We start from the raw sequence: 111,798 nt of genomic DNA, 5'->3' as shown, positions 1-111,798 counted from the left end.
GCCAATGTTATGGCTGGCAGGCTGGTGCGACAAACGATAGATTTAGCGCACTTCTGATCAGCAAGGCTTATCAGCATGCTCAAGCATTGGCCCCCACTCAACGCCCTGCGTGGCTTCGAAGCCGCCGCCCGCCTGGGTAGTTTCCACAAGGCCGCCGAGGCCCTGAACCTTACCCAGTCGGCAATCAGCCAGCAGATCCGCAGCCTGGAAAGCTACCTTGAGCAGCCGCTGTTCCATCGCAGCGGGCGCAGTGTCAGCCTCACCGACGCTGGGCACGATCTGCTCAGTACCACCCAGGCCATGCTGCAGCAGTTGGCGGTGGGTATTCGTCGGCTCGACCAGTACCGCAAGCCCAACCAGCTGGTGGTCAACACCACCCCGGCGTTCGCCCGTCACTGGCTGCTGCCGCGCCTGGGCGAATTTCACCAGCGCTGCCCGGAAGTGGACCTGTGGCTGTTCACCAGCTTCGAGGCGCCGGACATGGCCAGCGAGACCATCGACCTGGCGATCCGCGACGACATCGGCGCCCAGGCCGAATGCAGCTTCAGCGTGCTGCATCAGGACCTGCTGTACCCGGCCTGCCATCCGAACCTGCCCGAGCAAGGGCGCACCACCTTGCACGGCGAGCGGGAGATGGACTGGAGCCACTGGCAGCTGGAAGGCGGCGAGGATGTGGGGCAGCAGGGCAAAGGGCTGAATTTCTCCGACCCGGGTTTGCTGCTGGAGGCGGCGGGCGAGGGGCTGGGCATTGCCCTGGTCAGCCAGTTGCTGGCGCGGCGGCTGGTTGATGACGGGCGCTTGCGGCCCTTGTCGGCACTACGCGTGCGTGGGCCAGTATGGAGTTGCCTGGTGCATTGGGAAAGCCAGGAGGATCCGCTGGCGCGGCAGTTTCTGGGGTGGTTGCGCGAAGCCCTGCAGCCAGCGCCGCTCCTACAAAATGTTCGATGATTTTGAATCACCCCGTAATATGTGTCGGATATCCCACGAGGGTAGTCTCACCCTCTAGATCAAACGGCAGCACCCCGAATCCGGGCGCTGCCCCAGCCTAAACCTGACGAGGTACAGACATTGGCCATCATTCATCCCAAGGTTCGCGGTTTCATCTGCACCACGACTCACCCCAAGGGCTGCGAGCTCAACGTCCGTGACCAGATCGAAGCCACCCGCAAGCTGGGCGTGCGCGAGGATGGTCCGAAGAAAGTCCTGGTGATCGGCGCCTCCAGCGGCTACGGCCTGGCAGCGCGCATCACCGCGGCGTTCGGCTTCAAGGCCGACACCCTGGGCGTGTTCTTCGAAAAACCGGGCACCGAGACCAAGGCCGGCACCGCCGGCTGGTACAACGCCGCCGCCTTCGACAAGTTCGCCAAGGCCGAAGGCCTGTACAGCAAGTCGATCAACGGTGACGCTTTCTCCGACGAAGCCCGTGCCAAGGTCATCGAGCTGATCAAGAACGAAATGGGCGGCCAGGTCGACCTGGTCATCTACTCGCTGGCCTCGCCGGTGCGCAAGCTGCCGCAGACCGGTGAAGTGATCCGCTCGGCCCTGAAGCCGATCGGCCAGCCGTACAAGTCGACCGCCATCGACACCAACAAGGACACCATCATCGAGGCCAGCATCGAGCCGGCCACCGAGCAGGAAATCCAGGACACCGTCACCGTCATGGGCGGCCAGGACTGGGAGCTGTGGATCGACGCCCTTAACGCCGCCGGCGTGCTGGCGCCACAGGCCCGTACCGTGGCCTTCAGCTACATCGGCTCCGACATCACCTGGCCGATCTACTGGGACGGCGCCCTGGGCAAGGCCAAGCAGGACCTGGACGAAACCGCCCAGCGCCTGAGCAAGAAAGTCGGTGGCAGTGCCAACGTCGCGGTGCTCAAGTCGGTGGTTACCCAGGCCAGCTCGGCGATCCCGGTGATGCCGCTGTACCTGTCGATGGTGTTCAAGATCATGCAGGAGAAGGGTATCCACGAAGGTACCCAGCACCAGCTGGATCGCATGTTCCGTGAGCGCATGTACCGTGCGGACGGTGCGCCGGCGGCACTGGACGACGAAGGCCGCCTGCGTCTGGACGACTGGGAGCTGCGCGATGACGTGCAGGACGCCTGCCGTGCGATGTGGCCTAAAGTGACCACCGAGAACCTGTTCGAGCTGACCGACTACGCCGGTTACAAGAAGCAGTTCCTCAACCTGTTCGGCTTCGAGCGCGCTGACGTCAACTACGACGAAGACGTGGCCACCGACGTACGGTTCGACTGCGTCGAGCTGTAAGCAAGTCCTTGACCGCGCAGCCGTTCATGACGGCTGCGCGGTTCCCGCCGACGACTTGTTAATATTCTGAAACAAATCCCTCGCTGGCCCTTTGCCATGGCCACCCTCCGCCTGATCTATACCCCAGCTATTGGCCTGGCAATTTCGCTGGCGCCGAGGAGGGAGCAATGGGTGTACTGCAAAAACTACAAGAACGCATCCGCCAGAAGGGCCTCAAGCGCACCTTCAAGACTTTTTTCGAGCGCTACGTGTTTTTCCATTGGGAACTGCTGTGGATGGAGCGCGACCTGATCAGTCCGGTGCCGCCGCACAGCCTCAAGGCGCATGCGCCGGTCACCCTGGTGCAGATCACCACGGCCAATGCCGATGCCTTCGCCCGACATTTCGGCGACCGGGTCGAGACCATGCGCGAGCTGGCCGCCGAGGGCCATACCGGGCACATGTACCTGGATGAGCAGGGCGATGCCGTGGCATTCATCTGGGCCAGCGTGGTCGATTACCACGACAAGCATTACTACGGTTGCACCTTCCCGGTGAAACCCGGCGAGTTCTTCGAGTTCGGCGGCGAGATGACGCGGCCGTACTTTGGCAGCGAGCTGTCGGTGACGGCCCAGGTCGAGCTGTGGAACACCATGCGCGAGAAGGGCTGCCACAAGGTGGTGGACGTGGTGGAGACGCATAACGTGCCGGCGATGAAGCTGCACCTGCGCATGGGCTACCACGAGCAGGGGCGGGTGATGCACGTGTATGGGCTGTTCGGGCGCTGGAAGCTGTTCCGCGAGACCCGCTACGATGGCTCGCGCCTGGCGGTGCTGCGCAAGCCAGGCGTGGCGCGGGCCTTGCCGACCACCTGAGCCTGCCCCGCGATTACAGGCAAGGTTTTTTTTGCTAGCGTTGGCGCACGACAACAGCCCGTCCGCCAGCCTGGCGCGACGCCGCAGGGAGCGCGCCATGAGCAGCCTCACCCAACCCGCCTGTGCCTTTCGTCATGTCGCCGCCGACGGCTACAGCCTCGGCGGTTTCCGTTGGCGCCACGCCCAGCCTGATCCCCAGCGTCCGCTGGTGATCATCAACGCCGCCACCTCGGTGCGCTGCCGTTATTACTCACGGTTTGCCGACTACCTGTTCGCCCAGGGCTTCGATGTGCTTACCTACGACTACCGTGGCATCGGCGAATCGCGCCCGCCCTCGTTGCGCGGGTTCAAGGCATCGTGGAGCGACTGGGGCCGCCTGGATTTCGAGGCGATGCTGCAACTGGCCGTCGTCGAACACCCCGGCCAGCCCGTGCATGTGGTCGGCCACAGCTTCGGTGGCTGGGCACTGGGCCTGGCGCCTTCAGCGGCGCAGGTGCGCCACGCGGTGCTGGTGGGCGCCCAGTTCGCCTATTGGCGCGACTATGCGCGGGAACAGCGCTGGCGGCTGGTCGGCAAATGGCATGTGCTGATGCCGCTGCTGACCCGGCTGTTTGGCTATTTCCCCGGCAAGCGCCTGGGCTGGCTGGAGGACACCCCGGCGGGCGTGGTGAGTGACTGGAGCACGCCCACCCCGCGCTACGAGCAGCGGCCCAGTGGGCGTCTACTGTCGGCGGCGCCATTTGCCCAGGTGCAGGCGGCGACCCTGGCCATTAGCCTGACTGACGATCCGTTTGGCACGGTGGCGGCAACTGAGCGTTTGTTGGGGTATCTGCAAGCGGGCGAGCGGCGGCATCTGCGGGTGGCGCCTGTGGATATCTCGGTGGGGGAGATCGGGCATTTCGCGTTCTTTCACGATCGGTTTCGTGAAAGTCTGTGGCCGATTGCGCTGGAGTGGTTGCAGAGGGGGCGTCTTGCGGCTGAAACACCCGGCCAGCTCATCAGTTGATGTCCGGTTGGGGCCGCACAGCGGCCCCACCTGCTATCAGCCCAGGCGCGCAAGTGGCTGGGCGGTGAACTTCACCCCGGCCAGCCCATGCTTGATCAGCGCCCGGATATTGCCATGGTCGCTGCCCTCGGGCGTTGCTAGCACGCTACGGTAGTGCTCGCCGAAGGCCAGCAGCGCCTCCTGGTCGCTCAACCCTTCGAGCAGCGCCAGGCCCAGGGTCTTGCATGAGCCTTCGTTCTGCCCGGCGGCGTTGTGCACGTCGCCATTGTCGAAGGCCTGGGGCTGGTAGCTGTAGTTCGCGGCGATAAAGGCCAGGGTATCGGCAAAAACGTGTTCGCCGCTGGCGAGGCCATTGCGCAGGGTGGTCAGGTCAGTCACGGGGTTTTCCTTGTTCGAACGCCGCCTGTTGTTCGGCGCTGGCTTCTTTCTGGTGCTGGGCTTTCCACTCGGCATAGGGCATGCCGTACACCTGCTCACGGGCATCGTCCAGGCTCAGCTCGATCTGGCGATCGTCGGCGGCGGCCTTGAGCCACTTGGACAGGCAGTTGCGGCAGAAGCCGGAGAGGTTCATCAGGTCGATGTTCTGCACGTCGGTGCGCTTTTGCAGGTGGTCGACCAGGCGCCGGAACGCGGCGGCTTCGAGTTCGAGCTGTTGTTGCGGGGTCATGGGCAGGCCTCTCAGGTCATGCGGTTCTTCAGATGGCGGCCACCGTTGATGACCAGCTGGCTGCCGGTGCTGTACTGGCTTTCGAGCAGGAACAGCACGGCATCGATCAGCGGGCGGGCGCCGGGTTCGAATTCGAGCAGGGCTTTTTTCAGCGTCTGCTGGCGGTACTGTTCGTCGCCGCCTTCCTTGAGGATCAGCAGGCCGGGCAGGATACCGTTGACGCGCACCCTGGGCGCGTACTTTTCGGCGAACGACAGCACCATGTTCTGCAGCGCGGCCTTGGTCGCGGCGTAGCCGATATGGCTCTTGCTGCCACGGGACGAGGTTTCGTCGCAGATGTGGATGATGTCGGCCTTGTCGACCTTGTTCAACAGCTCGCCCAGGGCCAGGTTGAGGTGGTAGGGCGCCTCGACGTGCAGGCGGAACATGGTCTCGAGGTTGTCCAGGCCGTCGTCGAGCCACAACGAGGCGTTGTGAATGATCGCGCGCAGGCCGTCGTATTCACGTTGCAGGTGGTCGATCAGGGCCTGGCGGTCTTCGGCGCGGGTGAGGTCGGCCTGGAACTGGCGGATGTTCGGGTGGGCCACCTGCGCCAGCTGGGTCCGGCTGGCGTTGACCACCGTATGGCCGGCCTGGGCCAGCTCCAGGGCCAGGGCCAGGCCGACGCGCTGGCTGGCGCCGGTGATGAGGATTGGGCTGTTCATGTTCGGGCGGTCTGTTCGTCTGTGCGTGCGTGATGCCCCAGCATACCCGAACTCAACCGCCTTGCGAGCCTTGGCCTCAGCGGCTGCGCAGGCCCTGCGGGCGCTCGTCGACGGTGCGCGGCGCGGCGTTCAGCCAAGGGGCCAGCAGGCGGGTGGACAGCGGGATGAACAGGTAGACCATCAGCGGTGTCAGGGCCAGGGTGCTGAGCAGCACACGGGGCACCAGGTCGAGCGGCGCCAGCCAGTGGCCGAACAACAAGTTGAACAGCAAGGACACCGGGAAGAACGCCAGCCAGATGGCCGTGGCCTGCTTCCAGCGTGGCGGTTTTTGCACCGGATTGGTGCCAAACCAGTCGTCGATACCGCTGACGCGCCTCTCTTTGGGGCGCTCGAACAGGCCGTCGCCGCGTTGCAGCCAGGCGCGACGGGAGGCGGAGTGCTCCCAGGCGTGCAGGGTCTGTTCGTTGGTGAAGCGGAAGATGATCTGGAACTCATCGCCCTCGGCCGGTGGCGCGAGGATGCCCGAGCCGAGATAGCCGGGGAAGTCGGTGGCCAGTTGCTCGCCTTCGTGCAGCCAGGCCAGCAGGTCCTGGTAGCGGCCATGGGCGGCGCGGCGCGACACCATCAGGGTGACGGGGGTAGACATCGTGTATCTCCTGGCGACGGGGCTGGCGGGTAGCCGGCCCCTTGGCGTGCGGCCCGGGGTGGTGGGCGGCGCAGGCATGCATGCAAGAATCGGGCGCGGATTATCGCCGATCGATCATGACCGGTCAGTTTCAACCGCCAGGTGGTCGTCAGAGTACGCTGGGGGCCTGGGCGTGCAGCTCGGGGTGGGCTTGGCGGTGGGCTTGGAGAATGTACTCGCGCAGGCGCTCGACCTCTTCGGCCGGGGTCTGGGTCAGGTCGTAGGCGGCTAGTCGCGGGCCGATGCGTCGGCGCAAGGTGCCGTGCAGGCCGATGGGCGGGATGTCCTCGGCGGCGAAGCGCAGGTCGAATTGCGCAGGCGCCTTGGCGCCGCCGCGCACCTCCAGCAGCACGCCCTTGAAGGAAATGTCGCGTACCCACAGGTCGCTGGCCTGGCCGTGGTCGTCCAGCAGCGCCGCCGGCTGCTCCAGCGACAGGCGCCAGGGCCGCAGCATCGGGCCGTCTTCGTAGATGTCTGGCGAGCCCAGTTGCAGGTGCAAGGCGTGGAATTCGTCCTCGACCAGTTGCAGGGGGAAGCTCAGTTGCTGGTTGTTGAAGCTGGCCTGCAGCGTCACCTGCTCGTTGGCCACCAGGCGGGTGAGCAAGTCCTTGAGACGACGGTCGCCGTTGACCAGCAGGCTCGACATCGGGTCGGCCAGGTTCAGCTGGGGCGAATGCTGCATGTCCTGGATGAAATCCAGCTCGTCCTGGGAGAGGAGGGCGTCTGCTTGCATGGTCGAACTCGAAGGGGCGATCGATAAGGGCGATTTCTTCACGGCGGTGGACACTGGCCAATACGCTTCGTTCCGGCCATTCGTCGGCGGGCAATGCATCCGGACGAATGCCTGTGACTTTGGCCGTAGGCGGCCTTTTGCCACTGTCGAGTGCTAGTATCCTACGTTTTCACTCAGTTTCGGAATCCCGCTCGATGAAAGTCGCCATTATTTCCGGTTCGGTGTATGGCACCGCCGAAGAAGTCGCTCGCCATGCCGAATCCTTGCTCAAGGCCGCGGGCCTCGAGGCCTGGCACGCCGCCCGCGCCACCCTGCAGGATATCGAGGGTTTTGCCCCGGACGCCTTGTTGGCGGTGACCTCGACCACGGGCATGGGTGAATTGCCCGACAGCCTGATGCCGCTGTACAGCACCATTCGCGACGTGCTGCCGGCCGCTTGGCGCGGGTTGCCGGGGGCGGTGATCGGCTTGGGCGATTCCAGCTATGGCGACACCTACTGCGGCGGCGGCGAGCAGATGCGCGAACTGTTTGCCGAGCTGGGGGTGCGCGAGGTGCTGCCGATGCTGCGCCTGGACGCCAGCGAGACCGTGACCCCGGAGACCGATGCCGAGCCGTGGCTGGGCGAATTGGTGGCGACGCTCAAGGGCTGAGGTCGGTACCCGCTCCCATCGCGTTGCCAGGTTCGCCGGCAAGCCGGCTCCTACAGGGATGGGCGTGTTTCAGCCAAGAGCGCCAGCCACGCCTGCGCCGCCCGTGACAGGTAGGCCCCGCGCCGCCAGATGAAGGCGATGTCCCAGCGCAGGTAATCCGGCGCCCGCAGCGGCAGGCGCACCACCCCGGGGCGCTCCAGCGCGCGGGCGACGATGGCCGGCAGCAGCACCACGCCTTGCCCGGCCGCCACTAGCGCTGCGAGAAAGTCCGCCTGGCCACTGCGCCCGCCTTCCTTGGGCGTGAACCCCACCTGTTGGCAGGCGCTGAGCAAGCGGTCATTGAGCACGAAGCTGCGCTGATAGAGCAAAAACGGCGTGTCGGCCAGTTGCGCCAGCGCCACCTCTGCTTGCCCGGCCAGGGCATGCGCCGCCGGCAGCAAAACCTCCAGTGGCTCGTTGCAAAATGGCTGGTAGTCGAACGCTGGGTCGCTCGGGGTCAGGCTGCCACCGAGCTCAAGCTCGCCGCTTTTCACCGCCTGCTCGACCATCCGGCTGCCACCTTCGAGCAACTGGATCGAGATGTTCGGGTAGCGGCGCCGATACTCGGCGAACAAACCGGCGAACAGGGCGTCACTGCCCAGCAGTGGCAGGCCCAGGCGCAGTTCGCCACGGGCTAGGTGGCTAAGGTCATCCAGCTCGTTGAGCAGTTCCTGGCGCTGGCGCAGCAAGGCTTCGCCGCGCTCCACGACGATCCGCCCGGCGGCGGTCAGGTGCAGTTGCGAGCCCTGGCGCTCCAGCAAGGGGTAGCCGATGTCCTGTTCCAGCTGGGCTACCTGCTTGCTCACCGCCGACTGGCTGATATGCAGGGCGCCCGCCGCCTGGGTGAAGCCGCCGCGATGAACGACCTCGATGAAGCTGCGCAGTTGTTTGAATTCCATGGGCTGGATTCCGTTTTGGAATGGCTTCCAGTCTAACAATTCGCTTCTGGCCTGGGAGGTCGACTTTTACAATGGGCACGTTGTCGAGGAACCCCCGCCCATGAATCCTGCATTACTGAAGAAAACCCTGCGCCTGCTCGCTGAGCTGGTGGCGCTGTTGGCGCTGTTCCTGATCGGCGGCCAACTCGCCGCCTGGCTTGGCTGGCCAATCCCCGGTGGCGTGATGGGCCTGGCGCTGTTGCTGCTGCTGTTCGCCAGCGGCGTGCTCAAGCCGGCCATGCTGCAACTCGGTGCCGGTTGGCTGATGGCCGAGATGCTGCTGTTCTTCATCCCCGCGCTGATGAGCCTGCTCGATTATGGCAGCCTGTTGCGTAGCGAAGGCTGGCGCATCCTGCTGGTGATCGCCGTGAGCACCTTGCTGGTGATGGTGGTCACCGCTGTGACCGTCGAGCTGGTGTGCCGCTGGAGCTTGCGTCATGAGCCTTGAACCGATGCCGTTGTTCTGGCTGGCGCTGACCCTGGCCGCTTATCTTGGCAGCCGCTGGCTTTACCGGCGCAGCGGGCGCTACCTGCTGTCGCCGTTGATCCTGGTACCGGCGCTGCTGTTGGCGGTGGCGGTGCCGCTGCATACCGCCTACGCCGAATACGCCCGCAACACCCACTGGCTGATGGGCGTACTGGGCCCGGTGACAGTAGCCTTCGCCGTGCCGATCTGGCAGCAGCGGGCATTGCTGGCGCGGCATTGGCCGGCGCTGCTGGTGGGCATGCTGGCTGGCAGCGTGGTGTCGATCGGCAGTTCCTGGGCCCTGGCCCACCTGCTGGCGCTGGACGAGGCGGTCAGCCTGTCGCTGGTGCCGCGCTCGATCACCACGCCGTTCGCCATGCCGGTGGCGCAGGACCTGGGCGGCGTGCCGGAACTGACCGCCGTGTTCGTGATGTTCACCGGTGTGCTCGGGGCGATGTTCGGCGGCATCCTGCTGCGCTGGCTGCCGCTGCGCACGCCGCTGGCGCGGGGTGCGCTGTTTGGTGTGGGCGCCCACGGCGCGGGCGTCAGCCGGGCGCGGGAGGTCGGCCGTGAGGAGGGCTCGGTGGCCGGGCTGGTGATGGTCCTGACTGGGTTGCTCAACTTGTTCGCCGCGCCCCTGCTGGTGATGCTGCTCTGACCGTTCGTGCCACTGACTCGCTCGGTCATCAGGCTGGCTGCCAAGGCGACCTATCACCTTCGTATTGGCTTCTAGACTCAGCCTCGACATGAAGAGCACATGCATGTGCCGAGGTGCCAACCATGAACGCAACCTTGCCCTGTATCGAACACCACTGCGCGGGACGATCGTGATGCCACTGGCCGAGATTCCATTGTGCGTCTGGCGCACCCGCAGCCAAGGTTTCACCTTCCGCGGCCAGAGCATCCGTTACTGGACGGCAGGGCAGGGAGAGCCCCTGCTATTACTGCATGGTTTCCCCACCGCCAGTTGGGATTGGCACTATCTGTGGGGGCCGCTCACCCAGCGGTTTCGCGTGATCGCCTGCGACATGCTCGGTTTCGGCGATTCGGCGAAACCGGCCGACCACGACTACAGCCTGCTGGAGCAGGCCGACCTGCAGCAGGCGTTGCTGGCGCACCTGCGCATCGACCAGCCGGTGCATGTGCTGGCCCATGATTATGGCGGCAGCGTCGCCCAGGAACTGCTGGCGCGCCACTATGAACAACGCCTGGCCGTGGCCAGTTGCGTGTTCCTCAACAGCGGGCTGTTCCCCGAAAGCTGCCGGGTGCTGCTGATCCAGAAACTGCTGCTCAGCCGCGTCGGCTGGCTGGTGGGGCGCTCGTTCGGCCGCGACGACCTGGTGCGCAACGTCACCCAGGTCTATGGCCCCTGCACCCACCCCAGCGAAAGCGCGCTGGACGACTACTGGAGCCTGATCGCCTCGAACCGTGGCCCGCGCATCCTGCACAAGCTGATCGCCTTCCTGCCCGAGCGCCGCGCGCAGCGCGAGCGCTGGGTGGCGGCGATGCAGGGCGGGGGCGTGCCGCTGCGTTTCATCAATGGCGCGGTCGACCCGCTGTCCGGGGCGCACATGGTCGAGCGCTACCGCCAGGTGGTGCCAGCCCCGGATACCGTGCTGCTGCAGGGCATCGGCCATTACCCGCATACCGAGGCGCCGGTGCAGGTGCTGCGGCACTACCTGGCCTTTCGTGAGCAACCCATGAGTTATGTGCCGCTGAAGGTCGCCTGGTCGTGAGCGGGTGATCATCGCCGGGCGTTATCGCCCGGCATTCGCCAGGGTGGGCTTGATTGCCCGGCCCGGGCGGCGGGCGGAGACTGTGCAGCATCCTTTCTGTGCCTGGAGCCTTGAGCATGAGCGAGCCGGTGAACCTGCAAGACCGAGTGGTGATCGTTACGGGGGCTGGCGGTGGCCTGGGCCGGGCCCATGCACTGCTGTTCGCCGCCCATGGTGCGCGGGTGGTGGTCAACGACCTGGGCGGCAGCACCCATGGCGAGGGTGCCAATGCCTCGGCGGCCGACCGCGTGGTGGAGGAAATCCGCGCCGCCGGCGGCACGGCGGTGGCCAACCACGATTCGGTCACCGACGGCGCGCGTATCGTCGAGCAGGCCCTGGACAGCTTCGGCCGGGTCGATGTGCTGGTGAACAATGCCGGCATCCTGCGCGACAAGACCTTCCACAAGATGGACGACAGCGACTGGGAGCTGGTCTACCGGGTGCATGTGGAGGGCGCCTACAAGGTCACTCATGCCGCCTGGCCACACCTGCGCGAACAACATTGGGGGCGGGTGATCTTCACCTCGTCGACTTCGGGTATCTACGGCAACTTCGGCCAGGCCAACTATGGCATGGCCAAGCTCGGCCTGTATGGGTTGACCCGCACCCTGGCGATCGAGGGGCGCAAGTACGGGGTGCTGGTCAATGCCATTGCCCCCACAGGTGGCACGCGCATGACCGAAGGCTTGATTGCGCCGCAGGTGTTCGAGCGGTTGCGCCCGGAGCTGATCAGCCCGCTGGTGGTGTATCTGGGCAGCGACCAGTGCCAGGACACGGGGGAGTTGTACGAGGTGGGCGGTGGCTGGGTCGGCAAGGTGCGCTGGGAGCGCAGCCAGGGCGTGGGCTTCGACCCGCGCGAAGGCTTCACCCCCGAGCAGGTGGCGGACAACTGGTCGCGAATCGGCGATTTCGATGGGGCGCAGCATCCGCAGGACAGCTTGCAGGCCATGCAGCAGATGATGGCGAACCTGCAGAAGTATCCGTTGGGTTGATGCATGCACGGCGCTGAACCCTGCGCCGATTTTGCGAATCCTGCACTAATAAAAAAGGCCGCTGCATCCGCAGCGGCCAATCGAGACGTTAGATCAAGGAGCTTCAAAATCAACGTCGGTGAACCTTGGTGGCTCGAAAGGCGGGGGGGAGAGCCCTTCGTGCCGAACCAACGAGGTAAGAATAGGCACATTGTTCTGCGGGAAAAATACCTGCTTTTGACATTCTCTGTTACATCAACCGTGATAATCCCCAAGGTTTTCCGCGTTCACCGACGCGTTGTTCGTGGTTCCTTCCTAGGGGAGTGTAGGTTCCTGCGCGAGCCTTTCCATCCGCTCTGGGTTTTCTGATTTCTGCACTGTGCAATTTCTTACATTGCATTGAGATAGAAGTCATGAGTTCACATTTCCCCCTTGCCGTCCCTTCTGCCGTTTCGCCGGTCGCTGATCAACAGGTGCTGAGTGCATTTATCGTCTTGACCCTGTTGCTACAGGCGCGAATGGCCCTGGCGCCGGGGCTGCCACCGCGTGATGCGCCTATTGACGAGCCCGCGCGCTGGCTGGATGACCAATGGCAGTCGGCCGCTGACCAGTGGTGGGGGCAGGAGTCTGCAGGGGTAGCTGAACAACTGCGAGCGTTGTTGACGCTGCAGGTACGTGCCCGCGCCCTGCGCCGGGGCGCCCCGAGAGCTGACATAGAGGCCTTGCTGCCGGATGCTGATCCGTCGGTCGCGTCTGTTTCTCTGGTGACAGACGCGGGTGAGGAGGTACCTGTGCCGGGCTTCCTCGCGCTGCGCCACAGCCAGTTCGATGATGAGGAACCGTTTATTCTCCATGGCGTGGGGGCGTCGGTCTGGTTCGATACGCTTCCACGCATGGCTGACTCGCTGCTCGCCTACCTGCGCACTGACGGTTGCTGGCAGCAGGCGCTCTCTGAGCAAGCGCGCGGGGTGTTAGCGCACGCTGATGCCGTCGAGCTGAGGTTGACGCCGTTGGCGGTGCCCCTCGAGACCTTCCTGGTCGACGCGATGCGCTGGTTGCAACGCCAGTTGGTCATCAAGGCCCTGGCGGCCGAGCAAACAGGTGAAGCCGCTGTGACCCTCGACGCCTGGTTCGAGCAATTGCAGGGGAGTGTGGTTGAGGTCATGGGCGCGTTGCGCACGGATCTGTCGCCGGATTGGTTGCGCAACCTGTCGCACGCCGAGGCCGAGCAGCTCGCGTCGCTCGCGCAAGCGGTGGGCGAGGCTGAGGCGCAGTTGGCCCAGCAATCGGGGACTGGCGATTTCCATGACTATGCCGGTCGTCGTATCGGCCTTTGGTTGACCGATCAAGGTTTTCCAGCGTTGGCAGCCGATGATGTGCAATTGCATATCACCCATGACTTCACCCCGGATGCGCCGCTGCAAGTGGTGTCACTGCTCGAGTGGGTCTGTGGTGGTGCCTACCACGGTGAGCGCTTGAGCGTGACGATCCAGCATGAGGAGTTGCGTGGTGCCCTGGGGCAGGGTGGCGTCTCGACGCTTGCCGATGAGCTGCAGCTACAACAGGGTTACGTCGAGCAGGTCGAGCAAGCCTATGCAAGCGATTGGATCAAGCACCTATTGGGCAAGGCGCTGCAGGCAAGGCTGCAACTTGCCTGGCAGGCCGCGGACTTCCAGGGCATCGACCGCCGGGCCATCGCCTTGTTCGAGCAGGCTATGCAGCCGTCCTATGCGGGCACGGTCAATGTGGCATGGTTGGCCATCAATGGTGAAATGCTGCTGACCGATCACCTGTATCTGTATAACGACGATATCCATGTGCTGTATGCACCGGGGTCGCCGGCGGGCGATGTCCAGGCGTTCAACTCTTGCGGGCAATTGAGTTTCGCACTGGGCGCACTGACCGCGACCCCGAATGGGCGCGACTACCTTGTCGAGCATGTCCAGCACGCCCAGCGCCCGGCGTTGACCCGGTATCTGCGGCAGATTGCCAGGCTGCCGCAAGAATGGTCCCACGAGACGATCACTGTGCATGCGCGAGACATTGAGGGTTGGGAGCAACTGCTCCAGCATTGGACGGACCTGAGGGTGCTGAAGATTGTCGACGATCTTGAACCCGTTCGACCGCCGGTGCGCGGCAAGCCGGACGAGGCCCTGCAACGACGCGTTGTGGATCTCGATCACGAACTGCGCGTGCTCATGACCGATTATCAGGTGGTTGCCGAGGTCCAGACCTTCATGGCCTATGCCCGTGACCAAGTCAGCGAGCGCATCAACCGCTACCCAGGCAACCCAGGCGGGTGGATCGATGCCGATACCGTGCTGGTCGAGTTGGAGGATGGCGTACGCCAGTCGTTGACCCACGTGGTGGCCACTGGATACCCGGCAGATTTCAACTTCAAGGATTTCGCCCGGATCTCTTCCAGCGTTGGCCAGGACTTGTCGCACTTGGATGTCCAGGCCATCGATGGCTACATCCGCGCCGCCAAGTTGGGTGAGGGCTACTGTGCCATGATTCGCCGCAGTTACCTCGACCCAGAGGGGGACGCTCAATCCAGGCCTTTGGCGCTACACCGCCATATTACGGGCATGAAAATTCAACGGGATAGTCTGCTGGCGCTGCAGAGCGGGCGCCTTAGCAGCGCGCATGCCGGCTGGCTGACACCGGTCTGCATGCGTTTTCACCAGGGCAGCTTCGTTGAGGACTGCCGCCTGGCTGAGCTGAAAATCAATGGTGCCGGCGTGGTCGGTGGGTACCTGCTGCAATCGTCACAGGCCCAGGGCACATTGATCTATCTCAGCGATGGGCCGCAAGGCGGCTACCTGTACACGGTCGGTGATTTCGTCGAGCAATGGCGTGGCGACGCCATGCAGGAGTGGGTCTACGAACACGTCACGGTTGATGATGAACTGCTGATCCGCGAATTGAACGAGGATGTGCGCAATGATGACGTCGACGATGACTCGGGCGAGACGGGGGACTTCAGAATCGTCCAGTCGTTGCAAGTGCTGTACAACATCCGCGACCTGTCGGTAGCCTTGCGCCAGCGCATCAAGCGCCTGTTGGCTGAGGCGCAACGTGACGCCTACAGTGCGGCGAGGCGCATTACCCAGGAAGTGTTGTGGCTGGTCGGCCTGGTGGCGGATGTCGTATCCTTGGCCTTCCCGCCCGCGCGTGTCGTGTTGGGCTTCATCAAGGCTGGGGTCGGGTTCTACAATAGCCTCGTGGCGCTACGCGATGGCGACAAGACCGTGGCCCTGCTCGCGCTGCTCAAAGGCGTCGGCAACCTGCCAGGGCTCACCGACGTGCTGAAGGTCTACGGTAACCGGCTATTCGACCAAGGCAGCAAACTCTGGTCGTCCCTGTTCCCCGGGCCTTCATCCACGCTGAGTCTATGGCTCAAGCAGCAATACCAGACGCTCAAGACGATGTACGAGAAGCATGATGTGTTGCTGGATGCCGGACGCCTCCCGACCAAGCAGCTTTATGGTGAATTCAAGCAAGAGCTGAAGTGGTTCACGCAATTGTCTGTTAACCAGCAGCACCAGGTGCGCCTCATGCATTGAAGTGAGGTACGAGCAGCGGTAATGGGCTGTTGAACCGATCAGGACGCTGCCTCATGCCCCATCCGCCTGCTGACAGCCCCTGTCGCCGCCAGCAGGCGTTGCGCTGCCGGCCCTTGCTCGTCGGCATGGAAGATCGACGTCGGCCCGACCACGGTCATCACCGCGGCGACCTGGCCCATGGCGTTGAAGATGGGCGCGGACAACGCATCCACCCCAGGCATCAGCAAACCATGCACATGGTGCAGGCCGCGCTGGCGGATCTGCGCAAGCAATGGCGTATAGGCATCGGCGCCGTGCTTCAGCGCCGCCAGTTCCCGATCGCGCAGCTCCACGGTTTCCCGCTCTGGCAGGTGCGCGGCGAACACCAACCCGGTGGACGAACTGAGCAGTGGCAGCACCGAGCCGATCTGGGTCACCACCGTCACCGCGCGCACCGCCGGTTCGATGCTGACCACGGTCGCACCCTGGTTACCCCATACCGCGATGAAGCAGCTTTCGTTGAGCTCGTCACGCAGCTGCGACAGTGGCAATGCCGCGACCTTGAGCACATCGATGCTGCCCAGCGCCGCCATGCCTACCCGCAATGCCTCGCGGCCCAGTCCGTAGTGATTGGTGGCCGGGTCCTGCTCGGCGAAGCCGCTGGCGATCAGTGCCTGCAGGTAGCGGTGGACCTTGCTCGCCGGCATCTGTACATGCTCGGCCAGGCGCGACAGCGAGGTGGACGGGGAGAGCTCGGCCAGGGCCTTGAGGATGTCGGTGCCGACTTCCGCCGAACGGACCTTTTGTTTGCCGTTGTCGGCGCTGCTGCTGGCTTTGGCCATGGGGGGGCTTCTATGCGGATTTTACAGGGTGGCGCCTTTATAGCTTGACGCCCGTGCAGGAGCAAATTACGTTATTCGTAATCTGATTACGATAAAAACAATGCAGACGCGCTGCCGCCCTAGGTGCCGGTTTCAGGATCGGGCTCGCAGCCAGCTGCCCGCAACGGCTCCCAGCAGCCCGGAGGCACCGATGACCCGCGCTACATCCCTTGAACTTCAGTACTTGAGCGGCTTCGGCAACGAATTCGCCAGCGAAGCCTTGCCGGGCGCCTTGCCGGTGGGACAGAACTCGCCGCAGCAGGCGCCCTATGGGCTGTATGCCGAACTGCTGTCGGGCACCGCGTTCACCATGACCCGCAGCGAGCTGCGTCGCACCTGGTTGTACCGCATCCGCCCCTCGGCGCTGCACCCGCGCTTCGAGCGCCTGGCGCGCCAACCGCTGACCGGCGCCCTGGGCCCGGTCAATCCCAACCGCCTGCGCTGGAGTCCCCAGCCGATGCCGGCCGAGCCCACCGATTTCATCGATGGCTGGCTGCCGATGGTGGCCAACTCGGCGTCGGAAAAACCGGCGGGCGTGAGCATCTATATCTACCGCGCCAACCGCTCCATGGAGCGGGTGTTTTTCAACGCCGACGGTGAACTGCTGCTGGTGCCCGAGCACGGGCGCCTGCGCATCGCCACCGAACTGGGTGTGCTCGAGGTCGAGCCGCTGGAAATCGCGGTGATTCCGCGCGGCATGAAATTCCGTGTCGAACTGCTCGACGCCCAGGCCCGCGGCTATATCGCCGAGAACCACGGCGCGCCGCTACGTATCCCAGACCTCGGCCCGATCGGCAGCAACGGCCTGGCCAACCCGCGGGACTTCCTCACCCCGGTGGCGCATTACGAAGAGGCCACAGGCCCCGTCCAGCTGGTGCAGAAGTTCCTCGGCGAGCACTGGGGCTGCGAGCTGCAACATTCGCCGCTGGACGTGGTCGCCTGGCACGGCAGCAACGTGCCGTACAAATACGACCTGCGCCGCTTCAACACCATTGGCACGGTCAGCTTCGACCACCCCGATCCGTCGATCTTCACCGTGCTGACTTCGCCGACCAGCGTGCATGGCATGGCCAACATGGACTTCGTGATCTTTCCGCCGCGCTGGATGGTGGCCGAGAACACCTTCCGTCCACCATGGTTCCACCGCAACCTGATGAACGAGTTCATGGGCCTGATCCAGGGCGCCTACGATGCCAAGGCCGAAGGCTTCCTGCCCGGTGGCGCCTCGCTGCATGGGGTGATGAGCGCCCATGGCCCGGACGCCGAAACCTGCGACAAGGCCATCGCCGCCGACCTGGCACCGCACAAGATCGACAACACCATGGCTTTCATGTTCGAGACCAGCCAAGTGCTGCGCCCGAGCCTTCAGGCCCTCGAAAGCCCGCAACTGCAGGCCGACTACGATAGTTGCTGGGCCACCTTGCCGAGCACCTTCAACCCGAACCGGAGATAACCGATGAACCACACCGCCATTGCCCGTAGCTGGGTCGAGCACGCCAACGGGCACCGCGACTTCCCGCTGCAGAACCTGCCGCTGGGCATCTTCAGCCGGCCAGGCCAGGCACCGCGTTGTGGCGTGGCCATCGGCGACGCCATCCTCGACCTTGAAGCGGTGCTGGCCGCCGGCCTGTTCGACGGCGCGGCCAAGGCCGCCGTCGAGGCCACCGTCGGTGGCGCGCTGAACGCCTTCTTCGCCCTCGGCCGCACGGCCCGCGTGGCCCTGCGCGAGCGCCTGCTGGCGCTGCTGGGCGAAGGTAGCGAGCACCAGGGCGCGCTGAAAGCCGCCCTGCATCCGGCCAGCGAATGCGAGCTGCACCTGCCGGCGAAGATCGGTGACTACACCGACTTCTACGTCGGCATCGAGCACGCCAAGAACGTCGGCAAGCTGTTCCGCCCGGACAACCCGCTGTTGCCCAACTACAAGTACGTGCCGATCGGCTACCACGGCCGCGCCTCGACCATTCGCCCGTCCGGCACCGACGTGCGCCGCCCCAAGGGCCAGACCCTGCCGGCCGGCCAGACCGAGCCGAGCTTCGGTCCCTGCGCGCGCCTGGACTACGAACTGGAGCTGGGTATCTGGATTGGCCAGGGTAACGAGATGGGCCAGGCGATCGCGATCGGCGACGCCGCCGAGCACGTGGCCGGCTATTGCTTGCTCAACGACTGGTCGGCACGCGATATCCAGGCTTGGGAATACCAGCCGCTGGGCCCGTTCCTGTCCAAGAGCTTCATTACCAGCGTCTCGCCTTGGGTGGTCACCGCCGAGGCCCTGGAGCCATTCCGCTGCGCCCAGCCGGCGCGTGCCGAGGGTGACCCGCAGCCGCTGTCGTACCTGCTGGACGCGCGCGACCAGGCTGGCGGTGCTTTCGATATCGAGCTGGAAGTGCTGCTGCTGACCGCGCGCATGCGCGAGCAGAACCTGCCGGCCCAGCGCCTGACCCTGAGCAACACCCGCAGCATGTACTGGACCGTGGCACAGATGGTCGCCCACCACAGCGTCAACGGTTGCCAGTTGCAGCCGGGCGACCTGTTCGGCTCGGGCACCCTGTCGGGCGCGGCGCCGGGCTCGTTCGGCAGCCTGCTGGAGATCACCGAGGGCGGCAAGCACCCGGTGGAACTGGCCAGCGGCGAGGTGCGCAAGTTCCTCGAGGACGGCGACGAGCTAATCCTGCGCGCCCGTTGCGTGCGCGACGGCGTGGCCAGCATCGGCTTCGGCGAGTGCCGTGGCACTGTCGTCGCCGCCAACTGAGGAGGGCAGGGCAATGGAACTGTTCACCTACTACCGTTCCACTTCATCGTATCGAGTACGCATTGCCCTGGCACTCAAGGGCCTGGATTATCAGGCCCTGCCTGTGAACTTGCTCAAGGGCGAGCAGCGCGGCGCGGACTACCTGGCGCTCAACCCGCAAGGGCGGGTGCCGGCCCTGCGTACTGACGCTGGCGAGTTGCTGGTGCAGTCGCCGGCGATCATCGAATACCTGGAGGAAGCCTTCCCGCAAACGCCACTGCTGCCCAGTGCGCCCGAAGCCCGGGCCAGGGTGCGCGGCGTGGCGGCGATCATCGGCTGCGATATCCACCCGTTGCACAACGTCAGCGTGCTCAACCAGCTGCGTCAGTTGGGGCACGACGAGGCCCAGGTCAACCAGTGGATCGGCCACTGGATCAGCCAGGGGCTGGCGGCGGTGGAGCAACTGATCGGCGATGACGGCTTCTGCTTCGGGGCGACGCCCGGCGTGGCCGACGTCTACCTGATCCCGCAGCTGTACGCGGCCGAGCGTTTCAACATCGACCTCGGTGGCTACCCGCGCATTCGCCGGGTGGCCGCCCTGGCCGAGCAACACCCGGCCTTCCAGAAAGCCCACCCGGCGAGGCAGCCCGACACCCCCAACTGACCGCATGCGCGGACTCTGTAGGAGCCGGCTTGCCGGCGAACACCGGCACGGCCGGTGCCATGCACCGTGGTGCCTGGTTCGCCGGCAAGCCGGCTCCTACAACTACCATCGCGACCCAATGACATAAAAATAAAAGACAGGTACCTTGCGATGCACAACCAGATAGCCAGCTTTCGCGCGGCGCTAGACGCGCGCCCGGTGTCACCCTACCAGTGGCGCCTGCTGCTGCTGTTGATCCTGCTGTTGGTCACCGATGGTTATGACGCCCAGGTACTGGGCTACGTGATTCCCGCGCTGGCCCAGGACTGGGGCCTGGAAAAGGCCGCTTTCGGGCCGGTGTTCAGCGCCAACCTGCTGGGGCTGACGGTCGGTTCGCTGGCGGTGACGCCACTGGCCGACCGCTTCGGCGTGCGCCGGGTGCTGCTGTGCTGCGTGCTGCTGTACGCCAGCCTGACGCTGCTGATGGTGTTCGCCACTTCCCTCGACAGCCTGATGCTGGCGCGCTTTCTCTGCGGTATCGGCATGGGCGGCGCGATGCCCAGCGCCATGGCGCTGATGGCCGACTATGCGCCGCCCCGCCTGCGCACCTTGATGGTCACCCTGGCGGCCTGCGGTTTCTCGCTGGGTGGCGCTGCTGGGGGCTTCGTCGCCGCGGGCTTCATCGATCATTACGGCTGGCAGGCAGTGTTCCTCGCCGGCGGCGTGGCGCCCTTGCTGCTATTCCCGTTCCTGGCGCTGTTCCTGCCCGAGTCGCTGCCGCGCCTGCTGCGCGACGCCCCGCCCTATGCGCGGCTGCAGCGGGTCACCGCTCGCCTGCTGCCGGGCTGGCAGGTGCCGGCGGCGCGCATCGCCAGCGACGAGCCGGCTGACAGCAAGCTCACCGTGGTGGCGCTGTTTCGCGAGGGGTTCGCCTGGCCCACGCTGCTGCTGTGGAGCACCTTCTTTGTCAGTTTGATCCTGTTGTACTTCATGATCAGCTGGCTGCCGTCGCTGCTGCAGGAAAGCGGGCTGGCGCTGAACCAGGCCAACCTGGTGACTTCGCTGTTCCTGTTCGCCGGCACCTTCGGCGCGGTGTGCCTGGCCTGGTGCGCCGACCGCATGGCCAACAAGGCCCACCTGCTGGCCGGCGTGCTGCTGGGGGCGGCGCTGTTCAGCGTGCTGGTCGGCGTCAACCATGACGACCCACGCTGGCTGGTGCCCAGTGTGTTCGCCGCCGGCTTCTGCATCATCGGTGGGCAGTTGACGCTCAATGCCTTCGTCAGCAACTTCTATCCGGCCCAGGTGCGCGCCACCGGCACAGGCTGGGCTCTGGGCGTCGGGCGCTTCGGCTCGATCCTCGGACCTTTGCTTGGCAGCCTGCTGCTGACCTTGCACATGCCAGTGGAGCAAATTTTCTTCTTCTGCGCCGTGCCGGCGCTGCTCGGCGCGCTGCTGATCAGCCGGGTACGCGCGCCGCGGCCGCGCGAAGCGACGGTCAAGGGCCAGGCTTTAGTGGATTGAGCGTTTGCCGTTGGGCAACTGGCCGAGGCGTTCGGTGAGTTTCAGGCGCTGCACCGGGTCGTCGGTCAGCAGCAGGGCGTGCTCCAGGTCGAAGCGCTCTGCCTGGGGGCAGTCCAGGTGCTGGTACAGCGTGGCCCGCGCCAGGTAGTCGCCGACCTGCACCGGGCCCAGTTGCATGACCCGCTCGGCATCGATCAGCGCCGCGAGGTCGTTGTCGTTGCTGATATGCAACTGGCGAAGGTTGCGCGACAGGCGCTGGAGCATCTGCATCGGCGAGGCGCTGCGCAGGTGCTCGGCGGTCAGCGGCAGCTGTGGGCCGAACTGGCGAGCGAGCAGTTCGCGGCAGTCGTTGGGGTACAGGCGGCGGCCGCCACAGGGGTCGAGCAGGTGGTCGGCGCCGGGCACCCGCAGCAGGAAGTGGCCGGGAAAGTTCACACCCTCCAGGGGGATCGACAGGCGGCGAGCCAGTTCAAGGGCGAGGATCGCCAGCAGCAGCGGCTGGCCACGGCGGCGCTGCAGTACCTTATCCATCAGGGCCACGTGTGGGCGCAGTGGGTGATATTCATCCTGCTGGTAGCCCAGTGCGTTGAGCTGGCGCAGCAAGGGCTGGGCCAGTTCGTTGACCGGCAGCATCGGCAGGCTGGTGCTGACTTCGCGTTGCAGCTCATGCAGCCGGGCCAGGCTGGCCGCGGGCTCGACAGTGCGATCATGCTCCGCGGCGATCCACAGGGCGGCTTCCAGCAGGGCGACCGGCTCGCGTTCCAGGCAGGCCAGGCAGGCTTGGCGTGGGTTCATGGGGCTTCTCCATCACGCTTAACTTGTAGCCCTGGCGCGGCTTTTCGTCCAGTGGTCCGCCCGCGCGGTGTGCAGCCTTGACCTGTTTATACTGGTAGCAGCACCTCTCGGGGGAGCCCGTCGATGTTCGCGCTCATGCAAAGCACCCGCACTCAGTCACTGCACCTGTTCATCGACCCACCCACGGGCTTGAAGGCCGTGGTGGCGATTCACAGCCAACAACTGGGCCCGGCCATGGGTGGCTGTCGCTACCTGCCCTATGCCGACGACGAGAGTGCCATGACGGATGCCATCCGCCTGGCCCAGGGGATGAGCTACAAGGCGGCCTTGGCTGGCCTGCCGATGGGCGGCGGCAAGGCGGTGATCGTGCGCAATCCGCATGTGGAAAACCGTGCAGCGCTGTTCGAGGCGTTCGGGCGTTTCGTCGACACGCTTCAGGGGCGTTTCATCACGGCAGTGGATAGTGGCACCTCGACCCTCGACATGGACTGCATCGCCCAGGCCACCCCCTACGTCACCAGTACCACCGCCTCGGGCGATCCATCGCCCCATGCGGCGCTGGGCGTGTTCGCCGGCATCCGCGCCACCTCCATGGCAAGGCTTGGCAGTGACAACCTGGAGGGGCTACGAGTGGCGGTGCAAGGGTTGGGCAACGTCGGCTATGCGCTGGCCGAGCAACTGCATGCGGCGGGCGCCGAGCTGTTGGTGAGCGACTTGGATGCCGGCAAGGTGCGCCTGGCGGTGGAGCAGCTAAATGCCCACCCAGTGGCCCATGAAGCCTTGCTCAGCACGCCGTGCGACATCTTTGCGCCGTGTGGCGTTGGACCGGTGTTGAACGGGCAGAGTGTGATGCAACTGCGTTGCGCGGCAGTGGCGGGGTCGGCGAACAACCAGTTGACCACGCTGCAAGTGGCCGACCAGTTGGAGAACCGGGGCATCCTGTATGCGCCGGACTATGTGATCAATGCTGGTGGGTTGATCTATGTGGCGCTCACCCATCGGGGCGAGGGGCTGGGAACCATTACCGCGCATCTGGCGCGGATACCTTCGCGGCTGACCGAAGTGTTTGCCCATGCCCAGGCGGAGAAGCGTTCGCCAGCGCGGGTGGCGCAGATGCTGGCGGAAAGACTGCTGTACGGCTGAAAGCCATTTCGCGGGGCAAGCCCGCTCCCACGAGATTTTCCATGGATGCGGGCCTTGCTGGCTTGCCCCGCGATGGCGTCATTCCACCGCGCCGCCTTCGAGCAGCTCCGACAGTGCATCGGGCTGGCTCTTGAACGCACGGGCGAAGACATCGCGGTTCTTGGCCATGTAGATACCGGCCTCCTCGACCTGCTGTTCGCTCAGCGACGGCACCGCCTTGTGCAGCACCTCGGCCAGGCGCTCGGCCAGCTCGAGCATCTTGTCGTGACGGTCTGCTTCGGCCTTATCCATGAACAAGCGCTCCGGGTCGCGGCTGCTGCGGTACACCACTTCGACGGCCATTCATCACCTCTGTGCCTTTTTGGTTGGGTTGGCTAACAACTGTATTTTTATACAGTACAGGCTCAAGCCATCGTCCTGCAACCTCAATGATGGCCTTTTATGCTGAAAACAGCGTAGCCCACAGGTGCCCTGCGGCAATCGGCCGCCTTCCAAGGCAAGGGCCTGGCCCTTTAACTGCATGCCACAAGACCTTCAGCCGTATCGGGGATATCGAACATCGTGAACATCAAATGGGCAGAAAAACTGCGCAAGGGCCTGCATGGCTCGGCCGACTCGCTGGGCAACCTGTGCGTGGAGGCCTTCCACTACCTGGCGCTGTTCGGCATTGGCGCGATCACCGCCTATGCGGCGGTGGTGACTTTCCTGGACATGCTGGGCAAGGGCGGGGTCAGCGTCGACGACATCCTGCTGCTGTTCATCTACCTGGAGCTGGGGGCGATGGTGGGGATCTACTTCAAGACCAACCACATGCCGATTCGCTTCCTGCTGTATGTGGCGATCACCGCGTTGACCCGCCTGCTGATCGGCGATGTTTCGCACCACAAGGCGCCGGATGTCGGCTTGTTGTACGTGTGCGGTGGCATCCTGTTGCTGGCCTTCGCCATCCTGGTGGTGCGCTATGCCTCGTACCGCTACCCGTCGACCAAGGCGCTGGATGCCAGTGGCAAGGACGTGGACGAGGGCAAGTGACCCTCAGTTGGCCACGCCTGCGTTGGGCAAGCGGCGTTCGCCGTGCTGGCTGCGGGCCAGTGCGGCCAGCACTTCCACGGGGTTCTGGCCAAGCTCGATGGCCAGCCCCAGGCGGATGCTGTCGATGACCCGGCGCAGGCGCGTCGGGTCGTTGCGCTGGGCTTGGCTGATCAGACGCTTGGCGACCACGCCGCTGTCGTCCGACAGGGTCAGCATGATGCTGCCGTCCAGGCGCTCGATGCTGAGGTTGACGCGATACTCAGGCGCGAAGGCGGCGCTGATCTGGTCGAAAGGATTGTTCATGGTCGGGTTCTGCCTTGAATGACTGCACAGATTGACCGGGCGCGCTCGAGGTTGGTTCAGGGCCGTTGATCGGCGACCTGCGAAAACGCCCGGCGCAAGGCCGGGCGTTTGTGTGTGACAGCCGTTTGGATCAGGCGTCCGGATCACTCAGTTCCAGGGCACCGCGCTTGCTGCGCAGCTTGCCGTAGAAGTGTTCCAGGGCGTGGTTCAACTTGCTGGCGGCGCCGTCGACCGCCTGGTCGAGCGAGGCGGCGGTATGGGTCACGGAAATCGGTTGGTGGCCTTTGGGGCGAGCCTCCATCTGGCAGCGCTTGTCATGCGGGCCGGGCTTGGCGCCGTTCTCGTCGCGCAGGTGGACCTCGATGCGGGTGAGGTCGTCCTCGTAGCGTTCGAGGCTGCTTTGCAGGGTGCTGCGCACCCATTGGTCGAGACGGATGTTGCCTTCGATGTGGTTGCTGCTGTTGACCTGGATTTGCATGATTCAATCCTTATTCAGCTTGCTCGCGAGAGGCGTGCCTAGGCCACTGAGGGCGTTGGGTTTTCTGCGCCTCTTGACTCTAAGGTCAGGCATCGGCGCGGCGAATTCAAGCCCCTGTCGAAGAAAAATTTCCTGTTGCAAAAAGCCCGGCGATCGCCGGGCTTTTCTTGTCGTCGATCAGAACTCGACCGAGGTTTGCAGGTATAAAGTGCGAGGTTCCCCCACGTACTTGCCCTTGTTGTTGTCGTCGAACGAGCGGGTGTAGTACTCGCGGTTGAACAGGTTCTTCACCCCCACCGCCACCTTCAAGTTCGAAAGCGTAGGGCCGAAGTCGTAGCCGGCGCGGCTGCTGACCAGCATGTAGCCGGGAATGCGCCCGGTGCTGCCGTCGGCGCTCTCGCTGCCGGTGTTGGCGTTGTCGGCGTACTGGCTGCTCTGGAAGCTGCTGTCCAGGTTCAACTGCCAGGGCCCCTGGGTGTAGCCGAGCCCCAGGGTGCCCTTGTGGCGTGACGAGAACGGCACCTGGTTGCCCTTGTTCGGGCCGTCTTCGCGGATGCTGGCGTCGACGAAGGCATAGCCGGCATGTACGTCGAAGCCCGCCAGTGCCGGGCTCAGGCCATCGAGGGCGTAGCGCACGCTGGTCTCGATCCCTTGATGGCGGGTCTCGCCGCGGGCGATTACCGAATCGTTGGTTTGGTTGCTTTCGTACTGGTTGTCGAAATTGATCAGAAACGCGCCGATCTCCGCTTGCAGGTCGCCATTGTCATAGCGGGTGCCGACTTCCCAGGTGCGCGCCTTTTCCGGTTTTACCTCGCCACTGCTGACCCGGTTGGGCATCTGGCTGTACTGCACGCTGCCGAACGAGCCTTCGGTGTTGGCGTAGAGGTTCCAGTTGTCGGTCAGGTGGTACATCACGTTCAGTGCCGGCAAGGCGGTGTTGTAGCTGCCCTGGTAGCGTTGGCCGCTGAGCTTGTTGCTCTGTTCGGAGTCGATCATCTCGTAGCGGATGCCTGGGGTGATGGTCCAGCGGCCGATATCTATGCGGTCGTCCAGGTAGATCGCGTGGGCCTCGGTACTGCCGCGGGTGTCGCGGTCGTTGCGGCTGTTGGTGGTCGGCAGCAGGTTGGCGCGGGTCGGCTCGCGGTAGCGCAATTCGTGGCCGGCTTCGTTGATATAGCGGTAGCCGACGCCCAGTTCGTGCCAGCTATCACCCAGCGCCACGCCCTGCGAGAAGCGCGTCTCGATACCGCGCACCCAGTATTCGCGCGGCGACAGCGAGACAAAGCTGCCCTGGTCGAGGTAACCACTGCGCAGGGTCTTGGTGAAGAAGCTGTTGACGCTGAACTGGCGGTCGTCCTGCTTGTAGTCGTAGCCGAAGTTGAACAGCGTGCGGCGGCCCCAGAATTTGTCTTTGAGGCGGGTCGACTGGTAGGGGTCATCGTCGAACGCCGCCGCACTCAGCCCGCCCGGCATCTCGGCCTCGCCCTCGTAGTACTGGGCCATGGCGTGCAGGCTGTTGGCCTCGTCCAGTTGCAGCTTGCCCTTGAGCATCAGGTCGTCGATCTGCGTGTCGCTGTGTTCGCGCCAGTCGCTGCCCCGGCTGCCGGAATACAGCAGGGCGCCACCCAGGCCGTTGGCGTTGGTGCCGCCGATCAGCAGGTTGGCGCTGTTCTTCAGGCCATCCTGGCTCGACGACGGGCTGACCTGGTTCTGCATCGCCGCCTTGAAAGTGGCCTCTTCGGGGATGGCGCGGGTGACGAAGTTGACGATGCCGCCGACGTTCTGCGGGCCATAGCGTACCGCGCCGCCGCCGCGCACCACATCCACCGCGTCCATGTTGCCCAGGCTGATCGGCGCCAACGACAGCTGCGGTTGGCCGTAGGGGGCGAAGGGCACCGGGATGCCGTCCATCAGCACGGTGGAGCGCGAGGCCAGGCGCGGGTTGAGGCCACGGATGCCGAAGTTCAGCGCCAGGTCGTGGCTGCCGGTGCCGTTGTTTTCCGGGGCATTGACCCCAGGAATGCGGTTGAGCACTTCGCGGGCGCTGGCGGCGCCGCTGCGCTCGAACTGTTCGCGGCGTACCACGTCGCGGGCGCCGGGGTGCTCGAAGACGTTGTCCTGGCGCGCCTCGCCCAGCCAGTCGCCGACCACGGTCGAGGCGCCCAGCTCGACGGCGGTGCCACCAGCGGCGGCCTGCACCGGTTGCAGGCTGAAGGCGTTGGCGGTCTCCTGGCGGGCTTGCAGGCCACTGCCGCGCAGCAGGGCGTCGAGGCCCTCGCCGGTGTCGTACTGACCTTCAAGGCCTGGGCTGTTCAAGCCCTGGGTCAGCGCCGGGCTGAACGAGATCAGCGCGCCGCTGTCGCGGCCGAACTGGTTCAGGGCCTGTTCCAGGGTGCCGGCGGCGATGTGGTAGTCGCGGGTTTCGCCAGCCAGGGCGAATGGCGCGGCGAGCAGTAGGGCATAGGCGAGGGAGCTGGGGTGCATGTGGCGCAAGTCCTGTGACAAGGGGTTCTGCCTTCTCTGTCACGCGAGGCGCGGGAAATGGCTCAGGTGAATGAAAAAAATGTCGCGTCACGCGCTCGGTAGGAGCCAGCTTGTTGGCGAACCGGCCCAACGCAGGTCTTGGATCTGTGTATGGGGCTGTTCGCCAGCAAGCTGGCTCCTACAGGGGAAGGTGGCGCGGTTGTTCAACTAGTGGCGGCTTCCACGTTGACCCAGTAGCGGGTGAAGCGCCGCACCCGCACCGGTAACGCTACCTCGAGCATGTCGAGGATCCGCTCGCTGTCCTCCAGCGGATAGGAGCCTGAGATCCGCAAGGCGGCCACTCGCTCGCTGCAAGCGAGCCGCCCGAGCCGGTAGCGCGACAACTCGGCGAGAAAGTCCGTCAGGCGCATCTGCGACACCACCAGCATGCCGTCCGTCCAGGCCGCGCGGTTGGGGTCCAGGGGCGCGATGGCCTGCCAGCCACCCTGGGCGAAACGGGCCTGGTGCCCGGCCAGCAGGGGCTGGCCGGCGACGCTGGCCTGGCCGCTGAACACCGAGACCAGGCTGAAACCGTCGAACTGGCGCACATCGAAGCGACCACGAGCCAGGTGCAGTTCACCTTCGGCGGTGCGCACGCGCAGCGGGCGGGGTTCCTCGACCACGTCGAGCAGTAATTCGCCTTCGCGCAGACGCACCAGCCGCTGCTGGCCGTCGAAACGCACGTCGGCGGCGCTGCGGGTGTTCAGGTGCAGTTGGCTGCCATCGTCGAGGCTCAGGCGGCGGCGCTGGCCCACTGGGCTGCGGTAGTCGGCCATCAGCCCAGGCAGCGGATTGTGTTGTTGCAGGCCCAGCCCGGTGGCACTGGCCACGCCCGCCAGCAGCAGGGCCTTGAGTGCCCGGCGCCGGGCTGGGGAGGGCGGTGCCTGCAAGGTAGCATGAACCACCGGCGAGGCGACGCCGCGCAGGCGCTGGTTGACCTGCTGGATATGCGCCCAGGCGCGCTGGTGCTCGTTGTCGGCCTGCAACCAGCGCTCCAGGGCCTGGCGCTGCTGCTGGTCGAAGCTGTCGCCTTGGGACTCGATCAGCCAGTGCACCGCCTGCTCGGCGATTTGTGGCGAGAAACGGGTGTTCACAGGGCGAAGTAGCAGCGCAGGGCTGCCTTGTTCAGGTAGCGCTTGACGGTGGCCAGCGAGATACCCAGCTCGCGGGCGATCTCGCCCTGGCCCAGGCCATCGACCTGGGCCAGCAGGAAGGCGCGCTTGACCAACGGCGCCAGGCCATCGAGCAGGCGGTCGAGTTCGAGCAGGGTGGCGAAAATGATCGCCTTGTCCTCTTCGCTCGGCGCCACTTGCTCGGGCACCTGGGCCAGCGCCTCGAGATAGGCGCGCTCCAGTTCCTGGCGGCGGAAGTGGTTGCACAGCACGCGCTTGGCCACGGTGGCGAGGAACGCGCGGGGTTCGACCAGTTGTGGCGCCTCGCGGGCCTGGAGCAGGCGCACGTAGGTGTCCTGGGCCAGGTCGGCGGCACTCTGCGGGCAGCCCAGGCGCCGCCGCAACCAGCCGGTGAGCCAGGTGTGATGGGCGAGGTAGAGGCCTTCGACGGTGGAGGAAAGCGCGCTGGGCACCAATGCGACTCCGGCGCCTGCTGGCGCAACTGGAAGTAAGAATTGTTCGCATTGTATTCAGGCGGCCGCTGTTCGGCAATCGGTGGCGATGCAAGGCTGATCGCGATGAGTGGCCCCCTGCGCTCGCACGCCTGCGCCGTCGAATCAAGAGTGGCGGCGTGAGCGCATGCCTATAGGGTTTTGCTTATGAGAATTGAAATCATTACTATTGCAGCCCCATTCCCCGGACCCTCGCCATGAACCGCAAAGCCGCCGGTCTTCCCTTGAGCTACCGCCTGGCCGTGACTTCACGCAGCCTGGCTGCCTTGCTGGGCGGCTACCTGCTGGCGTCGATGGCCAGTGTCTGCATCACCCTGCTGGCGCCCATGAGCCAGGTGGACGCGACCATGACCGGCATGATGCTGTCGTTCGTGTTCTACCTGCTGGCGTTCCTCTGGTGCTTCGCCTGCCGCAGCGCCTGGCGCGCCTGGCTGGGGGTGCTGCTGCCGAGCGTGTTGCTGGGGGCGATCAACGGCCTGGCCTACTGGATGAAACAGCCATGAAAGAGGGCTTCCGCCAGGCGATGGCCTGGTTGCACACCTGGACCGGCCTGATCTTCGGCTGGCTGTTGTTCGCGATCTTCTTGACCGGGACGCTGTCGTACTTCAAGGATGAGATCAGCCACTGGACCCAACCGGAAATCCGCAGCCACGCGCTCGATCCCGCGGCCAGCCTGACGGCGGCGCAACGCTACCTGGAGGCCAACGCCGGGCACGCCGGTGGCTGGTTCATCCGCCTGCCCAGCGAGCGCGAGTCGGCGTTGAGCGTCGGTTGGCGCGATCCCGAGGCCGGCGGGCGACGGGGCTTCGTCAGCAAGACGCTGGATGCGCGCAGCGGCCAGGAAGTCGAGGCCCGCGACAGCCGGGGCGGCGAGTTCTTCTATCGTTTCCACTTCCAACTGCAGATGCCGCACCCTTGGGGCCGCTGGCTGTCGACCTTCTGCGCCTTCATCATGCTGCTCGGGCTGGTCACCGGGATCATCACCCACAAGAAGATCTTCAAGGAGTTCTTCACCTTCCGCCCCGGCAAGGGCCAGCGTTCCTGGCTCGATGGGCACAACGCCATCGGCGTGCTGGTGCTGCCGTTCCACCTGATGATCAGCTACAGCAGCCTGGTGATCTTCATGTACATGGTGATGCCGGCCAGCATCATGGCCAGCTATGGCGACAGCAACCGCTACTTCAGCGATGTGTTCGGCCGCGACCAGGTGCCCAAGGCGACGGCCCAGGCCGCGCCGCTGGTGCCGTTGGCCGAGCTGTACGGCAAGTTGCAGGCCCAGGCTCCGGGCGCGCGGCTGGGCTTCATTCAGGTGCAGAACCCCGGCGACCGCAACGCCCGCGTCACCTTCAACCGCGCGTCATCCGACAGCGTGGCCTACCGGCGCAGCGCCAACTGGACCTTCGACGGCGCCAGCGGCGCGCTGCTCACCCAGGGGGCGCCGGAAAGCGCGGCGATGTTGACCTCATTCACCTTTGTCGGCCTGCACATGGGTAACTTCGCCGGGCCCTGGTTGCGCTGGTTGTACTTCGTCTTTGGCGTGGCCGGCACCGCGGTGATCGGCACGGGCCTGGTGATGTGGCTGGGCAAGCGCCAGCTCAAGCACGCCAAGAGCGCACGCATGCCGGGCGAGCTGCGCCTGGTGGAGGTGCTCAATATCGCCAGCATGAGCGGCCTGATGCTGGCCGTGGCGGCGTTCTTCTGGGTCAACCGCCTGGTGCCGGCGACGCAGGAAGGGCGCGCCGACTGGGAGATCAATGGGTTCTTCCTGGCCTGGGGGCTGTCGTTGCTGCACGCGATGCTGCGCCCCGGGCGCCGCGCCTGGGGTGAACAGCTGGCGCTGGGTGCGCTGGCATTCGCGCTGTTGCCTGTGCTCAACGCGCTGACCACCGGGCAGGGCCTGAACCACTCCATCGCCGTGGGCGATTGGGCCATGGCCGGTTTCGACCTGACCGCGCTAGGCACCGGGCTGTTCCTGGCGTGGGCCGCCGGCAAGATGCTGCGCGCGCCCACGCCGGTGGCCAAGCGTGCGCCGCGTGCCGCGAAAACGGTGGAGGCGAGCGGATGCTGAGTGTCGCCCTGATCGGTTTCGCCGGTTTCGCCGGGCTGTGCCTGGCCATGGAAAAGCATTTCAACGAGCTGCTCGGGCGCAAGCCAACGGCTGTTCAGTTGCGAGCCTTGCGCTTCTGTGGCTGGGCTTTGCTGCTGCTGTCGCTGGTGCTCGCGGTGCAAGGGCGTGGCTGGGCGCTGGGGTTGGTGGAGTGGATTGCCGTGCTGATGGCCGGGGGCACCGTGTGGGTGTTCGGCCTGCCGTATCAACCTCGCCTGTTGCTGGGCCTGGCGACGGTGAGCCTGCTGCTCGGTCCGCTGCTCGCCTTGCTGGCGGTGTGAGGGCTTGAGCGAGCCGGGGGAAGTGATCGACGCCGAGCCCGACGGCGCCGGCCGAGCGCGCTTCGTCCAGGTGTTCCTGGCCCAGCGGGCGCGCATGGAGGCGCTGGTGAGCCGGCGCATCGGTTGCCGCGCCACCGCCTCGGACCTGGTCCAGGACCTGTTCCTGCGTTTCTGGCGCCGCCCCGAGGTCAAGGTCGAGGCCCTCGACACCTACCTGCTGCGCAGCGCCGGCAACCTGGCCATCGACTACCTGCGCAGCGAAGGCTCGCGTGATCGCGCCGCCGAAGGCCTGCATATCAACGACGACGAGCCAGGCACCCAGGCGCCCGAGCAGGCGTTGGAAGTTGTCCACGACCTGCAGCGTATCGAGTCGGCCCTGCGCGCCTTGCCCGAGCGTACTCGCCAGATCTTCCTGCTCAACCGCATCCACGGCTGCACCTACGGCGAGATCGCCAGAGCCATGCAGCTGTCCCAGAGCGCCGTGGAAAAGCATATGATGCGCGCCCTCGAAGCGTGCAAGGCGAGTGTTGCCGAAGCCGCCCCCCCTCCGCGCCGGCCAGGGAGCGCCCGTCGATGAATGTTGAACAGCCGATCACCGCCGAGCAGTCCCGAGCGGCCCTGCGTTGGCTGGGGCGGATCAACCAGCAGGCCGAACAGGCGCATGGCGCGGCGTTCAAGCGCTGGCTGCTGGAGGACCCCGCTCATCGCCGTGCTTATGCCGAGGCCGAGGCCCTGTGGCGCCTGAGCGAAGCCCCGGCGGCGCGCCTGGCCGCCGAAGAGCAGGACAGCCTGCGCCAGTACCTGGAAGCGATGCGGCGGCCTCGCCACACGAACCATTGGCGTCGTTTCGCGGTTGCGGCTTGCCTGGTGCTTGGAGTGGGAAGCGTGGCGGGTTGGCATCCACAGGCCTGGCTGCTGGACCTGCGCGCCGACTACAGCAGCGGCGAACAGCTGCGCCAGGTGACCCTGGCGGATCGCTCGCAGCTGACCCTGGATGCCGGCAGCGCGGTGGCCGTGGACTTCGACCATGGCGAGCGGCGGGTGCGGCTGTTGCGAGGTGCGGTGTTCTTCGAGGTGACCCATACCGGGCAGCCGTTCCTGGTCGAGGCCGGTGGCGGCGAGGTGCGTGTGCTGGGGACGCAGTTCGAAGTGCGTGAGCAGGCCGCCGGGGCCCAGGTGACCGTGCGCAGTGGGCGGGTAGCGGTGACGGCGGCCGAAGGGCAGCAGGCCCGGGAACTGACCGCCAACCAGCAGTTGGCCTACGCCGAGGGCGTGGCGGGTGGTGTCGAGGCGGTGGACAGTGAGGGCCGGCTGGCCTGGCGCCAGGGCTGGCTGAATTACTACCAGGTGCCGCTGGGGCAGGTGGTCGAGGATCTGGCGCGTTACTACCCGGGGCGGATCCTGTTGCTCGATGGCGAGTTGGCGCAGCGCAAGGTCAGTGGCAGTTTCCCGGTGACGGAGCCGCTGGTGGCGCTGGATTCGCTGGGCAAGGTGCTGGGCTTTTCGCGGCAGACGCTGCTGGGGCGGCTGACGGTGTTGCACTGATATTCAGCCCCCAAACGCAGGCGCTGTAGGAGCCTTGCTGGCGAACACCGGCGACGCGGTGGATGGCACCGGCGGCGCCGGTGTTCGCCGGCAAGGCCGGCTCCTACGGTGATCGCGCAGTGGCGCATAAAATTTTGAGCAGGGGGTGAGGTACTTCATCACGGCATCCGTGTAGTGAGTGGTAGTGCGATTCATTCGCAAACGTTCATCCCTCTCACAGGTCAGCGTCCATGAAGTTCACCCCGCTTTGCGTCCCTCTCTGGTTCGGCCTTTGCACCTTGCCCGCCCTGGCCCTGGCACCCCAGGCCCTGGCCGAACAGCAGCGCCAGGCCTATGTCTTCGCCCAACCGAGCCAGCCGCTGGCCCAGGCGCTCAACGCCTTCAGCCGGGCCACCGGGCAAAGTGTGGTCTACACCCTGGAACTGCCACGGCAACAGGCGCCCGCGCTCAATGGCACCTTCAGCGCCGAGCAGGCCCTGCAACAACTGCTGGGCAATTCCGGGCTGGCCTGGCGCCGCCTCGACGCCCGCACCCTGACCCTGGAACCTGTCGATACCTCCGGCGCGCTGAACCTGCAGGCCACCACCATCAACTCGCAGATGGACGACTACAGCTACCAGCCGCCGGCCAGCGCCTCGATCATGCGCGGCCAGGGTTCGACCCTGGAGATTCCCCAGGCGATCAACGTGGTGCCGGCCCAGGTGATTCGCGACCAGGCGCCACGCAACCTCGACGACGCGCTGTACAACGTCAGCGGCATCACCCAGGGCAACAACTTCGGCGGCACCGCCGACACCGTGATGAAGCGCGGCTTCGGCGACAACCGCGACGGCTCGATCATGCGCGACGGCATGCCGCTGGTGCAGGGCCGCGCGCTCAATGCCAGCACCGAGCGGGTGGAAGTGCTCAAGGGCCCGGCGTCGCTGCTGTATGGCATCCAGGACCCGGGCGGGGTGATCAACGTGGTCAGCAAGCGCCCGCAATTGCAGCAGTACAACGCCCTCACGCTGCGCGGCTCGACCTATGGCAGTGGCAAGAACGGCAGCGGTGGCGGCTTCGACAGCACCGGCGCGCTGGGCGACAGTCCGTTCGCCTACCGGCTGATCGTCGACCATGAGGACGAAGACTACTGGCGCAACTATGGTGTGCACCGCGAGTCGCTGGTGGCGCCGTCGCTGGCCTGGTACGGCGAGGACACGCAGGTGGTGCTGGCCTACGAGCACCGCGAATTTCTCTCGCCGTTCGACCGCGGCACGGCCATCAGCAACCGCACCAACCACCCGCTGGACATCCCCGCCACGCGCCGCCTGGACGAGCCGTTCAACGACATGGAAGGGCGCTCCGACCTGTATCGCCTGGAGGTCGATCACCAGCTCGCCGACGACTGGAAGCTGCATGTCGGCTACAGCTTCAATCGTGAAACCTACGACGCCAGCCAGGTGCGCGTGACCGGCGTCAACGACGCGCGTGGCACGCTCACCCGCAGCATCGACGGCACCCACGGCGCCATGAGCCGCGATCAGTTCGCCACCTTCAGCCTCAACGGCAGCGTGCAACTGGCGGGGCTGCAGCATGACTTGCTGGTGGGGGTCGACCATGAGGACCGCAAGGTCTACCGCGCCGATCTGATCCGCCAGGCCAGTCGCTCGACCTTCAGCTACCTCGACCCGGTGTACGACCGCGAAGTCGAAGGCAGCGCCGTGCGTGCCAGCGACAGCGACCAGACCGACAAGCTGCGCACCGACGCGCTGTTCTTCCAGGATGCCCTGCACCTGGACGAGCACTGGATCCTGGTGGCCGGCGCACGCTTGCAGCAGTACGACCAATACGCTGGCCGCGGTCGCCCGTTCAGTGCCAACACCGATACCCGTGATCGTGCTTGGGTACCCCATGCGGGGGTCGTGTACAAAGTGGACGAGCAGCTGTCGTTCTATGGCAGCTACAGCGAGTCGTTCAAGCCCAATTCCAGCATCGCGCCATTGACCGGTGGGCTGGTGCTGGACGCGTCGGTCGCCCCGGAGGAGGGCAAGTCCTGGGAACTGGGGGCCAAGCTCGACATGCCCGGGCGACTCTCCGGCACGCTGGCGCTGTTCGACATCACCAAGCGCAATGTGCTGGTGTCCAACTTCGATACCAACACCGGTGAGACCTTGTACAGCAATGCCGGTGAGGTCAGCTCCCGTGGCGTCGAGCTGGACCTGGCCGGCCAGCTCAGCGAGCGCTGGAGCCTGATCGGCGCCTATGCCTTCACCGATGCCGAGGTGACCCAGGACCCGGACCTGAAGGGCAACCGCTTGCAGAACGTCGCCCGCCATAGTGGTTCGCTGTCGGCGGTGTACGACCATGGCAGTTTGTTCGGCGGTGATCGACTGCGCCTGGGGGCGGGCGCGCGCTATGTGGGGGAGCGTGCGGGGAACGCGACCAACGACTTCGACCTGCCGGCCTATACCGTCGCCGATGCCTTCGCCAGCTACGAGACCCAGCTCGACGAGCACAAGGTGCGCCTGCAACTGAACGTGAAGAACCTGTTCGACAAGGTGTACTACAGCTCGGCGGTGAATCGGTATTTCGTGGCGATCGGCGATGCGCGGCAGGTGAGCCTGTCGAGTACCTTCGAGTTCTAGTGCACTGGCACTGTAGGAGCCAGCCTTGCTGGCGATGCAAGGCGCAGCCTTGCCCTGTACCTTGAGGACGCCTTCGCCAGCAAGGCTGGCTCCTACAGTTGCGTGTACACCAGAATCAACCGGCGAACGCTGCCCGGTACTCACCCGGCGTCGCCCCCAGCGCCTGCCTGAAGCGGTTGCTGAAATGGCTGGCGCTGGCGAATCCGCACAACAGCGCCACCTCGCCCAAGGGCAACGCCCCCGAGCGCAGCAACTGGCAGGCGCGATGTAGCCGCCTGGCCAGCAGGTACTGATGGGGCGGCAGGCCGAAACTGGCGCGGAACATCCGCGCGAAATGGTATTCGGACAAGTTGCAGCGCAGCGCCAGTTCGCCCAGCGTCAGCGGTTGCTCGAGGTTGGCTTCGATAAAGTCGAGCAACTGGCGGCGCTGGTGTGGCGCCAGACCGCCCTTGAGCTTGAGCCCCTGGCGCAGGCCAACCTGATTGAGCACGGCGTGGTCGATGATGTCGTGGGCCAGGCTGCTGGCCAGCAGACGCTCACCGGGCTCGGCCCAGTCCAGGCCGATCAGCTGGCGGAAGCGCCGGGCTTGTTGCCGGTCGTCAAGGAAGGTCGCTTCGCGCAGTTGCAGCTCACGCGGCTCGCGGTCCAGCAGGCGCGTGCAGCCGAGGGCGAACTGTTCCTCGTTGATATACAGGTGGGCCAGGCGGATCGAGCCATTGATCACCCAGTTCGATTCATGGCCGGCGGGCATCACGCACAGTTTGTCGGGCGCGCCGCGCTCGCCCGGGCGCTGGCGACGGAAGGTGCCGGTGCCGTCGGCGATGTAGCACGACAGCGTGTGATGGCTGGGGGCCTGGTAGTCGCGGGCATCGTCACGGTTGCTCCACAGCGCCGCCGCCAGCCCGTCGCCCAGGTGCGCGCTCAGCTCCAGGCGGGCGTGGGGCGAGGCGTTCAGGGCATTGAAAACCTGCAGGTGGTCGAGTGCGGGCATGGGTGGTTCCTCTGGCGCCCATCGTACTGCGCGCGGGGCGCGCTGGCAGCTACCTGGGGTGGAAAAGCGCAAGTTTTTGCAAGCCGGAACAAACAGGGCGTTGGACACTGACAGTGGGCATGTCGTCTCGGTTGTTCGCCGGCAAGCCCGCTCCTACAGCGTCCCCGTAGGAGCCGGCTTGCCGGCGAAGGCCGCAACGCGGCCCTTGGCTCAACACCCGGAGGACTGCCATGAACCTGTCGCTCTACCTGCTCACCGTCCTGATCTGGGGCACTACCTGGATCGCCCTGAAGTGGCAACTGGGCACGGTCGCCATCCCGGTGTCGATCGTCTACCGCTTCGCCCTGGCCGGGCTGATCCTGTTCGCCTTCCTGCTGCTCACCCGCCGCCTGCAACCGATGAACCGGCGTGGGCACTTGGTGTGCCTGGCCCAGGGCTTGTGCCTGTTCTGCGTCAACTTCATGTGTTTCCTCACTGCCAGCCAGTGGGTCGCCAGCGGCCTGATCGCCGTGGTGTTCTCCACCGCCACGTTGTGGAACGCCATCAATGCGCGGATCTTCTTCGGCCAGAAGATCGCCGCCAACGTGCTTGGTGGCGGCGCCCTGGGCCTGCTCGGGTTGGGGCTGCTGTTCTGGCCGGAGCTGTCGCACCACGCGGCCAGCCGCGAAACCTTGTATGGGCTGGGGCTGGGCCTGCTCGGCACCTTGTGCTTCTCGGCGGGCAACATGCTCTCCAGCGTGCAACAGAAGGCTGGTCTCAAGCCGCTGACCACGAACGCCTGGGGCATGCTCTACGGCGCCTCGATGCTGGCGCTGTACTGTGTGCTCAGCGGTATTCCCTTCACCATGGAGTGGAATGCCCGCTATGTCGGCGCGCTGCTGTACCTGGTGATTCCGGGGTCGGTGATCGCCTTCACCGCCTACCTGACCCTGGTCGGGCGCATGGGGCCGGAGCGGGCCGCCTATTGCACGGTGCTGTTCCCGCTGGTGGCGCTGAATGTCTCGGCGTTCGCCGAGGGTTACCAGTGGACGGCGCCAGCGTTGTTGGGGTTGGTGGCGGTGATGGCGGGTAATGTGCTGGTGTTTCGCAAGTCGAAGCCGAGGCAGGTTACTGGTGCATTGCCAGCGAAGTGAGCGCTTGCCCCGCGATCGAGCCTTCAGCCTTTCCACACCTGCGGATTGACCAAATCCTGTGGGCGTTCGCCGAGCAGCGCAGTGCGCAGGTTGTCGATGGCCCGATTGGCCATGGCCTCGCGGGTCTCGGCGGTGGCCGAGCCGATGTGGGGCAGGGTCAGGGCATTAGGCTGCTTGAACAGCGGCGAGTCGGCGAGCGGCTCTTTCTCGTACACATCCAGCCCGGCACCACGAATCGTGCCGTTTTGCAGCGCCTCGACCAGCTCCGCCTCGTCCACCACCGGCCCGCGGGCGATGTTGATCAGGAATGCGCTGGGCTTCATCAGTTTCAGCTCACGGGCACCGATCAGCTTGCGGGTGGCGTCGGACAGCGGCACCACCAGGCAGACGAAATCGGCTTCTGCTAACAGCTCATCCAGGCTGCGAAATTGCGCGCCCAACTCCTGTTCCAGCGCGGTCTTGCGATTGTTGCCGGTGTACAGCACCTGCATGTTGAAACCGAAACGGCCACGCCGGGCGATGGCAGCGCCGATGTTGCCCAGGCCGACGATGCCCAGTTTCTTGCCGTGCACATCGCAGCCGAACTGCGCCGGGCCGACGGTGGCCTGCCAGTGGCCGGCCTTGGTCCAGGCGTCCAGTTCGGCGGTGCGTCGGGCGCAGCCCATTATGAGGGCGAAGCCCAGGTCGGCGGTGCTTTCGGTAAGCACGTCGGGGGTGTTGGTCAGGGCGATGCCACGCTCGTTGAAATAGTCCAGGTCGTAGTTGTCGTAGCCGACCGAGACGCTGGACACCACCTCCAGCTTGCCGGCGCCCTCGAGTTGCGCACGGCCCAGCTTGCGACCGACGCCGATCAGGCCGTGGGCCTCGGGCAGCGCTTCGTTGAACTGGGCGGCGATGTCGCCCAGCTTGGGGTTGGGCACGATCACGTTGAAGTCATGTTGCAGGCGCTCGGCCATGGCCTGGGTGATGCGGCTGAAGGCTAGGACGGTCTTTTTCATCGGGCTGCTTCTCTGCAAAACGAGCGGGGGCTGCCTTATCGCGGGGCAAGCCCGCTCCCATGCATGCAGTGGAGCACTCGTGGGAGCGGACTTGCCGCGCGATGACGGCGTCATTGCTTAGCAACCTACCATTGCCGTCCATTGCAATGCACCGGCTTTTTCAGTTGGCGATCAGCAGCTCGTGGGTTTTCAGGTCGGCCTCGTGGGCGGCGAGGATCTCCGGCAGCGAGTTGCGCAGGTACTCGACCCAGGTCTTGATCTTGGCATCCAGGTACTGGCGCGACGGGTAGATCGCGTACAGGTTCAGCTCCTGCAGGCGGTACTGCGGCAGGATCCGCACCAAGCTGCCGTCGCGCAGGCCGTCGATGGCGGTGTAGATCGGCAGCACGCCCACGCCCATGCCGCTGCGGATCGCGGTTTTCATCGCATCGGCCGAGTTCACCTGGAACGGCGAACTGGTGATGTTGACCACCTCCTGTCCCTCGGGCCCGTCGAACAGCCATTTTTCCAGCGGGATCACCGGGCTGACCATGCGCAGGCAGGCATGCTTGAGCAGGTCGGCGGGCTTGTGGGCGAAGCCGTGGCGGGCCACGTAGTCGGGCGAGGCGCAGACGATGCTGTAGGTGATGCCCAGGCGCTGGGAGACGAAGCCGGAGTCCGGCAGCTCGCTGGCCAGGACGATGGACACGTCGTAGCCCTCGTCGAGCAGGTCGGGCACACGGTTGGCCATGGTCAGATCGAAGGTGACATCCGGGTGCGACTCGCGGTAGCGGGCGATGGCGTCGACCACGAAATGCTGGCCGACCCCGGTCATCGAGTGCACCTTCAGCTGCCCGGCGGGGCGGGCGTGGGCATCGCTGGCCTCGGCCTCGGCTTCCTCCACAAAAGTAAGAATCTGCTCGCAGCGCATCAGGTAGCGCTTGCCGGCCTCGGTCAGCGCGATGCGCCGGGTGGTGCGGTTGAGCAGGCGGGTTTGCAGATGGGCTTCCAGGTTGGAGACCGCCCGCGACACGTTCGCGGTGGTCGTATCCAGTTGCGCCGCGGCAGCGGTGAAGCTGCCGAGCTGGGCCACGCAACTGAAAGCACGCATGTTTTGCAGGGTGTCCATGGGTCACTCTCGGTTTAGAGGACAAAATTGTGACATGAAGTAACTATCTGTCGCTTCCGACTAAAGCCGGATTATCGCTGTTTTGGTAACAAAGATTCGCAGGAATATACGCTTATCGCCACTCCACGCGCCCCCTAGAATTGCTCGGCCCCTCCACCTCTTCCTCGGGAAATCGCAGCTGTGCCGCGTCGCCACATCAGAGCGCTCCATGCGTTCAGTGCCTGTGCCCTTTGTCTCACCTTGAGCGGCTGTATCGGAACCTGGGGCATCGCCCCGCAAAGCAAGACCCTTCAAGCCAACCAACTGACCATCGACGACGCGATCCGCGAGGCCGCGCGTGACGCCCATTGGCCGGCCCAGCAGTGGTGGCGCGCCTATGCCGACCCGCAGCTCGACGGCTGGATCGCCCAGGCCCTGGCCGGCAGCCCGAGCCTGGCCATGGCGGCCGCCCGGGTGCGTGAAGCCAAGGCCCTGGCCGGCGTGGTCGAGTCGGCGGAAAAACTCCAGGCTAACGGCAACGCCTCGCTCAAGCGCCACAACTGGCCGGAAGATCAGTTCTACGGCCCCGGCGCGCTGTCGGGTGCCAATACCTGGGACAACAATGCCAGCATTGGCTTGAGCTACGCGCTGGACCTCTGGGGCCGCGAGCGCAATGCCAGCGAGCAGGCCGTGGACCAGGCGCATGTGAGCGTGGCCGAGGCGCGCCAGGCGCAGTTGGAGCTTGAGAACAACGTGGTGCGCGCCTACATCCAGCTCAGCCTGCATTATGCCCAGCGTGATATCGTCCAGGCCGAACTGGCCCAGCAGGAGCAGATCCTCGCCCTGGCCAAGCGCCGCCTCGATGGCGGCATCGGCACCCATTTCGAGGTCAGCCAGGCCGAGGCACCCTTGCCCGAGACCCACCGGCAGATCGACAGCCTCAACGAAGAGATCGCCCTGACCCGCAACCAGCTCGCGGCCCTGGCCGGCAAGGGCCCGGGGGAGGGCGCGAAGCTGCAGCGGCCGAGCCTGGCCCTTGCCGCACCGTTGCAGTTGCCGTCGAACCTGCCCGCCGAACTGGTCGGCCAGCGCCCCGACGTGGTCGCCAGCCGCTGGCAGGTGGCGGCCCAGGCCCGCGGGATCGACGTGGCCCACGCCGGCTTCTTCCCCAACGTCGACCTGGTCGGCAGCCTCGGCTTCATGGCCACCGGTGGCGGCCCGCTGGAGTTTCTCACCGGGCGCAAGTTCAACTACAACGTCGGCCCGGCCATCAGCCTGCCGATCTTCGACGGTGGCCGCCTGCGTTCGCAGCTGGGCGTGGCCTCGGCTGGCTATGACGTCGCCGTGGCGCGCTACAACCAGACGGTGATCGGCGCGCTGAAGAACATTTCCGACCAGCTGATTCGCCGTGAATCGATGAAGGAACAGTCGCACTTCGCCGCCGAGAGCGTGGCCGCGGCGCAGAAAACCTACGACATCGCCATGATTGCCTTCCAGCGTGGCCTGACCGACTACCTCAACGTGCTCAATGCGCAGACGTTGCTGTTCCGCCAGCAACAGGTGCAGCAGCAGGTACAGGCCGCGCGCCTGGTGGCCCATGCCGAATTGGTCACTGCCCTGGGCGGGGGCCTGGAGGCAGGCAAGGACGTGCCGGACGAACAGCGTCAGGCCGCACCGAAAACCCCGGCCACCCTGGCCATCTTCGACAAGCCGGACCACGCCGAATGAGCACATCGAGTTTGCCCCTGCGCTGGCTGCGGAGCCTGGAATGGCGCCGCGGCTTCTTTGCCTGGGCGCGCACCGACGGCGTCACCTGGGTGTATATCCTGAAGGTCCTGGCCGCCGCCTTCATCACCCTGTGGCTGGCCATGCGCCTGGAGTTGCCGCAGCCGCGCACGGCGATGATCACCGTGTTCATCGTCATGCAGCCGCAGAGCGGCCATGTGTTCGCCAAGAGCTTCTACCGGGTGCTCGGCACCCTGGCCGGCTCGGCGATGATGATCGCGTTGATCGCGATCTTCCCGCAGAACACCGAGTTGTTCCTGCCCAGCCTGGCCCTGTGGGTCGGCCTGTGCTCGGCCGGCGCCATGCGTTATCGCACCTTCCGCGCCTATGGCTTCGTGCTGGCCGGCTACACCGCGGCGATGATTGGCCTGCCGGTGTTGCAGCACCCCGACCAGGCGTTCATGGCGGCGGTGTGGCGGGTGCTGGAAATCGCCCTGGGCATCCTAGTGTCGACCTTCGTCAGCGCCGCGATCCTGCCGCAGTCGGCCAGCGCCGCCATGCGCAATGCCTTGTACCAGCGCTTCGGCACCTTCGCCGCGGTGGTGGTCGAGGCCCTGCGCGGCGATAGCCAACGCGATCGCTACGAGACCAGCAACGTGCGCTTCGTCGCCGAGGCCGTGGGCCTTGAGAGCCTGCGCAATGTCACCGCTTTCGAAGACCCGCACATGCGTCGGCGCTCTGGCCGGCTGGTGCGCATGAACAGCGAGTTCATGGCCATCACCACCCGTTTCAACGCCCTGCACCGCTTGCTCGAACGCTTGCGCGCGCGCGGCCCGCTGCAGATCGTCAGTGCGATCGAACCGGGTATCGAAACCCTCGCGCAATTGCTCCAGCCCTACGTTGGCCGCGCCCTCACCGATGCCGACGCGCTGCGCCTGGCACTGGAGCTGGGCACCTACAAGGAAGGCTTGCAGGCCCAGGTGCGCGGCCTGCGTGGCGAATACCTGGAGACCGGCCCCAGCGAGTCCGACCTGCTCGATTTCCACACGGCGTTCGAGTTGCTGTACCGCTTCGTCGACGAGATGTACAGCTATGCCGAGACCCACGCCTCGCTGGCCGTGCACAAGCATGAGCGCGAGCACTGGGATGAGCCCTATGTGGCCCAGACCAGCTGGCTGGTGTCGTTGGCCGCCGGCGTGCGAGCCTCGGCGGTGCTGTTGCTGCTGGGCAGCTACTGGTTGCTCAGCGACTGGCCCAGCGGCGGCATGATGACGCTGATCGCCACGGTCACCGTGTGCCTGTCGGCGGCCTCGCCGAACCCCAAGCGCATGTCGTTCCAGATGGCCTGCGGCACGGCGATCGGGGCGTTCGTCGGCTTCTTCGAAACCTTCTTCGTGTTCCCCTGGATCGATGGCTTCGCGCTGCTGTGCATGGTCCTGGCGCCGGTGTTCGTGCTCGGCGCGTTCCTCGCCTCGCGCCCGGCCTATGCCGGTTATGGCCTGGGCCTGCTGGTGTTCTTCGCCATCGGCTCGGTGCCCAACAACCTGACGGTCTACGACCCCTATGCCTTCATCAACGACTACATCGGCATGGTCATCGGCATGTTCGTCTGCGCCGCCGCTGGCGCGATCATCCTGCCGCCCAACAGCCGCTGGCTGTGGAGCCGGCTGGAGCAGGAACTGCGCGAGCAGGTGCTGTTCGCCATCGGTGGGCGTCTGCGTGGCCTGGGCTCGGCGTTCGAGAGCCGCACCCGCGACCTGCTGCACCAGGCCTATGGCCTGGCCGCCGGCAAGCCGCAGGTGCAGAGCGAACTGATGGGCTGGATGTTCACGGTGCTGGAGATCGGCCACGCCATCATCGAGCTGCGCAAGGAGCAGGCGCGGGCGCCGATCCACCCGGCCTATGCCGAGTCGCAGCCCTGGCGCCAGGCCATCCGCGTGATGGGCCGCGCCCTGGCGCGCTTGTTCCTGCAACCCAGCGCCAGCAACCATGAGCGCGCCCTGGTGGCGGTGGACCATGCCATCAGCCGCGTGCAGGCCACCGACGAACCCTTCGCCCGGCACTTCGACACCTCGGTGCTGCGCCGCGCGCAAAGCTACCTGCACTTCATCCGTTCCTCCCTGCTCGACCCACAGTCGCCGCTGGCACCGGCGAAAGGACTGCACGATGCTCCGTGAAACCATGCCCCGTGAGATCGCCTTCCATGGCGTGTACATGCCCACCATGACCTTGATGTTCCTGTTCGCCCTGGGCCTGGCCTGGGGCCTGGACCGGTTCATCGCCAGCGTGGATGGCTATCGCTTCTTCTGGCACCCGGCGCTGTTGCGCCTTTCCCTGTTCGTTTGCCTGTTCGGCGCCCTGGCGCTGTCGCTCTACTGGTGAGAATCCCTCGATGAAAAAGTTCTTCAGCCTGATCGCCACCCTGCTGGTGCTGGCCGCCGCAGTGGCGATCGGCCGCCAGTTATGGCTGCACTACATGACCACGCCGTGGACCCGTGACGGCCGGGTGCGCGCCGACATCATCAATGTCGCCGCCGATGTGCCGGGCTATGTGGTCGACGTGCCGGTGCTGGACAACCAGCGGGTGAAGAAGGGCGATGTGCTGATGCGCATCGATCCGGAGCACTACCAACTGGCGGTGGACCAGGCCAAGGCCCTGGTCGCCGCGCGCAAGGCCACCTGGGAAATGCGCAAGGTCAACGCCAAGCGCCGCGCCGACATGGACAACCTGGTGATTTCCAAGGAAAACCGCGACGATGCCAGCAACATCGCCAGCGCCGCGCTGGCCGACTACCAGCACGCCCAGGCGCAATTGGCCGCGGCCGAGTTGAACCTCAAGCGCACGCAGATCGTCGCCACAGTCGATGGTTACGTGACCAACCTGAACATCCACCGCGGCGACTACGCCCGCACAGGCGAGGCGTTGATGGCGGTGGTGGACGAGCATTCGTTCTGGGTCTACGGCTTCTTCGAGGAGACCAAGCTGCCGCATGTGAAGGTGGGTAACCAGGCCGAGTTGCAGATGATGAGTGGCGAGCGTCTCAAGGGCCATGTGCAGAGCATCGCCCGGGGTATCTACGACCGCGACAACCCGCAGAGCCGCGAGCTGATCGCCGATGTGAACCCAACCTTCAACTGGGTGCGCCTGGCGCAACGGGTGCCGGTGCGCATCCATATCGACGAGGTGCCGGACGGATTCCTGCTGGCGGCCGGCACCACCTGCACCGTGGTGGTGACGCCGGACAGCGATTGACCGTAGGCGCCAGCAAGGCTGGCTCCTACAGGAGGAGCGCAGGGCTTGAGCTCAGCGGTGCATGAACTGCGGGGCGCGCTTCTCGGCGAAGGCGGCCATGCCTTCCTTCTGGTCATCGATGGCGAAGGTCGAGTGGAACAACCGGCGCTCGATCCGCACGCCTTCGCTCAGGCTGGTCTCGAAGGCGTGGTTGACCGCCTCCTTGGCCATCATGGTCACCGGGCCGGAATAGCTGGCGATGCGCGCAGCGGCCTGCAACGCCTCGTCGAGCAGCGTGGCATCGCTGACCCGACGGCTGACCAGGCCGCAACGCTCGGCCTCCTCGGCATCCATGGTGCGCCCGGTCAGCACCAGGTCCATGGCCTTGGCCTTGCCGATCGAGCGCGCCAGGCGTTGGCTGCCGCCGGCGCCGGGGATGGTGCCGATCTTGATTTCCGGTTGGCCGAAGCGCGCGCTCTCACCGGCGATGATCATGTCGCACATCAGCGCCAGCTCGCAGCCGCCACCCAGAGCATAACCGGCCACCGCGGCGATGCTCGGCTTGCGGAAGCTGGCCAGGCGCTCCCAGTTCAGCGTCACGAAGTCGCTGGTGTAGACCTCCATGTAGCTGCGGTCGCGCATGCCTTTGATGTCGGCGCCAGCGGCGAATACCGTATCGCCACCGGTCACTACCAGGGCGCGGACGCTACGGTCCTGTTCCAGACGGTCGAGCACACCCGCCAGCTCCTCCATCATTTCTCCGCTCAGGGCATTCAAGGCCTCGGGGCGGCTCAGGCGGATCAGCGCGACGGCGCCGGACTGTTCCAGTTGCAGGTAGTCGAGTTTCATCCGTGTCGTCTCGGTTCAGTGGCGTGGGAGTTGGTGGCGGGCATCGACCAGTACCGGGCAGCCGGCTTCGTCGATGACCCTGCTGGCGATCGAAGGGTCGAGCACGCGTTTGAGGCGTGACAGATGGCGATGGCCCATGACCACCAGGTCGATGTTGCGCGCCTTGGCCAGCTTGATGATGACCTCGGCCGGCTCGCCAACTTCCTGGCTGCCGGTGGTCGAGAAGCCTAGTTGCTCGAAGGCCTTGATTGCCTCTTGCACGATCTTGTCAGCGTGCAGTTGCTCCTGGGCGGCGGCAGGGTATTCGGTCTGGTCGAAGCTGCTCAGGCGCTGGTCGAACTCCTCCAGGGCATAGGCACTGTCGACCGCCAGCAACACGTGCAGCAAGTGCTGCTCGGGGTCGCAGAAGCGCTTGACGGTGTCGAGGATGCCTAGGCTGCGCGGGGTGCCATCGATGGCGATCAGTACCGACCTGAACATGCTTGCGGGTCCATTGGTTATGCAGAAGGCAGCTATTCTTCGGAATGATTGCAGTACGGTAAATGGTGTGCAGCGCAATCACATATTGCGTCATATGCAAAGGCAGGAAAACCGGCAAAGACTGGTAATATTGCAGCGGATTCACCGAAATTCTTGAATGGATGCTTACCATGCACTTTCCGGATATGAACCTTCTGGTCGCACTGGACGCCCTGCTCGACGAGGGCAGCGTGGTCGGGGCGGCACGCCGCATGAACCTCAGCCCGGCAGCCATGAGCCGCACCCTGACGCGGATCCGCCATGCCGTTGGCGACCCGATCCTGGTGCGCGCCGGCCGCGGCCTGGTGCCCACGCCCAAGGCCATGGCCTTGCGCAGCCAAGTGCGCAGCGTGGTCGAACAGGCCGGTCAGGTCTTCAGCTCCAGCGACGAGGTCGACCTGCCGACCCTGGAACGCTCCTTCAACCTGCGGGCCAATGACGTGTTCATCGCGCCGTTCGCCACGCCGTTGCTGGAAACCATGCGCAAGCAGGCGCCACGCACCGTGCTGCGCTTCGTTCCCGAAGGCGAGGGCGGCGACGAGGACGAAAGCCTGCGCGATGGGCGCCTGGATCTCTATATCAGCGCCACCCGCAACCTGGGCCCGGAGATCAAGGTGCAGAGCCTGTTCTCCACCACCTTCGTCGGCCTGGCCCGGGTCGATCACCCGATCTTCAACGACGAGATCACCCCGGAGCGTTTCGCCGCTTATGAGCAGATCAGCGTGTCGCGGCGTGGCCGCGCCACCGGGCCGATCGACCAGGCGCTGGCGGGCATGGGGCTGAGCCGGAGGGTGGCGTTGATCACGCCGAGTTTCCACTCGGCGATGTTCTCGCTGCCCGAGTCCGACCTGCTGCTGCCGTTACCGCAGCATGTGCTGCTCAGTGTCGCCCGGTTGGGCTTGCCGTTGCGCTCGTTCCGCATTCCGATGGCGCTGGAGTCGGTGGCCATCATGCAGGCCTGGCACCCGCGATACGACAACGACCCGGCACACCGCTGGCTGCGCCAGACGCTCAAGGAGTGTTGCAGCAAGCATTGAGCGGGGGGGAGGGCTTAGCGCCTATGAGATCGAGTGCGGCGCCCGACTCATAGGCCCACATCCCCCGCTCGCACTTATGATTATGTGGCTTTATAGTTGCATCGTATGCAGCATAAAGCTGCGAATATGTCAGTTTTCGACAGCATTGCGCCTCCCTAGACTTGCCGGGTATCTACTTTTCCCGGAGTTCTAAAGCCATGCGTGCCTATCTGCCTCGTCCCGCCCCAGCCCGCGCCACCGGGGCCAGGCCATGACTTCGCTGGCCGCCACGGCTACCGTGGCCGCCCCTTCGAGCGCCGCGGCGCCGGCACCGGCCAAGCCGGCCGCGCCACCGGCATTTGGCCCGCGCATCGTGGTCGGCCTGGTTGGCGTGCTGCTGGCGGTATTGTGCGCCGGCCTCAACGAGATGGTCACCAAGATGGCCCTGGCCGATATCCGTGGCGGCATGGGCATCGGTGCCGACGAAGGCTCTTGGCTGGTGGCGCTGTACTCGGCCACCTCGGTATCGGCCATGGCTTTCGCGCCCTGGTGCTCGGTGACCTTTTCCCTGCGTCGTTTCACCCTTAGTGCCATCGGTGCCTTCGCCGTGCTTGGCCTGCTGTGCCCGTTCGCGCCCAACCAGGAAACCTTGATGGTGCTGCGCACCCTGCAAGGCTTCGCAGGCGGTGCCTTGCCGCCGATGCTGATGAGCGTGGCGCTGCGTTTCCTGCCGCCAGGCATCAAGCTCTACGGCCTGGCTGGCTATGCCCTGACCGCCACCTTCGGCCCTAGCCTGGGTCTGCCACTGGCCGGCCTGTGGACCGAATACGTCGGTTGGCAGTGGGCTTTCTGGCAGATCATCGTGCCATCCTTGCTGGCCATGGCCTGCGTGGCCTGGGGCCTGCCGCAGGACCCGCTGCGCCTGGAGCGCTTCAAGCAGTTCGACTGGCGTGGCCTGCTGCTGGGGTTGCCGGCGATCTGCTCGATCGTCATTGGCCTGTCCCAGGGCGACCGCTACGGTTGGTTCAACTCGCCGATGATCTGCTGGTTGCTGGGCGGTGGCCTGGCGCTGTTGGTGCTGTTCATGATCAACGAGTGGTCCCATCCGCTGCCGTTCTTCAAGTTGCAGATGCTCACCAACCGCAACCTCACCCATGCCCTGATCACCCTGGGCGGCGTGCTGGTGGTGCTGTCGGCGGTGATCATCATCCCGTCCAGCTTCCTCGCCCAGATCCAGGGCTACCGCCCGGCGCAGACCGGCCCGGTAATGCTGTTGGTGGCCTTGCCGCAGTTGCTGGCGCTGCCGCTGACCGCGGCGCTGTGCAACATCCGCGCGGTGGACTGCCGCTGGGTGCTGGCCATCGGCCTGGGCATGCTGGCGGTGTCCTGCTTCGGCGGCACCTTCGTTACCTCGCAGTGGATCCGCGACAACTTCTACGTGCTGCAACTGTTCCAGATCTTCGGCCAGCCCATGGCGGTTATCCCGCTGCTGATGCTCGCCACCGGCGGCATGACGCCGCAGGACGGCCCGTTCGCCTCGGCCTGGTTCAACACCGTCAAGGGCCTGGCCTCGGTGGTCGCTGCCGGGGTTCTCGACGCGCTGACCACCAGCCGCCGGCATTTCCACTCGAACATGCTGGTAGACAACCTGGGCAACTCGCCCCTGGTCGACGGCAACGCCGCCGGCCTGGCCAAGCGTATTCACGAGCAAGCCGTGGTGCTGACCTCGGCTGACCTGTACCTGTGCATGGCACTGCTGGCGCTGGCGCTGATCGTGCTGATTCCCTTCGTGCCTACCCGGATCTATCCACCGCGCGCGGTGGCATAGCGTTCTTGTTGAGAGAGAAAGACATCATGACCATAAGCAAAAACCAGAAACTGGCCTTGATCGCGGCGGCGGTCATCGTCGTCGGCGGCATCGCCTTCACCGCCTTGCCTTCGCTGTTCGGCGGCGGTGGCGTGCAATCGACCAACGACGCCTACGTATCGGCCGACTACACCGTGGTGGCGCCGAAAGTGGCCGGCTTCATCACCCAGGTGCTGGTCGAGGACAACCAGCAGGTCAAGGCCGGGCAACTCCTGGCGCGCATCGACGACCGTGACTTCCAGGCCGCCCTGGCGGCGGCCGAGGCCCAGGCGCAGATGTCCCGCGCCCAGTTGCAGAACGCCAAGGCGACGTTGGAGCGTCAGGCCTCGCTGATCTCCCAGGCTGAGGCCGCGGTGGCCGCCGACAAGGCTGAACTGGCCTTCGCCAGCCATGAGCTGACCCGCCACACGCGCCTGGCCGAGCAGGGCGCCGGCACCGTGCAGAACGCCCAGCAGGCGCGTAGTCGGGTCGACCAGGCCCAGGCGCGGCTGACCAACTCCAGCGCGGCCCTGGCGGCGGCGCGCAAGCAGACCGACATCCTCAGCGCGCAGTTGCAGGCCGCCGAGGCCGGGCGCAAGCATGCCGATGCGGCGCTGGACCGTGCGCGCCTGGACCTGTCCTACACCAGCATCGTCGCGCCTATCGACGGCATGGTCGGCGAGCGGGCGGTGCGCATTGGCTCCTACGTGCAGCCCGGGGCGAAAATGCTCTCGGTGGTGCCGTTGCAGCGCGCCTACGTGATCGGCAACTTCCGCGAAACCCAGCTGACCCACGTGCTGCCTGGCCAACGCGTCGAGGTGAGCGTCGATACCTTCCCCGGCGAGCGCCTGCGCGGCGTGGTGCAGAGCGTCGCGCCGGCCACCGGCCTGACCTTCGCGGCGGTCAAGCCTGACAACGCCACCGGCAACTTCACCAAGGTGGTGCAGCGCATTCCGGTGAAGATCGTCTTCGACGCTGACCAGCCGCTGTTGCAGCGCTTGCGCGTGGGCATGTCGGTGATCGCCGATATCGACACCCGTAGTGAAGGCGGCCAGGACGCCCGGGCCAAGACCAATCAGGAGGTCAGCGCCCGATGAAGCTTGCACGTACCGGCACGCCCTTGTTGTTGGGCGCCACCCTGGCCTTGAGCGCCTGCACCCTCGGCCCGGACTTTCACAAGCCTGCTTCGAGCGCCCCGGCGGCCTGGCCCGCCCTGCAGGAAAAGGCTGCCCCCAGCCAGCCGCAGAGCACGCCGCTGGAAGCCCGTTGGTGGGAGACTTTCCACGATGCGCAACTGACGGCGCTGATCCAGCGCGCGGTGGAGCGCAACCTGGACCTGCAGATCGCCACTTCGCGCCTGCTGCAAAGCCGCGCGCTGCGCATGAGCATCGCCTCCGAACAGTACCCGTCGGTGGATGTCGACGCCGGCTACAGCCGCGCGCGCAACAGCGCCAAAGGGCTTGCCGACCCGTCCGGTAAAAATGGCAAGTCGGCGTTCAACCTGTGGCAAGGCGATTTCGTCGCGGCCTGGGAGCTGGACCTGTGGGGCCGCGTGCGGCGTGAAGTGGAAGCGGCCGACGCCAGTGTCGAGGTCGCCGAAAACGATCGTCAGGGCGTGCTGCTTTCGCTGCTGGCGGAAACCGCCAGCACCTATATCCAGCTGCGCTCGGTGCAAAGCACCCTGGGCGTGGTGCGCGAGAACCTGGACGTGTCCCGTCACTCGTTGCGCCTGTCGCAGATGCGCCTGAGCGACGGCGTGGCGACTAACCTCGATGTCGCCCAGGCCGCCGCCCAGGTGGCTTCGGTCGAGGCGCGCCTGCCGACCCTCGAAGAGCGCCAGGCGCAGTTGATCAACGCCCTGAGCCTGCTGGTGGCCGAGCCGCCGCGCAGCTTGCAGCAGGAACTGCTGACCCCGGGCGAACTGCCGCGCACCGCCCAGCGCTTCGCCATGGGCCTGCCGTCGGAGCTGGCCGAGCGCCGCCCCGACATCCGCCAGGCCGAGGCGCGGCTGCATGCGGCCACCGCCAGCATCGGCGTGGCCAAGGCCAACTTCTACCCGAGCATCCGCCTGTCCGGCAGTGCCGGCTTCCAGTCGATGCAGTTGTCCGACTTCGGCAACTGGGACGCGCGGCGCTTCGCCATCGGGCCACAGTTGAACCTGCCGATTTTCGAAGGTGGGCGCCTCAAGGGCGTGCTCGAACTGCGCGAGGCGCAGCAGCAGGAAGCGGCATTGCAGTATCAGCAGACGGTGCTGCGCGCCTGGCACGAAGTGGACGATGTGCTTCGCCAGTACAACGCCAGCCAGTTGCGCCGCGACTTGCTCGAGGAAGCGGTGCGCCAGAGCCGGGTGGCCTTGGATAACGCCAAGCGCCAGTACGTGGAAGGCGCGGTGGATTTCCTCAATGTCTTGACGGTGCAAAGCGCATTGCTGGCCAACCAGGAACAGTGGGTGGAAAGCAGTGCCGCCACGTCGTTGTCCATGGTGGGGCTGTACAAGTCCCTGGGCGGCGGATGGCAATCGTTTGCGCCGGTGATGCAAGCCAAGGTTGAACGCGATTGAGCGCAGCGGTCAAAGAGCCATGAGGCACGCCGCCAACAATGCTTGCGTTGTTGGCGGCGTGTCGTTTTTGGGAACAGATATCATCCAGAAAAAGGACGCAGGTATGAATATTTCCTTGCACGGCAAAAGTGCAATCGTCAGCGGTTCCACGGCCGGTATAGGGTTCGCCGTCGCCTTCGGCTTGGCCGAGGCGGGTGCGAATGTGGTGATCAACGGCCGTGAAGAAGGCCGGGTGAAGCGCGCCATCAAGCAAATCACCGACAAGTTGCCCGGCGCCAAGGTGTCCGGCGTGGTTGCCGACCTTGGCACGCTCGAAGGTGTGAAGAAGCTGATCGCCAAGGAGCCGGAAACCGACATCCTGGTGAACAACCTGGGCATCTTCGAGCCCAAGGGCTTCTTCGAGATCAGCGACGAAGACTGGCAGCATTTCTTCGAGGTCAACGTGATGAGCGCGGTGCGCCTGTCGCGTCACTACGCCCAGGGCATGAAAGTGCGCAACTGGGGCCGGGTGTTGTTCATGTCCAGCGAATCGGCGCTGCAGATCCCGACCGAGATGATCCACTACGGCACCACCAAGACCGCGCTGCTGGCGGTGTCCCGCGGCCTGGCCGAGACCCTGGCCGGTACCGGCGTGACGGTCAACGCCGTGCTGCCGGGGCCGACCCGTTCCGAGGGCGTGGGCGGTTACTTCGAGAAGATGGCCGACGAGGCCGGCAAGCCGGTCGAGGAGCTGGAAGCCAGCTTCATCGCCGAGCACCGCTCCAGTTCGATCATCAAGCGCCTGGCCACGGTGGAAGAGGTGGCCAACCTGGTGGTCTACCTGGCTTCGCGCCAGGCCAGCGCCACCACCGGCGCGGCCATGCGCGTGGATGGCGGGGTGGTGCGTTCGATCGCCTGATGTAAAAAGCCCGGGCGGTCATGCCGCCCGGGCTTTGTTGTATCGCGCTTGCCGGCAAACACCCTGTTGCCTGGATCGCCAGCAAGGCAGGCTCCTACAGGTTGGAGTCTGTGTAGGAGCCGGCTTTGCCGGCGAACAGCGGCGCCATGCACCGCAGGGTCAATGCGCCAGGGTCGGCTGGCTCAGGGCCGGCAGCCCATAGTCGAACTCGGCGAACAGCCGGGCGAAGCGCTTGAGCGACTCCGGTGCGTCCATGCGCTCCATCACCACTTCGATGAACACCAGCGCGTCGCAGGCCTCGGCCTCGATCAACGCCACTTCCAACTGGTCCTCGGTGTGCACGGTGAAATGCCGCGCGCGCTCGCGGGTGTCGAGCACCTTGGGCAGCTGCGCGTAACGCCACGGGTTGATGTCGTTGTAGCTGGAGTTCTCGCCGAGGATCAGGCGCTCGATGGTGTAGCCGTCGTTGTTGATCAGGAAGATGATCGGCTTGAGGTCGTGGGCGAGGATGGTCGACAGCTCCTGCACGGTCATCTGTAGCGAACCGTCGCCAATGAACAGCATCTGCCGCCGCTGTGGCTGGGCCAGCAGGGTGCCGAGCAGGGCTGGCAAGGTGTAGCCGATCGAGCCCCAGATCGGCTGGGTCAGGTAGGTCACCCCACGCGGCATGCGCAGGCCGTTGAGGCCAGCCGAGGAAGTGCCACTCTCGGCGATGATCAACTCGTCGCCGCGGATCAAGTGGGCGATGCGCTGCCAGAAACGCAACTGGCTCAGCGGATGCTCGGGCAGCGCGCGGAATGCCGCCGGGCCGCTGAACGGCGGTACCTGGCGCGGCATGGCTTGCATCACTGGTGGTTGTTGCACCAGGGTCTCCAGTACCTGGCGCATGCTCACCGCGTTGTAGTGCACCTTGGCCATCGACGCGGCATAAGGCTGCAGCTGGATCAGCGCGCCGTCCTGGAACTTCTGCGAGAACAGCGCGGTGCTGACGTCGGTGAAGCGCGCGCCGATGCTCAGCACGCAGTCGGCCTGCTCGATCGCCTCGCGTACCGCCGGGGCGCTGCCGGCACCGGCGTAGGTGCCGAGGAACAGGTGGTGGGTTTCCGGCAGCATGGCCTTGGCCGGCGGCAGGTTGGCGAAGGGCAGGTCGAGGCGTTCGATCAGCTCCAGCACCTGTTCGGTCAGGCCGAAGCGTTCGACGTCGATGTCCACCAGCACCACCGGTCGGCTGGCCTTGGCCAGGCGTTCGCGCAGTTGGGCCACCACATGTTGCAGCTGGCCCGGCTCGCTGCGGGTTTCGCACAGTTGCAGCGGCGTGTCGGGTACTTCGATGTGCAGGTAGGCGAGGTCCGACGGCAGTTGCAGGTACACCGGGCGGCGTTCGCGCAAGCAGGTCTGCAGCACCCGGTCGATCTCTTGCGCGGCGTTTTCCACGGTGATGCGCGCCTGGGCCACGGTGAACTGGCGCACGGCAACCATGATGTTGTCGTAGTTGCCGTCGGCCAGGGTGTGGTGCATGAGCGCGCGGTCGATAATCGCGTGCAGCGGCGGCATGCCGGAGATCATGACCACCGGAACCCGTTCGGCATAGGCCCCGGCAATGCCGTTCAGCGCACTGAGGTCACCCACGCCGTAGGTGGTCAGCACCGCGCCGAAGCCTTGGGCACGGGCGTAGCCGTCAGCGGCGTAGGCGGCATTGAGCTCGTTGCAGTTGCCGATGAAGCGCAGGTCCGGCATGACCTCGACCTGTTCGAGCAAGGTCAGGTTGTAGTCGCCGGGTACGCCGAACAAGTGGCGGATACCGAATTCCTGCAGGCGACGCAGGAGAAAGTCGCCGATGGTCATGTCCATGTTGGAGTCAACCTCGTGAGTCCGTTGAGGAGGGATAACGCGTCGTCAGCGTGTGCCGCGCAGGTCGATGACCTTGCCGGCCTTGCCTTCGGAGCGCTTCAGGGAGTGGCAGGGGTTGAGCACGATGCGGGTGCTGATGCCGACATGCACCTTGATCCGGTGGCTGAGCTGCTGGCAGGCGGCTTGTTGCTCCTCGTTGCTCAGGCGGCTGTGTTCTGGGCGCAGCTCAACCTGCACGGTGAGGGCGTCGAGGTTGCCTTCACGGCTGACGTGCAGCTCGTGCACGGGGCTGAAGATGAACAGGTTCAGCAGTTGTTCCTCGATCTGGCTGGGGAACACGTTGACCCCGCGGATGATCAGCATGTCGTCGCTGCGCCCAGTGATCTTGTCCAGTCGCCGCATGGCGCGGCCGCTGCCGGGCAGCAGGCGGGTCAGGTCGCGGGTGCGGTAGCGCACCATCGGCAGCGCTTCCTTGCTCAGGGTGGTGAGCACCAGTTCGCCGAACTGGCCGTCGGGCAGCACTTCGCCGGTTACCGGGTCGATGATTTCCGGGTAGAAGTGATCTTCCCAGAGGGTCGGGCCGTCCTTGGTGTCCAGGTGCTCCATGGCCACGCCCGGGCCCATGATCTCCGACAGGCCATAGATATCCAGGGCCTGGATGCCCAGGCGCTGTTCCAGTTCGCCGCGCATCTGTTGGCCCCAGGGTTCGGCGCCGAAGATCCCGGTTCGCAGTGACAGCGCGCGTGGGTCCAGGCCTTGGCGCTCGATCTCTTCGGCGATGTTGAGCATGTACGACGGCGTGACCATGATGATGTCGGGCTGGAAATCGCGGATCAGCTGGACCTGTTTCTCGGTCTGGCCACCGGACATCGGGATCACCGTGCAGCCGAGTTTCTCGGCGCCGTAGTGCGCGCCCAGGCCGCCGGTGAACAGGCCGTAGCCGTAGGCGATATGGATGCGGTCGCCACGCTGGCCGCCGGCGGCACGAATCGAGCGGGCCACCAGCGACGACCAGACATCGATGTCATGCCGGGTGTAGCCGACCACGGTGGGCTTGCCGGTGGTGCCGCTGGAGGCATGCAGGCGCACCACCTGGTCCATGGGCACGGCGAACAGGCCGAACGGGTAGTGCTCGCGCAGTTCGGCCTTGCTGGTCAGGGGGAAGCGGGCCAGGTCCTCCAGGTGGTTCATGTCCTTGGGGTGAATCCCCATGGCCTGGAATTGCTCGCGGTACCAGGGCACGTTGGCGTAGGCATGTTCCAGGGTGACACGCAGGCGTTGCAGCTGGTGGTCGCGCAACTGGTCGACGCTGGCGTGTTCGAAGCGGTCGTCGACCGGCTCGGCGAAGGCGGTGGACGGGGTGCTGTGCAAGGGCATCGATGGGATGGGCATCGGATCTGCTCTCTTTGTGTAGGGCGCAATGGAAGGCAGGCAAAGCCCCACTGCCGGCTCACCCCAGGCCCGCCCCGGAAGGCGAGCCTGACGTGCCGACAGGGCATGACAGGGCTTGCGAGCTGCGGGCTCGACCGTTCAGACGGCCTGTGTCAGGCGCAGCAGCTGGTTGAAGATGTTCTTCTGGTGCATCTCTTCGGTGCCGCCGACGCTGGCGAAGCCCAGGGCATCCTTGACCAGGTTGGCGACGTCGCCTTCGTGGTAGCCCAGGCTGCCGTACAGCTTGAGCAGGCTGATGGCGCTGTTGATGAAGTCCTGTGCGGCGCCGAGCTTGGCGATCGAGCAGTTCATCAGGGCCTGTGGCTGGTCGTTGAGCAACTGGTCGAGGGCGGCATAGGCCATCCAGCGGTTGCGTTCGATGCCCATGGCCAGGTCCACCAGGCGCTTCTGCACGTACTGGTGGTTATCGATGGTGCTGTTGAAGCTTTCGCGCTTGGCCGCGTACTGCATGGCTTCGGCGAGGAACGGCGTGGGCAGGTTGGCCGCCACCAGGCCGTAGTACAGGCGGCCAAGCGAGATGATCTTGATCAGTTGCTGCAGGCCACGGCCGGGCTCGCCAAGCACCTGGCTGGTCGGCACGTGCAGGTTGTCGAAGTGCAGCGGGCCGGTCGGCAGGTGCTTGTTGCCGAGCTTGTCGTCAGGCTGGCCACGGGTCAGGCCCGGGGTGTCCTTGTCGATCATCACCAGGGCGATATTGGCCTTGGCGTCGGTATCGAGCTTGGTGACGATCAGCATGAAATCGGCCACGGGGGCGTGGGCGATGTTGAACTTGCTGCCATTGAGGCGATAGCCGTCTGCGGTCGGGGTCAGCAGGCTGTGGATGCTGCGCACGTCGGTGCCGGTGCCGGGTTCGGCGATGCCGGTGGCGCTCAGCGCGCCGTTGAGGATCGCGGTAAGGTAACGGTCCTTCTGTTCGTCGTTGCCGTAGAGCATCAGGGCGCGGACCATGCCGGCCTGGGCGATCACCGAGAGCAGCAGTTCGGGGGTGCGGATCGACGAGGCCAGGCCTTCGAGGGCGGCGGTGAAGCCCCACCAGTCCTCGCCCAGGCCACCGTGGCTGGCGGGGATGACCAATTGCCAAAGGCCGGCATCGCACAGGCGTTGCCAGCCGTAATGATCGAAACCAGGTTCGGCGCTGCGGCGGGCTTGTGCCAGCTCGGCGCCGATGGCCCGGTATTTCACCAGCAGTTCATGTTGCTGGGGCGTCCAGGAGAATTTCATCGCGAGAGTTCCTTTGCAGTCTGCTCGCCGGCCGCCAGGCGCCCGGCGATACCATCATCCCTGAGCCCGGGCTCAGCCTTCCTGGAATGCCAGGACCTGGTCCTTGAACGCTTGCGGTACAGGCACGGTGGCTTGTTTGTCGTAGTCGAACATCACGTGGTACGACTTGGCCTTGGCGACGATTTCCTTGCTGTCGTCCGAGCGGCGCATGATGTGCTCGATCTCGAAGCTCTTGGTGCCGAACTTGACCACCGAGCTGGTGACCACCAGGGTTTCGCCGTACATGGCCTGGGCCACGTAGTCGCACTCGCTGCGCACCATGATGTGCGGCAGTTTTTCGCTCTTCGGCAGGTTCAGCAGGTCGTGCATGTAGCAGAGGTAGGCGTGCTGCATGTAGTCGTAATAAATCGGGCTGCTGACATGGCCCATGGAGTCGGTGTCGCGGTATTTGATTTCAATGACGGTGTCAAAACCCTTGGTGCTCATTGTGAACGTCCTTTTATATGAGGGTAGAAAGAGGGATGTCATTATCTTGAAACTTTTTTGTCTCACGTCAGTGCGCGTGAAGTGCGACTGAAATATAAAGTTTCAAAGTGTTTTTAATCCTAAGCAGCTTGCCCGAAGATGGCTACTCGCATTCTTATAACTGACTGTTGTGCTCTGTTATATAGACGCCAAGGGCCACGAAATACGCGGTCTTGCGGGGTTTTTTCGAGGCGCGCTGCGGCCTGCCTGCGCGCTGCGACGATCGGGCGCAGAGAAATTTAAAATGAATTGGGAAAAGCTCGCGTTTTCGCCGTGGTGACGAGTATCGCCACTGTTTATTTAGCGCGAATTGAAAATGCGAGTTTATATTCAGTGAGGTTGGATGAGGCGCCTGTTATTACGCTGGGTTGAATGCGAGTAGTTGAGTTGTATACATTCTTTTAGCATGTCGAGGAGCGTGCCCCGCTGCGAGCGGGCACTGTTGTCGCAAGGAGTGCTTTCGATATGTTGGAACAAACCAAGGTGGCGGTGGTTACCGGTGCCGCCAGTGGCATTGGCGCGGCGACAGCCCGCCTGCTGGCCGCCGATGGCTACCGGGTGGCGTGCCTGGACCTGGATGCCCAGGGCCTGGCCGCGACCCTTGACGCCATTGGCGCGCAGCATCGGCATTATTGCCTGGACCTGTGTGACGAACAGGCCGTGGCGCAGGCGTTCAGCGACATCGAACGCGTGTTCGGCCGTGTCGATGCGCTGGCCACCTGCGCCGGCGTGGTCGACACCAGCGCTTTCGACGCCTTGAGCGTGGCGCGCCTGCGCCAGTTGCTGGATATCAACCTGATCGGCACCTTCAGCGTGGTTCAGCAGGCGGTGCGGCTGATGCCCAACGGCGGGCGCATCTGCACCGTGGCCAGTGTCGCCGGCATCCGCGGCGGCGGCCTGGCGGGCACGCTGGGCTATGCCACCAGCAAAGGCGCGGTGATCACCCTGAGCAAAGGCCTGGCCCGGGAGCTGGGCCCGCGCGGTATCAATGTCAACTGCGTGGCCCCGGCGGTGATCCGCACGCCGATGCTCGACGACACCACCCGGGTCGCCGGCAAGCTCGAGCAGCTGCATGGCATGACTGCCCTGCGCCGCGAAGGCAGCGCCGAGGAGGCCGCCGAGGTGATCGGCTGGCTGCTGTCGGGCAAGTCGTCGTTCGTCAGTGGCACCACCATCGCCGTCGACGGCGGTTTGGCGATGCTCTAGAGCTGGCACGCATTCCCCTCTTTATCTCTACTACAGGACGTCATCATGGCTGTTTCCAAGGACAATCCCCTGGCGCTTTGCCGCACCTTCCTTTTCATTCCCGGCGCCGACGAGGCGGCATTGCTCGACGCGCTGAACGGTGACGGCGACGTGCTGGTGCAGGAGCTGGAGGACTTTACCCCGCCCGAGCGGCGGGCCGAGGCGCGCCAACTGGCCGCGCGGGTCATGCAGCACTGGCGCGAATGCGGGCGCATCAGCTCGGTACGCATCAACCCGTTCGAGACCTGCGGCCTGGAGGACCTCGAGGCGGTGATGGCGGCGCGTCCGCAAGTGGTGATGATGTCCAAGGTCGAGTCGCGCGAGCAGATGGCCTTGCTGGATTGGCACATCACCCGCCTGGAGGGCCAGTACGGCATCGCCCCAGGTTCGACGCTGATCGTGCCGAACATCGAGACCGCGCTGGGTGTGGTCCGGGCCATCGACATCGCCCATTCGACGCCGCGCATCAAGGCGATGCTGGTGGCCACCGAGGACATGGTCGCCGACCTGGGCGCCGGTCGCAGCCGCGCCGGGACCGAGCTGTTCTACCCGCGTTCGCGCTTTCTGCTCGAATGCGCGGCGGCGGGTGTGCTGGCGATCGACTCGCCGTATACCTTCGCCGATGACGAAGGCGCCGAGGCGGACATGCAGTTCGCCCGCTCCATCGGCTATCAGGCCAAGGGCGTGGTCAACCCGGCGCATGTCGCCGTGGCCAACCGCTACCTGACCCCGACTGCGGCCGAGGCCGATCTGGCGCAGCGCCAGATCGACGCCTTCGAGCACGCTACCCGTTCGGGCAGCGTGCGCGCCGAGGTCGATGGCCTGGTGGTTGAGGTGCCTAGTTATCTGCAGTCGCGCCGGTTGCTCGAGCGCTACCGGCAACTGCTGCAGGTCCAGGCGTCACGCGGCACCCAGGTGTGAATGGGTGACGGCACCGTTGGCCAGGTAACCGGCCTGGGTGAAGCTGCTGTGCGGACTGGCGCACAGCAGCCCTGTCACCGAACAGCAGATCGCCTCCTCGATGCCGGCCTGGCTGATCTGCGGCGCCTCCAGGGTGTACGCCTTGACCATCGACATGATCATCTGCGCGGTCAGCCAGGCGGCTGATTGCAGGTTGCCATGTGTCAGGCGCCAGCGTTGCAGCAGGCATTCCATCGAATGGGCAATGCGTGCCTGGTGCTCGCTGCTGCCGTTGCTGAGGAAGGCGAAGTCCTTGTCCAGCATGCGGTGCAGCTCGGGCTCCTGCAGGTGCAGTTGCAGCAGGCCGCGCACCAGCAGGGTGATGTGGCTTGGCAGGTCGGCCACGTCCTGGCGGCTGGCGACGTCAAGGATGATCTGGTTCACCGCCTGGGCGTGGCGCTCGTAAAGAGCGGCGATCAGGGCATCCTTGTTGGGGAAATACTGGTAGACCGAACCGACACTGACGCCGGCGCGTTCGGCCACCAGGTTGGTGTTGGTTCCTGCATAGCCATGCTTGACCACCACCGTGGCGGTGGTCTTCAGGATGGTCTCGACCATCATCCTGGAGCGGGCTTGCGTGGGGACTTTGCGAGGAAGTTGAGCGTGTTTCACGAATGACTCCAGAGTTTACCTGTATGCATTTGTGAGAAAGACTGCCAGCCAGACCATGGGGCTCCGATCCTGGAGGTTTCTCCCTGATTGCCTTTGAGCCGGCAGTGTCTCTCCCCCGCAAAATGGGCCCCGCAGGGCAAATTTCAGCGGGAGATGACACTAATGTCTGGTGTGACCGTTCAAATGCGATAGGGATTCTTGGCCCTGGCGCAACATTGGAAAATGCTCTGGTGTGCACTTTATAGTTAGCGATAGGGTCAGCTATCGATCGCTCAAACCCCGTAAAACCGGGAAGATCAAAGCGTTACGTCGAGGCCGAAACGCTTCATCAAGACTTTTTGCAGCATACCGCCGGGCAGCCAGCGGGCCAGCCAAGGCAACGCACGGCTGCCATTGCCCAGGCGTATCAGCTGCGGCACGCGATTGCGTTGCAGTGCCTTGAGCACTTGGCGGGCAAAATCATCGGCCGGGGTCGGCCGATCCTGGGAGGCGCGGGCCCGGGCGCGGATGCCTTCGCGCAGCGGCCACCAGGGCGAACCCTCGGCAATCAACAGCTCGGCCTCACGCCCGGCGTTGCTGGCGAACTGCGAGGCGATGGCCCCCGGTTGCACTTCCATGACCCGAATCCCGAACGGTGCCAGTTCCAGGCGCAGGGCGTCGCTCAAGGCGTGTACCGCGGCCTTGGAGGCGCAGTAGGCGCCGGCGAAGGGGGTAACCAGCACGCCGGAGACGCTGCCGATGTTCACCACCACGCCGCGGTTGTGGCGGAGTAAGGAGAACAATGCACGAGTGACAGCCACCGGGGCGAAGACGTTGGTCTCGAACTGCCGGCGCAGGGCGTCGGCGCCGCCATCGAGCAAGGGCCCCATGGCCCCGTATCCGGCGTTGTTGACCAGAATGTCCAGGCGCTTCAGCTCACTGGCCAGGCGAGCGAGGGCCTGTGCGTCGTTGACGTCCAGCTGCCGGGCCTGGAAGCCGGCGGCGGCCAGCCGTTCGACATCTTCTGCCTTGCGGGCGGTGGCCCAGACTTCATGGCCGGCCTCGCGAAAGGCATCGGCCAGGGCGCGGCCGATACCGCTGGAGCAACCGGTGATGAGGACGGTGGGCATGGTTGGGGCCTTGTTTTAGGTTGAGGGCATCGCGGGGCAAGTCGGGTCGCGATGAGCTGGAATCAGTTGGCGAATGTACCTTGCAGGTGCTCGGCGCGGAACTCCAAGGTCTGCGGTCGATAGCCTGCGCGCAGCGGTGGCAATGGTAGGCAGTCCTGCCATTCGGCCCCCGGCTGCAGTTCGCCCGGGCCGCGATAACGCGGGGCGGCGTAGGTGTTCTCGGCCAGGTTGACGGTATCGCCCGGGGCATAGGCGCCGACCCGCCAGCGCAGCTCGCTGAGCGGGGCCTGGTTGCCGTTCTTCATGCGCACTTGCAGGGCACGGTCGGCGGGGCACTGGTCGGGGGCGTAGGCCAGGCGGATATCGAGGCGGGCCAGTTGCGCGGCCTCGCGGGTGTCTTGCCAGGCTACCCAGAGCGCCACCAGGCCGAGACCGCAGACCGCGGACAGGGAAATCGGCAAGGCCTTGGCCGGGTAGCGCAGCAGCAGGACCAGCCAGGTGAGGACGAGCAGGGCGCCGATAATCATGGTCATGCGAGCCTTGGGTTTACTCAGTGTGCTCATCGTAGCTTCAAACTACGCCGAGGTAATCATCTGTGAGCGCAGCCTCTCGCTGCGGCCTGTTATTTCTACCAGTTGTGGGCAGTGCCGCGCACTGCTTAGAGTTTGAACGCTGTTACCTATACGCTGCTTAAGTAGAGGATCAGGGACATGAACAACGAAAAGAAAGCTGGGCGTTTCGAGGTGAAGCTTCGCAATCGCCAGGAAAACGAAGCGAAACTTCTGTTTACCGCGAACTGGGGGGTAATCTTCGAACAGGAGGGGATGCAATCCATCCAAGTAGAGGGCAACGGTTGGGATTTCAGGTTCGATGTCGAGGCTGATGCTGTAGGTAATCACATGGTGAAAAGGAGTCAGCTTCTAGGGGAGCTTCAAGGGGAGTTCATCGGTGCCGGGACGTTTGGGGAGGTCAAAGGTTTTAGTTATGGAAAAGACTTTGCAAAGTGTGAAAGATACAACTGTGCCATTACTCGGAAAACGGATGACACACAATGGGTAGTCGAGGGGGCGTTCGACTTCGGGCCCGACCTGTATAAGTCGGACCCCAAGAAATAGACGCCGATAAGATTGCGGCAGCGGCAGGTTCACGTTATGTGCTCAATATATAGCGTGAACCTGCCGCTGCCGCGAGGCGTCGATTATTGCGCGATGGTCTTCACCGAGACCCCACGCTCCACCGGCGTGGACGTGCGCCCATACACATCCTCGAAGCGCTCGATGTCATCCTCGCCCAGGTAGCTGCCGGACTGCACCTCGATGATCTCCAGCGGGATCTTGCCCGGGTTGCGCAGGCGGTGCACCGAGGCGATGGGGATGTAGGTGGACTGGTTCTCGGTGAGCAGGAACACGTTCTCGTCGCAGGTCACCTCGGCGGTGCCGGACACCACGATCCAGTGCTCGGCACGGTGGTGGTGCATCTGCAGCGACAGGCTGGCGCCGGGCTTGACGGTGATGTGCTTGACCTGGAAGCGCCCGCCCATGTCCACCGAGTCGTACGAGCCCCACGGGCGGTAGACCTCAAGGTGGTTCTGGGTTTCCGTGCGGCCCTGCTGGTCGAGGGTGTTGACCAGTTGCTTGACCCCCTGAACCTTGTCCTTGTGGGCGATCATCATGGCGTCCTTGGTCTCGACCACCACGATGTTCTCAAGGCCGATCACCGACACCAGCTTGCCATTGCCATGGATCATGCAGTTGTGGCTGTCCTGCACCACCACGTCGCCCTTGGTGACGTTGCCGTTGTCGTCCTTCTCGTGCACATCCCATAGCGACGACCAGCAGCCCACGTCGCTCCAGCCGGCCGACAGCGGCACCACGCAGGCGCGTTGGGTCTTCTCCATCACCGCGTAGTCGATGGAGTTGTCCGGGCAGCAGGCGAAGGTGGCGTCGTCGATGCTCAGGGCGTCGCCGTCCTCCAGGCTGCGCTCCAGGGCCAGCAGGCAGGTGTCGTAGATGTCCGGGTCGTGTTTTTTCAGCTCTTCGAGGAAGCGGCTGGCGCGGAACAGGAACATGCCGCTGTTCCAGAAGTAGCCGCCGGCGCGGACGAACTCGTTGGCGCGTTTCTCGTCGGGTTTCTCGACGAACTGCGCGACCCGTGCCACGCCCTCGGGCAGCAGCGAATCCTGGCTGGAACGGATGTAGCCGTAGCCAGTCTCGGGCTTGGTCGCCGGCACCCCGAACAGCACCATTTCGCCGCGCTCGGCGGCCACGGTGGCCAGGGCCAGTGCGCGTTGCAGGGCCTTCTGGTCCTCGATCACGTGGTCGGCCGGGAGCACCAGCATCAGCTCGTCACGGCCTTCGTTGACCAGCTTCATCGCGGTGATCGCCACCGCCGGCGCGGTGTTGCGGCCGAACGGCTCCATGAGGATGGCCTGGGTTTCCAGCTTCAGCGCGCCCAACTGCTCCTGGACGATGAACTTGTGGTCCTTGTTGCAGACCACGATGGGAGTGTCCATGCCTTCGAACACCAGGCGTTCGATGGTCTGCTGGAACAAGGTGTGTTCGCCGGTCAGGGCCAGGAACTGCTTGGGGAACTGCTTGCGCGACAGAGGCCACAGACGCGAACCGCTACCACCAGAAAGAATTACCGGGATCATCATGTTTCTCCAATAGTCGTTTAGAGGCAGGGGGATCAGTTGCTAGCCACGGGGCGAGTTACCCACACCGGCGACAGGCTGTTGCCGGAACCGGTGACATACAGCACGGCCGCTTCGCCGCGCTCCAGGGCGACGGGCTTGACGTCGCCGACTTTCTTGTCGCCTGCATACAGGGCAAGGTTGACCTTGACCGGGTTGATTTCACGTTCGCCACGGCCCTTGGCGGCCACCGGCTTGACCACTTCGGTCTTGCCGTCGGCGGTCTTCAGGGTCAGGGGCTGGTCGCTGAGGTTCTGCACCCGGACCAGGGCTTTCTGCTTGTTCTTGAACGGCGGCTCCTCGATCAGTTGCGGGTTGCCGCCGTTGCTGTTGACCAGGGTGTAGTACTTGTCGGCGGCCAGCTTCACCGGCACGCTCTTGCCGCCGACCTGGGCTGTGTAGTCGCCGCCGGGCAGGAAGCTGAAGTCGCTGCTGGCCTGGGCGCCGACCTGCTTGATCTGGGTATTGCCGACCGAGGCGGCGGTGGGCGCGCTGGCGGCGTTGTACAGGCGCACGAAGGTCGAGCCTTTCGGCGCGCTTGGGCCATACAGGGCGGCGTCGGCACCGGCGAAGGCCTGCATCGAGGCGACGGTCAGGCCGGCGGCGAGGGTGAGGGCTTTGGCAATGGAAGTCTTGGTGGTCATGTGCGTATTCCTCTCTATCTTCAGTGGTCCGTCCGGTGGGACGACAGGGCCAGGTTTTCTTCGGATTGACGGGTGTTCTTCAGTTGTGCGATCCACTGTGGGTCGAAGCTGCTGAGGTCGTTCCTCATGGGCAGATAACGTTCAGGGAATTCCCACACCACGACCTGTGGCGGGGCGTTCTTGAAGGCGTCGCTTTGCAGGTACTTGAGCATCGGCAACAGCGGGCCGTGGCCATCCTCGGCGTAGTTGGCGACGTCGCTGCGCAGCGCCTGCTGCAGGGCGCCGAGGAAGTTCCAGTGGGGGTTGGCGCTGTAGCTGGTGCCCACCAGCGCCACCGGGAACTGGCTGTCGGCGAATAGCGCGTCGGCGCTTTCGCCGTCGGCCTGTACCGGATGGGTCTTGCGTTGCTGCAGGGTGTCCGGAGTGGGCAGCAGGTTGCTGAACAACGGGTCGAGCGGCAGGAAGTTGGTCAGGTCGCCCTTGTATGGCGCGCTGGCGCCAGCCTCGGTGATGTACTGCCGTGGTGCGCCGCTGAGCAGGCTCTGGCGGTTGACCGCCTCGGCCAGGGCTTGGGCGACCACCTCGGCGCCCAGCGGCGTCCAGTGGGTGTCGGTGCGCAGGAACACCTGGCCACGGGCCTTGGCCTGTTCCAGCGGGGCCAGCAGGTCGGGGGCGAATACCCCGGCCTGGCGCACCTGGGCGTGGAACCGGTTGAACAGCTCGTCGTGCAGGCTGGCCGGGGTTTGCTTGGCGATGTATTCCGAGTACAGCCGCGCCTTGGCCGGGACGATCGCCAGCACCAGCTGGCTGCCGTGGCGTTGCAGGGCGTCGCGGATACCGCGTACCAGTGCCAGGTTGTCCTGCATCAGTTGTTCGGCGCCGGCGGTGGGCTTGAACTCTTCATCGCTGAACAGCCACTGGTCGCGACCCAGCACCACGCCGGGGCGGCCTTCGTTGAACAGCTTGAAGTCCAGCGCGGCCCACAGGTTGGTGCCGACGCGCTTGATCGGGAACTGCTCGTCGTAGTGGGTTTCGGCGGCCTTGGCCAGCTTGCCGTCGAGCAGGGTCATCTGCCCGGTGCGGGTGAAGCTTTCCAGCCCGCCGACCGACCATGCGCCCAGCCCGACCAGCAGGCCCATGAACGACAGCGAATAGGTGATGCGAAGTGTCCGGTTCATGATTCAGGCCTCAGAACTGGAAGTACAGGAACGGGGAGTAGCTCTGCGCCGAGAGCTTGAGCATCGAGGCGACGAACAGCAGCAGGACCAGGGCGCGGGTCATGATCCGCGTCCAGTCCAGCCCCACCGAGCCGTCGGCGTTGATTTGCACCGGCGTGGCCTTTGGCGTTGGCTTGGCATTGCGGTAGAAATCGCGCAGGCCGAAGAACGCCAGGCTCAGGTAGGCGACCACCAGCGTGGCCACCTGCAGGCCGGTGAGCTGGGCGCTGTTGATTTCAGACAGCTGCCAGTCGCCGAAGCTGAACATGGCGCCGTACATGCGGGCCGCCACGTGCAGGTTCTCGGCGCGGAAGATCACCCAGCCGACCACCACCAGCAGGAAGGTGAAGGCCCATTTCACCGGGTTGAAACGCTGCGGGTTGGTGTCCAGCCCCAGCGCGCGCTCGATGGCCAGCCACAGGCCGTGCCAGGCGCCCCAGATGATGTAGGTGAAGTTGGCGCCGTGCCACAGCCCGCCCAGCAGCATGGTCAGGAACAGGTTGCGGTAGGTGTTGAAGGTGCCTTTGCGGTTGCCGCCCAGGGTGATGTACAGGTAGTCGCGCAGCCAGGTCGACAGGCTGATGTGCCAGCGCCGCCAGAACTCGGTGATCGACTGGCTGATGTAGGGCTGCTTGAAGTTTTCCATGAAGCGGAAGCCCATCATCAGGCCCAGGCCGATGGCCATGTCGCTGTAGCCGGAGAAGTCGAAGTACAACTGCGCGGTGTAGGCCAGGGCGCCGAGCCAGGCATCACCGGTGGTGGGGTTCTGCAGGGCGAAGCAGTGGTCGGCGACCACCGCCAGGGTGTCGGCGATGAACACCTTCTTGATGAAGCCCTGCATGAAGCGGGTGCAGCCTTCGGAGAACTTGTCCAGGGTGTGGGTGCGGTTGTTGAACTGGTCCACCAGGTCCTTGAAGCGCAGCACGGGACCGGCGATCAGGTGCGGGAAGATCGCCACGAAGGCCGCGAAGTCGATCAGGTTGCGCGTGGCCGGGGTGTCGCCGCGGTACACATCGATGATGTAGCTGATCGATTCGAAGATGTAGAACGAGATACCGATCGGCAGCAGCACATGGGTGAGGATGAACGGCTCCAGCCCCATCGAGGTCATGATCGCGTTGAGGCTGTCGACGCCGAAGTTGGCGTACTTGAAGTAGCCGAGGATGCACAGGTCGACGCCCACGCCCAGCAGCAGCCAGCGCTGCGCGGGCTTGGTGCGCACGCCGGCGGCACCGACTTTCAGGCCGATCCAGTAGTTCCACAGGGTGACCCCGGCGAACAGGGCGAGGAAGTCCACCCGCCACCAGGCATAGAAGATGTAGCTGGCAACCAGCAGCAGCAGGTTGCGGTAGCGGTTCCCGCTTATGTAGTACAAGCCGAGGAAAACCGGCAGGAACAGGAACAGGAACACGTTGGACGAGAAGACCATCCCGGTTCTCCTAGTTATGCACAGCACCTGGGGCACAGCGCCCCCCAAACCCCCCAGCAAAAACCGGAAGGCAACCTAGTTCCCCTGTAGGAGCCGGCTTGCCGGCGATGGGCCGCATGGCGGCCCCCGACCATCGCAAGGCAAGGCTTCGCCTTGCATCGCCGGCAAGCCGGCTCCTACAGGGATTTGCGTTATTTTCGGGACGGGTCGTAGACCCGCGTCACATCGCCACCCAGCCGGAAACTGTTGAACGGCTGCATGTCATGCTTGCGCTCGAGGGTGTCGCCGACGCACTGGTACAGCGCGCACCACGGTTCGAGCCAGGCGTACTTGCTATCTATCTTCAGGTCCTTGAGGTCCTGCTTCACGCCGGCGCGGGTGTTGAAATGAACAGGGTCGCGGGCACCGGCCAGCACGCCTTCGCCGAGACGCTGCAGGGCGAAGTTGTTTTCCTTGCGCAGGTCCACGCCGTTGGCCTGGGCGAAGCTGGCGATCATCGCCAGCGGCGGCAGGGCGTAGTTGTGGTAGGCCAGGGCGCGTTGCTTGCGCTTGACCTCGTTGGGCAAGAAGCCCTGCTCGTCGACCTGGTTGACGCCGACCTTGTATTCCTTCACCGCCCAGTCGAACAGCTCCTGCTGGTCGGTGGCCACGGCAGTGGCCATCACCGACCAGGCCGCCCAGTAGCTGTGGTTGTTGATCTTCTCCAGCGGCAGGTCGCTCCAGTCGCGCACGGTCTGGCGCGCCAGGCGCACGAACCATTTCTCGATCTGCTCGGCTTCGGCGCGGTGCGCCGCCAGTGGCTGCGAGTTGGAGAACTTCAGGCGCAGCCACGAACCGCTCATGCTGCCCAGGGCCCACTTGCGCATGGACTTGCCGGTGTGGTTGTAATCGGTGGACATCAACGCATCGGCGCGTGCCCAGGTGTCGAGCCAGGTCAGGGCGCAGTCCAGTTGCGCCGGGCGGCCATCGCGCATGTATTGGCCGACCATCTTGCTGACGCCTTTCTCGAGGGTGGTGATGTCCTCGGTGGATTTTCGGAAGGCTTTTTCCGAGGCGACATTGAGCGTCGCCCGGGCCTTGTCCGAACCTTCATACTTGCTGCGGAACTGCAGCGCGCCGGTATAGGGCTTGGGCGCGGCTTCGCAGCGGAAATTGCCGTCGCCGGTCTTGAGTTTCTCGATGCCCTCGTAATAACCCTGGGGCGGCACCAGCGCGGCCTGCGCCGCGCCACCGAACAGGGCGAGGGCGAGCAGGGCGGGTGCGGTCTTGCTGCTTATGGTGGTCATGGTCGCCTCACTGGCCAGCTTGCGCGGTGTGCTGCGCGGGGCTGGCGAAGTTGTTGCGTTTGCAGAGTTTGGCTTCGACTTTCTGCGTACCGCTTTCTGGCCCTTGTACCTCCAGGGCGAGCAGGTTCTGGCCTGCCCAGTCTTCGTCCTCGCGCATCTGGAAGACGAAGCGCCCGTCGGTGTCGGAGGTCTCGGGTTTCTCGATCTTGATGTCCTCGTGGCGGCCATTGAGGTACCACAGGGTGGCCTGCAACACCTTCACCGAGCTGTCCTCGAACTTGATGTCGAGCTGGTGGTTGCGGTTGACCAGGTCCTTGATCACGCCGTTCTTGCCGTTGACCATCAGCTCGTTCTTGCCGGGCTTGAGGGTGGCGCTGGCGCTCATCTGTGCCGGGCGGTCGTCACAGCCGTCGTCGAGCAGGCCGAGGATCTGCCGCCAGATGGTTTCCTGGTCGAGGCGGTACAGCGGCGAGAACTCCCACACCAGGATCTTCGGCGGGTTGTTCTGGAATTCCTCGCTGCCCAGGTACTGGATCATCGAGCCTTCCAGGCCGCCGCCGGGGAAGGCGACATTGAGCACATCGGCGCCGATGTACTGCTCGAGGAAGCCCGAGAAGTTGTAGTTCTTGCCGCTGTGGCTGGTGCCCACCAGGGTGATCTGCGCGTTGCCCGAATCGCCGAACAGGTCGTCACCGCCGGCGGCGCCCTTCGGTTCGGTGGCGAACTGGTCCATGTACTGCACCGCATAGCTGGTGCCGCACAGCTGGCCGGCGACGTTGTGCAGGGTGCCGGTCTTGCCCATGCGCCCGGACTTTTTGGTCTCGAACTCCTTGCGCGGGATGCCTTCGAAGGCCGGCATCTTGTGCACGGTGTCGGCGACGATCTTCGCCGCGCGCTCGGCGCCGTAGGGCGTCCAGTGCTGGTCGCCGCGGAAGTAGAAGTCCTTGCCCTGGTCGGCGGCGGCCAGTTGCTCGTTGGTCAGCGGCGACAGGTCGGGCACGTTGTAGCCCATTTTGCCGAAGCGCTGGAGCATGGCCTGGTAGTTGCGCAGGGCCTTCTGGTAGTCGAAGGCGGCCTTTTCTTCGGGGTTGAGCATGTTGCGGTTCACCAGGCCACGGGTCGGTTGGTACACCACTACCAGCTCGACACCACGCTTCTTGAACGCGTCGTGCACCTGCTGCAGGCGCTTGTAGCCGCCCGGGGTGGTGTCGAACTCGGTGCGCAGGTCCTCACGGGTGCGGAACAGCCAGTCGCCCTGGGCTTGCACCAGGGTGGTGAAGTTCTGCTGGTAGCGCGTGGTGTAGCGGCTGGCGTCGTGGGCCTCGGGGCACAGTTGGCAGCACGGTTCGGCGCTGAAGGTCGGTGCCTTGACGTCTTCGGCGCGCACGCCCTGGCTGATGGCCAGGAGGGCGGCGGACAGGCCCAGCAGTTTCATCAGGTGTGGAGTCATGGTCTGGGCTTCCTTAGTCGATCATTTCGGTCTGGCGTTCGACCGGGTCGATCAGCACGGCCTTCTGCTGGCGCACCAGCAGGTCGAGGATTTCGTCCTGGCGCTCGCCGAGCACGCCGTTGAAGCTGATGCCGTTGGCCTTGCGCGGCATCAGCATCGACACCTTGTACAGCTCCACCGACAGCGGCGAATCGATAGACAGCGGGCCTGAACCGTTGGCCGCCAGCTCGCCGCCGACCACGATCAGCGACACCTTGGTATCGAACGGGTCGAGGGCGATGTCGCGGTCGGTGTCGGACAGGTCCTTGATGTGCCCGTACACGCCCACCAGGCCGTTGGCCATGGCGACGTTCTCGTACAGGCGGATGTTCACGCTGTTGCGCACGCGGATGCCGTGGCGGCGGTTGTTGATCAGCTTGTTGCCCCAGATCAGGTTGTCGCCGCTCTCGTACAGGGTGATGCCGTCGGTGTGGTTGCGGTAGATCTCGTTGTAGGCGATCAGGTTGTTGATGCTGTTACGGTCGATCACCACGCCCGAGAGCTTGTTGTCGTAGCTCTTGTTGTTGATGATCCAGCTGTCGTTGACCTCACGGGAGACGATGATCCCGTGCTTCTTCTTGGTGCCATGCACGGTGTTGCCGGCGATGATCAGACGGTGCGAGCGGTCGTGGGGGTCGATGCCATAGACGATGTTGTCGCGGTAGGTCGAGTCCTTGATCACGAAGTCCTGGGTTTCGTAGCAGTAGAAGCCGTACCACATGTCGCTGAACTCCGAGCCGATGATCCAGCCGGTGGGTTCCGGGCGGCCCATCTGCTTGGCCATGTTCGGCGTGTACTGCGAGATGCTCACGCCGTACGACTTGGACTTGGCGTAGCCGAAGCTGGCCATCTTGCTGTTGACGATGTAGGTCTCGGTGCCGCCCCAGCTGAGCAGGAACGGGCGGAATTGGTCGGGCTTGCGGAAGGTCGCCGGTCCGTTGGCCTGTTCGCGCCAGCCGGTCACCTGGGTGTCGCTGACGAACAGCTTGCCGTCGTTGACGATGAACGAACCGCCTTCCTCGGACAGGCGCAGCTCCTTGACCTTGCCGTCGATCTCCAGCACGCCCTTGCGCCCGACCACGATCGGCAGGCGCGCCAGGTACACCCCCGGCGCGGTTTCGCGCAGGTACTGGCTGGGGACTTTCTTGCTCAGCTCCACCAGGTCGACGTGGCCGTCATCGACGAAGATCGCCTGGGGGATGCCGTGCTGGCGGCGTACCCATTCGGCGCCCTTGTTGTCGCCGCCGATGAACTCCTTGAGGGTGTCCTCCTGGAGCATGCGGCGCACGCTGACCTTGCCCTTGTGCTGGCGGTCGATCTTCTGCTGCACGGCCTGGGCGGTGTAGCCGGACAGGTCGGGCAGCTTGGGTGGGTCCATCTTCAGCGGCTCGATCGGCGCACTGGAGACGGTATAGGTCTTGGCCTGTTGCAGCCCTTTGGCCATTTCCGGCTCGGCGGCCTGGGCAAGGCCGCCGGCCAGCAGCAGGGCGCTGGCGAGCAGGCTGTGGCGAAGGTTCGGGTGCAGGTTCATGGCTATCCTCTCCCGGCCTCAGTAGCGCCAGATCACGTCGACGAAGGCGCGGTGCATGTACGAGTCGGCCTCTTTGCCGTAGGCATCGCCCGGCTTGAACACACCGGCACGCAGGCGTACCAGGGCCGAGGGTTCGTCAATCGACTGGCTGATCGAGGCCGGCAGCAGGCCCTGCTTGAAGTACTTGGTCACGACTACGTCCATTTCCTGGCCGAGGTCTTTCTCACCCTGCACCAGAGGGCGGCTGATGCCGCCGTCGTCGACCACCGCGTTGATGCCGCTGGAGCCGATGTTCTGCTTGCCGTCGACGCGCCAGAACTTGTGGTAGATGAAGCTGGCGTCGTAGTCGTCGCGCAGCTGCCAGGAGGCGAACAGGGTGGCCGCCTGCAGGTTGCCCAGCTCGCCGCGGAAGGCTTCGCCGAAGCGGTGCACGCGCGAGCGGGTGCCGGTGAAGTTGGAGCGGTTGCTCTCAAGGCCGGTCTGCTCGAAATTGTTCGAACCGTCGCTGCCGCCACCGCCGCTGCCCCGGGCGTAGGCCGCGCCGACCTGCCACTGCGGGTCGAGGCGCAGACGGATACCGAGGTCGGTGGCCCAGGCGTTGACGTCGCCGCTCTGCTTGCCGGTGGCGACCTGGTCGTTGCCGACCGCCTGGCTGCTGAGGGTGTCGCGGTCGCCGGTCAGCCAGGTGACGCTGCCCCAGTAGTTGACGCGGTGGTCGTTGCGCCAGTTGTAGGCGTCGCTGTTGGCTTCCAGGCCCAGCCAGGTGAGGTCGCCGGTGCGGGTCTTGTCGAGGGCGTCGACGGTTTCGCCGGGGCTCTTCAGGCTACCGCCGTCATGGCTGTGATGGGCACGCAGGCCAACCCAGTGGCCGGGTGTCCATTGCGTGGCGACGTTGCCGTAGACATGGGTGCGGTCCTTGTCTTCGGGGGCCAGTTCGGTGAGGTCGGTGCGGTATTCGCTGAAGCGCTGGGCAACGCCAAGGTCGGCCTTGAGCAGGGTGGTGTCGAAGGTCCAGTTCAGCGCCTCGATGTTGGTGTCGCGCCACATGCCGTCGTCGCTGCGCAGGCGCTGGCGGCCGAAGCGCAACTGCTCGCCGGGGTAGGGGGTCAGGCCGCTGTAGCCGATCCAGAACTCGCGCATGGCCAGGTAGCTCTTGTCCGGCTTGCGGCTGTCGTCGCCGTTGTCGCTGGTGGTGCCGTCGTCGTTCTGGCGCAGGGTGTCGGTTTCGATGATGTCGGTGGCGGCCACCGCCTGGCCCATGGCGAAGGCGCTCCAGTTGCCGCGCTCGCCGTACACCCAGGGGCGCAGGTCCAGGCCCAGGCCGTTGACGTCGCCGCCGGAGCGGGTGCCGAGGTCGCGGTCGTCCTCGGACTGGCCGGTGATCTTCACGTCGAGGCCGAAGTTCTTCTGCGCGGTTTGCGCCGCCAGGGTCGGCATCGACCACAGCAGGGCGAAGCCCAGGCCGATGCCGGCTTTCACGAAGGGGTTGAGCGTCATAGCGAATCCTCGGCGTCTACTTCTTCTTTCTCGTCCTGCAGCGCTTCGATGGCCAGGGTGCTGTTGGCGCCCTGGGCCATGCTGCCGCGCGCCTGCTTTTCCTGCGCCAGCAGTTGCTGGGCCTGGTTGCGTTGGTCGGGCGTGAGCTGCTGGTCGAGCTGTTGCAGCAGTTCGCTGGACTGTGGGGTCGGGTTGACCTGGGAGAGTTGCGCGAACACCCAGGCATTGGTCGGCGCCGGGCGGATGCCGTGGCCTTCGCTGAACAGCTGGGCCAGGGCGTAGTCGGCGCTGTTCTGGCCACCACGGGCGGCGGCGAGCAGGTGGTCCACGGCCTTTTGCGGCTCGACCTGGCCCAGGTAGCCGCGACGGTACAGTTGGCCGAGGTAGTAGTCGGCGCTGACTTCGCCGGCGTCGGCGGCGGCCTGCAGGTGCTCCTGGGCCTTCTGCGCGTCGGCGGGCACGGTCTTGCCTTCGTAGTAGAGCCGGCCCAGCAGCAGCTCGGCGCGGGGCTGTTCTGCCTCGCGGCCCTTGTCGATATAGGCCATCAGCTGGTCGGTGTCGCCCAGTTCGGGGAAGTCGTACAGCAGCTGCGCCAGGCTCACCCAGGATGCCGGGTTGGCCGGTGCGACCTGCTCGAGCAGGTCCTTGGCGGTCTTCTCGTCGGTCTGGCCGAGGCTGCGGTCGGCCAGCACGCGGGCGACGCTATCGACCCGGGTGGCCGGCACGGTGCCGCGGGCATGGGCGGCCTTGAGCTGCTCAAGCAGCGCGGCCTGCTGCTGGGGCTGGGCGCGTTTCTGGTAGACGCTGGCCAGTTCCACGTAGCAGATATCGGTAGTGGCCAGCGCGGCCTTGCAGATTTTCTCCACCTCGCCCAGGTGCTGGTCGTAGGTACCCTGGGTGCGGTACAGCAGTACCTGGGCCAGGCCGGCTTCGGGGTTGCCGGCGGCGCGCCACTGGTCGATCTGCTGCTGGGCGTTGACCTTGGGGAAGCTCTGCGGGTACTGCAGGTAGAGCATCGCCAGCGGGATCAGGGTATTCGTCTCACCTTGTTGCGCAGCGAGCTTGAGCAGGGTCTCAGCCTCTTCGCGCTCGGCCTGGGTGCTGTCGGGCTTGGCCACCAGCAGGCGGCCGAGGCGCGCCTGGGCACGGGGCGAGGTGGCGGCGGCGGCGCGGTAGGTGGCTTCGGCTTGCTTGAGCTTGGCCGGGTCGCGGGTGCCGACCTGGATGTCCGCCAGGCCGACCTGGGCGTCGCTGTAGCCAAGGTCGGCGAGGGCCTTGTAGTTGCGCTCGGCGGTGGCGGTGTCGCCGCGCTTGAGCGCTTCGTTGGCCAGGCGCTGGTCGGGCAGGCCGGCGCAGCCGCCCAGGGTGATGGCCAGGGCCAGCGCGCACAGGCCAAGGCCAAAACCGTCCCTGTAGCAGCCGGCTTGCCGGCGAATGGTTCGCGCAGGTGTTGCATCCCATGGGCGAGTGCTGCGCACTCGATCGCCGGCAAGCCGGCTCCTACAGGTATCGGGGTATCTGCTGGTCATGGGTTATCCCTCTTACAGCCCGCGGGCCACGGCCTTGTCGATCAGCCAGTTCAGCGACGGGCCACGGTCGCTGTTGACGGCGGCCGGGCGGCCGGCGAGCTCGGCTGGCAGGCCTTCGTCGGGCTGGATCTGCACACGGATGTCGGACGCCAGGTTGTCGGTGTCCAGGCTCGAGCTGCCGACGATCTTGCCGCTGCGCACGTCGTCTTCGCCGGCGACCTGGAAGTTGACCCGGGTGCCGGGCTTCACTTCATCGAACTGGCGGTAGCTGAAGCGCGCCTCGATGGTCGGGGTGCTGGTACGCGGGATCAGCGCGAACACCGGCTGGCCCTTGCTGGCGTACTGGCCGTCGTCCACCAGCTGGCGCGAGACCACGCAATCGCAGGGGCTGGTGAGGGTGCCGGAGAGTTGCTTGCCGAACAGCTCCTCGACCTTGGCCGGCTCCAGTTGCGAGTCGTCCAGGTGGCCCTTGAGCAGGTCGAGCATGCTGGTGTTGAAGGTCGCCAGCGGCGCGCCCTTGGCCACGCTGGTTCCGCTTTGCACCAGGCTCTGCAGGCTGCCGTCGCGGGGCATGGTGACATTTGTGGTGGGCACCGCGACCACGCCGGCCTCGGCATGGCTGACGAAGTACAGGCCATACAGCGACTTGGCGACGAAGCCGAAGGCTACCAGGCCAATGGCGAACACCCCGGCGGTGACGGTGACCGCGCGCAGGCGGCCAAAGGCCGACAGACCGGAGCCACCGTCCTTCTGCTTGCGCGCCTTGGTGAAGTTGTCTCGCTGCAGGGTACTGAGCACGTCGCCGACGCTGATCAGCTCGCCGGACAGGTGGCTGGTGATGATATGGCGCAGGGTGGCGATGTCGCGTGGCTCGAGGTTCTGGAACTCGGTGCCGATGCGCCCGCTCTGGGCATCGCTGGTGCGCACCAGCAGCTCGACGTCCATCGACAGGCCGAGGTTGTCGACCACGAACTGCAGGCGGCCGCGCAGCACTTCGCCTTCGGCCAGGGGCTTCTTGGCATGGAAGGACAGGCCCCCGGCGGACAGGTCGTCAACCTTCACCTCGTGCGGCTCGCGGTTGCCATCCAGGTAGCGCAGTTTGGCGGGAATGCGCACCCGGGCATGCTGGCGCTGCGCTTCGGATTCATGCACGACGTTGACGTTCACGGCGGTATTCATGGCGATATTCGTTCCTGTTATCCGATCCGGGGGCTCACACGACCATGAACAGCACGGCGACGAAGATGCTCGCGGCCGAAAAGGTCATGGTCCGCGAGGACCAGGTGTTGAACCATTGTTGAAAACTTGCGAGGTCGCGCTTGAGGGCAGTGGGCTGGCGGGTCCAGGACTGCTTGTCGAGGCGGAAGAACACGTAGATCTTCATCACTGCGCCGACGATCTGGTTGTAATAGAGAATCAGCGGGTAGGCCGGCCCGACGTTGTGCCCCGAGCACAGCAGCATGATGGTGAGGATCAGGCGGGTGATGCCGATCCACAGCAGGTACACCAGCAGGAACTGCAGGCCGAACTTGAAGCTGGCGATCACCGCCACGGTCAGGCCCAGCAGGCTGGTCCACATCGACACGCGCTGGTCGAGCAGCACGATGCTGGTGAACAGCCCCAGGCGCTTGAGACCCAGGCCCAGGGCGCGGGAGTTCTGCCGCAGGTTGTTGCCGTACCAGCGGTACATCAGCTTGCGGCTGGCCTTGACGAAGCTTTTCTCCGGCGGGTGCTCGACCGTGTTGATCGCCGCATCCGGCACGTAGAAGGTGTCGTAGCCCAGGCGCATCAGGCTGAACCAGCTGGACTTGTCGTCGCCGGTGAGGAACTTGAAGCGGCCCAGGCGCCAGTGCATCAGCGAGTCGCTTTCGACGTCGGCGATGAACTCGGGGTTGGTCACCACGCTTGCGCGGAACATCGACATGCGCCCGGTCATGGTCAGCACGCGCTTGCTCAGGGCCATCGAGCACATGTTGATGTGGCGCTGGGCGAAGCGCAGCTTGTGCCACTCGCTCATGATGTAGCCGCCGCGCACTTCGCAGAACTCGTTGGTGGTCAGGCCGCCGACGTTGGGGTAGAGCTTGAACCACGGCACGGTCTTGCGCACCACGCCTTCGGCGAGCACGGTGTCGCCGTCGATCACCGCGACCACGGCGTTCTCGTCCGGGAGCATTCGCGAGATGGCGCGGAAACCATAGGCCAGGCCGTCGCGCTTGCCGGTGCCGGCGATGCGCACGATGTCCAGGTGGACATGCGCGGGTGGGTTGTACTTGGCCCACAGGCTCTTGACCAGCAACTCGTCGGACTTCTCCACCAGCGAGCAGACCACCGTGGTCGGGAAGCCACAGTCGATCGCCTCGCGGATCACCGAGCTATACACCTGGGCGGTGGTCAGCGCATCGATGCGAAAGCTGGTGACCATCAGGTACACATGCGACGGGTCGGCGGCCTTGCCGAGCTTCTGCACCTTGCGGCGCAGGTACGGGTAGACCAGGTAGAGGAAGACCATGCCGCGGATGAAATGGGTGGCGCCCATGGAGTAGCGCCAGATGCCGACAGCGCCGACCAGGAAGATGAAGTGCTTCGACTGCGAATCGAAGATATCGCTGGGCAGGGCCAGGGCGATCAGCATGAGCAGGCTCATGTAGAGCAGCCAGCCGGCGCACTGCAACAGCACTGTCTGGAACCTTTGCATGTTCGGCATCCGTCGAGAATTCGGGGTGGGAAGGGCGGCGCGCTGGGGAGGGACGCGCCGCCCGACCGGGTTTACCAGCAGATGCCTTCGGTACGGCTGGTGGCGCAGGTCGGCTTGCTCATGAAGCCGACCAGGTCGATCACTTGCTTGCCGGCCGGCGCCTGCTGGGCCAGGGCACGGAATTTCTCGTCACGGTTGCCCAGCACGATGATGTCGGCGTCGTTCACCACCTGCTCGAAGTTGGCATTGAGCAAGGAGGACACATGCGGAATCTTCGATTCGATGTAGTCCTTGTTGGCGCCATGCACCCGGGCGTACTCGACGTTCTGGTCGTAGATGTCCAGCTGGTAGCCCTTGCCGATCAGACGCTCGGCCAGTTCCACCAGCGGGCTCTCGCGCAGGTCGTCGGTACCGGCCTTGAACGAAAGGCCCAGCAAGGCAACCTTGCGCTTGTCGTGGCTCTCGATGATGTCGAAGGCGTTCTGCACCTGGGATTCGTTGCTGCGCATCAGCGAATCGAGCAGCGGCGCCTTCACGTCCAGGCTCGAGGCGCGGTAGGTGAGGGCGCGCACGTCCTTGGGCAGGCACGAGCCGCCGAAGGCGAAGCCTGGGCGCATGTAGTACTGCGACAGGTTGAGCACCTTGTCCTGGCAGACCACCTCCATCACATCGCGACCATCGACGCCGACCGCCTTGGCGATGTTGCCGATCTCGTTGGCGAAAGTGACCTTGGTGGCGTGCCAGACGTTGCAGGTGTACTTGATCATCTCGGCCACTTCGACCGGCTTGCGGATCACCGGCGCATCGAGCTCCTCGTACAGGGCTTGCAGCACGTCGCCGCTGGCGCTGTCCAGTTCTCCGATGACGGTCATCGGTGGCTGGTCGTAGTCCTTGATCGCGGTGCTTTCACGCAGGAACTCGGGGTTGACCGCCACGCCGAAATCGACACCGGCCTTCTTGCCCGAGCAGTCTTCGAGGATCGGGATCACCACGTTCTTGACGGTGCCCGGCAGCACGGTGCTGCGCACCACGACGGTGTGGCGGCTGGCCTTGTCGCGCAGCACATAGCCGATTTCACGGCACACCGACTCGATGTACTCCAGGCCCAGGTCGCCGTTTTTCTTGCTTGGGGTGCCCACGCAGATCATCGACACGTCGCTGGCGCGGATGGCTTCGGCGAAGTCGGTGGTACCGCGCAGACGGCCATTGGCGATGCCCTGTTGCAGCAGTTCTTCCAGGCCTGGCTCGACGATGGGCGACTTGCCCTTGTTGATCAGGTCGATCTTGGTGCTGGAGACATCCACACCAATCACTTCGTGGCCTCGTGCCGACAGGCAACCTGCACAGACTGCACCCACATAACCCAAACCAAAGATGCTGATACGCATCGCATTCACCTCATGTGTTTATCACGCCAGCCCTTCAGCGAAGAGCCGACTGGGTTGATTGACCAGCAGTTTTCGGGCGCACGGATCCATGGCGAATTGACACTTCACCGAACGCAGGCATGAATAAATCCGGAGCGCATAAATCGATGCACTCAAAGTTGGCAGTCAAAGGCCAGTATTAAAAAGGCGTGCCCTGAAATGCAGCCGTCTTTATTGCAATTCAAACTTGGTGAATTGCTGTGCTTGTTCTTTCAATTGGAAAAACCTTTTGAAATCAACCACTAGGACGATTCGTAAGGGGCGCGTCTCTCCTTCGGGGCAGGGCCTTCGGCGGTCACCGTTGCGCTGCCTGACTTATTGGGGCTAAGGGTGGATACCCTTCAGCTGTCACCTGTAAGTCATTTCTCACGACCAGCGCTTGAAACTCGTTACGGGTGCTATGAGCCATGGGCCGTAGTAGAAGTTCCGGCGTGGGTTCGGCGTCGATGAAAGATTTCTAAATATTTTTTCAGTGGAAAATACTTTCATATTGATAGCACCCCACAGTTTCACTCCCGTATATAAAGGGCGAAAACGAGGCGGGATGGTTATATGCCAGCATGGGAAATTTTTTTTCAAAATTCGTCAAAAAACTACGAACGGTCTTATGGCATTTTGCGATAAAGGTATGGGTGGTGGGTTTTTGGCGGCGGGAATTTGGCTTTTTTGGGGTGTTGCGAGGGTGCCCTGTTGCGGGGCTGCGGGTCGGAAGTGCTGGGGGCGCTTTGCGCCCCTATCGCGACACAAGGCCGCTCCTACAGGAGGTTGCGGTCCCTTGTAGGAGCGGCCTTGTGTCGCGATGGGCTGCAAAGCGGCCCCAAGGGCCATCAGCCTTCGGCGTGATCGCGCAGGAACACCAGGTGGTCCGGCTTGGACTGCTCGGCGCTGTAGTAGTAGCCCTGCACGTCGAAGCGCTTGAGCTGCTCGGGGTCGTTGATGCGCTCCTGGATCACGAAGCGGCTCATCATCCCGCGGGCCTTCTTGGCGTAGAAGCTGATGATCTTGTACTGGCCGTTCTTCAGGTCCTTGAAGTCGACATCGATCACTCGCGCCTGCAACGCGCTCTTTTTCACCGCGCTGAAGTACTCGTTGCTGGCCAGGTTGAGCAGCACGTCGTCACCCTGGTCGGCCAGGGCCTGGTTCAGCCATTCGCTGATGCGCGTGCCCCAGAAGGCATACAGGTCCTTGCCGCGGGCGTTGGCCAGCTTGGTGCCCATTTCCAGGCGATAGGGTTGCATCAGGTCCAGCGGGCGCAGCAGGCCGTACAGGCCGGACAGCATGCGCAGGTGCTCCTGGGCGTAGCTGAAATCGTCTTCGCCCAGGGTTTCGGCGTTCAGCCCGGTGTACACGTCGCCCTTGAACGCCAGCAACGCCTGTTTGGCGTTGGCCGGGGTGAAGTCTGGGGTCCAGCTGCCGAAGCGCGCGGCGTTGAGCCCTGCGAGCTTGTCGGACAGGTGCATCAGCTCGGCGATCTGCGCCGGGGTCAGCTCACGCAGTTGCACGATCAGTTCCTGGGAGTCGTCCAGGTACTGCGGCAGGGTGTGGCGCTGGGTGACCGGCGGGGTGTCGTAGTCGAGGGTCTTGGCGGGGGAAATCACCGTCAGCATCGGGTCGGCTCCTGTAGTCGTCGGGCAATTCTACGGGCCTGGCGAAGCAAGTCCAAACTATGGCGACGATAGTCACGGAACATCGCCTGGGCTCGCGCTATAGTGCGCGCCATGCTTTCAAGGAGAATGCCCACCGTGCGTATCGCGTTTGCCCTGTTCGCCGGGCTGTTGAGCCTGGGCGCGCAGGCCGCCCCGGCGGATTTCGTCAGTTTCGACCGCGGCCTGTGGCCGGAGCAGTTGGACAGCCCGGCGCTGTTCGATGTGGCGTCGCGTGCCGAGATCCTCTCGTTTGCCCGGGTGCTGCATGAAAGCGAGATGCTCGACGAGCAGGCACTGACCACGCGCCTGGGGTTACGCCAGATCAACCTGCCGGTGGTTCGCGCCGTGCGCGCGCGAATGTGGCAACGCTTGTGGAGCAGCTACCAGCAGGCGCAACACAGCTGCGAACAGGACGCGTCGTTCTGCTACCCGGTGGCTTCGATGGCCGACTTGCGTACCCAGGCTGCCACGTTCGCCACTGATGTCGGCACGTTCTATACCGATTGGGTCGAACCCAGTCATCAGTTCCATGCTCGCTACCTGGACGAGCAGCTGCGCAAGGCCGCGCTATTTCCGCAGACCACCAGCGAAGTGGAAAAGCTCTCCGGGCGCGAACGCAATGGCGAGGAACTCAATGACCGGATATTCCTGCTGACCTTCGTTGGCGGGCCTGGGCCCGAGGGGGGCAGCAGTGACCAGATGGCTGATTACCTGCGCCGGCAGAAACTCGACGCAATCTTCTTCGTGTTGGGTAACCGCCTGCAACAGCGGCGGGACGCGGGGCCGGTGGTGCCGCTGTATGCCGGGCAATGCGTGGGTATCCAGGGCTGGGAATACCGCTCCCATGCCCAGTGGCAGGGGTGGCAGGACTCGCTGCGGCGCAGCCAGGCGCGGGTGCAGGCGGATTTGCCTGAGCAGTACGTGCCGTTGTTCCGCCCACCTTATGGGCAGCGTCGGGCCGATGGCGAGAAGTTCATGGCCAGCCAGCAGTTGCAGGTTTCGTTGTGGGATATCGATGCCCAGGACGACGGCCCGCTGAGCGCCGAGGCGTCGGCGCAGCGGGTGCTGACCTTGATGTTGCTGTGGCGCAAGGGGGTGATCCAGTTCCGCGACAGCCAGCCCAAGGCGCAGCCGGCGCTGGAGTGGTTGTTGCAGCACACGGCGCAGAGCGGGATTGGCTGGGAGGATTGCCGGGAATATGGGCGGCGAGAGTAGGTTGTCCACCCCAAACACCGCCACCTGATCCTTGAGCGTAGTCCCCTGCGCCGCGCGCGCCAAGGCCTGTTCGTCAATCCGAAAAATAAACTTCACCCAAGCGTAAAAAGTCTTTTTTTGGTCATGGTTTTTGCGGTATCAAGGAGCCAGACAGCCGAATCCTGCAGCACAGGTGGCGTCATCCACGCCCCTCGCCAGGTGAGCTCCCCGCCCGTAACAACGCGGATACGGGGAGAACGGCAGTCACTCTGCGGCGCAGCCGTATGCGCCGTGTGGCTTTCACATAAGGTGACCGAGTATGGATGACCAAGGACGCACCGCTTCCTCCACCCAGCCAATCCTGTATGTGCTCGATACCAACGTCCTGATTCACGACCCCAACGCCCTGCTCAACTTCGAGGAGCACCACGTCGCCATACCGATGACGGTGCTGGAGGAACTCGACAAGCTCAAGACCGGTAAACACACCATCGCCGCCGAATGTCGCCAGGCCATCCGCCTGATCGACCAGACCCTCGGCGATGCCTCGCCCAGCGATGTCGAGCAGGGCGTGCCGATCCAGCGTGGCAAGAGCGGGCCCAAGGGCTTCCTGTCCATCCTCATGAGCACGCGCAACGAACCCAACCGCCTGCTCCCCGAGAACCTCGCCGACAACATCATCATCAACCAGCTGCTCGACCTGCGCGCCAAACGCCCGGACCTGGACGTGGTGCTGGTCACCAAAGACATCAACATGCGCCTGAAGGCGCGCGCCTGTGGGATCGCCGCCGAAGACTACAGCACCGACCAACTGGTCGATGATGTTTCCTTGCTGTCCAAGGGCTATCACTCGGTAACCGGTTCGTTCTGGGACCGGGTCAGCAAGGTCGACACCCGCCAGGAGCGCGGTCGCACCTGGCATCGGGTGCAGATGATCGACAACCTGCCGGCGGTGCACATCAACGAGTTCATCATCGACGAACAGGGCTTCGTCGGCTGGATCAAGGGGATTCGCGACAACGAACTGCTGCTGCTCGACCTGCACCAGGAACCGCTGCTGCACCAGGAGGCCTGGGGCCTGAAGCCGCGTGACATCCACCAGAGCCTGGCGCTGTTCGCCTTGCTCGACCCGGATATCCACCTGGTCAACCTGACCGGCGCCGCCGGCTCCGGCAAGACCATCCTGGCGCTGGCCGCGGCCATCGAGCAGACCATGGTCAGCAAGCGCTACCGGCGCATCATCGCCACCCGCAGCGTGCAGGGGCTGGACCAGGAGATCGGCTTCCTGCCAGGCACCGAGGCGGAGAAGATGGAGCCTTGGCTGGGTGCGATCACCGACAACCTCGAAGCCTTGCACATGGATGACGAGAGCACCCACGGCAGTGTCGAGTACATTCTCGAAAGGGTGCCGCTGCAGTTCAAGTCGCTGAACTACATCCGCGGGCGCAGCTTCCAGCAGAGCCTGATCCTGATCGACGAGTGCCAGAACCTCACGCCGCACCAGATGAAAACCATCATCACCCGTGCCGGGGCCGGCTCGAAGGTGGTCTGTCTGGGCAACCTGGCGCAGATCGACACCCCGTACCTGTCGGCCACCAGTTCCGGGTTGACCTACCTCACCGAACGCTTCAAGGACTTCCCTCACGGGGTTCATATCACCCTGCAGGGCGTGCCACGCTCGGTACTGGCCGAGTACGCCGAGTCGCACCTGTAACACCGAACCGCTTGTTCGCCGGCAAGCCGGCTCCTACGTGATTGCGTAGGAGCCGGCTTGCCGGCGAACGGGCCGGTGCGTCGAAATACCCCTCTGCTCAAACCTGACCCACAGGTTTACACTCTGTACTCCCTTCACAGGAGCAGAGCTGTGCTGACTCATCTTGATTCCCAGGGGCGCGCCAACATGGTCGACGTCACTGAAAAGGCCGTGACCGCCCGCGAGGCGCTTGCCGAGGCACGGGTGCGCATGTTGCCGGACACCTTGCGCATGATCGTCGATGGCCAACACCCCAAGGGCGATGTGTTCGCCGTGGCGCGCATCGCCGGTATCCAGGCGGCGAAGAAAACCAGCGACCTGATCCCGCTGTGCCACCCGCTGATGCTTACCAGCGTCAAGGTCGAGCTGGTCGCCGAGGGCGAGGACGTGGTGCATATCGTCGCCCGTTGCAAGCTGGCCGGGCAGACCGGCGTTGAAATGGAGGCCCTGACCGCCGCCAGCGTTGCCGCGCTGACCCTCTACGACATGTGCAAGGCGGTGGACAAGGGCATGGTCATCGAGCAGGTGCGTCTGCTGGAGAAGACCGGCGGCAAGAGCGGGCACTACAAGGTGGAGGGGTGATGAAGGTCAAGGTCATGTATTTCGCCCGCTATCGTGAATTGCTGGGCGTCGATGGCGAGCGCCTGGAGGGCGATTTCAAGGTGCTGGCCGATGTGCGCCAGGCCCTGGTGGACAAGGGCGGGCAGTACGCGGTGCTGGCCGAGCAGAACCTGATGTGCGCGCGTAACGAAGAGCTGTGCCGGCTCGGCGAAGCGCTGGGGGAGGGTGACGAGATCGCGTTCTTCCCGCCGGTGACTGGAGGTTGAGCATGAGCGTACGGGTACAGGAAGCGGCGTTCGACCCAGGTCTTGAGGTCAACGCCATGCACGCCGCCAATGTCGGCGTGGGCGCGGTGGCCAGCTTTGTCGGCTATGTGCGCGACTTCAACGATGGCTTGGAGGTGGCGGGGATGTTCCTCGAGCACTACCCGGGCATGACCGAGAAGGCCCTGGGCAAGATCGTGGTCGAGGCCGAAGGGCGCTGGCCGCTGCTCAAGGTCGAGGTACTGCACCGTATCGGCGCCCTGGAGCCGGGCGAACCGATCGTCTTTGTCGGCGTGGCCAGCGCGCATCGGCAGGCAGCGTTCGATGCCTGCAACTTCATCATGGACTACCTGAAGACCCGGGCGCCGTTCTGGAAGAAGGAGAATACCCAGGAAGGGCCGCGTTGGGTGGATGGGAAGCAGAGCGACCAGGATGCCGCAGGGCGCTGGGAGTCTTAGGCTAAGGCCGCTCTCTGTAGGAGCGGCCTTGTGTCGCGATAGGGCCGCCTCGCGGCCCCGGATCTCAGCATTGATGCAGATGTTGCCGGGGCCGCTTTGCGGCCCTTTTCGCGGCACGAGGCTGCTGCTACAGGGAGGTGGGCTGCCTTGAAGATCAGTGATGCTTGCGCGGCACGGGCTTCAACAGCTCGTCCGGCGGCATCTCGCACTTGATCTTGCGTCCCAGCAGCTCCTCGATCGCCGGCAACTGGTAGGAGTCGTCCTCGCCGGCAAAGCTGATCGACACGCCGCTGGTGCCCGCGCGGCCGGTACGGCCGATACGGTGCACGTAGTCGTCCGGGTCTTCCGGCAGGGTGAAGTTGATCACGTGGCTGATGCCGTCGATATGGATGCCACGGCCGGCCACGTCGGTGGCCACCAGCACGGTGATGCGCCCTTCACGGAAGCTCTCCAGGGTGCGGATACGCTTGTGCTGCGGCACGTCGCCCGACAGCTGGGCGGCGTTGATGCCGTCACGCACCAGTTTTTCCTCGATGCGCCGCACCTCGTCCTTGCGGTTGGCGAACACCATCACCCGTTCCCATTTGTTCTGCGTGACCAGGTTGTACAGCAACTTGTACTTGTCGCTGCCGGCCACGGCGTAGACGTGTTGTTCGACGGTCTCGCTGGCGACGTTCTCCGGCTCGATCTCGACAATGGCCGGGTTGGTGGTCCACTGCTTGGCCAGGTTCATCACATCGTCGGTGAAGGTGGCGGAGAACAGCAGGGTCTGGCGTTCGCTCTTGGGCGGCGTCTGGCGGATGATCTGGCGGACCTGGGGGATGAAGCCCATGTCGAGCATGCGGTCGGCCTCGTCCAGCACCATCACCTCGACCATGTCCAGGTGCACTTCGCCGCGCTGGTTGAAGTCCAGCAGGCGGCCCGGGGTGGCTACCAGGATGTCGCAATGGCGCGCTTCCAGCGACTTGAGCTGCTTGTCGAAGTCCATGCCGCCGACAAAGCTCATCACGTTCAGGCCGCTGTACTTGGTCAGGGCCTGGGCGTCCTTGGCTATCTGCACCACCAGCTCGCGGGTCGGGGCGATGATCAGCGCCCGCGGCTCGCCCATGTAGCGCTCCTTGGGCGGTGGCGTCTGCTGCAGCTGGGAAATGATCGAGATCAGGAACGCGGCAGTCTTGCCGGTGCCGGTCTGGGCCCGGCCGATGGCGTCCTGGCCGCGCAGCGTATAGCCGAGCACCTGAGCCTGGATCGGCGTGCAGTAGGGGAAGCCGAGGTCGTGGATGGCGTGCATCAGCTCGTTGGAGAGCTTGAAGTCGTGGAAGCGGGTCTTGCCTTCCTGCGGCTCGACGACGAAATCCTCCGGCTTCCACAGGCTCGCCTGCGGCTTGGGCTTGCGTTCGCGGCGTGGTTTGTCCTTGGCGGGCGATTCGGCGTCTGGCGGTTGGGCGACCTGGACGGCGGCTTTTGGCTCGGCCTTGGCCTTGGGCGCAGGCTTTGGCCTTGGTTTGCTGGCCTGGCGTTCTGGCGCCTGGGCGGCGGCCGGCTGTGGAGCCGGCTCGGGTTGGGACGCGGCGATGGGCGGTGCGGCGTCACCTTTGGCGAATATTTTCTTGAGTGCCTTGAGCACGGTCGTCTCGTCAACTGGTTAAGGAATGTACGCCGGGCAGTGTAATGCAAGAATCGGGCGCGGCGTAGTGCAATGCGGGCTGGGCTACAGAATCACTGCAATTGGCGGCTCAGCCAGTCGTGGATATCCGTCAACTCCTCGACCACCACTTCGTGTTCCATCGGGTACTCATGCCACTGGGCGGCCACACCCCAAGTATTGAGGTACTCGAATGCCGTGCGGCCCATCGAGGGGATCACCACCGGGTCGTGCACGCCGTGCAGACACAACGCCGGGGTGCGCTGCTGGCAGGCACTCAGTTGCTGCGCGTCGCTGAAAGTGGGCGCGTAGGTGGAGAGGGCGATAACCCCGCCCAACGCTTCCTGCCACTTTATATAAGCAGTGTGCAGCACCACCGCACCGCCCTGGGAAAACCCGGCGAGGAAGATGCGCGACAAGTTGATGCCCTTGGCCTGTTCGGCCTTGATCAGGGCGATCACCTGGTCGGCGGACTCTTCCAACTGCGCCTCGTCGATGGCCCGTGCCGGGGTCATGGCCTTGATGTCGTACCAGCTGGGCATCTGGTAGCCGCCGTTGATAGTCACCGGGCGCGTCGGCGCCTGGGGCATGATGAAACGGGTGCTGAGCAGGCGCTCCTGCATGAATTCAGCTACCGGTAGGAAGTCGTAACGGTCCGCCCCCAGGCCGTGCAACCAGATCACACAGGCGTCGGCGGTTTTCTGCGGTTCGAGAATCAGCGGTTGGGTCATGACTGCTCCGAAAAAGTGCTGGCGTACTGATGTGGTGCGTAAAAACAAGGCATTACAGGTTAATGCCAGAAAAAGATGTCGCAACTCTACAACTTTTCCTACTTGACTCACGCTTAATCGCTTAAGCCTTCGACTGTGGTACGCGCTTTGCTATGTCCTTGGCATGCGCAGAGGTGGACCTTCGCGGTAACACCCTTCGTATGGATTGAAGGCTGTCACAGAACAGCCCATTGCGCCATTGACCCAAAAACAAGCCAACCAGGGGTCGGATGCGCCTCATAAGGGTGCGGTGCAATTCCGGCTCATACAACAAGAGCGATTTGGAGGTTGTTGATGAAGATGTTGAAAACCACGCTGGCAGTCCTGACCGCCGCCGCCGCGCTGGGCGCCACCAGTTTCGCCCAGGCCGGCGCCACCCTCGATGCGGTGAAGAAGAAGGGTTTCGTCCAGTGTGGCGTGAGCGACGGCCTCCCAGGCTTCTCGGTGCCTGACGCCCAGGGCAAGATCGTCGGCATCGACGCCGATGTCTGCCGCGCCGTGGCCGCCGCGGTGTTCGGCGACGCCACCAAGGTCAAGTTCAGCCAGCTCAACGCCAAGGAACGCTTCACCGCGCTGCAGTCCGGCGAAGTCGACGTGCTGTCGCGCAACACCACCTGGACCAGCTCGCGCGACGCCGGCATGGGCCTGGTGTTCGCCGGTGTCACCTACTACGACGGTGTCGGTTTCCTGGTCAACAAGAAGCTCGGCGTCTCCAGCGCCAAGGAACTCGATGGCGCCACCATCTGCATCCAGGCCGGTACCACTACCGAGTTGAACGTCTCGGACTTCTTCCGCGCCAACAACCTCAAGTACACCCCGATCACCTTCGACACCTCCGACGAGAGCGCCAAGTCGCTGGAATCCGGCCGTTGCGACGTGCTCACCTCGGACAAGTCGCAGCTGTTCGCCCAGCGCTCCAAGCTGGCCGCGCCGACCGAGTACGTGGTACTGCCGGAAACCATCTCCAAGGAGCCTCTGGGCCCGGTGGTGCGCAAGGGCGACGAGGAGTGGTTCAGCATCGTCAAGTGGACCCTGTTCGCCATGCTCAACGCCGAGGAGGCCGGTATCACCTCGAAGAACGTCGAGGCCGAGGCCAAGTCCACCAAGAACCCGGACAACGCCCGCCTGCTGGGTGCTGACGGCGAGTACGGCAAGGACCTCAAGCTGCCCAAGGACTGGGTGGTGCAGATCGTCAAGCAAGTCGGCAACTATGGCGAAGTGTTCGAGAAGAACCTGGGCCAGAGCACCGACCTGAAGATCGACCGTGGCATGAACGCCCTGTGGAACAACGGCGGCATCCAGTACGCGCCACCGGTGCGCTGATGGCTGCACCCCGCGACGGCATCCTGCCGTCGCGGGTCGTTCGAATCCCTTCTTTTCGGGGCACTTCATGCAAAATCAAATCGGCGCACGGAAAGGGTTTTCCCTGAGCGATCCACGTGTGCGCGCGTGGCTGTTCCAGATCGTCACGGTGGTGTTCGTGGCGGGCCTTGGCTGGTACCTGTTCCATAACACCCAGACCAACCTGCAACACCGGGGCATCACCTCGGGCTTCGACTTCCTCGAGCGCAGTGCCGGCTTCGGCATTGCCCAGCACCTGATCCCCTATGTGGAATCGGACAGCTACGCCCGGGTGTTCGTCATCGGCCTGCTCAACACCTTGCTGGTGACCTTCATCGGCATCGTCCTGGCCACCTTGCTGGGCTTCGTCATCGGCGTGGCGCGGCTGTCGCCGAACTGGATGATCAACAAGCTGGCGACGGTGTACGTGGAGACCTTCCGCAACATTCCACCGCTGCTGCAGATCCTGTTCTGGTACTTCGCCGTGTTCCTGACCCTGCCGGGGCCGCGGGGCAGCATCAATATCGACGACACCTTCTTCATCAGCAACCGTGGCTTGAACATGCCCGGCGCCTCGATGGCCGAGGGCTTCTGGCCGTTCGTGCTGGCGCTGGCGCTGGCGATCGTCGCCATCGTGGCGATGGTGCGCATGGCCAACAAGCGCTTCGACGAAACCGGCCAGCCGTTCCACAAGTTCTGGGTCGGCCTGCTGCTGTTGATCGGCATCCCCGGCGTGTGCGCGCTGCTGTTCGGCAGCCCGGTGCTCTGGGAAGTGCCGCAGCTCAAGGGCTTCAATTTCGTCGGTGGCTGGGTGCTGATCCCCGAGCTGCTGGCGCTGACCCTGGCGCTGACTATCTATACCGCGGCGTTCATCGCCGAGATCGTGCGCTCGGGTATCCGTTCGGTCAGCCACGGCCAGACCGAGGCGGCCCGTTCGCTGGGCCTGCGCGAAGGCCCGACGCTGCGCAAGGTGATCATTCCTCAGGCCTTGCGGGTGATCATCCCGCCGCTGACCAGCCAGTACCTGAACCTGGCGAAGAACTCGTCGCTGGCAGCCGGTATCGGCTACCCGGAGATGGTCTCGCTGTTCGCCGGTACCGTGCTCAACCAGACCGGCCAGGCCATCGAGGTGATCGCCATCACCATGAGCGTCTATCTCGCCATCAGCATCAGCATTTCGCTGTTGATGAACTGGTACAACAAGCGCATTGCGCTGATCGAACGGTGAGGGTCCTTCCGTGACAGCCCATGTTTTCAAACCCGACATGCCGCCACCGGTGAAGACCGTTGGCGTGCTCGCCTGGATGCGGGCCAACCTGTTCTCCAGCTGGCTCAACACCCTGCTGACCCTGTTCGCCCTGTACCTGGTATGGCTGATCGTGCCGCCGCTGGTGCAGTGGGCGTTCATCGACGCCAACTGGGTTGGCACCACCCGCGCCGACTGTACCAAGGAGGGCGCCTGCTGGGTGTTCATCCAGCAGCGCTTCGGCCAGTTCATGTATGGCTACTACCCGGCCGAACTGCGCTGGCGCGTCGACCTGACGGTGTGGCTCGCCGTGCTTGGCGCCGCGCCGCTGTTCATCAAGCGCTTCCCACGCAAGGCGGTATACGGCCTGGGCTTCCTGGTGCTGTACCCGATCCTGGCCTACATCCTGCTGCACGGCGGCGCGCTGGGCCTGGACACGGTACCCACCAGCCAATGGGGCGGCCTGATGTTGACCCTGGTGATCGCCACGGTCGGCATTGTCGGCGCGTTGCCACTGGGCATCCTGCTGGCGTTGGGGCGGCGCTCGAACATGCCGGCGGTGAAGGTGGTCTGCGTGACCTTCATCGAGTTCTGGCGCGGCGTGCCGCTGATCACCGTGTTGTTCATGTCCTCGGTGATGCTGCCGCTGTTCCTGCCCGAAGGCATGAGCTTCGACAAGCTGCTGCGGGCGATGATCGGCGTGATCCTGTTCCAGTCGGCGTACATCGCCGAGGTGGTGCGTGGCGGTCTGCAGGCCATCCCCAAGGGCCAGTACGAAGCCGCCGCGGCCATGGGCCTGGGCTACTGGCGGGCGATGGGCCTGGTGATCCTGCCCCAGGCGCTCAAGCTGGTGATCCCCGGCATCGTCAACACCTTCATTGCCTTGTTCAAGGACACCAGCCTGGTGATCATCATCGGCTTGTTCGACCTGCTCAACAGCGTCAAGCAGGCCGCGGCCGATCCGACCTGGCTGGGCATGGCGACCGAGGGCTATGTGTTCGCCGCCCTGGTGTTCTGGATTTTCTGTTTCGGTATGTCCCGCTACTCCATGCACCTGGAGCGCAAGCTGGACACTGGCCACAAGCGTTAGGAGTTTCGAAATGAGTGAAGCGATCAAGCAGCCTGCCGGCCCCGAAGGCATCATCCAGATGCAGGGCGTGAACAAGTGGTACGGCCAGTTCCATGTGCTCAAGGACATCAACCTCAACGTGCGCCAGGGCGAGCGTATCGTGCTGTGCGGGCCGTCGGGCTCGGGCAAGTCGACCACCATCCGCTGCCTCAACCGGCTGGAGGAACACCAGCAGGGGCGTATCGTCGTCGACGGCGTCGAGCTGACCAACGACCTCAAGCAGATCGAGGCGATCCGCCGCGAGGTGGGCATGGTGTTCCAGCACTTCAACCTGTTCCCGCATCTGAGCATCCTCGAGAACTGCACCCTGGCGCCCATGTGGGTGCGCAAGCTGCCGCGGCGCAAGGCCGAGGAAATCGCCATGCACTTCCTTGAGCGCGTGCGCATTCCGGAGCAGGCGCACAAGTACCCCGGGCAATTGTCCGGCGGTCAGCAGCAGCGCGTGGCGATTGCCCGGGCGTTGTGCATGAAGCCGAAGATCATGCTGTTCGATGAACCGACTTCGGCGCTGGACCCGGAGATGGTCAAGGAGGTGCTCGACACCATGGTCAGCCTGGCCGAGGACGGCATGACCATGCTCTGCGTGACCCACGAGATGGGCTTTGCCCGCACCGTGGCGAACCGGGTGATCTTCATGGACAAGGGCGAGATCGTCGAGCAGGCGGCGCCGGACGACTTCTTCGACCGGCCGCGCAGTGACCGGACCAGGCTGTTCCTGAGCCAGATCCTGCATTGAGGTAAAAGCGGTTCGCCGGCAAGCCGGCTCCTACGGGTATTAGGCGTAGGAGCGGGCTTGCCGGCGAAGCAGATGCTACTTCTCTTCCTTTGCGGCCACTGGCGCAGGCGGCGGCCGCAGCCCGACCTCGGCCACCAGCTTCAATTGCTGCCCATTACGCACCACCTCGATGGTGATCTTCTCGTTGGGCTTGATCCGCGCCACCTGGTTCATCGACTTGCGCCCGTCGCCGGCCGGCTCGCCATTGATGCTCAGAATCACATCGCCCAGCTGCAACCCGGCCCGCGCCGCTGGGCCATCGCGGAAGATCCCGGCGACGACGATGCCTGGGCGGCCCTGCATGCCGAACGACTCGGCCAACTCCTGGCTCAGCGGCTGCACCTCGATCCCCAGCCAGCCACGGATCACCTGGCCATGCTCGACAATCGACTTCATTATCTCCAAAGCCAGCTTGACCGGGATGGCGAAGCCGATGCCCTGGGAGCCGCCGGACTTGGAGAAGATCGCCGTGTTGATGCCCACCAGGTTGCCGTTGGCATCGACCAGTGCGCCGCCGGAGTTGCCCGGGTTGATCGCCGCGTCAGTCTGGATGAAGTCTTCGTAGTTGTTCAGGCCCAACTGGTTGCGGCCGGTGGCGCTGATGATGCCCATGGTCACGGTCTGGCCGACGCCGAACGGGTTGCCGATGGCCAGGGTGACGTCGCCGATGTGGATGCTGTCGGAGCGACCGATGGTGATCGCCGGCAGGTTCTTCAGGTCTATCTTCAGCACCGCCAGGTCGGTTTCCGGGTCGTTGCCGATCACCCGGGCCAGGGTCTCGCGGCCGTCCTTGAGGGCCACGACGATCTGGTCGGCGCCGCTGGTGACGTGGTTGTTGGTCAGCAGGTAGCCCTCGGGGCTCATGATCACCGCCGAGCCCAGGCTCGATTCCCAGCGTCGTTGCTTGGGCAGGTTGTCGCCGAAGAAGCGGCGGAACTGCGGGTCCTCGAACAGCGGGTGGGCGCTCTTGTTCACCACCTTGGTGGTGTACAGGTTGACCACGGCGGGCGCGGCGAGGGTCACCGCGTCGGCGTAGGACACCGGGCCCTGCATGATCTTCGTGGTTTGCGGCGCCTGTTGCAGGTTGACGTCCTGGCTGGGCAGGCCGACCCATTGCGGGAAGCGCTGGATGATCAGCAGGGCGATCAGCACGCCGGTGAGCAGGGGCCAGCCGAAATAACGCAGAGCCTTGAGCATGAATGAATCCTGGGAGTAGGGCGGGGGCCACCTCTGTGCGGCCCGGGGCGCAAGCGCGCGCGATCATACACGTGAACAAGGCGATCGGCGATGGTGTGGGTCCCCAGGCAGCTGCCGCCGGTTTCCCCTACGCCGGCGACGGCCCATAATGGCGGCCATTATAGGGCCTGGTGCCTGTCGCAACGCCGAATTCGAGGAGATTTTTCATGGCCGTCGCCCTCAACACCCTGGTCGAGGAAGCCGAGCGCTATCTGGGCAGCGCCAGGATCCCGGACTATTGCCCCAACGGCCTGCAGGTCGAGGGTCGCCCGCAGGTCAGCCGCATCGTCAGCGGCGTGACTGCCAGCCAGGCGCTGCTGGACGCCGCGGTCGAAGCCGAGGCCGACCTGGTACTGGTCCACCATGGCTATTTCTGGAAGGGCGAGAATCCGTGCATCACCGGCATCAAGCAGCGCCGTCTGAAAACCCTGCTCAAGCACGACATCAGCCTGCTGACCTTCCACCTGCCGCTGGACGTGCACCCGGAGGTGGGCAATAACGTGCAGCTGGCGCGCCAGCTGGACATCACCGTCGAAGGCCCGCTGGACCCGAACAACCCCAAGGTGGTCGGCCTGGTTGGCTCGTTGGCCGAGCCGCTGTCGGTGCGTGACTTCGCCCGGCGCGTGCAGGAGGCCCTGGGCCGCGAGCCGTTGGTGGTCGAGGGCGAGCAGATGATCCGCCGGGTTGGCTGGTGTACCGGCGGCGGGCAGGGCTATATCGACAATGCCATTGCCGCCGGGGTCGACTTGTTCATCAGTGGCGAGGCCTCCGAGCAGACCTTCCACAGTGCCCGGGAAAACGGCATCAGCTTCATCGCCGCCGGGCATCACGCCACCGAGCGCTACGGCGTGCAGGCGTTGGGTGATTACCTGGCGCGGCGGTTTGCCCTGGAGCACCTGTTCATCGATTGTCCGAATCCCATCTGAAAGCCGGCGGTTGACCCCGTAGGAGCCAGCCTTGCTGGCGAACCGGCGCCCATTCGCCAGCAAGGCTGGCTCCTACGAAAAAACCTGCGCCAACGCCCAAACCCCCAGTCATATCGTTAGATTGTTTCGATCTAGGCAGCCTCCTAAATAGAACAGGGCGCTGTGATAAAGTGGCTCGCTCGAACACGGCCCGCAGGCCGTCCATAAGATCGTTTTTCGTGAGTAGCCATGGTCGACAATCTGACGCACTTGAAACAGCTGGAGGCGGAGAGCATCCACATCATCCGCGAGGTGGCCGCCGAGTTCGACAACCCGGTGATGCTGTACTCGATCGGCAAGGATTCCGCGGTCATGCTGCACCTGGCGCGCAAGGCGTTCTTCCCGGGCAAGCTGCCGTTCCCGGTGATGCACGTCGATACCCAGTGGAAGTTCCAGGAGATGTACCGCTTCCGCGACAAGATGGTCGAAGAGATGGGCTTGGAGCTGATCACCCACGTCAACCCCGAGGGTGTGGCGCAGGGCATCAACCCGTTCACCCATGGCAGCTCCAAGCACACTGACATCATGAAGACCCAGGGCCTGAAGCAGGCACTGGACAAGCATGGCTTCGATGCTGCCTTCGGCGGCGCGCGCCGTGACGAAGAGAAGTCGCGGGCCAAGGAGCGAGTGTACTCGTTCCGTGACAGCAAGCACCGCTGGGACCCGAAGAACCAGCGCCCGGAGCTGTGGAACATCTACAACGGCAAGGTCAACAAGGGCGAGTCGATCCGCGTGTTCCCGCTGTCGAACTGGACCGAGCTGGACATCTGGCAGTACATCTACCTCGAAGGCATCCCGATCGTGCCGCTGTATTTCGCCGCCGAGCGTGAAGTGATCGAGAAGAACGGCACCCTGATCATGATCGACGACGCGCGCATCCTCGAGCACCTCAGCGAGGAAGAGAAAGCGCGCATCGTCAAGAAGAAGGTGCGTTTCCGTACCCTGGGCTGCTACCCGCTGACGGGCGCTGTCGAGTCGGAAGCCGAAACCCTGACGGACATCATTCAGGAAATGCTCCTGACCCGAACGTCCGAACGCCAGGGCCGCGTCATCGACCACGATGGCGCCGGTTCCATGGAAGACAAAAAACGCCAAGGCTACTTCTAATTTCAGGGTTCCAGCATGTCGCACCAATCTGATCTGATCAGCGAGGACATCCTCGCCTACCTGGCCCAGCACGAGCGCAAGGAACTGCTGCGTTTCCTCACCTGCGGCAACGTGGACGACGGCAAGAGCACCCTGATCGGGCGCCTGCTGCACGACTCGAAGATGATCTATGAGGACCACCTCGAGGCCATCACCCGTGATTCGAAAAAATCCGGCACCACCGGCGAGGAAGTCGACCTGGCGCTGCTGGTGGACGGCCTGCAGGCCGAGCGCGAGCAGGGCATCACCATCGATGTCGCCTACCGCTACTTCTCTACCGCCAAGCGCAAGTTCATCATCGCCGACACCCCGGGCCACGAGCAGTACACCCGCAACATGGCCACCGGCGCGTCCACCTGCGACCTGGCAATCATCCTGGTCGATGCCCGCTACGGCGTGCAGACCCAGACCCGCCGGCACAGCTACATCGCTTCCCTGCTGGGCATCAAGCACATCGTCGTCGCGGTCAACAAAATGGACCTCAAGGGTTTCGACGAGCAAGTGTTCGAGTCGATCAAGGCCGACTACCTGAAGTTCGCCGAGGGCATCGACCTCAAGCCATCGAGCCTGCACTTCGTGCCGATGTCGGCGCTCAAGGGCGACAACGTGGTCAACCGCAGCGAGCGTTCGCCGTGGTACACGGGCCCGGCACTGATGGAAATCCTCGAAACCGTTGAGATCGCGGGCGACCGCAATGTCACCGACCTGCGTTTCCCGGTGCAGTACGTCAACCGCCCGAACCTCAACTTCCGCGGCTTTGCCGGCACCATCGCCGGTGGCGTGGTGCACAAGGGCGACGAGATCGTCGTGCTGCCCTCGGGCAAGAGCAGCCGGGTCAAGTCCATCGTCACCTTCGAAGGTGAGCTGGAGAACGCCGGCCCCGGCCAGGCAGTGACCCTGACCATGGAAGACGAGATCGACATCTCCCGCGGCGACCTGCTGGTGCATGCCGACAACGTGCCGCAGGTGGCCGACCAGTTCGACGCCATGTTGGTGTGGATGGCCGAGGAGCCGATGCTCCCGGGCAAGAAGTACGACATCAAGCGCGCCACCAGCTACGTGCCGGGCTCGATTGCCAGCATCAGCCACAAGGTCGATGTGAACACCCTCGAGCAGGGCGCCGCCAGCGCGCTGCAACTGAACGAGATCGGCCGGGTCAAGGTGGCGCTGGACAGCGCCATTGCCCTGGATGGCTATGACAGCAACCGCACCACTGGCGCGTTTATCGTCATCGACCGGCTGACCAACGGTACCGTCGGCGCGGGCATGATCATCGCCCCGCCAGTACTGCCTCATGGCAGCGCCGGGCAGCACGGCAAGCTGGCCCATGTGTCCACCGAGGAACGTGCCCTGCGCTTCGGCCAGCAGCCGGCCACCGTGCTGTTCAGCGGCCTTTCCGGCGCGGGCAAGAGCACCCTGGCCTATGCCGTGGAGCGCAAGCTGTTCGACATGGGCCGTGCGGTCTATGTGCTCGATGGCCAGAACCTGCGCCACGACCTGAACAAGGGTTTGGCGCAGGACCGCGCCGGGCGCACCGAGAACTGGCGCCGCGCCGCCCATGTGGCGCGCCAGTTCAACGAAGCCGGCCTGCTGACCCTGGCCGCGTTCGTGGCCCCGGATGCCGAAGGCCGCGAACAGGCCAAGGCGCTGATCGGCAAGGAGCGTCTGGTCACTGTCTATGTGCAGGCCTCGCCACTGGCGTGCCGCGAGCGTGATCCGCAGGGGCTGTACGCCGCTGGCGGTGACAACATCCCGGGCGAGAGTTTCCCGTTCGATGTGCCGCTGGATGCCGACCTGGTGATCGATACCCAGTCGGTCAGTGTCGATGAAGGCGTGAAGCTGGTGTTGGATGTGCTGCGCCAGCGCGGCGCGATCTGAGTATCCGCGTGACCTGAGAAACCCCGCTTCGGCGGGGTTTTTTGTTTGCTTCGGTAGCGCTGGGGCTGCTTTGCAGCCCTTTCGCGGCGCAAGGCCGCTCCTACAGGCGATCGCGTTCCCCTGTAGGAGCGGCCTTGTGCCGCGAAAGGGGCGCGGAGCGCCCCCAAGATGCTAGATATGTTTCTCGGACACCGGAATCACTCGCCGCTCCTTCACCGCCTTGTACGAAAAGCTCGAATAGATCTCCTTCACCCCCGGCAAGCGCTGCAGCACCTCCCGGGTGAATTCCCCAAACGACTCCAGGTCCCGCGCCAGGATTTCCAGCAGAAAGTCATAGCGCCCGGAAATGTTGTGGCAGGCGACGATCTCGGGAATCTCCATCAGCCGTTGCTCGAACGCCAGGGCCATTTCCTTGGTGTGCGAGTCCATCATGATGCTGACGAAGGCGGTCACGCCAAAGCCCAGCGATTTGGGCGAGAGGATGGCCTGATAGCCGGTGATGTAGCCGTTGTCTTCCAGCAGCTTGACCCTTCGCCAGCAGGGCGAGGTGGTCAGGGCGACCTGATCGGCGAGTTCGGAGACGGTCAGGCGCGCATTGTCTTGCAGCGCGGCGAGCAGGGCGCGGTCGGTGCGGTCGAGTGACGAAGGCATATATTGCCCTCCTGGTTTTGTTTTTGTTGTTTTTATTTCAATAACAGCGGGAAAGCGTGGGTAACTTTGGAAAAAACCTTGCAGCCCGGTGGCATAAGCTTATAGCAAACCACAAGAGGCTGTTGCCATGCGCGACTCCAATAACAACACCGGTTTTTCCACGCGGGCCATCCACCACGGCTATGACCCGCTGTCCCATGATGGCGCGCTGGTGCCGCCGGTCTACCAGACCGCCACCTATGCCTTTCCCACCGTCGAATACGGCGCCGCCTGCTTTGCTGGCGAACAGCCCGGGCATTTCTACAGCCGTATTTCCAACCCGACCCTGGCCCTGCTGGAACAGCGCATGGCCTCGCTCGAGGGCGGCGAGGCCGGGCTGGCCCTGGCCTCGGGCATGGGCGCCATCACCGCCACGCTATGGACCTTGCTACGTCCGGGGGACGAGCTGATCGTCGGCAGCACCCTGTATGGCTGCACCTTTGCCTACCTGCATCACGGCATCGGCCAGTTCGGCGTGAACATCCGCCATGTCGACCTCAACGATATCCCGGCGCTTAAGGCGGCGATCACGCCGAAGACGCGGATGATCTACTTCGAAACCCCGGCCAATCCCAATATGCAACTGGTGGATATCGCCGCGGTGGTGGGCGCCACCCGTGGCCATGACCTGAGCATCGTGGTCGACAACACCTATTGCACGCCCTACCTGCAACGTCCGCTGGAGCTGGGCGTGGATCTGGTGGTGCACTCAGCCACCAAGTACCTCTCTGGCCATGGCGATATCACCGCCGGCCTGGTAGTCGGGCGCCAGGCGCTGGTCGAGCGGATTCGCCTGGAAGGGCTCAAGGACATGACCGGTGCGGTGCTCTCGCCGCATGACGCCGCCTTGCTGATGCGCGGTATCAAGACCCTGGCTCTGCGCATGGATCGCCATTGCGCCAATGCCCGGCAGGTCGCCGAGTACCTGGAGCGCCAACCGCAGGTGGAACTGTTGCACTACCCAGGCCTGCCGTCGTTCCCGCAGTACGCGTTGGCCCAACGGCAAATGCGCCTGCCGGGCGGGATGATCGCCTTCGAACTCAAGGGTGGCATAGAGGCGGGGCGCCGCTTCATGAACGCCTTGCAACTGTTCAGTCGGGCGGTGAGCCTGGGCGATGCCGAGTCGCTGGCCCAGCATCCGGCGAGCATGACCCATTCCAGCTATACCCAGGCAGAGCGCGCCGAGCATGGCATATCGGAAGGGTTGGTACGTCTTTCGGTGGGCCTGGAGGATATCGACGACTTGCTGGCCGACATTGCCCAGGCCTTGAAGGCCTGCGCCTGAACCGCCACGGACGAGGCCTGAGCGATGGTAGCGATGATGAATCCGAACGAGCCGCTGACGGCCCTGGACGACGCCCTGGATAGTGACCCCGGCGAAACGGCCGAGTGGTGCCAGGCGCTGGAATCGACCTTGATCCACTGCGGGCCGAAGCGCGCGCGGTATCTGTTGCAGCGTTTGCAGGCTCACGCGCTGGAACTGGGGTTGGAGCGCGAGGCCCAGGCCTTTTCGGCTTACCGCAACACCTTGTCGGTGGAGCAGCAGGGCACCTACCCCGGCGACCTGGAGCTGGACGAGCGCATTACTGGCATCCTGCGCTGGAACGCCCTGGCCATGGTGGTGCGGGCCAACCACGCCTATGGCGACCTGGGCGGGCACATCGCCAGCTATGCCTCGGCGGCGGAGATCTTCGAGGTCGGCTTCCAGCATTTCTTCCGCGGCGAGGGCGACGGGCCGGGCCGCAGCGCCGACCTGGTGTTCTTCCAGCCGCACTCGGCGCCAGGCGTTTATGCCCGGGCGTTTCTCGAAGGGCGCCTGAGTGAGCAGCAATTGGCCAATTACCGCCAGGAAGTCGCTGGCAGCGGCCTGTGCTCTTATCCACACCCTTGGTTGATGCCCGACTTCTGGCAGTTCCCTACCGGCTCCATGGGCATCGGCCCGCTCAATGCGATCTACCAGGCGCGCTTCATGCGCTACCTGCAGCACCGTGGCCTGCTCGATACCTCGCAGCGGCATGTGTGGGGCGTGTTCGGCGACGGCGAGATGGACGAGCCGGAATCCATCGCCGGCCTGACCCTGGCCGCTCGCGAACAGCTGGACAACCTGACCTTCATCGTCAATTGCAACCTGCAGCGGCTGGATGGCCCGGTGCGCGGCAATGGCCAGATCATCCAGGAACTGGAGGCGCTGTTCAGTGGCGCCGGCTGGAACGTGATCAAGGTGCTGTGGGGCTCGGAATGGGACCCGCTGTTCGCCCGTGACCGCGAGCATGCGCTGCTGCGTCAGCTGGCTGCGACCCCGGACGGCCAGTTCCAGACCCTCGGTGCCAAGGACGGCAGCTACAACCTCGAGCATTTCTTCAAGCAGAACCCAGCCTTGCAGCGGCTGGTGGCGCATATGAGCACCGATGAGATCAACGCGCTCAAGCGCGGCGGCCATGATTTTCGCAAGTTGCACGCCGCCTATGCCGCCGCCAAGGCGTGCAAGGGCCGGCCGACGGTGATCCTGGCCAAGACCAAGAAGGGCTACGGCATGAGCAGTGCCGGTGAATCGCGGATGACCGCGCACCAGGCCAAGAAACTGGACGTGCAGGCGTTGCTGGCGTTCCGCGATCGTTTTCGCCTGCCGCTGTCGGACCAGGCGGTGGAGCAGTTGCAGTTCTATCGCCCGGCCGAGGACAGCCCGGAGATGCGTTACTTGCGCCAGCGTCGGGCAGCCCTGGGTGGCCCGCTGCCAAAGCGGCGCGCCGACTGCATGACACTGCCGTTGCCGGATCTGCATGCCTTCGCCGGCTTTGCCTTGCACGCCTACGGCAAGGAAATGTCCACCACCATGGCCGCCGTGCGCCTGCTGGGCAACTGGTTGAAGGTACCGGGCCTGGGGCCGCGGGTAGTGCCGATCGTTGCCGACGAGGCGCGCACCTTCGGCATGGCCAGCCTGTTCCGCCAGATCGGTATCTATGCGCCTCAAGGGCAGCGCTACGAGCCCGAGGATGCCGGCTCGCTGCTGTCCTACAGGGAAGCACGCGATGGCCAACTGCTGGAGGAGGGCATCACCGAGGCCGGGGCGCTGTCGTCATGGATCGCGGCCGCCACGGCCTACGCGGTGCATGGCGAGCCGATGTTGCCGGTGTACATCTATTACTCGATGTTCGGTTTCCAGCGGGTCGGCGATCTGATCTGGGCCGCCGCCGACCAGCGTGCCCGCGGGCTGTTGCTGGGCGCCACCGCCGGGCGCACCACCCTGGGTGGGGAAGGGCTGCAGCACCAGGATGGCTCGAGCCTGGTAATGGCCGCGATGGTACCCAACTGTCGTGCCTGGGACCCGTGCTTCGCCGGCGAACTGGCAGTGATCCTCGACCATGCCGCACGGCGCATGCTGGTGGAGCAGCGCGACGAATTCCACTATGTGGCAGTGATGAACGAAAACTATCCACAGCCATCGTTGCCCGATGGCGCGCGGGAGGCCGTGTTGCGTGGCATGTATCTGTACACCCGGCAGCAGGCGCGGAGCCCGCTCGGCCAGGTGCGTTTGTTGGGCTCGGGCACGATCTTGCGTGAGGTGATCGCGGCGGGCGAGTTGCTGGCGAACGACTGGCAGGTCGATTGCGAGGTGTTCAGCGTCACCAGTTTCAGCGAACTGGCGCGCGACGCCCGGGATGCGCGACGGGTGGCGCTGGCTGGCGGCGAGGAGGATTGCCATCTGCGTGGCTGCCTGCCCGGCGATGCGCCGGTGATCGCGGCGAGCGACTATGTGCGCGCCTGGCCGCAATTGATCGCCGAATATGTGCAAGCGCCGTTCATGTCCTTGGGGACCGATGGTTTTGGGCGCAGCGATACGCGTCAGCAACTACGGCGGTTCTTCGAGGTCGACCGGCATGCCGTGGTGATGGCGGCGCTGTACAGCCTGGTTCGCCAGGCGCGCCTGGCGCCGCAGGTGCTGGCCGATGCCCGGGCGCGCTACAACCTGGAGGACACCGTCGCGCCTTGGTACCTATAGGCGCCGGCGTAGCCGGTGCCAGGCGGGTACAAAAAAGGCCTCTTGCGAGGCCTTTTGTTTAACGCTTGAGCCCGTAGCTCTCGTCGAGCATGCCCGGCGAGTTCGGCGCTTTTGGCGCATAGTCGCGTGGCACTTCGGCGGTGTCCTTGGGCGGCGTCAGGCGGTCGCGCGGACCTTGCGCGGCTTCCGAGTGCAGCGCGGCCAGCAGGCGCTGGCGGGTCAGTTCGTCGAGGGCCAGGCGGTTGGCGCCATCGGCCAGGTGATCTTGCACGTCCTGGTAGCTCTGGGTCAGCTTCTTGACCAGCGAAGCGGTACTGTTGAAGTGGGTCACCACTTCGTTCTGGTAATTGTCGAAACGCTGCTGGATGTCATCCAGCTGGCGTTGGGTGTTGCTCGGCGCCGCGTTGGGCAACAGGCGGGCCAGCGCGAAACCTGCGACGACACCGATGACCAGGGCCAGGGTCGGCAGCAACCAAACAAGGAGCGAGTGTTCCACGAGTCCTTCCTCTATAAACGGCTTTGCTTTACGTTAACGGCTCAGACCTGCGCTGTATACCGCGAGCATTCGCAAATCAGAACAGAATTCCTTTGCTAGACGAGTCGACCCTTCCCGAGGTCACGGAGTAGTGCCTTGCTTATCCGCGAAACACCCTTGTTCATCGATGGCCCGTGCGGTCAGCTGGAAGCCTTGTACCTGGACGTGGCCGACGCCCGCGGCGCGGTGCTGATCTGCCACCCCAACCCGGTCCAGGGCGGGACCATGCTCAACAAGGTGGTCTCGACCCTGCAACGCACGGCCCGTGACGCCGGTTACGTGACCCTGCGCTTCAACTACCGGGGCGTCGGCCAGAGCGCTGGCAGCCATGACATGGGCGCCGGCGAGGTAGACGACGCCGAAGTCGTGGCGACCTGGCTGCGCGAAAAGCATCCCCAACTGCCCCTGGTGCTGATGGGGTTCTCCTTCGGCGGTTTCGTCGCTACCAGCCTGGCTGGGCGCCTGGAGGCCAAGGGCGTCGAATTGCAACAACTGTTCATGATCGCCCCGGCAGTGATGCGCCTGACCGAGCAGTTCCCTCTGCCCGAGCGTGTCAAGCTCACTATCATCCAGCCGGACAGCGACGAAGTGGTCGTCCCGCAACTGGTCTACGACTGGTCCGACGCCCTGTCGCGCCCCCATGAGCTGCTGAAAGTGGCAGAATGCGGACACTTCTTCCATGGCAAGCTGACCGATCTGAAGGATCTGCTGCTGCCGCGCCTTTCGAACTGAGCCAAGCCTGAATAAGCGAACACCCATGACCACGCGCATTCTCACCGGTATCACCACCACCGGCACCCCGCACCTGGGCAACTACGCCGGCGCCATCCGCCCGGCCATCCTCGCCAGCCAGCAGCCCGGTGCCGACTCGTTCTACTTCCTGGCCGACTACCACGCCCTGATCAAGTGCGACGACCCGCTGCGCATCCAGCGCTCGCGCCTGGAAATCGCCGCCACCTGGCTGGCCGGCGGCCTGGACCCGGACAAGGTGACCTTCTACCGTCAGTCCGACATCCCCGAGATCCCCGAACTCACCTGGCTGCTGACCTGCGTCGCGGCCAAGGGCCTGCTCAACCGTGCCCACGCCTACAAGGCCTCGGTGGACAAGAACGTCGAGGCCGGCGAAGACCCGGACGCCGGCGTGAGCATGGGCCTGTTCAGCTACCCGGTGCTGATGGCCGCCGACATCCTGATGTTCAACGCGCACAAGGTGCCGGTCGGCCGCGACCAGATCCAGCACGTGGAAATGGCCCGCGATATCGGCCAGCGTTTCAATCATCTGTTCGGCCAGGGCAAGGACTTCTTCGCCCTGCCCGAGGCGGTGATCGAGGAGAGCGTGGCCACGCTCCCGGGCCTGGACGGTCGCAAGATGTCCAAGAGCTATGACAACACCATTCCGCTGTTCACCAGCGCCAAGGACATGAAGGATGCGATCTCGCGCATCGTCACCGACTCCAAGGCCCCGGGCGAGGCCAAGGATCCGGACAATTCGCACCTGTTCACCCTGTTCCAGGCGTTCTCGACGCCGGCGCAGTCCGCCGCGTTCCGCGACGAGCTGCTGCAAGGGCTGGGCTGGGGCGAGGCCAAGCAGCGCCTGTTCCAGTTGCTCGACGGCCAGCTGGCCGAGAAGCGCGAGCACTATCACCAGCTGATCTCGCGCCCGTCGGACCTCGAGGACATCCTCCTGGCAGGCGCCGCCAAGGCCCGCAAGATCGCCACGCCGTTCCTCGAGCAACTGCGCGAGGCGGTGGGCCTGCGTTCGTTCCGCACGGCCGTGCAGGCCAGCGCTGAAGTGAAGAAGAAGGCCGCCAAGAGCGCGCGCTTCGTCAGCTTCCGCGATGAGGACGGCAGCTTCCGCTTCCGCCTGCTGGCCGCCGATGGCGAGCAACTGCTGCTGTCGCGCAGCTTCGCCGATGGCAAGAGCGCGGGGGCGGTGAGCAAGCAGTTGCAGCAAGGTGGTGAAGCGGATGTGCGTGTCGAAGGCCTGGGCTTCAGCCTGTGGCTGGCGGGTGAGCAGGTTGCCGAGGGGCCGCAGTTCGAGGCCGCCGAGGCCCGCGACGCGGCCATCGCGAGCCTGCGCGAGGCCCTGGCGCCCCAGCAGGACTGAGCGCCCACCCTGTAGGAGCGGCCTTGTGTCGCGAAAGGGCTGCGTAGCAGCCCTGGCAATTGATGCGTAAACGCTGAAATTCTGGGGCCGCTTCGCGGCCCTTTCGCGACACAAGGCCGCTCCTACAGGGGGCGTGGTGCGCATATTCATTGCAGGTAATGAGGCAAGTGGTCGCATGTATCATTGCCATCAGGCGGGCCGGTCGCTACAGTGACGGCCCGTTTTTTGTTGCCTCGCTAACGAAATCATGACTCCTCTAGAACGCTATCAAGCAGATCTGAAACGTCCCGACTTCTTCCATGACGCGGCGCAGGAAACTGCGGTGCGTCACCTGCAGCGCCTGTACGACGACCTGGTACACGCGCAGAACAACAAGCCGGGCATGTTCGGCAAGCTGTTCGGCAAGAAGGAACAGACGCCGGTCAAGGGCCTGTACTTCTGGGGCGGGGTAGGGCGAGGCAAGACCTACCTGGTCGATACCTTCTATGAAGCGCTGCCGTTCAAGCAGAAGATGCGCACGCACTTCCACCGCTTCATGAAGCGCGTCCACGAGGAGATGAAGACCCTCAAGGGCGAGAAGAACCCGCTGACCATCATCGCCAAGCGCTTCAGCGACGAAGCCAAGGTGATCTGTTTCGACGAGTTCTTCGTTTCCGATATCACCGATGCCATGATCCTCGGCACCCTGATGGAAGAGCTGTTCAAGAACGGCGTCTCGTTGGTGGCGACCTCCAACATCGTGCCGGACGGTCTGTACAAGGACGGCCTGCAGCGTGCGCGCTTCCTGCCAGCCATTGCCATGATCAAGCAGTACACCGACGTGGTGAACGTCGACAGTGGCGTGGACTATCGCCTGCGCCACCTGGAGCAGGCCGAGCTGTTCCACTTCCCGCTCAACGAGGCGGCGCACGAAAGCATGCGTGCCAGCTTCAAGGCGCTGACCCCCGAGTGCACCCAGGCCGTCGACAACGACGTGCTGATGATCGAGAACCGTCCGATCCACGCCCTGCGCACCTGCGACGATGTCGCCTGGTTCGACTTCCGCGCCCTGTGCGATGGGCCGCGCAGCCAGAACGACTACATCGAGCTGGGCAAGATCTTCCACGCCGTGTTGCTGAGCAACGTCGAGCAGATGGGCGTGACCACCGACGACATCGCCCGGCGCTTCATCAACATGGTCGACGAGTTCTACGACCGCAACGTGAAGCTGATCATCTCGGCCGAGGTGGAGCTCAAGGACCTGTACACCGGCGGGCGCCTGAGCTTCGAGTTCCAGCGCACGCTCAGCCGTCTGCTGGAGATGCAGTCCCACGAGTTCCTGTCGCGGGCGCATAAGCCGTAAGCTTTCGAAAACTGACGCGATCGTCGTCGGAGCCGGCTTTGCCGGCGAACACCGGCGCAGCCGGTGCCATGCACCGCGGTGCATGGTTCGCCAGCAAGGTTGGCTCCTACTGGTTTGCGCGGTGACGCATCTCAAGCCTCCTGCATGAACTGCTGCCGATACTGGTTCGGCGACAACTCCGTGTGCTGGCGGAACAACCGGGCGAAGAAGCTCGCATCGTCGTAACCCACCTCGTAGCTGATGGTCTTGATGCTCTTGCGTGTGCTCGACAACAAGCCCTTGGCGGTCTCGATGCGCAGGCGCTGCAAATAGTGCAGCGGCTTGTCGCCGGTGGCGCTCTGGAACCTGCGCATGAAGTTGCGGATGCTCATGCCGTGGTTGCGCGCCACGTCCTCGAAGCGGAACTTGTCGGCGAAGTGCTCCTCGAGCCAGTGCTGGATCTGCAGGATGATCAGGTCCTGGTGCAGCTTCTGGCCGCCGAAGCCCATGCGCCCGGGCGTGTAGCTGCGCTGTACTTCATAGAGGATGTCGCGGGCCACCGCCCGGGCGACGTTCGCCCCGCAGAAACGCTCGATCAGGTAGATGTACAGGTCGCAGGCCGAGGTGGTGCCGCCGGCGCAGTACAGGTTGTCGGCGTCGGTCAGGTGCTTGTCCTGGTTGAGGCGGATCTTCGGGTAGCGCTCGGCGAAGCTGGCGAAGAAGCGCCAGTAGGTGGTCGCCTCCTTGCCGTCGAGCAGGCCCGACTCGGCCAGCCACAATACCCCGCTGGCCTCGGCGCACAGCACCGCGCCACGGGCGTGCTGCTCGCGCAGCCAGGGCAGTACCTGCGGGTAGCGTTGCAGGAGGTTGTCGAAGTCGTCCCAGAACGCCGGGAGAATGATCACGTCGGCATCGTCCAGGCCACCGTCGACCGGTAGCTGCACGTTGCTGAAACTGTCCACGGGCAGGCCGTCCGGGCTCACCAGGCCGATCTCGAACATCGGCTGCAGGCCCAGGCCCAGCTGCTTGCTGTAGCGCAGGCTGGCCAGGTGGAAGAAATCCTTGGCCTGCATCAGTGTCGAGGCGAACACTTTATCAATGGCCAGGATGCTGACGCGCCGCAAGGACGCGGAGGGTTGGGTAAACATCATTGTCATTGTTCTTATAGGGTAGAGTGGTCAATCACCGGCTGGATCGTCTTATTTTTTGGCGATTGTGTCTACCCCGTATTCCCCATCGCCGGACAAGCCCGCTCCCACGTCCGTGCAGGAGCGGGGCTCGGCTCAGGGCGCGGGGTTCGGCTGCTCTTGATGCAGGGCCTCGATCGCCGCCAGCAGTTCGTCGCCCAGGTTCAGCGCCTGGCTGTCGATATTGCTCTGCAGCTGCTCGATGCTGGTCGCGCCGATGATGTTGCTGGTGACGAAGGGCTGGCGGGTGACGAACGCCAGGGCCATCTGCGCCGGGTCCAGCCCGTGCTCGCGGGCCAGTTGCACATAGCGACTGCAGGCTGCCACGGTCTGTGGGTTGGAGTAGCGGGCGAAGCGGCTGAACAGGGTCAGGCGGCCGTGCGCCGGACGGGCGCCGTTTTCGTACTTGCCCGACAGCATGCCGAAGGCCAGCGGCGAATAAGCCAGCAGCCCGCACTGTTCACGAATCGCCACCTCGGCCAAGCCCACTTCGAAGCTGCGGTTGAGCAGGTTGTAGGGGTTCTGGATCGACACCGCGCGTGGCCAGCCGCGGGTTTCGGCCAGGTGCAGGAACTTCATCGTGCCCCACGGGGTTTCGTTGGACAGGCCGATATGACGGATCTTGCCGGCGCGCACCTGTTCGTCGAGCACCTCCAGGGTTTCTTCCAGCGGCGTGAACAGGTCGTGGGGCAGGTGCTGGTAGCCGAGCTTGCCGAAGAAGTTGGTGCTGCGCTCGGGCCAGTGCAGCTGGTACAGGTCGATACGGTCGGTCTGCAGGCGCTTCAGGCTTTCCTCCAGCGCCGCGACGATGTGCTGGCGATTGTGCTTGAGCTGGCCGTCGCGGATATGGCTGATGCCGTTGCCGGGGCCGGCGACCTTGCTGGCCAGGAACCAGTCGTCGCGGTCGCCGTTGGCGGCGAACCAGTTGCCGATGATGTGTTCGGTGGCGGCGTAGGTTTCCGGGCGTGGCGGCACCGGGTACATCTCGGCGGTGTCGATGAAGTTGATGCCGGCGGCCTTGGCCAGCTTGATCTGGGCGAAGGCCTGTTCCTGGGTGTTCTGCTCGCCCCAGGTCATGGTCCCCAGGCACAGGGCGCTGACATTGAGGTCGGTACGGCCGAGCTTGCGGTATTCCATCAAAAAATCGCTCCAGGCAAAGAAGCCATAAAAGCAGGTTGAAATTTCTTGTGCAATCTGGATAATTCTGCAGCTCTTCGCGTGGCGGAAGTGATGCACCACCATGACTGAAGAACCTTTGTCGAACATTGGCGTGCCCGACCCGAGCCCCCAAAAGCGTCAGCGTTCGGCTGCGCGCTTGCCCTTGGCAAGCTGTGCACTATCCAGTAAGATTCGCCGTCTATTTTTCGCTGGGCGGCCTCTGAGGCTTTAGAGAATGAAAACTTTTACTGCTAAACCGGAAACAGTAAAGCGCGAGTGGTTCGTAGTCGACGCCGCTGGTCAGACCCTGGGTCGTCTGGCTACCGAAATCGCTAGCCGCCTGCGTGGCAAGCACAAGCCAGAATACACCCCTCACGTTGACACCGGCGACTACATCGTCGTCATCAACGCCGAGCAAATCCGTGTGACTGGTGCCAAGTCTTCCGACAAGATGTACTACTCCCACTCCGGCTTCCCGGGCGGTATCAAGGAAATCAACTTCGAGAAGTTGATCGCCAAGGCCCCTGAGCGTGTCATCGAAACCGCGGTCAAAGGTATGCTGCCGAAGAACCCGCTGGGTCGCGACATGTACCGCAAGCTGAAAGTGTACGCGGGTGCTGCTCACCCACACACTGCTCAGCAGCCTCAAGAACTGAAGATCTAACGGGATAGTTCATTATGTCGGCGACTCAAAACTACGGCACTGGCCGTCGCAAGACCGCAACCGCTCGCGTTTTCCTGCGTCCTGGTACCGGTAACATCTCCATCAACAACCGTTCCCTGGACGTGTTCTTCGGCCGCGAAACCGCTCGCATGGTTGTTCGCCAGCCGCTGGAACTGACCGAGACCGTTGAGAAGTTCGACATCTACGTCACCGTTTCCGGTGGTGGTGTCAGCGGTCAGGCCGGTGCGATCCGTCACGGTATCACCCGCGCCCTGATGGAATACGACGAAACCCTGCGTGGCGCTCTGCGTCGTGCTGGCTACGTCACCCGCGACGCTCGTGAAGTCGAGCGTAAGAAAGTGGGTCTGCGTAAAGCGCGTAAGCGTCCTCAGTACTCCAAGCGTTAATACCGCTTCGGCAGTCGAAAAAAGCCCGGTTCCAGTTTGGAACCGGGCTTTTTTTATGTCTTGAACTACCCTCTTTGCTAGTCCGTGGCCGTTTGTCGCATAGACGCAGATCAAGCAAAGCGAGGGTTGTGGCCCGACGAGCGGGTAATCACCTTGTCAGCGTGTGGATTTGTTCCTTACCATTGCGGCCAATTTTTAGTGCCACAGACGTACCTAAGTAGATGCCTGTTCAAAACAGGCCAAGCAAGCTGATGGGAGAGGACTGAATGAGCAATGACGGCGTCAACGCAGGCCGGCGCCGCTTCCTCGTAGCCGCGACATCCGTGGTCGGGGCAGCGGGGGCAGTGGGGGCAGCGGTACCGTTCGTGGGGTCATGGTTTCCCAGTGCCAAGGCGAAAGCCGCAGGGGCACCGGTGAAGGTCAATATCGCCAAGGTCGAGCCCGGTCAGCAGATGGTAGCTGAGTGGCGCGGGCAACCTGTATTCATCGTGCGGCGAACGGAGGAGATCCTCGGCAATCTGAAAAAGATCACCGGCGAGCTGTCCGACCCGGAATCCAAAGCGTCGGTGCAACCGACCTACGTTGACCCGCAAGTCCGCTCGATCAAGCCGGAGATCCTCATCCTGGTCGGCCTGTGCACCCACCTGGGCTGCTCGCCGACGTTCCGTCCGGAAGTCGCGCCTGCCGACCTGGGGCCGAAATGGGTGGGTGGCTACTTCTGCCCTTGCCACGGCTCGCACTACGACCTCGCCGGCCGCGTCTACAAGTCCCAACCGGCGCCTCTCAACCTGCCAGTGCCACCGCACTCGTACGAGTCGGACGACATCATCGTCATCGGCGTCGATCAGGAGAACGCATGATGAGCAAGTTCATGGAGTGGATCGATGCGCGCTTCCCCGCGACCAAGATGTGGGAAGACCATCTGAGCAAGTATTACGCGCCCAAGAACTTCAACTTCCTGTACTTCTTCGGCTCCCTGGCACTACTGGTGCTGGTCAACCAGATCGTCACCGGCGTTTGGCTGACCATGAGTTTCACCCCCTCGGCGGAAGAGGCCTTCGCCTCGGTCGAGTACATCATGCGCGACGTCGAGTACGGCTGGATCCTGCGCTACCTGCACTCCACCGGCGCCTCGGCGTTCTTCATCGTGGTCTACCTGCACATGTTCCGCGGCCTGCTCTACGGCTCCTACCAGAAGCCCCGCGAGCTGGTCTGGCTGTTCGGCATGCTGATCTACCTGGCGCTGATGGCCGAGGCCTTCATGGGCTACCTGCTGCCATGGGGCCAGATGTCGTACTGGGGTGCCCAGGTGATCATCTCGCTGTTCGGCGCGATCCCGGTGATCGGTGACGACCTGACCCAGTGGATCCGTGGTGACTACCTGATCTCCGGCATCACCCTGAACCGCTTCTTCGCCTTGCACGTGGTGGCCCTGCCGATCGTCATCCTCGGCCTGGTGGTGCTGCATATCCTGGCCTTGCACGAAGTGGGGTCGAACAACCCCGATGGCGTGGACATCAAGAAGAAAAAGGACGAGAACGGCATTCCGCTGGATGGCATTCCGTTCCACCCGTACTACACCGTGAAGGATATCGCCGGTGTGGTGGTGTTCCTCTTCGTGTTCTGCGCCGTGGTGTTCTTCTTCCCGGAAATGGGTGGGTATTTCCTGGAAAAACCGAACTTCGAACAGGCCAACGCCTTCAAGACGCCTGAGCACATCGCCCCGGTGTGGTACTTCACGCCGTTCTACGCGATCCTGCGCGCGGTGCCCGACAAGCTGTTCGGGGTCATCGCCATGGGCGCCGCCATCGCCGTGCTGTTCGTGTTGCCCTGGCTCGACCGCAGTCCCGTGCGTTCCATGCGCTACAAGGGTTGGCTGAGCAAGATCTGGTTGCTGGTGTTCTGCGTGTCGTTCGTCATCCTTGGCGTGCTGGGCGTACTGGCGCCAACCCCGGGGCGTACCTTGCTGTCGCAGGTGTGCACGGTGTTGTACTTCGCCTACTTCCTGCTGATGCCGTTCTACACAAGGCTTGAGAAGACCAAACCGGTTCCGGAAAGGGTGACTGGCTGATGAAAAAGTTGATTGCAGTATGCTTGCTGGCACTGATGCCTAGCCTGTCGTTCGCCGCCGAACATGGCCTGGAGCTGGACAAGGTCGACATCGACCTGACCGACAAGGCCGCGATGCAGGACGGCGCGCGCACCTTCGCCAACTATTGCATGGGTTGCCACAGCGCCAAGTTCCAGCGCTACGAGCGCGTGGCCGACGACCTGGGGATTCCCCACGAACTGATGCTCGACAACCTGGTGTTCACTGGCGCCAAGATTGGCGACCACATGAAGATCGGCATGCAACCCAACGACGCCAAGACCTGGTTCGGCGCGGCGCCGCCCGACCTGACCCTGGTCGCCCGGGTGCGTGGCAACGACTGGCTGTACACCTACCTGCGCAGCTTCTATGAAGACAAGGCGCGGCCATACGGGGTGAACAACAAGGTCTTCCCCAACGTTGGCATGCCCAACGTGCTGGTGGGCCTGCAGGGCAATCAGGTGATCGGTTGCAAGCAGGTGCAGAGCGTGGTCGATGGCAAGAAGCAATTCGACCCGCTCACCGGTAGCCCGCTGACCCATGAGGCATGCGACCAGCTGACCGTGGAAGAGAAATCCGGTACCCTGACCGCCGAGCAGTTCGACGAGAAGGTCAAGAACCTGGTGACCTTCCTGGCCTATTCGGCCAACCCGGTCAAACTGGAAAGCCAGCGCATTGGTACCTATGTATTGCTGTACCTGGCTTTCTTCTTCGTGTTCGCCTACTTGCTCAAGCGCGAATACTGGAAGGACGTGCACTGATCACGCAGTAGTTTCTGGTAGTTGAACGCGCCCGGGGGGGGGGGGGGGGGGGGGGGGGGGGGGGGGGGGGGGGGGGGGG

103 protein-coding genes are annotated in these 111,798 nt (G+C 64.5%); 57 read left to right on the top strand and 46 right to left on the bottom strand.

Features of this window, described 5'->3' with window-relative positions; translation table 11 throughout:
* Nucleotides 1–75: 75 nt before the first annotated feature.
* From ACODS5_RS08740 to ACODS5_RS08725, 4 genes are all read left to right on the top strand, one after another.
* The gene (locus tag ACODS5_RS08740) at nt 76–948 is read left to right on the top strand and encodes a LysR family transcriptional regulator (protein ID WP_489108412.1); all 873 of its coding nucleotides are present in this window, start codon (nt 76–78) and stop codon (nt 946–948) included.
* A 120-nt stretch (nt 949–1,068) separates the two neighbouring features.
* Entirely contained in the window at nt 1,069–2,268 is a 1,200-nt protein-coding gene (gene fabV / locus ACODS5_RS08735; RefSeq protein ID WP_134691241.1) for an enoyl-ACP reductase FabV, read from the top strand.
* A 167-nt stretch (nt 2,269–2,435) separates the two neighbouring features.
* Nucleotides 2,436–3,122 (top strand): GNAT family N-acetyltransferase, encoded by a 687-nt coding sequence (locus ACODS5_RS08730; RefSeq protein WP_489108411.1) that lies wholly within the window; start codon nt 2,436–2,438, stop codon nt 3,120–3,122.
* 97 nt (nt 3,123–3,219) lie between these two features.
* Nucleotides 3,220–4,128 carry an alpha/beta hydrolase family protein gene (locus ACODS5_RS08725; protein WP_489108410.1) on the top strand — a complete coding sequence of 303 codons (909 nt, stop codon included), beginning with the start codon at nt 3,220–3,222 and terminating at the stop codon, nt 4,126–4,128.
* Between the two features lie 36 nt (nt 4,129–4,164).
* On the opposite strand, the gene ACODS5_RS08720 is transcribed toward ACODS5_RS08725, so the two are convergent.
* From ACODS5_RS08720 to ACODS5_RS08700, 5 genes are all read right to left on the bottom strand, one after another.
* Complete coding sequence (locus ACODS5_RS08720) at nt 4,165–4,506, bottom strand: HopJ type III effector protein (RefSeq protein WP_134691235.1); 342 nt, start codon at nt 4,504–4,506, stop codon at nt 4,165–4,167.
* Entirely contained in the window at nt 4,499–4,795 is a 297-nt protein-coding gene (locus tag ACODS5_RS08715; protein WP_050706872.1) for a DUF1244 domain-containing protein, read from the bottom strand. Before ACODS5_RS08715 ends, ACODS5_RS08720 begins: the two co-directional genes overlap by 8 nt.
* An 11-nt stretch (nt 4,796–4,806) precedes the next feature.
* Entirely contained in the window at nt 4,807–5,499 is a 693-nt protein-coding gene (gene folM, locus ACODS5_RS08710) for a dihydromonapterin reductase (RefSeq protein WP_134691233.1), read from the bottom strand.
* Between the two features lie 76 nt (nt 5,500–5,575).
* Nucleotides 5,576–6,145 (bottom strand): putative antibiotic biosynthesis monooxygenase, encoded by a 570-nt coding sequence (locus ACODS5_RS08705; protein ID WP_134691231.1) that lies wholly within the window; start codon nt 6,143–6,145, stop codon nt 5,576–5,578.
* Nucleotides 6,146–6,293: 148 nt separating this feature from the next.
* Nucleotides 6,294–6,917 carry a hypothetical protein gene (locus ACODS5_RS08700; protein ID WP_489108409.1) on the bottom strand — a complete coding sequence of 208 codons (624 nt, stop codon included), beginning with the start codon at nt 6,915–6,917 and terminating at the stop codon, nt 6,294–6,296.
* A 194-nt stretch (nt 6,918–7,111) separates the two neighbouring features.
* Between ACODS5_RS08700 and ACODS5_RS08695 the strand changes: the two genes are divergently transcribed.
* Complete coding sequence (locus tag ACODS5_RS08695; protein WP_134691227.1) at nt 7,112–7,567, top strand: flavodoxin; 456 nt, start codon at nt 7,112–7,114, stop codon at nt 7,565–7,567.
* Nucleotides 7,568–7,617: 50 nt separating this feature from the next.
* Here the strand turns inward: ACODS5_RS08695 and ACODS5_RS08690 are convergent, their stop codons facing one another.
* On the bottom strand, nt 7,618–8,505 hold the full coding sequence (locus ACODS5_RS08690) for a LysR family transcriptional regulator (protein ID WP_134691225.1): 888 nt from the start codon (nt 8,503–8,505) through the stop codon (nt 7,618–7,620).
* 100 nt (nt 8,506–8,605) lie between these two features.
* Between ACODS5_RS08690 and ACODS5_RS08685 the strand changes: the two genes are divergently transcribed.
* From ACODS5_RS08685 to ACODS5_RS08665, 5 genes are all read left to right on the top strand, one after another.
* Complete coding sequence (locus ACODS5_RS08685; RefSeq protein ID WP_134691223.1) at nt 8,606–8,992, top strand: CidA/LrgA family protein; 387 nt, start codon at nt 8,606–8,608, stop codon at nt 8,990–8,992.
* On the top strand, nt 8,982–9,668 hold the full coding sequence (locus ACODS5_RS08680) for an LrgB family protein (RefSeq protein ID WP_134691221.1): 687 nt from the start codon (nt 8,982–8,984) through the stop codon (nt 9,666–9,668). The genes ACODS5_RS08685 and ACODS5_RS08680 overlap by 11 nt, the downstream gene beginning before the upstream one ends.
* 172 nt (nt 9,669–9,840) lie before the next feature.
* Complete coding sequence (locus ACODS5_RS08675; RefSeq protein ID WP_134691273.1) at nt 9,841–10,746, top strand: alpha/beta fold hydrolase; 906 nt, start codon at nt 9,841–9,843, stop codon at nt 10,744–10,746.
* A 116-nt stretch (nt 10,747–10,862) separates the two neighbouring features.
* The gene (locus tag ACODS5_RS08670) at nt 10,863–11,777 is read left to right on the top strand and encodes an SDR family oxidoreductase (RefSeq protein WP_489108408.1); all 915 of its coding nucleotides are present in this window, start codon (nt 10,863–10,865) and stop codon (nt 11,775–11,777) included.
* A gap of 392 nt (nt 11,778–12,169) precedes the next feature.
* Entirely contained in the window at nt 12,170–15,322 is a 3,153-nt protein-coding gene (locus ACODS5_RS08665; RefSeq protein ID WP_489108407.1) for a hypothetical protein, read from the top strand.
* A 38-nt stretch (nt 15,323–15,360) separates the two neighbouring features.
* Here ACODS5_RS08665 and ACODS5_RS08660 read toward each other — a convergent pair whose 3' ends face one another.
* Nucleotides 15,361–16,143 carry an IclR family transcriptional regulator gene (locus ACODS5_RS08660; RefSeq protein WP_134691215.1) on the bottom strand — a complete coding sequence of 261 codons (783 nt, stop codon included), beginning with the start codon at nt 16,141–16,143 and terminating at the stop codon, nt 15,361–15,363.
* Between the two features lie 190 nt (nt 16,144–16,333).
* Between ACODS5_RS08660 and hmgA the strand changes: the two genes are divergently transcribed.
* From hmgA to ACODS5_RS08640, 4 genes are all read left to right on the top strand, one after another.
* Nucleotides 16,334–17,635 carry a homogentisate 1,2-dioxygenase gene (gene hmgA / locus ACODS5_RS08655; protein WP_134691213.1) on the top strand — a complete coding sequence of 434 codons (1,302 nt, stop codon included), beginning with the start codon at nt 16,334–16,336 and terminating at the stop codon, nt 17,633–17,635.
* Nucleotides 17,636–17,638: 3 nt separating this feature from the next.
* A complete protein-coding gene (gene fahA, locus ACODS5_RS08650) occupies nt 17,639–18,931 on the top strand; it encodes a fumarylacetoacetase (protein WP_134691211.1) in 1,293 nt (430 codons plus the stop codon).
* Between the two features lie 13 nt (nt 18,932–18,944).
* On the top strand, nt 18,945–19,574 hold the full coding sequence (gene maiA / locus ACODS5_RS08645; protein ID WP_134691209.1) for a maleylacetoacetate isomerase: 630 nt from the start codon (nt 18,945–18,947) through the stop codon (nt 19,572–19,574).
* Between the two features lie 150 nt (nt 19,575–19,724).
* Complete coding sequence (locus tag ACODS5_RS08640; RefSeq protein ID WP_489108406.1) at nt 19,725–21,074, top strand: MFS transporter; 1,350 nt, start codon at nt 19,725–19,727, stop codon at nt 21,072–21,074.
* Here ACODS5_RS08640 and ACODS5_RS08635 read toward each other — a convergent pair.
* Nucleotides 21,063–21,869, bottom strand: a complete 807-nt coding sequence (locus ACODS5_RS08635; protein WP_110700615.1) for a SirB1 family protein — start codon at nt 21,867–21,869, stop codon at nt 21,063–21,065. The two genes, ACODS5_RS08640 and ACODS5_RS08635, sit on opposite strands and share 12 nt — an antisense overlap.
* 123 nt (nt 21,870–21,992) lie before the next feature.
* Here ACODS5_RS08635 and ACODS5_RS08630 point away from each other — a divergent pair, with 123 nt between their 5' ends.
* Nucleotides 21,993–23,012 carry a Leu/Phe/Val dehydrogenase gene (locus tag ACODS5_RS08630; protein WP_134691206.1) on the top strand — a complete coding sequence of 340 codons (1,020 nt, stop codon included), beginning with the start codon at nt 21,993–21,995 and terminating at the stop codon, nt 23,010–23,012.
* A 78-nt stretch (nt 23,013–23,090) separates the two neighbouring features.
* Here the strand turns inward: ACODS5_RS08630 and ACODS5_RS08625 are convergent, their stop codons facing one another.
* Entirely contained in the window at nt 23,091–23,354 is a 264-nt protein-coding gene (locus tag ACODS5_RS08625; protein ID WP_134691204.1) for a YebG family protein, read from the bottom strand.
* Between the two features lie 219 nt (nt 23,355–23,573).
* Between ACODS5_RS08625 and ACODS5_RS08620 the strand changes: the two genes are divergently transcribed.
* Nucleotides 23,574–24,044, top strand: a complete 471-nt coding sequence (locus tag ACODS5_RS08620; protein WP_489108405.1) for a phosphate-starvation-inducible protein PsiE — start codon at nt 23,574–23,576, stop codon at nt 24,042–24,044.
* Nucleotides 24,045–24,047: 3 nt separating this feature from the next.
* On the opposite strand, the gene ACODS5_RS08615 is transcribed toward ACODS5_RS08620, so the two are convergent.
* The 5 genes from ACODS5_RS08615 to ACODS5_RS08595 all read right to left on the bottom strand — a co-directional run bounded on the left by ACODS5_RS08615 (nt 24,048) and on the right by ACODS5_RS08595 (nt 28,933).
* Nucleotides 24,048–24,347, bottom strand: a complete 300-nt coding sequence (locus ACODS5_RS08615) for a DUF3509 domain-containing protein (protein WP_489108404.1) — start codon at nt 24,345–24,347, stop codon at nt 24,048–24,050.
* A 130-nt stretch (nt 24,348–24,477) separates the two neighbouring features.
* Nucleotides 24,478–24,825 carry an HPF/RaiA family ribosome-associated protein gene (locus tag ACODS5_RS08610; protein ID WP_134691200.1) on the bottom strand — a complete coding sequence of 116 codons (348 nt, stop codon included), beginning with the start codon at nt 24,823–24,825 and terminating at the stop codon, nt 24,478–24,480.
* 177 nt (nt 24,826–25,002) lie between these two features.
* On the bottom strand, nt 25,003–27,309 hold the full coding sequence (gene fecA / locus ACODS5_RS08605) for a TonB-dependent Fe(3+) dicitrate receptor FecA (protein WP_489108403.1): 2,307 nt from the start codon (nt 27,307–27,309) through the stop codon (nt 25,003–25,005).
* A gap of 203 nt (nt 27,310–27,512) precedes the next feature.
* Nucleotides 27,513–28,442, bottom strand: a complete 930-nt coding sequence (locus ACODS5_RS08600) for a FecR domain-containing protein (RefSeq protein WP_489108402.1) — start codon at nt 28,440–28,442, stop codon at nt 27,513–27,515.
* Nucleotides 28,439–28,933 (bottom strand): sigma-70 family RNA polymerase sigma factor, encoded by a 495-nt coding sequence (locus tag ACODS5_RS08595; RefSeq protein WP_134691194.1) that lies wholly within the window; start codon nt 28,931–28,933, stop codon nt 28,439–28,441. Before ACODS5_RS08595 ends, ACODS5_RS08600 begins: the two co-directional genes overlap by 4 nt.
* 236 nt (nt 28,934–29,169) lie before the next feature.
* Between ACODS5_RS08595 and ACODS5_RS08590 the strand changes: the two genes are divergently transcribed.
* The 6 genes from ACODS5_RS08590 (at nt 29,170) to ACODS5_RS08565 (ending at nt 35,529) form a co-directional block, all read left to right on the top strand.
* Nucleotides 29,170–29,475 (top strand): DUF3649 domain-containing protein, encoded by a 306-nt coding sequence (locus ACODS5_RS08590; protein WP_134691192.1) that lies wholly within the window; start codon nt 29,170–29,172, stop codon nt 29,473–29,475.
* Nucleotides 29,472–31,040, top strand: coding sequence for a PepSY-associated TM helix domain-containing protein (locus ACODS5_RS08585; RefSeq protein WP_134691190.1), 1,569 nt, complete (start codon nt 29,472–29,474; stop codon nt 31,038–31,040). Before ACODS5_RS08590 ends, ACODS5_RS08585 begins: the two co-directional genes overlap by 4 nt.
* Entirely contained in the window at nt 31,034–31,360 is a 327-nt protein-coding gene (locus ACODS5_RS08580; RefSeq protein WP_134691188.1) for a DUF3325 domain-containing protein, read from the top strand. The genes ACODS5_RS08585 and ACODS5_RS08580 overlap by 7 nt, the downstream gene beginning before the upstream one ends.
* Nucleotides 31,361–31,364: 4 nt before the next feature.
* Nucleotides 31,365–31,937: an RNA polymerase sigma factor gene (locus ACODS5_RS08575; protein WP_134691186.1), complete on the top strand. Its 573-nt coding sequence runs from the start codon at nt 31,365–31,367 to the stop codon at nt 31,935–31,937.
* Nucleotides 31,934–32,905 (top strand): FecR family protein, encoded by a 972-nt coding sequence (locus ACODS5_RS08570; protein ID WP_134691184.1) that lies wholly within the window; start codon nt 31,934–31,936, stop codon nt 32,903–32,905. Before ACODS5_RS08575 ends, ACODS5_RS08570 begins: the two co-directional genes overlap by 4 nt.
* 230 nt (nt 32,906–33,135) lie before the next feature.
* The gene (locus tag ACODS5_RS08565; RefSeq protein WP_489108401.1) at nt 33,136–35,529 is read left to right on the top strand and encodes a TonB-dependent siderophore receptor; all 2,394 of its coding nucleotides are present in this window, start codon (nt 33,136–33,138) and stop codon (nt 35,527–35,529) included.
* A 115-nt stretch (nt 35,530–35,644) separates the two neighbouring features.
* On the opposite strand, the gene ACODS5_RS08560 is transcribed toward ACODS5_RS08565, so the two are convergent.
* On the bottom strand, nt 35,645–36,520 hold the full coding sequence (locus ACODS5_RS08560) for a helix-turn-helix domain-containing protein (protein ID WP_134691180.1): 876 nt from the start codon (nt 36,518–36,520) through the stop codon (nt 35,645–35,647).
* 230 nt (nt 36,521–36,750) lie between these two features.
* On the opposite strand from ACODS5_RS08560, the gene ACODS5_RS08555 reads away from it, so the two are divergent.
* Nucleotides 36,751–37,653 carry a DMT family transporter gene (locus ACODS5_RS08555; RefSeq protein ID WP_134691178.1) on the top strand — a complete coding sequence of 301 codons (903 nt, stop codon included), beginning with the start codon at nt 36,751–36,753 and terminating at the stop codon, nt 37,651–37,653.
* A 23-nt stretch (nt 37,654–37,676) separates the two neighbouring features.
* On the opposite strand, the gene ACODS5_RS08550 is transcribed toward ACODS5_RS08555, so the two are convergent.
* Complete coding sequence (locus ACODS5_RS08550) at nt 37,677–38,651, bottom strand: 2-hydroxyacid dehydrogenase (protein ID WP_489108400.1); 975 nt, start codon at nt 38,649–38,651, stop codon at nt 37,677–37,679.
* Between the two features lie 160 nt (nt 38,652–38,811).
* The gene (locus ACODS5_RS08545; RefSeq protein WP_134691174.1) at nt 38,812–39,759 is read right to left on the bottom strand and encodes a LysR family transcriptional regulator; all 948 of its coding nucleotides are present in this window, start codon (nt 39,757–39,759) and stop codon (nt 38,812–38,814) included.
* Between the two features lie 180 nt (nt 39,760–39,939).
* Between ACODS5_RS08545 and ACODS5_RS08540 the strand changes: the two genes are divergently transcribed.
* The 4 genes from ACODS5_RS08540 to ACODS5_RS08525 are packed head-to-tail and all read left to right on the top strand — an operon-like array spanning nt 39,940 to nt 44,716.
* Nucleotides 39,940–41,466 carry an efflux transporter outer membrane subunit gene (locus tag ACODS5_RS08540; RefSeq protein WP_489108399.1) on the top strand — a complete coding sequence of 509 codons (1,527 nt, stop codon included), beginning with the start codon at nt 39,940–39,942 and terminating at the stop codon, nt 41,464–41,466.
* Nucleotides 41,463–43,640 carry an FUSC family protein gene (locus tag ACODS5_RS08535; RefSeq protein WP_489108398.1) on the top strand — a complete coding sequence of 726 codons (2,178 nt, stop codon included), beginning with the start codon at nt 41,463–41,465 and terminating at the stop codon, nt 43,638–43,640. Before ACODS5_RS08540 ends, ACODS5_RS08535 begins: the two co-directional genes overlap by 4 nt.
* Before the next feature lie 4 nt (nt 43,641–43,644).
* Nucleotides 43,645–43,845 (top strand): DUF1656 domain-containing protein, encoded by a 201-nt coding sequence (locus tag ACODS5_RS08530; RefSeq protein WP_028689551.1) that lies wholly within the window; start codon nt 43,645–43,647, stop codon nt 43,843–43,845.
* A gap of 10 nt (nt 43,846–43,855) precedes the next feature.
* The gene (locus tag ACODS5_RS08525; protein ID WP_134691168.1) at nt 43,856–44,716 is read left to right on the top strand and encodes an efflux RND transporter periplasmic adaptor subunit; all 861 of its coding nucleotides are present in this window, start codon (nt 43,856–43,858) and stop codon (nt 44,714–44,716) included.
* Nucleotides 44,717–44,767: 51 nt separating this feature from the next.
* Here ACODS5_RS08525 and ACODS5_RS08520 read toward each other — a convergent pair whose 3' ends face one another.
* Nucleotides 44,768–45,544 (bottom strand): enoyl-CoA hydratase, encoded by a 777-nt coding sequence (locus tag ACODS5_RS08520; protein WP_489108397.1) that lies wholly within the window; start codon nt 45,542–45,544, stop codon nt 44,768–44,770.
* Between the two features lie 15 nt (nt 45,545–45,559).
* Nucleotides 45,560–46,024 (bottom strand): universal stress protein, encoded by a 465-nt coding sequence (locus tag ACODS5_RS08515; RefSeq protein ID WP_134691165.1) that lies wholly within the window; start codon nt 46,022–46,024, stop codon nt 45,560–45,562.
* Nucleotides 46,025–46,194: 170 nt separating this feature from the next.
* Here ACODS5_RS08515 and ACODS5_RS08510 point away from each other — a divergent pair, with 170 nt between their 5' ends.
* The 5 genes from ACODS5_RS08510 (at nt 46,195) to ACODS5_RS08490 (ending at nt 52,383) form a co-directional block, all read left to right on the top strand.
* Entirely contained in the window at nt 46,195–47,100 is a 906-nt protein-coding gene (locus ACODS5_RS08510) for a LysR family transcriptional regulator (protein WP_134691164.1), read from the top strand.
* A 250-nt stretch (nt 47,101–47,350) separates the two neighbouring features.
* Entirely contained in the window at nt 47,351–48,907 is a 1,557-nt protein-coding gene (locus ACODS5_RS08505; protein WP_489108396.1) for an MFS transporter, read from the top strand.
* A gap of 26 nt (nt 48,908–48,933) precedes the next feature.
* The gene (locus ACODS5_RS08500) at nt 48,934–50,022 is read left to right on the top strand and encodes an HlyD family secretion protein (protein WP_489108395.1); all 1,089 of its coding nucleotides are present in this window, start codon (nt 48,934–48,936) and stop codon (nt 50,020–50,022) included.
* The gene (locus ACODS5_RS08495) at nt 50,019–51,485 is read left to right on the top strand and encodes an efflux transporter outer membrane subunit (RefSeq protein WP_134691161.1); all 1,467 of its coding nucleotides are present in this window, start codon (nt 50,019–50,021) and stop codon (nt 51,483–51,485) included. The genes ACODS5_RS08500 and ACODS5_RS08495 overlap by 4 nt, the downstream gene beginning before the upstream one ends.
* A 103-nt stretch (nt 51,486–51,588) precedes the next feature.
* The gene (locus ACODS5_RS08490; protein WP_134691160.1) at nt 51,589–52,383 is read left to right on the top strand and encodes an SDR family NAD(P)-dependent oxidoreductase; all 795 of its coding nucleotides are present in this window, start codon (nt 51,589–51,591) and stop codon (nt 52,381–52,383) included.
* Nucleotides 52,384–52,542: 159 nt separating this feature from the next.
* On the opposite strand, the gene ACODS5_RS08485 is transcribed toward ACODS5_RS08490, so the two are convergent.
* The 4 genes from ACODS5_RS08485 to ACODS5_RS08470 all read right to left on the bottom strand — a co-directional run bounded on the left by ACODS5_RS08485 (nt 52,543) and on the right by ACODS5_RS08470 (nt 57,393).
* The gene (locus ACODS5_RS08485; protein WP_134691159.1) at nt 52,543–54,234 is read right to left on the bottom strand and encodes an alpha-keto acid decarboxylase family protein; all 1,692 of its coding nucleotides are present in this window, start codon (nt 54,232–54,234) and stop codon (nt 52,543–52,545) included.
* 45 nt (nt 54,235–54,279) lie between these two features.
* Entirely contained in the window at nt 54,280–55,611 is a 1,332-nt protein-coding gene (gene paaK / locus ACODS5_RS08480; RefSeq protein ID WP_489108443.1) for a phenylacetate--CoA ligase PaaK, read from the bottom strand.
* Nucleotides 55,612–55,764: 153 nt separating this feature from the next.
* Nucleotides 55,765–56,907: an acyl-CoA dehydrogenase family protein gene (locus tag ACODS5_RS08475; RefSeq protein ID WP_134691158.1), complete on the bottom strand. Its 1,143-nt coding sequence runs from the start codon at nt 56,905–56,907 to the stop codon at nt 55,765–55,767.
* A gap of 72 nt (nt 56,908–56,979) precedes the next feature.
* The gene (locus tag ACODS5_RS08470; RefSeq protein ID WP_489108394.1) at nt 56,980–57,393 is read right to left on the bottom strand and encodes an acyl-CoA thioesterase; all 414 of its coding nucleotides are present in this window, start codon (nt 57,391–57,393) and stop codon (nt 56,980–56,982) included.
* Between the two features lie 504 nt (nt 57,394–57,897).
* On the opposite strand from ACODS5_RS08470, the gene ACODS5_RS08465 reads away from it, so the two are divergent.
* Nucleotides 57,898–58,638, top strand: coding sequence for an SDR family NAD(P)-dependent oxidoreductase (locus ACODS5_RS08465; RefSeq protein ID WP_489108393.1), 741 nt, complete (start codon nt 57,898–57,900; stop codon nt 58,636–58,638).
* A 45-nt stretch (nt 58,639–58,683) separates the two neighbouring features.
* Complete coding sequence (locus ACODS5_RS08460) at nt 58,684–59,598, top strand: HpcH/HpaI aldolase/citrate lyase family protein (protein ID WP_489108392.1); 915 nt, start codon at nt 58,684–58,686, stop codon at nt 59,596–59,598.
* Here the strand turns inward: ACODS5_RS08460 and ACODS5_RS08455 are convergent.
* From ACODS5_RS08455 to ACODS5_RS08445, 3 genes are all read right to left on the bottom strand, one after another.
* Nucleotides 59,578–60,249 carry a TetR/AcrR family transcriptional regulator gene (locus tag ACODS5_RS08455; RefSeq protein ID WP_134691154.1) on the bottom strand — a complete coding sequence of 224 codons (672 nt, stop codon included), beginning with the start codon at nt 60,247–60,249 and terminating at the stop codon, nt 59,578–59,580. The genes ACODS5_RS08460 and ACODS5_RS08455 overlap by 21 nt on opposite strands.
* A gap of 296 nt (nt 60,250–60,545) precedes the next feature.
* Entirely contained in the window at nt 60,546–61,358 is an 813-nt protein-coding gene (locus ACODS5_RS08450; RefSeq protein WP_489108391.1) for an SDR family oxidoreductase, read from the bottom strand.
* Nucleotides 61,359–61,420: 62 nt separating this feature from the next.
* The gene (locus tag ACODS5_RS08445; RefSeq protein WP_134691152.1) at nt 61,421–61,885 is read right to left on the bottom strand and encodes a multidrug transporter; all 465 of its coding nucleotides are present in this window, start codon (nt 61,883–61,885) and stop codon (nt 61,421–61,423) included.
* 183 nt (nt 61,886–62,068) lie between these two features.
* Between ACODS5_RS08445 and ACODS5_RS08440 the strand changes: the two genes are divergently transcribed.
* Nucleotides 62,069–62,473: a hypothetical protein gene (locus ACODS5_RS08440; protein WP_489108390.1), complete on the top strand. Its 405-nt coding sequence runs from the start codon at nt 62,069–62,071 to the stop codon at nt 62,471–62,473.
* 83 nt (nt 62,474–62,556) lie between these two features.
* On the opposite strand, the gene ACODS5_RS08435 is transcribed toward ACODS5_RS08440, so the two are convergent.
* The 13 genes from ACODS5_RS08435 to yaaA form a co-directional block, all read right to left on the bottom strand.
* Nucleotides 62,557–64,011: a mannose-1-phosphate guanylyltransferase/mannose-6-phosphate isomerase gene (locus tag ACODS5_RS08435; protein ID WP_134691269.1), complete on the bottom strand. Its 1,455-nt coding sequence runs from the start codon at nt 64,009–64,011 to the stop codon at nt 62,557–62,559.
* Nucleotides 64,012–64,046: 35 nt separating this feature from the next.
* The gene (locus ACODS5_RS08430) at nt 64,047–64,694 is read right to left on the bottom strand and encodes an alginate O-acetyltransferase AlgF (RefSeq protein ID WP_489108389.1); all 648 of its coding nucleotides are present in this window, start codon (nt 64,692–64,694) and stop codon (nt 64,047–64,049) included.
* A gap of 20 nt (nt 64,695–64,714) precedes the next feature.
* On the bottom strand, nt 64,715–65,872 hold the full coding sequence (locus ACODS5_RS08425) for an alginate O-acetyltransferase (protein ID WP_489108388.1): 1,158 nt from the start codon (nt 65,870–65,872) through the stop codon (nt 64,715–64,717).
* Between the two features lie 10 nt (nt 65,873–65,882).
* The gene (locus ACODS5_RS08420) at nt 65,883–67,340 is read right to left on the bottom strand and encodes an MBOAT family O-acyltransferase (protein ID WP_489108387.1); all 1,458 of its coding nucleotides are present in this window, start codon (nt 67,338–67,340) and stop codon (nt 65,883–65,885) included.
* 191 nt (nt 67,341–67,531) lie between these two features.
* Nucleotides 67,532–68,626: a mannuronate-specific alginate lyase gene (locus ACODS5_RS08415; protein WP_489108386.1), complete on the bottom strand. Its 1,095-nt coding sequence runs from the start codon at nt 68,624–68,626 to the stop codon at nt 67,532–67,534.
* A gap of 7 nt (nt 68,627–68,633) precedes the next feature.
* Nucleotides 68,634–70,076, bottom strand: a complete 1,443-nt coding sequence (locus ACODS5_RS08410) for an alginate O-acetyltransferase (RefSeq protein WP_134691147.1) — start codon at nt 70,074–70,076, stop codon at nt 68,634–68,636.
* A 13-nt stretch (nt 70,077–70,089) separates the two neighbouring features.
* Nucleotides 70,090–71,646: a mannuronan 5-epimerase AlgG gene (algG, locus tag ACODS5_RS08405; RefSeq protein ID WP_489108385.1), complete on the bottom strand. Its 1,557-nt coding sequence runs from the start codon at nt 71,644–71,646 to the stop codon at nt 70,090–70,092.
* Between the two features lie 18 nt (nt 71,647–71,664).
* Entirely contained in the window at nt 71,665–73,143 is a 1,479-nt protein-coding gene (locus ACODS5_RS08400; protein WP_489108384.1) for an alginate export family protein, read from the bottom strand.
* Entirely contained in the window at nt 73,140–74,672 is a 1,533-nt protein-coding gene (algK, locus tag ACODS5_RS08395; protein WP_489108383.1) for an alginate biosynthesis TPR repeat lipoprotein AlgK, read from the bottom strand. The genes ACODS5_RS08400 and algK overlap by 4 nt, the downstream gene beginning before the upstream one ends.
* A 12-nt stretch (nt 74,673–74,684) precedes the next feature.
* The gene (locus ACODS5_RS08390) at nt 74,685–75,851 is read right to left on the bottom strand and encodes a PilZ domain-containing protein (RefSeq protein ID WP_489108382.1); all 1,167 of its coding nucleotides are present in this window, start codon (nt 75,849–75,851) and stop codon (nt 74,685–74,687) included.
* A gap of 34 nt (nt 75,852–75,885) precedes the next feature.
* Nucleotides 75,886–77,367, bottom strand: a complete 1,482-nt coding sequence (locus ACODS5_RS08385) for a glycosyltransferase family 2 protein (protein WP_134691143.1) — start codon at nt 77,365–77,367, stop codon at nt 75,886–75,888.
* 71 nt (nt 77,368–77,438) lie between these two features.
* On the bottom strand, nt 77,439–78,755 hold the full coding sequence (locus ACODS5_RS08380) for a nucleotide sugar dehydrogenase (protein ID WP_134691141.1): 1,317 nt from the start codon (nt 78,753–78,755) through the stop codon (nt 77,439–77,441).
* 866 nt (nt 78,756–79,621) lie between these two features.
* Entirely contained in the window at nt 79,622–80,401 is a 780-nt protein-coding gene (yaaA, locus tag ACODS5_RS08375) for a peroxide stress protein YaaA (protein WP_134691139.1), read from the bottom strand.
* 135 nt (nt 80,402–80,536) lie between these two features.
* Between yaaA and ACODS5_RS08370 the strand changes: the two genes are divergently transcribed.
* The 5 genes from ACODS5_RS08370 (at nt 80,537) to moaE (ending at nt 84,669) form a co-directional block, all read left to right on the top strand.
* The gene (locus ACODS5_RS08370) at nt 80,537–81,655 is read left to right on the top strand and encodes a polysaccharide deacetylase family protein (protein ID WP_134691137.1); all 1,119 of its coding nucleotides are present in this window, start codon (nt 80,537–80,539) and stop codon (nt 81,653–81,655) included.
* Between the two features lie 298 nt (nt 81,656–81,953).
* A complete protein-coding gene (locus tag ACODS5_RS08365; RefSeq protein ID WP_134691135.1) occupies nt 81,954–83,348 on the top strand; it encodes a PhoH family protein in 1,395 nt (464 codons plus the stop codon).
* A gap of 150 nt (nt 83,349–83,498) precedes the next feature.
* Nucleotides 83,499–83,969, top strand: a complete 471-nt coding sequence (gene moaC / locus ACODS5_RS08360; protein WP_134691133.1) for a cyclic pyranopterin monophosphate synthase MoaC — start codon at nt 83,499–83,501, stop codon at nt 83,967–83,969.
* Nucleotides 83,969–84,214 (top strand): MoaD/ThiS family protein, encoded by a 246-nt coding sequence (locus ACODS5_RS08355; protein ID WP_134691132.1) that lies wholly within the window; start codon nt 83,969–83,971, stop codon nt 84,212–84,214. The genes moaC and ACODS5_RS08355 overlap by 1 nt, the downstream gene beginning before the upstream one ends.
* 2 nt (nt 84,215–84,216) lie before the next feature.
* Entirely contained in the window at nt 84,217–84,669 is a 453-nt protein-coding gene (gene moaE, locus ACODS5_RS08350; protein WP_489108381.1) for a molybdopterin synthase catalytic subunit MoaE, read from the top strand.
* A 154-nt stretch (nt 84,670–84,823) separates the two neighbouring features.
* Here the strand turns inward: moaE and rhlB are convergent, their stop codons facing one another.
* Both rhlB and ACODS5_RS08340 read right to left on the bottom strand, forming a co-directional pair.
* Nucleotides 84,824–86,296, bottom strand: coding sequence for an ATP-dependent RNA helicase RhlB (gene rhlB, locus ACODS5_RS08345; protein ID WP_134691128.1), 1,473 nt, complete (start codon nt 86,294–86,296; stop codon nt 84,824–84,826).
* Nucleotides 86,297–86,388: 92 nt separating this feature from the next.
* Entirely contained in the window at nt 86,389–87,045 is a 657-nt protein-coding gene (locus ACODS5_RS08340; RefSeq protein WP_110700510.1) for an alpha/beta hydrolase, read from the bottom strand.
* 333 nt (nt 87,046–87,378) lie between these two features.
* Between ACODS5_RS08340 and ACODS5_RS08335 the strand changes: the two genes are divergently transcribed.
* From ACODS5_RS08335 to ACODS5_RS08320, 4 genes are all read left to right on the top strand, one after another.
* A complete protein-coding gene (locus tag ACODS5_RS08335; protein ID WP_134691124.1) occupies nt 87,379–88,407 on the top strand; it encodes an amino acid ABC transporter substrate-binding protein in 1,029 nt (342 codons plus the stop codon).
* Between the two features lie 67 nt (nt 88,408–88,474).
* On the top strand, nt 88,475–89,653 hold the full coding sequence (locus ACODS5_RS08330) for an amino acid ABC transporter permease (protein ID WP_134691122.1): 1,179 nt from the start codon (nt 88,475–88,477) through the stop codon (nt 89,651–89,653).
* A gap of 10 nt (nt 89,654–89,663) precedes the next feature.
* Nucleotides 89,664–90,761: an amino acid ABC transporter permease gene (locus ACODS5_RS08325; protein ID WP_489108380.1), complete on the top strand. Its 1,098-nt coding sequence runs from the start codon at nt 89,664–89,666 to the stop codon at nt 90,759–90,761.
* A gap of 10 nt (nt 90,762–90,771) precedes the next feature.
* Nucleotides 90,772–91,536, top strand: a complete 765-nt coding sequence (locus tag ACODS5_RS08320; RefSeq protein WP_134691119.1) for an amino acid ABC transporter ATP-binding protein — start codon at nt 90,772–90,774, stop codon at nt 91,534–91,536.
* Between the two features lie 75 nt (nt 91,537–91,611).
* Here the strand turns inward: ACODS5_RS08320 and algW are convergent, their stop codons facing one another.
* Nucleotides 91,612–92,772 (bottom strand): Do family serine endopeptidase AlgW, encoded by a 1,161-nt coding sequence (gene algW, locus ACODS5_RS08315; protein WP_134691117.1) that lies wholly within the window; start codon nt 92,770–92,772, stop codon nt 91,612–91,614.
* Nucleotides 92,773–92,978: 206 nt separating this feature from the next.
* Here algW and ACODS5_RS08310 point away from each other — a divergent pair, with 206 nt between their 5' ends.
* From ACODS5_RS08310 to cysN, 3 genes are all read left to right on the top strand, one after another.
* Nucleotides 92,979–93,737: a Nif3-like dinuclear metal center hexameric protein gene (locus ACODS5_RS08310; protein WP_134691115.1), complete on the top strand. Its 759-nt coding sequence runs from the start codon at nt 92,979–92,981 to the stop codon at nt 93,735–93,737.
* Nucleotides 93,738–93,965: 228 nt separating this feature from the next.
* The gene (gene cysD / locus ACODS5_RS08305) at nt 93,966–94,883 is read left to right on the top strand and encodes a sulfate adenylyltransferase subunit CysD (protein ID WP_134691113.1); all 918 of its coding nucleotides are present in this window, start codon (nt 93,966–93,968) and stop codon (nt 94,881–94,883) included.
* Between the two features lie 15 nt (nt 94,884–94,898).
* The gene (cysN, locus tag ACODS5_RS08300) at nt 94,899–96,800 is read left to right on the top strand and encodes a sulfate adenylyltransferase subunit CysN (RefSeq protein ID WP_134691112.1); all 1,902 of its coding nucleotides are present in this window, start codon (nt 94,899–94,901) and stop codon (nt 96,798–96,800) included.
* 171 nt (nt 96,801–96,971) lie between these two features.
* Here cysN and ACODS5_RS08295 read toward each other — a convergent pair whose 3' ends face one another.
* Complete coding sequence (locus ACODS5_RS08295; protein WP_134691108.1) at nt 96,972–97,451, bottom strand: Lrp/AsnC family transcriptional regulator; 480 nt, start codon at nt 97,449–97,451, stop codon at nt 96,972–96,974.
* Nucleotides 97,452–97,578: 127 nt separating this feature from the next.
* On the opposite strand from ACODS5_RS08295, the gene ACODS5_RS08290 reads away from it, so the two are divergent.
* Nucleotides 97,579–98,775: a methionine gamma-lyase gene (locus tag ACODS5_RS08290; RefSeq protein WP_134691106.1), complete on the top strand. Its 1,197-nt coding sequence runs from the start codon at nt 97,579–97,581 to the stop codon at nt 98,773–98,775.
* 33 nt (nt 98,776–98,808) lie between these two features.
* Entirely contained in the window at nt 98,809–101,490 is a 2,682-nt protein-coding gene (gene mdeB / locus ACODS5_RS08285) for an alpha-ketoglutarate dehydrogenase (RefSeq protein ID WP_489108379.1), read from the top strand.
* A gap of 58 nt (nt 101,491–101,548) precedes the next feature.
* Here mdeB and ACODS5_RS08280 read toward each other — a convergent pair whose 3' ends face one another.
* A complete protein-coding gene (locus ACODS5_RS08280; RefSeq protein WP_134691102.1) occupies nt 101,549–101,986 on the bottom strand; it encodes a Z-ring associated ZapG family protein in 438 nt (145 codons plus the stop codon).
* Nucleotides 101,987–102,121: 135 nt separating this feature from the next.
* Here ACODS5_RS08280 and ACODS5_RS08275 point away from each other — a divergent pair, with 135 nt between their 5' ends.
* The 3 genes from ACODS5_RS08275 (at nt 102,122) to zapE (ending at nt 105,474) form a co-directional block, all read left to right on the top strand.
* A complete protein-coding gene (locus ACODS5_RS08275) occupies nt 102,122–102,757 on the top strand; it encodes an alpha/beta hydrolase (RefSeq protein WP_134691101.1) in 636 nt (211 codons plus the stop codon).
* A gap of 25 nt (nt 102,758–102,782) precedes the next feature.
* Nucleotides 102,783–104,132 carry a tryptophan--tRNA ligase gene (locus tag ACODS5_RS08270; protein ID WP_489108378.1) on the top strand — a complete coding sequence of 450 codons (1,350 nt, stop codon included), beginning with the start codon at nt 102,783–102,785 and terminating at the stop codon, nt 104,130–104,132.
* A gap of 247 nt (nt 104,133–104,379) precedes the next feature.
* Nucleotides 104,380–105,474 (top strand): cell division protein ZapE, encoded by a 1,095-nt coding sequence (gene zapE, locus ACODS5_RS08265; RefSeq protein WP_134691097.1) that lies wholly within the window; start codon nt 104,380–104,382, stop codon nt 105,472–105,474.
* 131 nt (nt 105,475–105,605) lie between these two features.
* On the opposite strand, the gene ACODS5_RS08260 is transcribed toward zapE, so the two are convergent.
* The gene (locus ACODS5_RS08260) at nt 105,606–106,502 is read right to left on the bottom strand and encodes a GlxA family transcriptional regulator (RefSeq protein ID WP_167659464.1); all 897 of its coding nucleotides are present in this window, start codon (nt 106,500–106,502) and stop codon (nt 105,606–105,608) included.
* Nucleotides 106,503–106,736: 234 nt separating this feature from the next.
* Nucleotides 106,737–107,777 (bottom strand): NADP(H)-dependent aldo-keto reductase, encoded by a 1,041-nt coding sequence (locus tag ACODS5_RS08255; protein ID WP_489108377.1) that lies wholly within the window; start codon nt 107,775–107,777, stop codon nt 106,737–106,739.
* Nucleotides 107,778–108,033: 256 nt separating this feature from the next.
* Here ACODS5_RS08255 and rplM point away from each other — a divergent pair, with 256 nt between their 5' ends.
* From rplM to ACODS5_RS08230, 5 genes are all read left to right on the top strand, one after another.
* Nucleotides 108,034–108,462 carry a 50S ribosomal protein L13 gene (rplM, locus tag ACODS5_RS08250; protein WP_008097538.1) on the top strand — a complete coding sequence of 143 codons (429 nt, stop codon included), beginning with the start codon at nt 108,034–108,036 and terminating at the stop codon, nt 108,460–108,462.
* Nucleotides 108,463–108,476: 14 nt separating this feature from the next.
* Nucleotides 108,477–108,869, top strand: a complete 393-nt coding sequence (gene rpsI, locus ACODS5_RS08245) for a 30S ribosomal protein S9 (protein WP_003260797.1) — start codon at nt 108,477–108,479, stop codon at nt 108,867–108,869.
* A gap of 266 nt (nt 108,870–109,135) precedes the next feature.
* A complete protein-coding gene (gene petA, locus ACODS5_RS08240) occupies nt 109,136–109,729 on the top strand; it encodes a ubiquinol-cytochrome c reductase iron-sulfur subunit (protein WP_134691091.1) in 594 nt (197 codons plus the stop codon).
* Nucleotides 109,729–110,940: a cytochrome b gene (locus tag ACODS5_RS08235; RefSeq protein WP_046857021.1), complete on the top strand. Its 1,212-nt coding sequence runs from the start codon at nt 109,729–109,731 to the stop codon at nt 110,938–110,940. Before petA ends, ACODS5_RS08235 begins: the two co-directional genes overlap by 1 nt.
* Entirely contained in the window at nt 110,940–111,719 is a 780-nt protein-coding gene (locus tag ACODS5_RS08230) for a cytochrome c1 (RefSeq protein WP_134691089.1), read from the top strand. The genes ACODS5_RS08235 and ACODS5_RS08230 overlap by 1 nt, the downstream gene beginning before the upstream one ends.
* The last annotated feature ends 79 nt before the right edge of the window (nt 111,720–111,798 follow it).

This window comes from Pseudomonas sp. FG47 (assembly GCF_057809115.1).
This window is presented reverse-complemented; position numbering and strand designations above follow the sequence as displayed.

What these genes read in the sequence shown, in the direction of transcription:
- ACODS5_RS08740 (WP_489108412.1), top strand. Translation starts at nt 76, where the DNA reads ATGCTCAAGCATTGGCCCCCACTCAACGCCCTGCGTGGCTTCGAAGCC.
- ACODS5_RS08730 (WP_489108411.1), top strand. Translation starts at nt 2,436, where the DNA reads ATGGGTGTACTGCAAAAACTACAAGAACGCATCCGCCAGAAGGGCCTC.
- ACODS5_RS08725 (WP_489108410.1), top strand. Translation starts at nt 3,220, where the DNA reads ATGAGCAGCCTCACCCAACCCGCCTGTGCCTTTCGTCATGTCGCCGCC.
- ACODS5_RS08715 (WP_050706872.1), bottom strand. Translation starts at nt 4,795, where the DNA reads ATGACCCCGCAACAACAGCTCGAACTCGAAGCCGCCGCGTTCCGGCGC.
- folM (WP_134691233.1), bottom strand. Translation starts at nt 5,499, where the DNA reads ATGAACAGCCCAATCCTCATCACCGGCGCCAGCCAGCGCGTCGGCCTG.
- ACODS5_RS08705 (WP_134691231.1), bottom strand. Translation starts at nt 6,145, where the DNA reads ATGTCTACCCCCGTCACCCTGATGGTGTCGCGCCGCGCCGCCCATGGC.
- ACODS5_RS08700 (WP_489108409.1), bottom strand. Translation starts at nt 6,917, where the DNA reads ATGCAAGCAGACGCCCTCCTCTCCCAGGACGAGCTGGATTTCATCCAG.
- ACODS5_RS08695 (WP_134691227.1), top strand. Translation starts at nt 7,112, where the DNA reads ATGAAAGTCGCCATTATTTCCGGTTCGGTGTATGGCACCGCCGAAGAA.
- ACODS5_RS08690 (WP_134691225.1), bottom strand. Translation starts at nt 8,505, where the DNA reads ATGGAATTCAAACAACTGCGCAGCTTCATCGAGGTCGTTCATCGCGGC.
- ACODS5_RS08685 (WP_134691223.1), top strand. Translation starts at nt 8,606, where the DNA reads ATGAATCCTGCATTACTGAAGAAAACCCTGCGCCTGCTCGCTGAGCTG.
- ACODS5_RS08680 (WP_134691221.1), top strand. Translation starts at nt 8,982, where the DNA reads ATGAGCCTTGAACCGATGCCGTTGTTCTGGCTGGCGCTGACCCTGGCC.
- ACODS5_RS08675 (WP_134691273.1), top strand. Translation starts at nt 9,841, where the DNA reads ATGCCACTGGCCGAGATTCCATTGTGCGTCTGGCGCACCCGCAGCCAA.
- ACODS5_RS08670 (WP_489108408.1), top strand. Translation starts at nt 10,863, where the DNA reads ATGAGCGAGCCGGTGAACCTGCAAGACCGAGTGGTGATCGTTACGGGG.
- ACODS5_RS08665 (WP_489108407.1), top strand. Translation starts at nt 12,170, where the DNA reads ATGAGTTCACATTTCCCCCTTGCCGTCCCTTCTGCCGTTTCGCCGGTC.
- ACODS5_RS08660 (WP_134691215.1), bottom strand. Translation starts at nt 16,143, where the DNA reads ATGGCCAAAGCCAGCAGCAGCGCCGACAACGGCAAACAAAAGGTCCGT.
- hmgA (WP_134691213.1), top strand. Translation starts at nt 16,334, where the DNA reads ATGACCCGCGCTACATCCCTTGAACTTCAGTACTTGAGCGGCTTCGGC.
- fahA (WP_134691211.1), top strand. Translation starts at nt 17,639, where the DNA reads ATGAACCACACCGCCATTGCCCGTAGCTGGGTCGAGCACGCCAACGGG.
- maiA (WP_134691209.1), top strand. Translation starts at nt 18,945, where the DNA reads ATGGAACTGTTCACCTACTACCGTTCCACTTCATCGTATCGAGTACGC.
- ACODS5_RS08640 (WP_489108406.1), top strand. Translation starts at nt 19,725, where the DNA reads ATGCACAACCAGATAGCCAGCTTTCGCGCGGCGCTAGACGCGCGCCCG.
- ACODS5_RS08635 (WP_110700615.1), bottom strand. Translation starts at nt 21,869, where the DNA reads ATGAACCCACGCCAAGCCTGCCTGGCCTGCCTGGAACGCGAGCCGGTC.
- ACODS5_RS08630 (WP_134691206.1), top strand. Translation starts at nt 21,993, where the DNA reads ATGTTCGCGCTCATGCAAAGCACCCGCACTCAGTCACTGCACCTGTTC.
- ACODS5_RS08625 (WP_134691204.1), bottom strand. Translation starts at nt 23,354, where the DNA reads ATGGCCGTCGAAGTGGTGTACCGCAGCAGCCGCGACCCGGAGCGCTTG.
- ACODS5_RS08615 (WP_489108404.1), bottom strand. Translation starts at nt 24,347, where the DNA reads ATGAACAATCCTTTCGACCAGATCAGCGCCGCCTTCGCGCCTGAGTAT.
- ACODS5_RS08610 (WP_134691200.1), bottom strand. Translation starts at nt 24,825, where the DNA reads ATGCAAATCCAGGTCAACAGCAGCAACCACATCGAAGGCAACATCCGT.
- fecA (WP_489108403.1), bottom strand. Translation starts at nt 27,309, where the DNA reads ATGCACCCCAGCTCCCTCGCCTATGCCCTACTGCTCGCCGCGCCATTC.
- ACODS5_RS08590 (WP_134691192.1), top strand. Translation starts at nt 29,170, where the DNA reads ATGAACCGCAAAGCCGCCGGTCTTCCCTTGAGCTACCGCCTGGCCGTG.
- ACODS5_RS08585 (WP_134691190.1), top strand. Translation starts at nt 29,472, where the DNA reads ATGAAAGAGGGCTTCCGCCAGGCGATGGCCTGGTTGCACACCTGGACC.
- ACODS5_RS08580 (WP_134691188.1), top strand. Translation starts at nt 31,034, where the DNA reads ATGCTGAGTGTCGCCCTGATCGGTTTCGCCGGTTTCGCCGGGCTGTGC.
- ACODS5_RS08570 (WP_134691184.1), top strand. Translation starts at nt 31,934, where the DNA reads ATGAATGTTGAACAGCCGATCACCGCCGAGCAGTCCCGAGCGGCCCTG.
- ACODS5_RS08565 (WP_489108401.1), top strand. Translation starts at nt 33,136, where the DNA reads ATGAAGTTCACCCCGCTTTGCGTCCCTCTCTGGTTCGGCCTTTGCACC.
- ACODS5_RS08560 (WP_134691180.1), bottom strand. Translation starts at nt 36,520, where the DNA reads ATGCCCGCACTCGACCACCTGCAGGTTTTCAATGCCCTGAACGCCTCG.
- ACODS5_RS08555 (WP_134691178.1), top strand. Translation starts at nt 36,751, where the DNA reads ATGAACCTGTCGCTCTACCTGCTCACCGTCCTGATCTGGGGCACTACC.
- ACODS5_RS08550 (WP_489108400.1), bottom strand. Translation starts at nt 38,651, where the DNA reads ATGAAAAAGACCGTCCTAGCCTTCAGCCGCATCACCCAGGCCATGGCC.
- ACODS5_RS08545 (WP_134691174.1), bottom strand. Translation starts at nt 39,759, where the DNA reads ATGGACACCCTGCAAAACATGCGTGCTTTCAGTTGCGTGGCCCAGCTC.
- ACODS5_RS08535 (WP_489108398.1), top strand. Translation starts at nt 41,463, where the DNA reads ATGAGCACATCGAGTTTGCCCCTGCGCTGGCTGCGGAGCCTGGAATGG.
- ACODS5_RS08530 (WP_028689551.1), top strand. Translation starts at nt 43,645, where the DNA reads ATGCCCCGTGAGATCGCCTTCCATGGCGTGTACATGCCCACCATGACC.
- ACODS5_RS08525 (WP_134691168.1), top strand. Translation starts at nt 43,856, where the DNA reads ATGAAAAAGTTCTTCAGCCTGATCGCCACCCTGCTGGTGCTGGCCGCC.
- ACODS5_RS08520 (WP_489108397.1), bottom strand. Translation starts at nt 45,544, where the DNA reads ATGAAACTCGACTACCTGCAACTGGAACAGTCCGGCGCCGTCGCGCTG.
- ACODS5_RS08515 (WP_134691165.1), bottom strand. Translation starts at nt 46,024, where the DNA reads ATGTTCAGGTCGGTACTGATCGCCATCGATGGCACCCCGCGCAGCCTA.
- ACODS5_RS08510 (WP_134691164.1), top strand. Translation starts at nt 46,195, where the DNA reads ATGCACTTTCCGGATATGAACCTTCTGGTCGCACTGGACGCCCTGCTC.
- ACODS5_RS08505 (WP_489108396.1), top strand. Translation starts at nt 47,351, where the DNA reads ATGACTTCGCTGGCCGCCACGGCTACCGTGGCCGCCCCTTCGAGCGCC.
- ACODS5_RS08500 (WP_489108395.1), top strand. Translation starts at nt 48,934, where the DNA reads ATGACCATAAGCAAAAACCAGAAACTGGCCTTGATCGCGGCGGCGGTC.
- ACODS5_RS08495 (WP_134691161.1), top strand. Translation starts at nt 50,019, where the DNA reads ATGAAGCTTGCACGTACCGGCACGCCCTTGTTGTTGGGCGCCACCCTG.
- ACODS5_RS08490 (WP_134691160.1), top strand. Translation starts at nt 51,589, where the DNA reads ATGAATATTTCCTTGCACGGCAAAAGTGCAATCGTCAGCGGTTCCACG.
- ACODS5_RS08485 (WP_134691159.1), bottom strand. Translation starts at nt 54,234, where the DNA reads ATGGACATGACCATCGGCGACTTTCTCCTGCGTCGCCTGCAGGAATTC.
- paaK (WP_489108443.1), bottom strand. Translation starts at nt 55,611, where the DNA reads ATGCCCTTGCACAGCACCCCGTCCACCGCCTTCGCCGAGCCGGTCGAC.
- ACODS5_RS08475 (WP_134691158.1), bottom strand. Translation starts at nt 56,907, where the DNA reads ATGAAATTCTCCTGGACGCCCCAGCAACATGAACTGCTGGTGAAATAC.
- ACODS5_RS08470 (WP_489108394.1), bottom strand. Translation starts at nt 57,393, where the DNA reads ATGAGCACCAAGGGTTTTGACACCGTCATTGAAATCAAATACCGCGAC.
- ACODS5_RS08465 (WP_489108393.1), top strand. Translation starts at nt 57,898, where the DNA reads ATGTTGGAACAAACCAAGGTGGCGGTGGTTACCGGTGCCGCCAGTGGC.
- ACODS5_RS08460 (WP_489108392.1), top strand. Translation starts at nt 58,684, where the DNA reads ATGGCTGTTTCCAAGGACAATCCCCTGGCGCTTTGCCGCACCTTCCTT.
- ACODS5_RS08450 (WP_489108391.1), bottom strand. Translation starts at nt 61,358, where the DNA reads ATGCCCACCGTCCTCATCACCGGTTGCTCCAGCGGTATCGGCCGCGCC.
- ACODS5_RS08445 (WP_134691152.1), bottom strand. Translation starts at nt 61,885, where the DNA reads ATGATTATCGGCGCCCTGCTCGTCCTCACCTGGCTGGTCCTGCTGCTG.
- ACODS5_RS08440 (WP_489108390.1), top strand. Translation starts at nt 62,069, where the DNA reads ATGAACAACGAAAAGAAAGCTGGGCGTTTCGAGGTGAAGCTTCGCAAT.
- ACODS5_RS08435 (WP_134691269.1), bottom strand. Translation starts at nt 64,011, where the DNA reads ATGATCCCGGTAATTCTTTCTGGTGGTAGCGGTTCGCGTCTGTGGCCT.
- ACODS5_RS08430 (WP_489108389.1), bottom strand. Translation starts at nt 64,694, where the DNA reads ATGACCACCAAGACTTCCATTGCCAAAGCCCTCACCCTCGCCGCCGGC.
- ACODS5_RS08425 (WP_489108388.1), bottom strand. Translation starts at nt 65,872, where the DNA reads ATGAACCGGACACTTCGCATCACCTATTCGCTGTCGTTCATGGGCCTG.
- ACODS5_RS08420 (WP_489108387.1), bottom strand. Translation starts at nt 67,340, where the DNA reads ATGGTCTTCTCGTCCAACGTGTTCCTGTTCCTGTTCCTGCCGGTTTTC.
- ACODS5_RS08415 (WP_489108386.1), bottom strand. Translation starts at nt 68,626, where the DNA reads ATGACCACCATAAGCAGCAAGACCGCACCCGCCCTGCTCGCCCTCGCC.
- ACODS5_RS08410 (WP_134691147.1), bottom strand. Translation starts at nt 70,076, where the DNA reads ATGACTCCACACCTGATGAAACTGCTGGGCCTGTCCGCCGCCCTCCTG.
- algG (WP_489108385.1), bottom strand. Translation starts at nt 71,646, where the DNA reads ATGAACCTGCACCCGAACCTTCGCCACAGCCTGCTCGCCAGCGCCCTG.
- ACODS5_RS08400 (WP_489108384.1), bottom strand. Translation starts at nt 73,143, where the DNA reads ATGACGCTCAACCCCTTCGTGAAAGCCGGCATCGGCCTGGGCTTCGCC.
- algK (WP_489108383.1), bottom strand. Translation starts at nt 74,672, where the DNA reads ATGACCAGCAGATACCCCGATACCTGTAGGAGCCGGCTTGCCGGCGAT.
- ACODS5_RS08390 (WP_489108382.1), bottom strand. Translation starts at nt 75,851, where the DNA reads ATGAATACCGCCGTGAACGTCAACGTCGTGCATGAATCCGAAGCGCAG.
- ACODS5_RS08385 (WP_134691143.1), bottom strand. Translation starts at nt 77,367, where the DNA reads ATGCAAAGGTTCCAGACAGTGCTGTTGCAGTGCGCCGGCTGGCTGCTC.
- ACODS5_RS08380 (WP_134691141.1), bottom strand. Translation starts at nt 78,755, where the DNA reads ATGCGTATCAGCATCTTTGGTTTGGGTTATGTGGGTGCAGTCTGTGCA.
- yaaA (WP_134691139.1), bottom strand. Translation starts at nt 80,401, where the DNA reads ATGCTGACGGTGATTTCCCCCGCCAAGACCCTCGACTACGACACCCCG.
- ACODS5_RS08365 (WP_134691135.1), top strand. Translation starts at nt 81,954, where the DNA reads ATGGATGACCAAGGACGCACCGCTTCCTCCACCCAGCCAATCCTGTAT.
- ACODS5_RS08355 (WP_134691132.1), top strand. Translation starts at nt 83,969, where the DNA reads ATGAAGGTCAAGGTCATGTATTTCGCCCGCTATCGTGAATTGCTGGGC.
- moaE (WP_489108381.1), top strand. Translation starts at nt 84,217, where the DNA reads ATGAGCGTACGGGTACAGGAAGCGGCGTTCGACCCAGGTCTTGAGGTC.
- ACODS5_RS08340 (WP_110700510.1), bottom strand. Translation starts at nt 87,045, where the DNA reads ATGACCCAACCGCTGATTCTCGAACCGCAGAAAACCGCCGACGCCTGT.
- ACODS5_RS08335 (WP_134691124.1), top strand. Translation starts at nt 87,379, where the DNA reads ATGAAGATGTTGAAAACCACGCTGGCAGTCCTGACCGCCGCCGCCGCG.
- ACODS5_RS08330 (WP_134691122.1), top strand. Translation starts at nt 88,475, where the DNA reads ATGCAAAATCAAATCGGCGCACGGAAAGGGTTTTCCCTGAGCGATCCA.
- ACODS5_RS08320 (WP_134691119.1), top strand. Translation starts at nt 90,772, where the DNA reads ATGAGTGAAGCGATCAAGCAGCCTGCCGGCCCCGAAGGCATCATCCAG.
- algW (WP_134691117.1), bottom strand. Translation starts at nt 92,772, where the DNA reads ATGCTCAAGGCTCTGCGTTATTTCGGCTGGCCCCTGCTCACCGGCGTG.
- ACODS5_RS08310 (WP_134691115.1), top strand. Translation starts at nt 92,979, where the DNA reads ATGGCCGTCGCCCTCAACACCCTGGTCGAGGAAGCCGAGCGCTATCTG.
- cysD (WP_134691113.1), top strand. Translation starts at nt 93,966, where the DNA reads ATGGTCGACAATCTGACGCACTTGAAACAGCTGGAGGCGGAGAGCATC.
- cysN (WP_134691112.1), top strand. Translation starts at nt 94,899, where the DNA reads ATGTCGCACCAATCTGATCTGATCAGCGAGGACATCCTCGCCTACCTG.
- ACODS5_RS08295 (WP_134691108.1), bottom strand. Translation starts at nt 97,451, where the DNA reads ATGCCTTCGTCACTCGACCGCACCGACCGCGCCCTGCTCGCCGCGCTG.
- ACODS5_RS08290 (WP_134691106.1), top strand. Translation starts at nt 97,579, where the DNA reads ATGCGCGACTCCAATAACAACACCGGTTTTTCCACGCGGGCCATCCAC.
- mdeB (WP_489108379.1), top strand. Translation starts at nt 98,809, where the DNA reads ATGATGAATCCGAACGAGCCGCTGACGGCCCTGGACGACGCCCTGGAT.
- ACODS5_RS08270 (WP_489108378.1), top strand. Translation starts at nt 102,783, where the DNA reads ATGACCACGCGCATTCTCACCGGTATCACCACCACCGGCACCCCGCAC.
- zapE (WP_134691097.1), top strand. Translation starts at nt 104,380, where the DNA reads ATGACTCCTCTAGAACGCTATCAAGCAGATCTGAAACGTCCCGACTTC.
- ACODS5_RS08255 (WP_489108377.1), bottom strand. Translation starts at nt 107,777, where the DNA reads ATGGAATACCGCAAGCTCGGCCGTACCGACCTCAATGTCAGCGCCCTG.
- rplM (WP_008097538.1), top strand. Translation starts at nt 108,034, where the DNA reads ATGAAAACTTTTACTGCTAAACCGGAAACAGTAAAGCGCGAGTGGTTC.
- rpsI (WP_003260797.1), top strand. Translation starts at nt 108,477, where the DNA reads ATGTCGGCGACTCAAAACTACGGCACTGGCCGTCGCAAGACCGCAACC.
- petA (WP_134691091.1), top strand. Translation starts at nt 109,136, where the DNA reads ATGAGCAATGACGGCGTCAACGCAGGCCGGCGCCGCTTCCTCGTAGCC.
- ACODS5_RS08235 (WP_046857021.1), top strand. Translation starts at nt 109,729, where the DNA reads ATGAGCAAGTTCATGGAGTGGATCGATGCGCGCTTCCCCGCGACCAAG.
- ACODS5_RS08230 (WP_134691089.1), top strand. Translation starts at nt 110,940, where the DNA reads ATGAAAAAGTTGATTGCAGTATGCTTGCTGGCACTGATGCCTAGCCTG.